This window comes from Achromobacter mucicolens, assembly GCF_029866465.1.
Classification (GTDB): domain Bacteria; phylum Pseudomonadota; class Gammaproteobacteria; order Burkholderiales; family Burkholderiaceae_B; genus Achromobacter; species Achromobacter mucicolens.
This window is the reverse complement of sequence record NZ_CP123364.1, coordinates 2946010-3059425: the sequence shown is the minus strand read 5'-3', so window position 1 is coordinate 3059425 and position 113416 is coordinate 2946010. Positions and strand designations below refer to the sequence as shown.

Sequence of the window (113416 nt, the reverse complement as noted above, 5' to 3'; positions counted from 1 at the left end):
CGCTGGATGCCTTCGGTGGCAAGCGCGCGCAGCGCGCCCAGATTCTGCGCCAGGCCGACCGCGACGGCGACTTCGCCCAGCTCCTGCGCCGAGCGCACGTCCATGATCTTCAGTGCAAGGCGCGCCAGCGGATGGGTCTTGGTGGCGCCGCCCACCAGACCCACGGGCATGGGCATTTCGATGGTGCCGACCAGGGCGCCGGAGGTGTCCTTTTCCCAATGCGTCAGCGACGTGTAGCGGCCCGAGCGGCTGGCGTAGGCGTGCGCGCCGGCCTCGACCGCGCGCCAGTCATTGCCCGTGGCCACGATCACCGGGTCGATGCCGTTCATGATGCCCTTGTTATGCGTGGCGGCGCGGTACGGGTCGATGGCGGCGAACGTGTAGGCATCCAGCACGCCTTCGATGATCTCGGCCCCGCTGCGCTCCTTGGTGTCCAGCGTCTGCGGGGTCAGACGCACGCGGGCGCGGGCCAGCCGCAAGTCGGCCAGGTTGGACAGGATGCGCAGCCGCACCGACCCGCCGACGATCTCCTCGACCAGCGGCGCCACGGCCTCGGCCATGGTGTTGACGGTGTTGGCGCCCATGGCATCGCGCACGTCGACGATCAGATGCATCACGATCATCGGACCGCGCGGCGTGTCAGGAAAGACGTGCACTTCGATGTCCTGGCAGCCGCCGCCCAGTTCGATCAGCACCTTGTCTCGGCTGTTGGCCAGCGTCAGGATCCGCTCCCGCTCGCGCAGCAGGGCCAGCCGCGCGCCATGCGGGTCGGTCAGGCCCAGCACCTGCACCTGCGCACGCATGAGGGGCCGGGTGCTGGATGTCTCGAAGCCGCCGCACTCGCGCGCCAGCTTGGCCATGAACGAAGCGGCAGCCACGACGGACGGTTCTTCCACCGCCATCGGCACCAGCACGTCGCGGCCGTTGACCTGGAAGTTGCCCGCCACGCCCAGCGGCAGCTCGAAAGTGCCCAGCACGTTTTCGATCATGCCGTCGGCGCGGGCAAGGCCCAGGGCGCCGGGCTCGGCGAGCAGGCTGCGCTCTTCTGCCGTAAGCGAGGCGGCGTCGGCAATGGCAGCGAGGCGTTGGGCGGGCGTGAGGGCCCGGAAGTTGGGCAGGCGTGAATCGGCCACGATGGCGTGTCTCCGTATAAGAATCGAGTGGCCTGATTCTAGGTAAACTGTACCGCTATTCAGAGGTACAGTTTGGGCAAACAGTACCATTGCACTGCACCAATTTTCGGCAACGCATTCATGGGGATCCCAACGTGGCAGACGCCAATCCGCCTGGCAGGCCGCAGCGCCCGGCGCCCATCGCCGAAAGCCTGGCCAACCTGATCGGCCAGCAGATCGCAGACGGCGTCTATCGCGCCGGCGACAAGTTGCCGTCCTTGCGCGAGCTGGCGCAGTTGCACCGCTATGCCAAGAACACGGTGGTCGTGGCATTTGAAATGCTGGTGGCGCGCGGGCTGGTCGAGCCGCGGCGCGGCTCTGGCTTTTACGTGTTGGACGTCGACCACGCGCGACCCGCGGCGGACGAGGAACCGGGGCAACTGAGCCGGGCGATGGATATCGTGTGGCTCATGCGCGAGCAGCTCAAGACCCAGCCGGACGCGGTTGCCGTGGGCGATGGATTTCCGCCGGTGGAGTGGCTGGCGGACATGCGCATGGACCGCTACCACCAGAAGGTGGTGCGCACGGGGCTCGGGGCGTTATTCCGCTATGGCAGCCGTTTCGGCTACGCGCCGCTGCGCGAAAGCCTGGTGCGCAAGCTGGGCGATGTGGGCATCAACGCCGCGCCGTCGCAATTGGTGCTCACGCATGGCGCCAACGAGGCCATGGACCTGGTGATCCGGTACTTCCTGCCGCCGGGGTCGACGGCGCTGGTGGACGACCCAGGTTACTACCCGCTCTTTGGCAAGCTGAAGCTGGCCGGGGTGCGGATGGTGGGCGTGCCGCGCCTGCCCGACGGGCCGGACGTGGTGGCGTTGGAAGCGTTGCTGCAGCGCGAAAAGCCGCGGCTATTCTTCACGCAATCGATCGCGCACAACCCGACCGGCTCGGACATGACGCCGGCCAAGGCCTACAAGATCCTGCAGTTGGCAGAGCGCTACAACCTGATGGTGGTCGAGAACGATCCGCTGGCGGACTTCAAGCCCACGTCCTCGGTCCGGCTGTCGGCGCTGGATCAGCTTGAGCGCACGCTATACATCGGCAGCTTCTCCAAGTCGTTCTCCGCGGCGCTGCGCGTGGGTTTCATCGCCTGCAATGCGGCATTGGCCAGCGATCTGGCCGACCTGAAGGCGCTGGTGCATGTCAGCAGTTCCGAATACTGCGAACGGATGGTGGACGTGATGCTGCGCGAGGGCCATTACGAGCGGCATCTGGTGCGGCTGCGGCAACGGCTGGAGGCCGCGACCGGACAGGCCTTGCAGGTGCTGGACGCGCTGGGCGCCTACGTGTTTACGCGGCCGACCAGCTCGCTGTACCTGTGGGCGGCGTTTCCGGGCGTGCCGGACTCGCTGACGCTGGCCGAGGCGCTGATGCCCGAAAAGGTCATCATGGCGCCGGGCCGCGTGTTCAGCGTGGACCCCAAGGCGGTGTCGCCGTGGTCCCGCTGCAATGTGGGCGCCGTGGTGTCGCCGCGGTTTCATGCCACCCTGGCCGCGCACCTGGCTCAGCGATAGGCAAATTCCTCGAAGGTTTGCCGCAGCTCGGCCTGCGCCTGGTTGCTGAGCGCGCGCGCGACCGGGGCGCCGGGCGCGGCGCGTGCCGCTTGCACCGCAAACTGGCGCACGCCGCGGCGCGAGAGTTCGCGCGCCAGCGTCATCAGGCGCGGTTCGTCCAGCCAGTCCGGATGCCAGGTGATGCGGCATTCGAAGTCCGTGCCTGCCGATAGCAACTGCGTCAGGCACGCGAGCGCCGGGCGCTGCGAGTCGCGACGGCCCGTGATGTCGTCATAGCCCTTGGCGTCCGCCTTGATATCCATGCCCACCCAGTCCAGATGGCGCAGCACGTCGGCCAGCCGCAACGGATAGATGCCTGCGGTGTGCAGGCCCACGCGGTAGCCCATGCGTTTGATGTCGCGGATCATGGCGGGCAGGCGCGGTTCGCTCAAGGGCTCGCCGCCGGAGAACACGACCGCATCCAGGAGGCCCTTGCGGGTTTCAAGGAAGGCACGGACTTCACGCCAGTCGTAGCGGGCGGCGCGCGTCTGCAGCTCGGTGTTGTGGCAATAGTGGCACCGCCACGGACAACCCGAGATGAAGACGACCGCCGCCAGCTGGCCCGGCCAGTCCACGGTGGAAAAAGGCACCAGCCCCCCGACCGCGGGCGAGTGCCGGGGCAGGGGCTGGATGACGGGTTGGGGCGGCGAGGCATAGGCTGGCCGGTCGGTCAGCAGGCGCACGGCCTGGCTGGCGGGCCGGCCGGCGCCGCCGGCCTGCGAAGCGCCCACGGGCGAGCCGCCTTCAGGCACTGCGTTCGACGAAGAAGCGGCGCTCATTGAATTCGCCCTGTTTGCCGGTGTTGAAGGAAGACACCGGGCGGTGGTAGCCCATCACCCGGGTCCAGACTTCGCAGCGCACGCGCTGGCTGTCGTCCAGTTGGACGGCGGAAGCGGACGTGGCGGCGGGGGCGGTCAAGGTTTGCATGAGATTTCCTCGGGAGTGAATGCCGGACGCATGCCCGGCGGGTGAAGGACAGCGCGCGCCGGGATGCCACGCGCCGGTCCGGGTCCGGAAACGCTACGCCGGCGTGCAGCAGGCCGATTGCTTGGCCAGCAGCTCCGCGTCGCACTTGGGGCAGAACTCGTGGTGCCCCGCCAGATAACCGTGATTCGGGCAGATCGAGAACGTGGGCGTGACGGTGATGTAGGGCAGGCGGAAGTTGGTGAGCGCGCGGCGCACGAGCTGTTTGCAGGCCTCGGCGGTGGACACGGCTTCGTTCATGTACAGGTGCAGCACCGTGCCGCCCGTGTACTTGCTTTGCAGCGTTTCCTGCAGTTCCAGTGCGTGGAAGGGATCGTCCGTGTAGCCCACCGGCAACTGGCTGGAGTTGGTGTAGTAAGGCTGGGCGTCCGTGCCCGCTTGCAGGATGCCGGGATAGCGCTTGCGGTCTTCGCGGGCGAATCGGTATGTGGTGCCTTCGGCGGGCGTGGCCTCCAGGTTGTAGAGATGGCCGGTTTCTTCCTGGAATTCGGTCATGCGCTGGCGCACGCGATCCAGCAGGCGCACGGCAAAGGCGTGGCCGGCGGGCGTGGTCACGTCTTCGGCGTCGTCGGTGAAGTTGCGGATCATCTCGTTGATGCCGTTCACGCCCAGCGTGCTGAAGTGGTTGCGCAACGTGCCCAGGTAGCGGCGGGTGTAGGGGTAGAGCCCCTGGTCGATATAGCGCTGCACCACCTTGCGCTTGGTTTCCAGAACATCGCGGCCCAGCGCCAGGAGATAGTCCAGGCGTTCCATCAGGCGCGCCTCGTCGCCGCGGCACGTATGGCCCAGGCGGGCGCAGTTCACGGTCACCACGCCGACCGACCCCGTCTGCTCGGCCGAGCCGAAGAGCCCGTTGCCGCGCTTCAAGAGTTCGCGCAGGTCGAGCTGCAGGCGGCAGCACATCGAGCGCACCATGTGCGGCTCGAGGTCGGAATTCAGGAAGTTCTGGAAGTAGGGCAGCCCATAGCGCGCCGTCATTTCAAAGAGGCGCTCGGTGTTCGGGTGGTCCCAGTCGAAATCCGGCGTGATGTTGTAGGTGGGGATGGGGAACGTGAACACGCGGCCCTTCGCGTCGCCAGCCATCATGACCTCGATGTAGGCGCGGTTGATCATGTCCATTTCGGCTTGCAGGTCGCCGTAGGAGAACGGCATTTCCTCGCCGCCCACGTACGGGATCTGGTCCTTCAGGTCGGCCGGGCAGGTCCAGTCGAAGGTCAGGTTGGTGAAGGGCGTCTGTGTGCCCCAGCGGCTGGGCACGTTCAGGTTGAAGATCAGTTCCTGGATGGATTGCTTGACGTCCGCGTAGGTCATCGCGTCGCGGCGGATGAAGGGCGCCATGTAGGTGTCGAACGAACTGAATGCCTGCGCACCGGCCCATTCGTTCTGCAGCGTGCCCAGGAAGTTGACGATCTGGCCGATGGCGGCCGACATATGTTTCGGGGGCGTGGATTCGACCTTGCCCGGGATGCCGTTGAAGCCTTCGGTCAGCAGCTGGCGCAGCGACCAGCCGGCGCAGTAACCGCTGAGCATGTCCAGGTCGTGGATGTGGATGTCGCCTTCGCGGTGGGCGTGGCCGGCTTCGGGCGTGAAGACGTTGGACAGCCAGTAGTTGGCGGTGACCTTGCCGGCCACGTTCAGGATCAGGCCGCCCAGGCTGTATCCCTGGTTGGCGTTGGCATTCACGCGCCAGTCGCGCTGTTCCAGATACTCTTCCATGGCGCTTTCCACGTCGACCAGCGTGTGGCGCAGGGACCGCAGGCGGGCGTGCTGCTCGCGATGGACGATGTAGGCGCGCGCCGTGCGCCAATGGCCCGCCTGGACCAGGGCTTCCTCGACGCGGTTCTGGATGGTTTCGACGCCGGGGCAAACATTGCCGTCCAGCTTTGCGATGACGGTGCCGGTCAGGGCGCGTGCGCCTTGCAGGTCCAACTCCCCGGTGCTTTGGCCCGCCGCCGCCATGGCTTGCGCGATCTTCTCGCTATCGAATGCAACGACGCGGCCGTCGCGCTTGAGGATGTGTTGGATTCCCATTGTTGGCACCATATGTAGTGGAGTTCGAAAACTCTACCACCACATATGGTGCTGAATGGTTGGCATCTGGGCGCAGGTTGACCGGCGTCAAACAGGCAAAATGGTCTGCGAAATTGCGCAATGCTGCGATGGGTCGCGGCCAGGTGCTCAGTAAAACACCGTCAAAACCCGATGCCCACGCCCACCAGGGATATCGCCACCGCCAGGGCGGCAGCGCCTGCGGCAGGCCGTGGCGTCCAGGACAGTTTGCCAAACCACAGCAGCGCGCCCGCGCAGAGCCAGCCCAGCCAGACCATCATGCCCAGCGCATCGCCCCACAGTCCGACGCAAGGCAGGATCGCCAGCCCCATCAGCAGCGCGCCAGCGCCGCGCAGCACGCGCGTGTGGGCCGCGCGGGGATTGCGCGTCCAGACCTGGTGGTAGTGGCGGGGGGTGGCCAGGGCCAGGCAAGCCATGCCGGCGTAAGTCAGCAGCAAGGCCATCGCGATTGCGCAGAGGTCATTCAGGGTCATGCGGCTGCACGTCTTGCGCGAGTTGCCGACCCTGTGTGAGGGCGCGGCGCGCTGGCGCTTTGATGGGTAACGACCCTGATTCTACGGGAATCGGCGGCGCGTCCGGCGCGCGGGGCTTTGTATTTTCTTCCGGGCGATGCGGAGCGTGTGCGGATCGGCCGGCCCCCGCGACGCCCCGCAAGGCCCGTCTGCGCGGCGTTTGCAGGCGCTTTGCCATCGCAGGAACGGCAATTGCTGGGTTCGCGCCTCCATCCGGAACGATCGCCGCGTGCGGATCGTTGATGACCTACCACAAGGAGCCCAACCATGAAGCGCAAAGCCGGAAACGCCGATCAGATCAAGGAACTGCTGTACCAGGCCCTGGAAACCGAAATTGGCGGCCTCGCCATCTACGAGACCGCAGTGTCGTGTGCCATCAACGAAGACCTGAAGAAGGAATGGCTGGGCTATCTGGAAGAAACGCGCACGCATCGCCGCGTGCTGCTGACCGTCTTCGAGCAACTGAAGCTCGACCCGCAGGCCAAGTCGCCGGGCCGCGACGTGGTGCGGCACTTGGGCGAATCGTTGGTGAAGGCCATGAAGATGGCCATTTCGGCCGGCGATCCCGAAGCCGCGCAGCTCGTGGCCACCGAATGCGTGGTGCTGGCCGAGACCAAGGATCACGCCAATTGGTCGTTGATCGGGTTGATTGCCGAGCAGCAGTCGGGCGAGCAGGCCAAGATCCTCAAGCAAGCCTACGACGCGGTGGCGACCGACGAGGACCACCACCTTTATCACACGCAGGGCTGGTCGCGCGAACTGTGGATCGAGTCGCTCGGCTTCCCCGCCGTGCTGCCGCCGCCCGAAGAAGTGAAGAAGGTCGAGACCGCCATTGGCGCATCCCGCGCCGAACAGGCGCGCGACTCGATGCTAACCCATTAAGGAGAAAGACTCATGGCAAGCAAAAAGCCAGCCAAGGCCGGCCAGGGCGGTGCACTGGACACCGCCTACATGAACACCGACAGCGGTCCCGCAAGCGGACCGGCCGGCAAGCCGAGCCACCCCGCGCTCAAGCGCGCGGCAGCGGTGGGCGCCACCGTGGGCGCCATGCCCCATAACACCAACAAGGAAGCCGAGTACGGCGAGCAGGCCGCGCGTTGCCCGTACGCCGGCGCGCACGTGGGCGCCGTGGACCCCGCCGTCGGCGCAAGCTCGCTGTCCGAAAAGGAAGTGTCGGACAAGACCGGCGACGCCGCGACCCCGGGCGTGAACCGTGTCGACGGCCAACTGCCGCGCGTGCGCGCGGACGGCGGCGGCCAGGAACTGACCACCAATCAGGGCGTTCGCGTCAGCGACAACCAGCATTCGCTCAAGGCTGGCCTGCGCGGGCCGGCGCTGCTGAAGGATTTCATCCTTCGCGAGAAGATCACGCACTTCGACCATGAGCGGATTCCCGAGCGCATCGTGCACGCCCGCGGCTCGGCGGCCCACGGCTACTTCGAGTGCTACAAGCCGCTGACCGACCTGACCGCCGCGTCGCTGTTTGCCGAGGCCGGCAAGCGCACGCCGGTGTTCGTGCGCTTTTCGACGGTGGCGGGCGAGCGCGGATCCAAGGACACGGCGCGCGACGTGCGTGGCTTTGCCGTCAAGTTCTATACCGACGAGGGCAACTGGGACCTGGTGGGCAACAACATGCCGGTGTTCTTCATCCAGGATGCGATGAAATTCCCGGACCTGGTCCACGCGGTCAAGCCCGAGCCGCACCATGGCATGCCGCAGGCCGCGTCCGCGCACGATACCTTCTGGGACTTCGTGTCGCTCATGCCCGAGTCCACCCACATGCTGATGTGGGTGATGTCGGACCGCGCGATCCCGCGCAGCTACCGGATGATGCAGGGCTTTGGCGTGCACACGTTCCGGTTCGTCAACGCGCAGGGTGAATCGCGCCTGGTGAAATTCCACTGGAATCCCATCCTGGGGACGCACTCGCAAGTGTGGAACGAGGCGGTCAAGGTGTCGGGCGCAGACCCCGACTATCACCGCCGCGACCTCTGGGAAGCCATCGACGCGGGTCATGGTCCGCAATGGGAGCTGGGCGTGCAGGTCTTCACGGAAGACCAGGCCGAAGGCTTCAGCTTCGACGTGCTGGACGCGACCAAGATCGTGCCCGAGGAACTGGTGCCGGTCGTGCCCATCGGCCGCATGGTGCTGGATCGCAACCCCGACAACTTCTTTGCCGAGACCGAGCAGGTGGCCTTCTGCGCCGCGCACGTGGTCCCCGGCGTGGACTTCACGAATGACCCGCTGCTGGCTGGCCGCATCCATTCCTACGTCGACACGCAGATCTCGCGCCTGGGCGGCCCGAACTTCCACGAGATCCCCATCAACGCGCCGCTGGCGCCGGTGCACAACAACCAGCGCGACGGCATGCATCGCCAGACCATTCATCGCGGCCGCGTGTCCTACGAGCCCAATTCCCTTGCCGGCGGCTGTCCGTTCCAGGCGGGAATGGACGGGTTCGTGTCGTTTCCGGAGCCGGTGACAAGCGACGAACTGCGCGGACATCCGGAAAAATTTGCCGAGCACTACAACCAGGCCACGCTGTTCTACGACAGCCAGACCGCATGGGAACGCAAGCACATCATCGACGCCTTCGCGTTCGAGCTCAGCAAGGTGACGGTGCCGCAGATCCGCGAGCGCATGGTCGCTTCCCTGCGCAATGTGTCGGACGAACTGGCGCAGGGCGTGGCCGATGAAATCGGCATGCCCTTGCCGGATCCCTTGCCGCGCGCGACGAAGAATCCGCCCAAGTCCGAAGTGCAGGTGTCGCCCTCGCTGTCGCTGACCGCCCGCCCTGGCGACGGCGGCGTGGCGACGCGCAAGGTCGCCATCCTGGCGGCGGAAGGCGTGGACGGCAAGGCGCTGTCCGCCGTGGCCGACGCGCTCATGCAGGCAGGCGCCGTCGTGCGGCTGGTGGGCCAGCGCATTGGTCCGATGCAGACGGGCGAGGGCGGTGCGTTCGATGCGGATGCGTCGCTGGACAACCATCCGTCCGTGGTGTTTGACGGCGCGGTGGTTGTCGGTGGCGCCGACGCCGTGCAACGCCTGGCGGCCGACGGACGGGCGCTGGAGTTCCTGCGCGACGCCTATCGCCACGGCAAGACGCTGATGGGTGTCGGCGACGGCGTTCAGGTGTACGCCGCGGCGGGCATCGACCCCGATCCGAACGATGGCGGACTGCTGTTGGGCGGCGAGGATCCGCAAGCGTTCATTGCCGCCTTGGGCAAACATCGCCATCCGGAACGGGAGACGACGCCGCCCAAGGTATGAGGGGCGCGGCAGCACGGGTAAGCAAGGACCATTGACACCCGCGGGACGCCTCTCGAATACTGAGCCGGCAGGTCGGGCGAGCGCATCGGGCGCTCGCCCTGTCTAACCGGGGAGGCCGTATGAACCGAGCGTCCGTGTTGCCTGTGAAATTCGTTGGCTGGCTTTGTGCCAGCCTTTTGTCTTTTTCCGCCCTGATCAGCGTCGCGCCGTCCGCGCGGGCGGCGTCGGCGGCGGAGATAAGCGCCGACGCAACGGCGGCGCTAGAGCAGCTTTACACGCAGGACCCACGCATCCGCCAACTGGGCGACAAGGCCGTTGCGGTGCTGGTGTTTCCCAACATCATCAAGGGCGGTTTCCTGGTGGGTGGCGAGCGCGGCTCGGGCGCCTTGATCCGGCGCGGTCAGGTCGAGGGCTTTTATTCGATCTCGGCGCTGTCGTTCGGACTGCAGGCGGGCGCGCAACAGTTCTCGTACGCGCTGTTCTTCATGAACGAGCCCGCGCTGGCGTATCTGAATCAGAGCGACGGCTGGGCGCTGGGCGCGGGCCCGAGCCTGGTCGTGGTCGACCAGGGCTATGCTGCCAGCATCTCGACCACGACCCTGACGCAGGACGTGTACGCGGTGCCGTTTGGCGAGCAGGGCCTGATGGCGGGGATGGGGCTGGAAGGATCCAAGATCAGCAGCATGGTGCCGGATTGATGACGCGGCACGCAAAGCAGGCGGGACGCCGGTGGGCGTCCCGTGTTGCGGTCACTCAAGCGTAATGCCTGCACGCTGGGCGACGGCGCTGAATCTGGCGATCTCGATCGTGATCTGGTCCCTGAAGGCCTGGCCGGGCAGGAAGACGGGATTGAGCGACAGGTCCGATACGCTCTTGCGCACTTGTTCGTCGTGCATGATTTCCGTCATGGCCCGGTTCAGCGTGTGCATGACGGTGGATGGCGTCTGGGCCGGCGCGACCAGGCCGTACCAGCCCACGAACGACACATCCGCCATGCCGGCTTCCGCGAAGGTCGGCACGTCCGGCAATTGCGGCATGCGCTGATCGCCGGTGACGGCCAGCGCGCGGACCTTGCCGGCGCGCGCCTGGGCCGCCGACGCCGACACCGTGTCCACGGCCAGGGCGATCTCGCCGCCGATCAGCGCGGTGATGAGCTGCGCGCTTCCCTTGTAGGGAACCGGCACCATTTTGGCGCCGGCTGCCTGGGCGAACATTTCGCCCGTCAGGTGGGGGGCGGATCCCGGTCCGAACGTGCCGTACATCAGGCCGCCCTTGGCAGTCTCCTGGCGCGCGAGTTCGGCCGCCTCGTGAGGCGTGGCCGCGGGCAGCGAATTCTGCGCCAGCAGCACGACGGGCGCCATCGCGACGATGCCCACGTGCTCGAAGCTGCGCACGGGATCGTAGGGCAATGCGGGCTTGAGTGCCGGCAGGACGCTGTAGGTTGTGCTGCCCGACAGCATCAGCGTGTAGCCGTCGGGCTTGGCGCGGGCGACCGCTTCGGCGCCGATGAGCGTCGAGGCGCCGGGGCGGTTTTCAACAATGACGGGCTGGCCGAACTTTCCCGACAGCTTGGTGGCAAGCAGGCGCGCCACTGCATCGGTGGCGCCGCCCGGTGTGAAGGGGACAACGATCTTGATGGCCTGGTCCGGATAGGCCGCGTGGGCGTCTTGGGCGTGGGCGGCGGTGGCGGCAAGCGTCAACGCCAACAGGGCGGTGCGAAATCTGGCGGTCATGGCGGGGCTCGGTGGGGTCAGGCGTAAGTGGACGATTGGGCGCAGGCTTGTTCGAGGACGTCGGCGCCCTGGGTTCCCAGGTCCCAGAACAGGCCGGCCATGATGGCCAGGCCTTCCCGGGCGACGCTGCCCAGCAGATGCTCGTTGGGCGCGTGCTGCGCGCAGGCGGGGTAGGAGTGCGGGACCCACAGGGTGGGCAGGCCAAGCTGGTCGGCAAAGATGTCGTTGGGCAGGGAGCCGCCCAGGTTGGGCAGGAGCGCCGGGCGCTTGCCGGTGGTGTGTTCCAGCGAGGCGGCGGCCCAGCGTACCCACGGGGTGTCTGGCGACAGGCGCGTTGCCCCGGCCTGCATGCCGATGCGCACGTCCACGTCGTCAAGCCCGCGCGCGCGCAGATGATCGACCACGTGATCCTGCAGGCCGCGCCAGTCGGTGCCCACCACGAAGCGCAACTGGCACCAGGCCGCGGCTTCGGGGGGAATGGCGTTCACGGGCTTGGCCGGGTCGCCCGCGCCGAAGGTCAACACGTCCAGGCTGTTCCAGCCAAACACCTTTTCAGGCGAGGTCAGGCCGGGTTCGCCCCACCACGTGTTGATGGCCGGATCGTCTTCGCCGCCACCGACCTCCAGGTCGGCCAGCGCCTGGGCGACCGCGTCGGGGATGGGTGGGGGACGCAGCCCGGGGACGGCGATGCGGCCGTTGGCGTCCACGAGCGAGCTGATGGCGTGCGACAGGCGGATGGCCGGATTGGCGAGCAGTCCGCCCCAGTTGCCGGAGTGGTAGCCGCGATCGCGTGACCGCACCCTGAGTTCGAAATTGATCGCGCCGCGCGAGCCCATGAACAGCGTGGGCCGGGCGGCGTTCAGGCGCGGTCCGTCGCTGGCGATGAAGACGTCGGCGGCCAGGAGATTGCGGTGCGTCTTACAGAAGTCGGACAGGCCCGGCGAGCCGGCTTCCTCGCCGGTTTCGATGAGCCAGATGGTATTGAAACCGAGCGCGCCGCCGCGCGCATCAATGACGCGGGACAGCGCTTCAAGGTTGATCGAATGCTGACCCTTGTTGTCGGCCGTGCCGCGCCCGTACCAGCGGTCGCCTTCGACCTTGAGCTGCCAGGGGTCGCGGCCGGATTCCCATTTGGCGGCGTTGCCCCGCACCACGTCGCCGTGGCCATACATGAGGACCGTGGGCAATTCGGCCGCTTCGATGCGGCGCGCCACCAGGATCGGCAGGTCCACCCCGGCCGGATTTGCGTGCACCGCACAGGAAAAGCCCAGCGCCGACAGGCGCGGAACCAGTTCGTCCTTCAGGTAGGCATGCTGCGCCGCGGCCTGCGTGGGCACTTCGCTTTCGGTCGCAAATGCGACCCGGCGCGCCAGGGTGTCCAGAAGGACGCCGCTGTCATACGCTTGTACGGCGTGGAGAATGGCTTGTTCGCGGGTCATGGCGGTTCTCGGTGCGGGGGGTTGGAAGCACAAATTTATTGCGCTTCTTAACGTGCCACAATTAGATATTTCGCACTTTTGCGTTGCTTAAATGGCATGTCTTCGGGAGCCCGCCATGATTTCCCTAGGCCTCAGATATTTCCTGGAAGTCGCGCGCTGCGGATCGATCGCGGGCGCGGCGGCGGCCCTGCACGTGGCGGCGTCCGCCGTGAGCCGGCAGATCGCCAAGCTGGAGGACAGCTTGGGCATTGTGCTGTTCGAGCGCCAGGCGCGCGGCATGGAGCTCAGCGAGGCAGGCTTGCAACTGGCCGCCTACGCCCGGGCCGCCGCCCTGGAGGCCGAACGCGTCACCACCGAGATCCGGCGGCGCAGTGCGCTGGGCGACGTCACCATCCGGCTGGCCTGCAGCGAGGGCTTCGCGCACCGTTTCATGCCGATGTGCATGGCGGACTTCAAGCAGATGCGGCCCGAGGCGCGCTTTCATCTGCAGGTGGATCGGCCGGAAGAGGTGATTCGCCGGATTCTGGAGGGACTGTCCCAGATCGCGCTGCACTACACGGTGGCACAGGACGATCGACTCAAGACCGAGCTGCTGACCCGGGCACCGGTGTACGCGGTGATGTGCCGGCGGCATCCGCTTGCCAGCCGCCGCACGGTCAGCCTTCGTGACCTGGCGGAGGTGCCGGTGTCGGTGGGCGATACCGGCACGACCGTCCGGCAGTTATTCGACAACGCCTGCGCCAACGCCGGGCTGCACATCGAGCCGGCCTACGTATCGAACAATTCGGCGGCCTTCCTGCCCATGCTGCCGGGCAGCCGCATCGTGGCGCTGACGGGCTACCTGACGCTGATGGGCGACCCGCAGGGGGCCGCGCTGGCCGCGGTGCCCTTCAGCAACCCCGAGATGCGCCAGCGCAGCATTCAGGCGGTGACGCTGCAGGGGCGCACCTTGCCGCCGCTGGCCAAGGAGTTCCTGGATTTCATGGCGCAGCGGCTCACCGCCACGCCCCGCGCGCCGGATGCGGACAAGGGCGACGCGTGAGCTAGACCGACCGCACGAACAACGCCCGCAGCTTGTTCCAGAAATCGCCGCCCAGAACGAAGAAGCTGGCCACCAGCATGACGTCGCCCAGCAGCTGCGCCTGCCATATCCGGGGGCGCAGGCCGGGCCAGATCTGGTCGACATAAGGCTCGAGCATCGAGGTCAGCAGCGGCAGGATGAACATCACCATGCCGATCGCATGGCGCACCGGCCCCACCTTCTGCACGGGCGCCAGTTTCTTCGCGTGACCGCCGATGATGGCCTTGAGCTGCTGGAATCCCTCTTTGCCCATGACGGCGATGCAAGTGATGAGCAGCACCTTGTTGGCGATGAAGATGGCGCCCGTCAGCGCCGCGATGCGTGATCCCGGGATGTCCATCACGGCGCCAATCGGGATAAGGAACCAGAGCGCGAAAGCCAGGATGAAGAGGGCGATTCCGCACTTGAAGCGCCAGCCCATCGCTGGCGCAGGGGGGGTAGGCATGTCTTGGACACTCATGGCGGACTCCTTTTAAGGCGTGAGAACGGATGGCGTGCGGAAAAGCCCGGTCCGCGCGGCCGGGGTTCAAGCAACTGCAGCATCAGGCACGCATACAGCGTGACCGCGATGAACAGACCCATGCGAATGGCGAAGGCCGTGTAGACATCATTGCCCGCAATGCTGTCCTGGACCGACTGGCCAAGCAGGATGATGAGCGTGATCAGGGTGTTCAACCAGAAGCTCGGGGCGTGCGGCGTGGGGCTCAGCCGATACAGCTTGCGGGCGATCACCAGCGCGAACAGCAGCATCCAAAGGAAGTACATCCACAGGCTGGGAAACGGCCTGAGTCCGAGCCAGAACGCCACGGCCAGCACGCCGGCCAGCAGGGTGGAACCGAGTATTTCGCGCGCCGCTCCGTGCGCTGCCGTGACGCAGCTCTGCCTTCCCAAGCTGACCGCCTTCAGGATGATGGGCATGTACCCCAGCGGATCGGTCATTGCCAACAGGAAAGCCGGCAGCACCACCAGCGCCGCGCGCAGGGCCATGCGGTTGGCCTCGCCCGCAGATAGCACGGGCGGGGGCGGCGGAGCCGGAAGGCCAGGCGGATCCGGGAACAGCGCGTGGCAGACGCCCAGCATCAGCGCCGCGAGCAGCAGGCCTTTGACCAGCGCCTCGATCACCGTCACGGCCAGACCGAAGTCGAAGGTGCCCGCCGCCGAAATCATGGTCAGGCCGATGATGAGAAACGTCGACACCAGGTTGTTGCCCCCGCGCAGCCCATGACGGAACGCGAGGAACAGGCACAGGCCGACGATCAGGACGCCGGCGGCCGGGTAATAGCGCAGCAACGGGATGAGCACGAGGCCCGTGCCCGTGGTGAACGCCGCCACCAGCGCCAGGCCCACGCCGGCCTTCAGGGACAGCGGCCGGTTCATCTGCGCCAGCAGGAAGACGCCCAGCACGGGCGCGACCATCGGGATCGGCATGTGCAGCCCGAAACTGATCGCCAGGCACAGCGCCGTCCCGACGCCCAGTCGCAGGGCGCGCTGGCCGCGCGGGTCGCGGGGAGCGGGGCGGTCGTCAGTACGCATAGGAAAGCCAGCTCATCAGCCGCAAATACAGGCGCCCCAGCGGATTGAGCGGATTGCCCGGCTGGGGAAATGCCATCACTTCCGCCTGTCCGCCCACGCGAATGCCGCGCAGGGAGGGGAGCTGCCCGGGATCGAGGTCGATGGCCACTGGGAAGCGCTGCGCCGGACGCAGCCAGTCGCGGCTGTTCTGCACCGTGGGCAGGCTGCCGGGCTGCGTGGGCGTGCCGACGCTTACGCCATAGCCCACGCTGCGCACCCGGCCCTCGAAGATCCGGCCGGGCAGCGCGTCCAGGATGATCGCCACCGGCGTGCCGGGGTCGACGTGTCCCAGATTGTTCTCGGTCATTTCCGCGTTGATCCACACGTCATGGATGGCGATGAGCGTCATGACGGGCTTGCCCGCCGCCGCGAACTGGCCCACATCGGTGCGCAGGTCTGTGACCAGGCCGGCCGCGGGCGCGCGCACCTGCGTGTTGGCAAGGTCCAGCTCGGCCTTTGCGACGGCGGCGGCGGCACTGCGCAGCTTGGCGTTGTCTTCTTCGCTGCCGCCTTCCTGCTCGCGCGCCCGCTGCACCTCGGCGCGCGCGGCCGCAACCTGGCTGACCGCCTGCGCCAGGTTGGCCCGCGCGATCTCCAGGCGGCGCAGCGAGACCGTGCCCCGGTCGTCGCTGTACAGGCGCTCGAGGCGGGTGCTGTCCTGGCGCGCGCGGACCTCGTTGGCTTGCGCCGCGCGCAATGACGCTTGCGCCGAATCGATGCCGGCGGTGCTGGCGCCGATCTGGCGGCGCGTGGCGTCCAGGTCGGCCCGCGCACGGTCCAAGGCGATGCGGTACTGCTCGGCGTCGACGTCGAACAGCACGGCGCCCGCCGGGACGTCCTGGTTGTTGCGCACGCGAACCTGGGTCACCCGGCCCGCCACTTCGGACGCCACCGGGACCACGAAGGCCTCCACCCGCGCCTGCTGCGTGTAGGGCGTATAGCGGTCCGCCAGCAGATACCAGACCAGGCTGAGGACGATCACCACGACGACCCACCGGATACCTTTGCGGGCGGGATCCGGCGCGGGCGGCGGCGCGGCGGGCGGCGGGGGACTGGCTGCGGGCGCGGGGCTGGCTGGGCTGCCCGATGGCGGCGCGGACCGGGGACTAGTCATCGGATCGCCTCGTGGTCTTGGAAATCGCGGAGGCCGGGGCGGGGCGCCCGGCTTCGGTCAGCAGGTCGCCCCAATTGGTGCGTTGCTGCATCTGGTCCCGTGTGGCTGGATCGATCACCGGCTGGCCGCTATACCAGCCGCCGCCCACCGCCTTGTACAGCGCGATCAGGTCGCTCACGGCGTTGCCCCGGTTCACCAGATAGGTGTCCTGCTGGGTCGCCAGCGCGCGCTGGGCGTCCAGTACCCGCTGGAAATCGGAATATCCCTCGCGGTACAGCGCATTGGCCAGCGTCAGCGAACGCTTGGCCGCAAGCGCCGAGTCATAAAGAATGCCGTCCCGCTCCAGCGCCTTGATGAGCCCCGTGGCCGCGTCGTCGGCTTCGCGCGCCGCCTGACGCACGGCGTCCTGGTAGATGACGATAAGCTGCTGGAGGCGCGCGTCCTGCAGGCGCACCGTGTTGGTGATCCGGCCGTGGTCGAACACGTTCCAGTTCAGGCTGGGACCGGCAAGCAGCGCCGCGCCGCCCGACGTGCCGGCCAGCGACGTGGCGGTCCAGACAATGCTCCCCAGCAGCGTCAGCGAGGGGTAGAGCTCCGCCTTGGCCACCCCCACCTGCGCGGACTGCGCCGCGATACGCAGTTCGGCGGCGCGGATGTCCGGGCGCCGCAGCAGCAGGTTTGCGGGCACGTCCTGCAGGACAGCTTTGTCGATCAGCGGAATCACGGCCTCTTTGGATGCCAGGTCGGGCAATTCGGGCATCGGACCAGGAGGCTTGCCGACCAGCACCGCCAGCGCATTGCGCGTGCGCGCGATCTGGCTTTCGAATTCCGGGATGGTGCTGAGCGTGCCCAGGTATTGCGTGCGGGCCTGCTGCAGGTCCAGTTCGTCGGTCTCGCCGCTTTTGAACAGGCGTTCGGTGATCTCGTAGCTGCGCTTCTGGATCGCCGCATTGTCGCGGGCAATGCGCAGCCGCGCCTCGGCCGTGCGCAGCGCGTAATAGCTTTCGGCGACCTGCGCGTGCAGCAGCACCAGCACGTCTTCGCGATTGGCTTCGGCGGCGAAGTAGGCCGCGTCGGCGGACTCGATGGCGCGGGAAAACCGGCCCCAGAAATCCAGCTCCCAGCCGATGTTGAAGCCCGCGCTGTATTGCCAGAAACTGCTTGGGCGGGGATTGCCCTCGGCCGAGCGCGACGCGCGATGCTGGTACAGCGCGTCCGCGCCCACAACCTGGGACTGCGGAAACAGGCCGCTGCGCGCGATGCCCAGCTGGGCGCGCGCTTCCATGATCTGCAGGCCGGCCACCTGCACGCCCGGATTGTTCGCGTCCGCTTGGGCAATCAGGGATTCAAGAACGGGGTCGTTGAAAATGCGCCACCATTGCCGCGCATCCGGCTGGGTGCCGGATTCGGTGGCCTGCCGCAGCGCCGGCGTGTCCCACTGACTGGACCAGTCGACGCGCTGCGGCGCAAAGTCGGGCCCCACCTGCACGCATCCGCCGAGGCTGAGCATGCCCATCAGCAGCAGTCCATTCGAACAAGTCATCGGCCACATTGGGCACCATGTCTGTCAGAGACCAAACTGCGAGTTCCGGTGTCGGCGCTTTTGGGGCCCCGCACCGCGAACGCCGGAAAGCCCGGCAGCGACGCTCAGTCAGGCGTGCGCGCCGGCATCGCCGGCGGAAAGCCGCATTCCAGGGGCGCAAATGTGCACCGGGGCCGGATCAGGCGGCTTTCGTCAGCGTGCCAAACGATTCTATTGAGCTTTTTATTTTCCGGCTAGCGGGAAGATGGCGGGCCTGCAGGATGCGCGGTCAGGCCGTGCGGCGCTTTCCCCAGGCCAGCCCGCGCAGGCGTTCCAGCGCCAGGTAGACGATCGGGGTGGTGTACAGCGTCAGGAACTGGCTGATCATCAGTCCGCCGACGATCGCCACGCCGAGCGGGCGGCGCAGTTCCGACCCTTCGCCCATGCCCAGCACCAGGGGCAGGGCGCCCAGCAGGCCCGCCAGATTGGTCATGACGATGGGCCGCAAGCGCAGCATGGCGGCGCGGTGGATGGCCTGTTCGGGCGTCAGGTTTTCGCGCCGCTCCAGGCTGAGGGCGAAGTCGATCATCAGGATGGCGTTCTTCATGACAATGCCCACCAGAAGGAACAGCCCCAGCAGCGCAATGAGGGTGAACTCGATGCCCGCCAGCCGCAACGCCAGCAGGGCGCCGACGCCGGCCGAGGGCAGCGTGGACAGGATCGTCAGCGGATGCAGCGGGCTTTCATACAGGATGCCCAGCACCAGATAGATGGCGACCAAGACGCCCAGGATCAGCCAGGGCTGGTCCTGCAGGCTCTGCTGGAAGTTGCGCGCATCGCCGCCCAGCCGGGTCTGGATGTGCGAAGGCACCATCAGCTTTGCCGTGGCCGCGTCGATGGCGGCCAGGCCTTGTTCCAGCGATACCCCGGGCGCCAGCGAAAACCCGACCCACACGGCGGCGAACAGCCCGTCGTGAAAGACGCGGTCGTTGACCAGGCCATTGTCGTAGGTGGCGAACGCGGTCAGCGGCACGCGGTTGCCGTCAGCGGCCACCACGTGCACCCGTTCCAGGACCTCGGGATCCTCGGTGTAGCGGGGGTCCAGTTCCAGCACGACGCGGTACTGGTTCATGGCGTCGTACAGCGTCGAGACCTGGCGCTGGCTGAACGAATTGCTCAGCACACTGCTGATGGTCTCCATGTCCACGCCCAGCCGCTGCGCCGCGCTGCGGTCGATGTCAATCACCACCTGCTGCGTGGCGCCGTCGCCCTGGGCGTCGACGTCGCGCAGCTCGGGGATCTCTTGCATGGCCTTGGAAATCTTGCGCGACCATTCGCGCAGCGCGGGCACGTCGCTGGCCATGATGGCCAGCTCGTGGTCGCCGGAATTGCCGAAGCCGCCGGGCATGCGCAGGTCCTGGTCCACGTTCAGAAAGAACATGCCGCCCGGCACCGCAGGGGCGTGGGTGCGCATCCAGTTGATGACTTCGGTCGAGGACTCGTTGCGTTCGGCGGCAGGCTTCAAGCGGATCAGGAACAGCGAATTGCTGATGCCCAGGCCGCCGCCGTTGTAGCCGATGACGTCCTCGACAGCGGGGTGCTTCAAGACCAGTTGCCGGTACTGGTCGATCTTGGGTTGCATCACCTGGAACGAAAACCCGTCGTCGCCCCGCACGAAGCCCATGAGCTGGCCCGTGTCCTGTACAGGCAAAAAGCCCTTGGGCGCCTGCACGTACAGGTAGACGTTCAGCCCCACGACGCCGGCCAGCAGCAGCAATGTCAGGCGTGCATGGCCAAGCACGCGCGCCAGCGACACGCCATACCAGTCGTGCAGGCGGGCAAATACGGCCTGCATGCGCGATGGCTTGGCCGCGGCGGGGCTGACGGGCCGCAGCCACCGCGCGCATAGCGCCGGAATGATGGCTACCGAGACAACCAGCGAAATCACCGTGGCGGCCACCAGCGTGATCGAGAACTCGCGGAACAGCCGTTCCACCAGCCCGCCCATGAAGAGGATCGACACGAAGACCACGCTCAGCGCGACCGTCATCGCCACCAAGGTGAATCCCACTTCCCGCACCCCACGCAGGGCGGCCTTGACCGGCGTCAGCCCGCGCTCCAGGTGGCGCGAGATGTTCTCCAGCACGACGATGGCGTCGTCCACGACCAGGCCGGCCGCCACGATCAGCGCCATCAGCGACAGGTTGTTCAGTGAAAAGCCCCACGCGTACATGACGGCAAACGTGGCGATCAGGCAGACCGGAATGGCCACGCTGGGAATTGCGGCGGCGCGCGCGTTGCCCAGGAACAGCCACACCACCAGGATGACCAGTCCGGCGGCCAGCGCCAGGGTGATGTGGGCTTCGCGCAGTGTCGCCTTGATGCCGGGCGAGCGGTCCAGCGCCACCGTCAGGTCCACGTCGGCGGGCATCAGCTGGCGCAGGCCCGGTAGCGCCTGGTTGATGGCGTCGATGGTTTCGATGATGTTCGAGCCGGGCTGGCGGCTGATGGTCAGCACCACGGCCGGATTGCGATTGTGAAAGCCGCTGCTGTAGCGGTTCTCGACCGAATCGCTGACGCGGGCCACCTGCGACAGCCGGATCACCGCGCCGTCCTGGTAGCGCACGATCAGGCTGTCGTAGTCCTGGGCGCGGCGCGGCTGCTCGGGGGCGCCGACCTCCCAGCGCCGCGCGGTCGAATCCAGCTGGCCTTGCGGACCCATCGGCGCCGCGTTCGAGATGGCCTCGCGCACGTCGTCCAGTGCCACGCCATAGTGCGCCAGCGCGTTGGGGTTCACCTGGACCCGCACGGCGGGCAGCGAGCTGCCACCCATCGTGACTTCGCCCACGCCGCTGATCTGCGATAGCTTTTGCGCCAGCACGGTGGAACCCAGGTCGTAGAGCTGGCCCGCGGGCCGGGTGGCGGAACTGAGGGCCAGCGCCATGATGGGCGCCTGCGACGGATTGACCTTGCGGTAGCTGGGATTGCCCGGCATGCCCGAGGGCAGTTCGGCCCGCGCGGCGTTGATTGCGGCCTGCACGTCGCGCGCGGCCTCGTCGATGTCGCGGTCCAGGTCGAACTGCAATTGCACGCGCGTTGCGCCCTGATTGCTGGACGAGCTCATGGAACTGACACCGGCGATGCTGCCGAGCGCCCGCTCCAGCGGCGCCGCGACCGTGCTGGCCATGCTTTCGGGACTGGCGCCGGGCAGGTCGGCTCGCACTTCGATGGTCGGAAAGTCGACCTGCGGCAGCGGCGCCACCGGCAAGAGCCGCCATGCCACGGCGCCCAGCAGCGTCAGCGCCAGCGCCAGGAAAATGCAGGCGACCGGACGGTGCAGCAACGCGCGGATCATTTCGCCGGGCCTTCGGCGTTGGGCGCGGGCGCGGTTTGAGCGCGCCGGTGGCCCAGACGGTGAAAGAACAGGTAGACGGCGGGCGTGGTGAACAGCGTCAGCACCTGGCTGACCAGCAGTCCGCCAACCATGACCCAGCCCAGCGGCTGGCGCAATTCAGCGCCCAAACCCGTCGCCAGCATCAGCGGCAGCGCGCCAAACAGCGCGGCCAGCGTCGTCATCAGGATGGGACGCAGGCGCAGCAGCGCGGCCTCGCGGATGGCGGCCTGCGGCGCCAGGCCGCGCGTGCGCTCGGCCTCCAGCGCAAAGTCGACCATCATGATGCCGTTCTTCTTGACCAACCCGATCAAGAGGATGATGCCGATGACCGCGATCAGGTCCAGCGGCCGGCCGGTCAGCAGCAGCGCCAGCAGCGCACCTACGGTTGCCGAGGGCAGGGTGGACAGGATGGTGACGGGATGAATGGCGCTTTCGTACAGCATGCCCAGCACCAGGTACATGGTCACCACCGCGGCCAGCATCAGCCACAACGTGTTCGACAGCGACGCCTCAAAGGCGGACGCTGCGCCCTGCAGCCGCAGTTCGACGCTCTCGGGCATGCCGGTCTCCTGGCGCGCCGACTCGATGGCGGCGATGGCCTGGCCCAGGGACCCGCCGGGCGGCAGGTTGAAGGACAGGTTCACTGCGGGGAACTGCGACAGGTGATTGACCGCCAGCGGGACGGCGCGCTCGCTGACGGTGGCCAGCGCCGACAAGGGGATGGGCTGGCCGGTATCTGTTTGCAGATGAATGCGTTCCAGCGCTTCGGGGCTGGCCGCCATCTTGCGGTCAACTTCCAGCACGACGCGATATTGGTTCGACTGCGTAAAGAGCGTGGCGACCTGACGCTGCCCGAATGCGTTGTACAAGGCTTGCGCCACATCGTCCATCGTGAGGCCCAGACGCGCGGCGGCGTCGCGCGAGACCTCCAGATAGGCCTGGCGGCCGTCGCCCTGCAGGTCGGACGAAACGTCGGCCAGTTCGGGCGCTTGCGCCAGGCGCTCCATGAGCGCGCGGGTCCAGCGCGACAGTAGCGCGCCATCCGGCGAGGTCAGGCTGAACTGATACTGGCCTCGGCTGACGCGATCCTCGATGTTCAGTTCCTGGACGGGTTGCAGGTAGAGCGAGATGCCGTGCACGTCGCGGGCCCGCGCGTCCAGCCGCGCCATGATGTCGGCCAGCGGGGCGGTGCGGTCGTTCCAGGGTTTCAGGTTGATCAGAAGCCGCCCCGTGTTCAGCGTGGCGTTCATGCCGTCGATGCCGATGAAGGAAGACAGTGTGGCGACGTCGGGATCCGCGAGCAGGCTTTGCGCCACCGCCTGCTGGCGGCGCGACATCGCGTCGAACGAGGTGCTTTGCGACGACTGCGTCACGCCTTGCAGCACCCCGCCGTCCTGCGCCGGGAAGAAGCCCTTCGGCACCGCGACATACAAGAGCGCGGTGAGCGCGACGGTCGCCAGCATCGCCAGCAGCGTCAGCCGCTGATGACGCAGCGTCATGTCCAGCCAGCCTGCATAGCGCGCCTGCAGGCGATCCAGCAGTCCGGGCCTGGACGGCGCGTGCGGCGGCAGCAGCCGCGCGCACATCATGGGCGTGAGGGTCAGCGATACGGCCAGCGATATCAGGATGGCAACGGCCAGCGTGATGGCGAATTCGCGGAACAGCCGGCCCACCACGTCTTCCATGAACAGCAGCGGGATCAGCACCGCGATCAGCGACAGCGTCAGCGAAACGAGCGTGAAGCCGATCTGCCCGGCGCCCTTCAACGCGGCCGCCATCGGGCTGTGCCCCTGTTCCCGGTAGCGTGCGATGTTCTCCAGCATGACGATGGCGTCGTCCACCACGAAGCCCGCGCCGATCGTCAGCGCCATCAGCGTGAGGTTGTTGGTGGAAAAGCCGGCCAGATACATGAATCCGAAGGTGCCGATCAGCGACAGCGGCACGGCCAGGCTGGGGATCAGCGTGGCCGGCAGGTTGCGCAGGAACAGGAACGTCACCAGCACCACCAGCCCCACCGCGAAGCCCAGTTCCCATTGCACGCCGCGCACGGACGCGCGGATGCTTTCGGTGCGGTCGGTCAGGATGCGCACCTCCACGGCGGCGGGCAGGCTGGCGGTCAATTGGGGCAGCAATGCCTTGACCTGGTCGGCCACCGCTATGACGTTGGCGCCGGGCTGGCGATGGATGTTCACCAGCACGGCGGGCTGCCTGTCGACCCACGCCGCCAGGTAGCGGTCCTCGGCGCCGTCCTCCACCGTCGCGATCTGGCCCAGCCGCACCGGCGCGCCGTTCTTCCAGGCGACGATCAGGTCGCGGTACTCCTGCGCGCTCTGCAACTGGTCATTGGCGTCCATGATGACGGACCGCACGGGGCCGTCGAAGCTGCCCTTGGGCTGATTGGAATTGGCCTTGGCGATCGCTTCCTGCACGTCCGACAGCTTCAGGCCGCGCGCGGCCAGCGCCATCGGATTGACCTGCACGCGCACGGCGGGGCGCTGTCCGCCGGCCAGGCTGACCATGCCCACGCCCGACAACTGCGACAGCCGTTGCGTCATGCGGGTGTCCACCAGATCGTAGACCTTGGGCAGGGGCAGTGAATCCGACGTGACGGCCAGCGTCAGGATCGGCACGTCGGCGGGGTTGACCTTGCGGTACACGGGCGGGGTGGGCAGATCGCCCGGCAGCAGCGAATCGCTGGCGCTGATGGCGGCCTGCACTTCCTGTTCGGCCACGCCCAGCGGTACGTCAAGGGCGAACTGCAACGTGATGACCGAGATGCCGCTGCCGCTGGTGGACGACATCTGCTTCAGTCCCGGTATCTGCCCAAAGCGCCGCTCCAGCGGCGCGGTGACCGCGCGCGCCGTCACATTGAGGCTGGCGCCCGGATACTGAGTGGTCACCTGGATGATCGGGTAGTCCACCTGCGGCAACGCGGCCACGGGCAGCAGGCGCCAGGCCAGGATGCCCGACAGCAGCAGGGCAATCATCAGGAAAGACGTCGCGACCGGACGCAGGATGAAGGGGCGTGACAGGCTCATGCGGACTCCTCGTCGTGGCCGGGCGGGTCGACGATTTGCACGTCGCGTCCGTCGTGCAGGCGGTCCACGCCTTCGACGACCACGCGCTCGTTCGCGGCCAGGCCCGTCAGCACCACGATGCGGCCGGCGTTTGCCGGGCCCAGCGTCAGCACCCGGCGGGTGGCGCGGTTGTCGTCGCCGATGACGAACACGAACGCGCCTTGCGACCCGTATTGCACGGCCGCGGCCGGAATGGTCACCACGTCATCTTCCTGCACCACGGCCAGCCGGATGTTCACGAACTGATTGGGAAACAGCGATTCGTCGGCATTGTCGAAACGGGCGCGCAGCCGCACCGTGCCGCTGGCGGCCTGGATGCGGTTGTCCAGCGCCTCGAGCGTGCCTTCGGCAAGCAGCCGGCGTTCGTCGGCATCCCAGGCCTGCACGCGCAGCACGGGTGTCTTTGCCTGCGCCTGCCGCAGAATGTCCAGGCGAGTTTCCGAGATGCTGAAAAGGGCCGAGATGGGGGCCATCTGGACCACGGAGGTCAATCCGTCCGCGTCCGTTGCACGCACGTGGTTGCCGGCATCGACGCGCCGCAATCCCACGCGGCCGGCGTGCGTCGCCAGGATGCGCGTGTGGCCGAGCATGCGCTGGGCGTCCGCGACTTGCGCCAGGTTCCGTTGACGCTGCGCGGCGTAGGCCCTTACCTGGGCCTCGGCGGTATCGAGCTGCTGGCCGGCCACGGCTTCCTGCCGCGCCAGCTTGCGGTAGCGCCGCAGGTCCGCTTCGGCGTTATCCAGCAGCGCCTGCGTCTGCGCCAGCTCGCCTTCGGCAGACGCCAGCGCGGCCTGGTACGGACGCGGGTCGATCTCGGCCAGCAACTGGCCCTGCGCGACGGTCTGGCCTTCCCGATAGTGCAGCTTGACCAGTTCGCCGTCGACCTGGCTGCGCACGGTCACCTGCGCCAGCGGCGTGATGGTGCCGAGCGCGTGCAGGTCGCGCTGCAGCGGACCGACGCGCGCAGCGGCGACGCTCACCGCGACGGGGAGCTTCCCGTAGTTCGGGGGAGGCGGAGCGGCCGGGCCTTTGTTGCCCGCCAGCCAGAGCGCCACACCAATCAGCAGGGCCAGCGCCAGGGCGGCCGCGATCAGGATCAGGCGTTTGCGTGAGGGGGTGGGGCCCGCAAGGAAGCGCAGGGACATCAGGGCTGCCAGGCAAGGGGATAGCGGACAGCCGAGATTCTATATTAATAATAATGATTAGCGTTATTGATGCCGATATTCAAGAAGGGTTTGCGCGTATCGTTTAGAGTGGCGGCTGTTTTCAATACCCCGGTTTGCAACAGGAGTGGGTCCATGAGCGAAAAATCCCTCGAAAGTCCGCGTGAATTATGCGAACGCCTGCAGGAACGACTGGCGGCCGAACGGGCCCGGCTGGCGCAATGGCAGTCGATCGAGGCGGATTACCACCACAAATACACCGAGACGCTGCGGCCGCTCGAAGACAAGCTCAACCAGCTGCGCTACAAGCTGGTGCTGTGCTTTGACCACGCCTACAAGGAAATGGGTCTGTCCAAGGCCGAACGCGAGTTCGTGTCCGAACTGGTCACGGAGTTCTCGGAAGAACTGCTGGTGCTGTCGGCCAAGTCGGCGCTACCGGCCGGTTGCGACACCGCGCGGCTCAAGACGCTCTACAAGAAACACCGCGGGGCCGATTACGACGCCAATCTTGCCGAACTGACCGAAAGCGCGCGGCAAGAACTGGCCGATGCGCTGGACCTGGACGTTGCCGACCTGGACTCGATGTCGCCCATGCAGTTGCTGCAGGTCATCCAGGATCAGTACGAAGTCGAAGACGCGGAAGAGCTGCTGGAATACGCTCGCGTGGTCCGCATGCCGACCGTGACGAACGCCGTCGCCTGGGACGCATTGCAAGCGGCAGAGCGGGAGCGGCTGGCCCAGGCCGCCCAGGATCCCAACCTGCGCGCCACCGTGCAGGCCGCCGCCGACATCCCCGACGATCAGCTGGAAGCGGCCAATGCGGTGCTGGCCGCTCAGCTCGACGAGATCCTTACCCAGGTTCAGTTTGCCGAGGAAGGCTTCACGCTGCGTTATGAGCTGGACCCGTTCGCCACCTTCGATCCGGAAACGGTGATGCAAGAGCTGGATGACGACATCAAAGACATCCAGGAGTACATCCAGGAACTTGAACACGAGGTCATGCAGTTCTCGGACGAATCGCTGCTCAAGGCTTGGCTCAAGGCCATGCGGCGTGAAGTTGCCGCGATGGAGCGGCGCGAAGGCCGGTCGTGAAGCGATAGTGCCGGGGCAGGCGGTGTCTTTGACGCGGCCTCATCAGCTCTTGGGCCGCGACACCGGCATCACCCGCATGACGGGCGCCGCCTGCTTGGCCGCCGCGTCCGCGCGCGGGCGGATCATCATGGGGAAGAACCGCCACAGGTACAGTCCCAGCGCCAGCGCCCACGCGGTGGCCGACGCATGCAGCAGGCCCAGCGTTGCAGCGGTCGGCAGCAGGGCCGCCAACCGCAGCAACGCCGCCAGGATCATCAGCGCGTAGCTCAGGACCATGCTGCGGTCCGTGTGCAGCGGACGGCCCAGATGGCCGAGTGCGGTGCGGGTCACCATGCCCAGGATCAACACCGAGAACCCGGCCACGCCGATGACGTGCGCGGGCCAAGCCTGCCGGACCACAATGCCCGCCAGTTGCGCCGCGCCCACCAGCAGGCCGATCCCCAGACCCAGATACCCCGCATAGAGAATCCACAGGAGCGGCACGCGCCGCACGGCCCACGGCTTCCAGGACACCCACTGCACCAGCGCAATCGCGCCGCTTGCCGCAAGCGCCAGCGCGGCGGCCTGCTGCACGCCGGCCAGCAGGCACGCGATGGCGACGACGCCAAAGCCAAGCTGCCAGTGACCGCTCTTGGTATGGGGAGGAATGTCCAGTCCCGCAACGGCGCGCTTGGCGAAGAAGGGCATGACCCGCCGGGCGATCAGCAAGGTCAGCACGGCCATCGACAGCAGCCCGGCATTGAAATAGCGCATCAGCGTCACGTAGTCGCCCTGGACCGTCGCCCACAGGTACAGCCCGTTGGTTGCGCCCAGCGCCAGCAGAAGGAACGGGACGCCATAGTTGCGCTGGTTCCGGGTGACCACGACGGCGCGTCCCAGTGCCCCGGCCGCCCACAGGAAAAACAGCAGGTCCGCCGCGGCCGCGACGACGAAGGCAGTGCGCCCGGGGACCAGATACCCCACGCGCGCCACGATCCACAGCCCGCACAGTGCGGCAAGCGGATTGCCTTTCAGGGGATTCTTGCCCGTCCAGTTGGCGCCCGCCGTCAGCAGGAAGCCCACGGCGATCGTGGCCACGAAGCCCCACAGCATTTCATGCGCATGCCAGAACATGCCGTTCAGCATGCCGGTCAGCCGCGCGGGTGCGTGCACCCATAGCAACACCGAAAACAGCGCCCAAAAGCAGCCCGCCAGATACAACGGGCGGAAACCCATTTCAGTGAACGCGCCCCACCCGGGCGGGGCGGGGCGCGGCTTCTTTGCGGGTTCGTCGATGGAAAGCAGGGTGGTCATGGTGTGGCCCGTGCGCGCGGGGCGCGCGCCGTTGCGGTTTTGAACGTGTATTTGAAATACATATTACATCTGGCCGCATCGCGACGCGATCCGGGGATTTGATCCAGCGCAAGGCTGTCTGGAACACCCGCATGACTAGGCACTTCGGAAATAGCCCTTTGGTCGGCTGGGGAATGGCTGCAGATGGGAGGGCTGCTTAGGCTACCGACATACGTATTTCTCAGCAAAAAGCGAGACTAACCATGGCAGCACATCAATCCTCGGCCGGTGCGCCGAGGCGGGTCCTGATATCCAGCACGTTTGCCTTCACCATCTGTTTTGCGGTGTGGATGATCTTTGCCGTGCTGGGGATCCCAATCAAGGCGCAGCTCGGCTTGTCCGAAACGCAATTCGGCCTGCTGGCCGCCATGCCGGTCCTGACCGGCTCCCTCGTGCGCGTGCCGCTCGGCATCTGGACCGATCGCTACGGCGGCCGTCCCGTGTTCTTCGTGTTGATGCTGCTGGCGGTGGTGCCGATCTGGCTGCTGTCCTACGCCACGGAGTATTGGCAGTTCCTGGTGCTGGCGCTGTTCGTCGGCCTGACCGGCGGCTCGTTCTCCGTGGGCACGCCCTATGTGGCCCGCTGGTTCCCGCGCAACAAGCAAGGCCTGGCCATGGGCGTCTTCGGCGCCGGAAACTCGGGCTCGGCCATCACCAAGTTCGTGGCCCCCGCGCTCATCGCGGCTGCCGGCGGCGCCTGGGTCATCGTGCCGCAGGTCTACGCCGTGGCGCTGCTGGTCACCGCCATCCTGTTCTGGATGTTCTCGTCGTCCGATCCCTCGCACCGCGTCGCGGGCGGCGCCTCGTTGTCGGCCCAGTTCGCCATGCTGAAGGATCCGCGTGTGTGGCGCTACTGCCAGTATTACTCGGTCGTGTTCGGCGGCTATGTGGCGCTGGCCCTGTGGATGACCAAGTACTACATCGGCGAGTACGGCTTCGACATGAAGCTGGCCGCGCTGCTGGCCGCATGCTTCTCGTTGCCCGGCGGCGTGCTGCGCGCCGTCGGCGGCTGGATCTCCGACCGCTACGGCGCCTACAAGACCACGTGGTGGGTGATGTGGGTGTGCTGGGTTGCCTTCTTCCTCCTGAGCTATCCGCAAACCGAATTCACCGTCATGACCGCCGGCGGCCCGCGTTCCTTCGGCATCGCGCTTGGCCCGGTCACCTTCACCATCCTGCTGTTCGTCGTCGGCATCGCCATGGCGATCGGCAAGGCCTCGGTCTTCAAGTTCATCTCCGATGAATTCAGCGACAACATCGGCGCCGTGTCCGGCATCGTCGGACTGGCTGGCGGCCTGGGCGGCTTCGTGCTTCCCATCATGTTCGGCGTCCTGCTCGACCTGACCGGCATCCGCTCCAGCGCCTTCATGCTGCTGTACGGCACCGTCTGCGTCTCGCTGATCTTCATGCACTTCAGTTTCCGGCCTGAAAGCGCGGCCATCGCCCGGCAGCAAGCCGCCTGACCCACCCACCATCCTGAGAGAACCTCATGTCCACTCAAGTCCTTGCGCGCTGGGAGCCGGATAATCCCGGTTTCTGGAAACAGACGGGCGCGCGCGTCGCCAACCGCAATCTGTGGATCTCGATCCCGGCGCTGATGCTGGCGTTCAGCATCTGGATGCTCTGGAGCGTGGTCGTCGTCAACCTTGACCGCGCCGGCTTCATGCTGTCCAAGAACCAGCTCTTCTGGCTGACGGCGCTGCCCGCGTTGTCGGGCGCGACGCTGCGCATCTTCTACTCGTTCCTCGTGCCCGTCTTCGGCGGGCGCAAATGGACGGCCATCTCCACCGCCTCGCTGCTGATTCCGGCGCTGGGCATGGGTTTCGCGCTGCGCGACCCGACCACCTCGTTTCCGACCCTTCTGGTGCTGGCGCTGCTGTGCGGCCTGGGCGGCGGCAACTTCAGCTCCAGCATGGCCAACATCAGCTTTTTCTTTCCCAAGGAAAAGAAGGGGCTGGCAACGGGCCTGAACGCCGGCATCGGCAACCTGGGTGTGTCGCTGGTGCAGTTCGTCGTGCCGGTCGTCATCACCATGGGCGTCTTCGGCGTTGCCGGCGGCGAACCGCAGGTCATCAACGCCAATGGCGCGCAGCAAAATCTGTGGCTGCAGAACGCGGGCTTCATCTGGGTGATCCCCATCGCGCTGGCGTCCATCGCCGCATGGTTCGGCATGAACGACATCGCCGATGCGCGCGCCTCGTTCGCCGACCAGGCGGTCATCTTCAAGCGCAAGCACAACTGGTTGATGTGCTGGCTGTACGTGGGCACGTTCGGGTCGTTCATCGGCTTCTCGGCGGGCTTCGCCATGCTGACCAAGACGCTGTTTCCCACCGTCAATCCCATGGCATACGCCTTCCTGGGACCGCTGGTCGGATCGCTGACGCGTCCCGTGGGCGGCTGGATCTCCGACAAGCTGGGCGGCGCCCGGGTCACGCTCTTCACCTTCGCGGCCATGATCGCCGCGGTGGCCGGCGTCGTGACGTTCCTGCCGGGTGAGGGCCGCCTGGGCGACTTCAACGGCTTTTTGGCCATGTTCATCGTGCTCTTCGCGCTGACCGGCCTGGGCAACGGTTCCACGTTCCGCATGATTCCGGTGATCTTCCTGCGCGAACGCACGCAGGCGGCGCAGGGCAAGGGCCCGGCCGCGCAAAAGCAGGCCATGTCGGAGGCGGCCAAGGAATCGGCCGCGGTGCTGGGCTTTTCCGGAGCCATCGGGGCCTACGGCGGCTTTTTCATCCCGCGCAGCTTCGGCACGTCGCTCGAAATGACGGGCAGCGTCCAGACCGCGCTGTTCTGCTTCATCGGCTTCTATGCCACCTGCATGCTGATCACGTGGTGGTACTACGCACGCCGCAACGCGCCCATTCCCTGCTAAGGAGTGTTCGCCGGGGCCCGGCCGCGCACACGTTGCGTGGCCGGGCCCCGGCGGCCTTGCGCGGCCCGACTAGTTCGGCCTACCCGGGTAACTAGTCACTCTGCCGAACCCGGGTTGTGCCACCGGCGAATGGTCGGCCAGACAGCCCAGCCCTAAAGTTGTTTCATCAGCATTGATCGCAGTACGCGCCGGCCAGGCCGGCGTTCTTGGAGAAACACAATGAGTCATTTTCTGGACCGGTTGAAGTTCATGTCGCGGGTGAAGTCCACCTTCGCGAACGGTCACGGCGAAACCGTCAACGAGGACCGCAAGTGGGAGAACGCCTACCGCGCCCGCTGGCAGCACGACAAGGTGGTGCGTTCCACCCACGGCGTGAACTGCACCGGCTCCTGCTCCTGGAAGGTGTATGTCAAGAACGGCCTGATCACCTGGGAAACCCAGCAGACCGACTACCCCCGCACCCGTCCCGACCTGCCCAACCACGAGCCCCGCGGCTGTCCTCGTGGCGCGTCGTACAGCTGGTATGTGTATTCGGCGCAGCGCGTGAAGTACCCCATGATCCGCGGCCGCCTGATCGAAATGTGGCGCGAAGCCCGCAAGACGATGGACCCGATCTCGGCCTGGGAATGGATCAGCCAGGATCCCAAGCGCGCAAAGCGCTACAAGTCGGTGCGCGGCCTGGGCGGCTTTGTCCGCGCCGATTGGGACACCGCCACGGAAATCATTGCCGCCGCCAACGCGCTCACCATCAAGAAGTACGGCCCGGACCGCGTGATCGGGTTCTCGCCGATTCCCGCCATGTCGATGGTCAGCTACGCCGCCGGCGCCCGCTACCTTAGCCTTTTGGGCGGCGCCTGTCTCAGCTTCTACGACTGGTACTGCGATCTTCCCCCCGCCAGCCCCCAGATCTGGGGCGAACAGACCGACGTGCCCGAATCGGCCGATTGGTACAACTCCACCTACCTGATGGTCTGGGGCTCTAACGTCCCGCAGACCCGCACCCCGGACGCGCACTTCTACACCGAAGTCCGCTACAAGGGCACCAAGACCGTGGCCGTGTCCAGCGACTTCGGCGAAATGGTCAAGTTCGGCGACATCTGGCTGGCGCCCAAGCAGGGCACCGACGCCGCGCTCGCCATGGCCATGGGCCACGTCATCCTCAAGGAATTCCACCTGTCGGGCAAGTCGGCCTACTTCACGGACTACGTGCGCCGCTACACCGACATGCCGATGCTGGTGCAGCTCAAGGAACGCGACGGCTTCTACGCCCCTGACCACTTCCTGCGCGCCTCGCAGCTGGACAACGCGCTTGGCGAACAGAACAACCCCGACTGGAAGACGCTGGTGCTGGACGAGTCCACCGGCGATCTGGTGGCGCCCAACGGCAGCATCGGTTTTCGCTGGGGCGAGGGCGCCGTCAACGGCGGCGAAAAGGTCGGCCGCTGGAACCTGGAATCCAAGGATGGCGGCTCGGGCCGCGAAATCCTCCCCACGCTCAGCCTGCTGGACAAGTCCGACGACGTGGTCGGCGTGGGCTTCCCGTACTTCGGCAGCGAACACGACGAGGTGCTGGTGCGCAACGTGCCCGCCCGCCGCATCCGCCTGGCGGACGGCACCGAGGCGCTGGTCGCCACCGTGTATGACCTGCAGATGGCCAACTATGGCCTGGATCGCGGCCTGGGCGGCGGCAATGTCGCGTCCTCGTACGACGACGACGTTCCCTATACGCCCGCCTGGCAGGAAAAGCACACCAGCGTGCCGCGCGCGCAGGTCATCCAGGTGGCGCGCGAGTTCGCCCAGAACGCGCACGACACCGAAGGCAAGTCCATGGTCATCGTCGGCGCCGGCCTGAACCACTGGTACCACATGGACATGATCTACCGCGGCATCATCAACATGCTGATGATGTGCGGTTGCGTCGGCAAGAGCGGCGGCGGCTGGGCGCACTACGTGGGCCAGGAAAAGCTGCGCCCGCAGTTCGGCTGGGCCCCGCTGGCGTTTGCCGCCGACTGGGTGCGTCCGCCGCGCCAGATGAACGGCACCTCGTTCTTCTACGCGCATACCAGCCAATGGCGTCACGAAAAGCTGAACGTGCAGGAAGTGCTCGGCCCCACCGCCGACCGCGCCAAGTACAGCGAACTCAGCATGATCGACCTGAACGCCCGCGCCGAGCGCATGGGCTGGCTGCCGTCGGCGCCGCAGCTGCGCACCAATCCGCTGGACGTCGTGGCACAGGCCGACAGCCTGGGCAAGGATCCGGTCGCGCACGCCGTCGAACTGATGAAGTCGGGCGAGCTGCGCATGTCCTGCGAAAACCCGGACGATCCCGCCAACTTTCCGCGCAACATGTTCGTGTGGCGCTCCAACATCCTGGGCTCCAGCGGCAAGGGCCACGAGTACTTCCTGAAGTACCTCCTGGGCACCCAGAACGCCGTGTTCGGCGACGAAGCCGACGCCATCAAGCCGTCCGAAGTCACCTTTGAGGACGACGCCGCCGAAGGCAAGCTGGACCTCCTGACGGTGCTGGACTTCCGCATGAGCACCACGTGCCTGTACGGCGACATCGTGCTGCCCACCGCCACCTGGTACGAAAAGGACGACCTCAACACGTCCGACATGCACCCCTTCATCCACCCGCTGAGCGAAGCCGTGCAGCCGCTCTGGGAAAGCAAGACCGACTGGGAAATCTACAAGCTGCTGGCCAAGAAATTCAGCGAAATCGGCGGTCCGTACCTGGGCAAGCGCCGCGACCTGGTGCTGACCCCGCTGATGCACGACACCCCGGGAGAACTGGGCCAGGCCTTCGAACCCAAGGACTGGAAGCTCGGCGAATGCGACCTGATTCCGGGCAAGACGGCCCCGTCCATGACGGTGGTCGAACGCGACTACAACGACATCTACCGCAAGTTCACGTCGGTGGGTCCGCTGCTGGACAAGCTGGGCAACGGCGGCAAGGGCATCAACTGGAACACCCAGCACGAGGTCCACGAGCTGGCTGGTATCAACGACAGCGTCACCGAAACCGGCGTCAGCCAGGGCCGTCCGCGTCTGGACACGGCGATCGACGCGGCCGAGATGATTCTGACCTTCGCACCCGAGACCAACGGCCATGTGTCGGTCAAGGCCTGGGAAGCGCTGGGCAAGATCACCGGACGCGACCACACGCACCTGGCGGTCGGACGCGAGCACGACAAGATCCGCTTCCGCGACATTCAGGCGCAGCCGCGCAAGATCATTTCGGCGCCCACCTGGTCCGGTCTGGAAAGCGAAGAGGTCAGCTACAACGCCGGCTATACCAACGTCCATGAACTGATCCCATGGCGCACCCTGACCGGCCGCCAGCAGTTCTACCAGGATCACCGCTGGATGCTGGACTTTGGCGAAGGCTCCTGCGTGTACAAGCCCGCCATCGACACCAAGACGGTTGCACCCATGCTGGGCAAATACCCGAACGGCGAAAAGGAACTGGTCCTGAACTGGATCACGCCGCACCAGAAGTGGGGCATCCACAGCACGTACTCGGACAACCTGCGCATGCTGACCCTCAGCCGCGGCGGCCCCCACGTGTGGGTGTCCGAAGCCGAGGCCAAGCAGGCCGGACTGGTCGACAACGACTGGGTGGAAGTGTTCAACGTGAACGGCACGCTGACCGCCCGGGTGGTCGTGAGCCAGCGCGTGCCGGTCGGCATGTGCCTGATGTACCACGCACAGGAAAAGATCGTGAACGTGCCGGGCGCTGAAACCAGCGGCAAGCGCGGCGGCATCCATAACTCGGTCACGCGCACGGTGCTCAAGCCCACGCACATGATCGGCGGATACGCGCAGCAGGCCTATGGTTTCAACTACTACGGCACCGTGGGCGCCAACCGCGACGAGTTCGTGGTCGTGCGCAAGATGAAGAAGGTGGACTGGCTGGAAGGCCCGCTCGTCGAAGAACTGCAACAAGAAGAGAAGCAATCATGAGGATACGCGCCCAAATCGGCATGGTGCTGAACCTGGACAAGTGCATTGGCTGCCACACTTGCTCGGTCACCTGCAAGAACGTCTGGACCAGCCGCGACGGTGTCGAGTACGCATGGTTCAACAACGTTGAAACCAAGCCCGGCATCGGCTATCCGAAGGAATGGGAAAACCAGGAAAAGTGGAAGGGCGGCTGGAGCCGCACGGCCGCCGGCAAGCTGGAACCGCGCCAAGGCGGCAAGCTGCGCATCCTGGCCAACCTGTTCGCCAACCCGAACCTGCCCGCAATCGACGACTACTACGAGCCCTTCACCTACGACTACGAGCACCTGAAGAACGCGCCGCTGTCGCAGACGCCGCCCACCGCGCGTCCGGTGTCGGTGCTGACGGGCAAGAAGATGGACAAGATCCATTGGGGCCCGAACTGGGAAGACGACCTGGGCGGCGAATTCAGCTCGCGCAGCCGGGATGCGCTCTTCGAAGGCGTGCAGAAAGAGATGTACTCGACGTTCGAGAACACCTTCATGATGTACCTGCCGCGCCTGTGCGAACACTGCCTGAACCCGGCCTGTGTCGCCAGCTGCCCGTCCGGTTCCATCTACAAGCGCGAAGACGACGGCATCGTCCTGGTCGATCAAGACAAGTGCCGCGGATGGCGCATGTGCATCTCGGGCTGCCCGTACAAGAAGATCTACTACAACTGGAACAGCGGCAAGGCCGAGAAGTGCACGTTCTGCTACCCGCGCATCGAGGCCGGCCAGCCGACCGTGTGCTCGGAAACCTGCGTGGGCCGCATCCGCTACCTGGGCGTGCTGCTGTATGACGCCGACCAGATCGAAAATGCCGCCGCCACCGCGAACGAGCAGGATCTGTATCAGTCGCAGCTCGACCTGTTCCTGGACCCGCATTCGCCCGAAGTGATCGCCGCGGCGCGCGAGCAGGGCATCCCGGAATCGTGGCTGGAAGCCGCGCGCAATTCGCCGGTCTACAAGATGGCTGTCGAATGGAAAGTGGCCTTCCCGCTGCACCCGGAATACCGCACGCTGCCGATGGTCTGGTACATCCCGCCGCTGTCGCCCATCCAGACGGCCGCCGAGTCCGGCAAGATGCCCCAGCGCACCGTGGGCAAGAGCGGCATGATCCCCGACGTGTCGACGCTGCGCATCCCCGTGCGCTACCTGGCCAACCTGCTGACCGCCGGCAAGGAAGCGCCGGTGCTGCAAGCCCTGGAACGCATGCTGGCCATGCGCGCGTTCAAGCGGTCCGAGACCGTCCACGGCGAACGCGACACGGCCCTGCTGGATCAGGTCGGCCTGACCGAGGAAACGGTGCAGGACATGTACCGCATCATGGCCATCGCCAACTACGAAGACCGCTTCGTCGTGCCCAGCAGCCACAAGGAAGTGGTCGAAGACAGCTTCAACGAGAAGGGAAGCTGCGGCTTCACCTTTGGCAACGGCTGCTCTGGCGGGGTGTCGGAAGGCACCCTGTTCGGCCGCAAGCCGCAGGGCAGCGAGATCTTCATCGAAATGCCCAAGTCGCGCAAGAAGGCCGTTTCGGCCTGAGGAAAGGAGAACACCATGAGCCTGTACCGACTGCTTTCCGCCATGCTGTGCTACCCCGAGCCGGAGCTGCTGGACTACCTGGGCGAACTGGAAGAGGCCCTGGCGGCCTATCCGGACGCCGAGGAAACCCTGCAGCCGCTGGTCAGCTACCTGGCCTCGAACGACCTGATTCCCCTGCAAGAGAACTACGTCGCCACCTTTGACCGCAACCGCTCGCATTCGCTGCACCTGTTCGAGCACGTCCACGGCGAAAGCCGCGACCGTGGCCAGGCGATGGTGGACCTGCTCGAAACTTACCGCGCGCACGGCTTCGAGCCGATGGTGTCGGAACTGCCGGACCACGTGCCGCTGTTCCTGGAATTCCTGGGAGTCATCGATCCCGACACAGCCCAGGAGCTGCTGGACGAAGCCATCCACGTGCTGGCGGCCATCGGCGCGCGCCTGGCCAAAAGCGAAAGCTCCTACGCCTGCGTCTTTGCCGTGCTGCGCGCCCAGTCCCGCGTGATTCCGCGCGTGCAGACCGAGGCCCCGGTGCGCGACATGGACGAGGCGATGGAGGCCTTCGGAGCCGGCCCCGACGGCGTGGAACCGCTGCTGCGGCCGTTTGCGGGAGGCGGGGTGCAGACCGTGCACTTCCATCCCCGTTCCGCCGCGACTCATTAATGCCCAGGACGACGCATCATGAACTCCCTGAACCAGTTTCTTTTCGGCATCTATCCGTACATCGCACTGACGATCTTTCTGCTCGGCAGCCTGGCGCGTTTTGAGCGCGAGCAATACACCTGGAAATCCGACAGCTCGCAACTGCTGCATCGCGGCCAGTTGCGGCTGGGGAACATCCTGTTCCACATCGGCATCCTGGGCCTGTTCTTCGGGCATCTGGTCGGCCTGCTCACCCCCGTCATCGTGTGGGACACGCTGGGCGTCTCGCACTCGCTCAAGCAGATGGTTGCGATGGTGGCGGGCGGCGTGATGGGCGGGCTGTGCCTGATCGGCCTCTTGATCCTGATCCACCGCCGCCTGACCGACCCCCGCATCGCCCACGCGACGCGGCCCGGCGACAAGATCCTGCTGCTGTGGATCCTGGTAACGCTGCTGCTGGGGCTGTCCACCATCGTGCTGTCGGCTGGCCACATGGATGGCGAAATGATGGTGCACCTGATGACCTGGGCGCAGCACATCGTCACGTTCCAGGGCGACGCCGCCAGCTACATCGCCGGCGTGCCGCTGCTGTTCAAGGCGCACCTCTTCATGGGCCTCACGCTTTTCGTGATCTTCCCGTTCACCCGTCTGGTGCACGTCTGGAGCGGTTTCGCGTCGGTGGGCTACCTGGGCCGCGCCTGGCAGCTGGTCCGTCCGCGCTGATTCCCTGTCTTAGGAGCCGAACATGCCTGTCATCGTCAACGGCGTCGAACTGAACGACGCGGATCTGGAACGTGAACTGCCCTTGCACGCAGAAGCCGGCAATCCCATGCGCGAGGCCGTCACGGCCCTGGTGCTGCGGCGCGTCCTGCTGGACGAGGCCGGCCGGCAGGGCCTGGATGTGTCCGACGAGGAAAGCGCCATTGGCGCCTTGCTCGCCAGTCAGGCCCCGGCGCCCGAAGCCGACGACGCCGCTTGCCGGCGCTTTTACCAGATGCACCCCGAACGCTTCATGGTGGGCGAACTGGTCGAGGCCGACCACATCCTGTTCCAGGTCACGCCCGACGTGAACCTGGACATGCTGAAGGCGCATGCCAATGTGGTGCTGGCCGAGCTGCTGGCCGACCCGTCGCGGTTCGCCGAGGTGGCCCGCGAACAATCCAATTGCCCATCCGCGGCCGTCGGCGGCAATCTGGGCCAACTGGGGCGCGGCGACACCGTGCCGGAATTCGAACGCGCGGTGTTCGCGCTGCCTTCGGGCGGGTTGCTGCCGCAGTTGTTGCAGACGCGGCACGGCCTGCACATCGTGCGCGTGGTTCGGCGTGTGGAAGGGCGGCTCTTGCCCTACGAACACGTGGCCAAGCAGATTGCCACGGCGCTTACGTCCATGAGCCGCGATACCGCCTGGCGGCAATACACCAAGCTGCTGGTCGGGCGCGCCAAGATCTCGGGCATCGATCTGGACGACGGCGAACCCGAACGGGTCTTCGCCGGGAGCGCCGCATGATGGACGAGCCAGCCCCCGCCGCCCTGGCGGACGGCTTCGGCCGCCGCATCGACTATCTGCGCGTTTCGGTCACCGATCGCTGCGACCTGCGGTGCAGCTACTGCCTGCCCAAGGATTTCAAGGGTTTCGAAACGCCGGCCAACTGGATGACCCACGACGAAATGGCCCGGCTGGTCGGACTGTTCGTGAGTCTGGGCGTGGCCAAGGTCCGGCTGACCGGCGGCGAACCGCTGCTGCGCAAGGGCGTGGCCGGGCTGGCGGCCACCATCGCCGCCATGCCCGGGCTGCGCGACCTGTCCGTGTCCACCAACGCCACGCAGCTATCGCGCCATGCGCAGTCGTTGCGGGCAGCGGGGGTGGACCGTCTGAACATCAGCCTGGACACGCTGGACGCGGCAGCGTTCTCGCAGATCACGGGACGCGATTGCCTGGACGCCGTGCTGGCCGGATTGTCGGCCGCGCGGCAGGCTGGCTTTTCCCCCATCAAGCTCAACAGCGTGGTGCATGCGGCCACGCCGGAATCCGAAGTGCGCCGCCTGCTGTCCTATGCGGTGGAGCAGGGCTTCGTGCTGCGGCTGATCGAACCGATGCCGATGGGCGAGTGCGGCCGCGGCTTTACGCACACCGACCTGAACGCGATGGGCGCGCGCCTGGCCGCCGACGCCGGGCTGGTGCCGTCGCTGGCCGAATCGCGCAACGGCCCGGCGCGCTACTGGACCAGCGGGCAGGGCGCGCCCGTGCTGGGCGTCATCACCCCCATGTCGCGTCATTTCTGCGCCACCTGCAACCGCGTGCGGCTGGGCGTGGACGGCACCTTGTATCTGTGCCTGGGCCAGGAAGACCAGGTGCCGCTCGGACGCTTGCTGCGCGCGGGCGCCAGCGACGCCGATCTCATCCAGGCCATCTGGGCGGGCATCGCCGCCAAGCCGGAGCGCCACGAATTCAACGCCCGGCCCGAACGCATCGTGCGCTTCATGTCGCAAACGGGAGGCTGACATGCAGGATCTTGAACGACTGGTTGGCGGCTTCCAGCGCTTTCAGCAACAGTACTACGAAGACGCGCCGTCGCTGTATCGCAACCTGCGCGACGGCCAGCATCCCAGCACATTGCTGATCGGCTGTTGCGATTCCCGCGTGGACCCGGCCATGCTGCTCGGTTGTGATCCCGGCGACATCTTTACCGTGCGCAATGTGGCCAATCTGGTGCCGCCGTGCAGCAAGGACCGCGGCCTTCAAGGCGTCCTGGCAGCAATCCAGTTTGCCGTCGAACAGTTGCAGGTCAGCCGCATCATCGTGCTGGGACACGCCCAATGCGGCGGGATTCGGGCACTGATGGAGCGCGGCATCCGCCGCGACGGCGAGACCGACTATCTTGGGCGCTGGATGGACATCGCCGAACCCGCGCGCGAGCAGGTGCTGCGGCAGATGCCGGACGCCACCAAGGAAGAGCGCCGGCGCGCCTGCGAACAGGCTTCCATTCTGATCTCGCTGCGCAACCTGGAGGACCTGCCTTTCGTGCGGCGGGCGGTTGACGCGGGCAGCCTGTCCCTGCACGGGTGGTATTTCGACCTGGTGGCGGGCGCTTTGCTGGCATACTCCCCGCGGGCGGACACGTTTTTGCCCATCGTATGTCCCTTGCTGACGGAACCCGCACTCGTATGACTCCCGTATTCGGTATCGCCGGCCGCTCCGGCAGCGGCAAGACCACCCTGATCGAGGCCATGCTGCCGCTGCTCGGCGCGCGCGGCCTGCGGGTGAACGTCATCAAACACAGCCATCATGATTTTCAGATGGAGCCCCCCGGCAAGGACAGCGCGCGCTTTCGGACTGCGGGCGCGCAGGAAGTCATGATTGCCTCGCCCTACCGGTATGCCATCGTGCATGAACTGCGCGACACGCCGGAACCCACGCTTGAAGCCCAACTGGCACGCTTGTCGCCCGCCGATCTGGTGCTGGTCGAGGGCTTCAAGCAGGCCGCGATCCCGCGTATCGAGGTCTACCGTCCGGCGCTGGGCAAGCCGCCGCTGCACACCGAAGATCCTTCATTCCTGGCCGTCGTGACGGATGCGCCGCTTGAGATCGCCTTGCCGTGCCTGCCCCTGAACGACCCCGCCCAAGTTGCCGATTTTCTGTGCCGCACCCTCGGTTTGGCCTGATCGCATGGGGCTAAAACGCGCGCAATCGCGCCGGAAGGCGGGCGGGAAGCGACTACACTGATACCCGATCCGCGCTTTTCGCCCCGACACCCATGAAGTCCTCGAATACCGCCACTCCCTCCGACGTGCTGCCGTCGCCTCGGCACCGCCTGTCCACGCGCATCGTGGCAAGCTCGCTGCTGGCGCTGGTCGTGGTGCTGTCCATGGTGAGCTGGACGCTGTGGCTGTCCTGGCAACTGGAAGGCGCGGGCGCTGCCATCAACGATACCGGCAGCCTGCGGATGCGAGCCAATCGCGTCGCCGTCGAACTGATGCGGCCGCAGGCCGGGCGCGAAGTGCGCACCACCGAACAAGTTGCCATTCTGGACGACACCATCGCGCGCCTGGCACGGGGCAACCCCGCGCGGCCGCTCTTCATTCCCAACGACAACGCCATCCGCGCGCAATGGCACGACGTGGCCGCGTACTGGCGCGACATCATGAAGCCGGCGGCGCTGCGCGCCATTGGCCAGCCGGACGCATCAAGCTATCTGGAAACGTTGCCCGAGTTCGTGGCGCGCGCTGATACGCTGGTCCGGATGATCGAACAGGACAACGCCGGCAAGACCACGTCGCTGCGGCTGTCGCAGGGCGTGTTGGCGGCAATCGCCAGCGCGGGCACGCTTGCCATGATCTACCTGCTGTATCTGTGGATCATTTCACCGGTGCTGCGTCTGCGCGACGGCCTGCAGCGCATGGCCGATCGCGAATTCAGCACGCGACTGCCGGTCGAAAGCCAGGACGAGTTCGGCGTGCTGGCCCGCGGCTACAACCGCATGGCGGACGAGCTGCAGGACCTGTACACCAGCCTGGAGCAGCGGGTCGAGCAGAAGACGGCGCAGCTGGCCGCTCAGAACCGCGACATCGGGGCGCTGTATGACATGGCGGCATTCCTGAACCAGCCCAATGAAATCGAGGCCATGTGCGATGGTTTCCTGCGCCGCGTGATGCTGCAGTTCGATGCCGAAGCAGGCAGCATCCGGGCACTGGATCCCAACAACGAAAAGCTGAACCTCGTGGTGTCCGTGGGCCTGTCCGAAGAATTGGTCGAGTCCGAACACTGCATGAAGGTCGACGACTGCTATTGCGGTGTCGCCACGCGCAAGGCGGGCGTGATCGTCATCCAGGACTTCCGCCAGTCGCCACCCGAACTGGATCTGAACTGCCAGCGCGAGGGCTTTGCCAGCGTGGCGGTGTTTCGCATCGTGACGCGCGACGAAGTGCTGGGCTCGTATTCGCTGCATTTCCGTACGCACCGCCGCCTGGCCGCGTCGGAGTCGCAGCTGCTGGAAACGCTGGGCCAGCACCTGGGCGTGGCGCTGGACAACCGGCGCCTGAGCGCGCAGGCGCGCCAATTGGCCGTCGTGCAGGAGCGCGGGCTGGTGGCGCAGGGCCTGCACGACAGCCTTGCCCAAGGCCTGAATTTCCTGAACCTGCAATTGCAGATGCTCGATGCCGCCATCAAGCGCGGCGACGAAGAAGAAGTCAGCGAGATCCTGCCGCTCTTGCGCACCGGCGTGGACGAAAGCTATCAGGACGTGCGCGAACTGTTGACCAACTTCCGCAGCAAGTTGTCGCAGGGCGACCTGCAAGCCGCCATCGAGGACACGGTTTCGCGTTTTCGCCGCCAGACCGCCATCGAGACCGACCTGACGTTCACCCAGGGCGAGGGCGCGCCGTTGCAGCCGGAGCAGCAGTTGCAGGTGCTGTTCATCCTGCAGGAAGCGCTGTCCAATGTGCGCAAGCACTCGGAAGCCAGCCGAGTGCGGATCGCCGTTGAGAACGGCCGGGATTTCACCTTGCTGATTTCGGACGATGGCCAGGGCTACGACCCGGCCGATGTCGCCGAACGGGGCGAATCCCATGTCGGCCTGCACATCATGCGCGAGCGCGCCGCCCGCATGCGCGCCGTGATAAAACTCGAATCGCAGCCCGGCGCCGGCACGCGCGTGGCGCTCACCTTGCCTGGCGCCGAACGCCAGGCAGCCTGACATCCTTGCCCATCATGACCATCCGCATCCTGCTCATCGACGACCACACCCTGTTCCGCTCCGGTGTCCGCCTGCTGTTGCAGCGCCAGCCCGACTTCGAGGTCGTGGCCGAGGCGGGCGACGGCGTCGAAGGCATAAAGCGCGCCAAGGAACTCAAACCCGACGTCGTGCTGCTTGACCTGAACCTGCCCGGCCTGTCGGGGCTGGAAACGCTGCAGCTGCTGACGCAGGACCTGCCCAATTGCGCGGTCATCATCCTGACCGTCTCGGAAGAGGCCGATGAGCTTGGCCAGGCGCTGCGCGACGGCGCTCGCGGCTATCTCGTCAAGAACATCGACGCGGACGCGCTGGTGTCCGCCATCCGCCGCGCCGCCAACGGCGAAGCCGTCATTGCCGATAGCATGACGGCCAAGCTGGTCGAACAGTTCCGCGGTCAGGCCAGCCAGACGCCGCCGCCGCCCGGGTCGGCCGAGCGCCATCGTCTTACCGCGCGTGAAACCCAGATCGTGCAATGGCTGGCGCGCGGGGCCAGCAACAAGGTCATCGCGCGCGAACTGGACGTGAGCGAAAGCACCGTGAAGATCCATGTGCAGAATGTGCTGAAGAAGCTCAATCTGACGAGCCGTGTGCAGGTCGCTGTCTATGCCGTGGAGCGCGGCCTGTACACCGAGGAATAGGCAGCACAAAAAGGCGCCGCGCGCGCCACGCCGTTTGATTTTCGACAAGGCCCGGGGGGCGGGCGGCCCATAGACTGGCCGTCATGCAAACTCGAACCTCTCCCATAGAGCTCGTGGCCCCGGCAGGCAGTCTGGCCGCCTTGAAAGCGGCGATCGAAGCGGGCGCCGACACCGTATATCTCGGGCTCAAGAACGCCACGAACGCCCGCAATTTCGCCGGGCTCAATTTCACCGAAGCCGACATCCGCGCCGGCGTCGAACTGGCGCATCGCCACAACCGGCATGTGCTCTTTGCCATCAACACCTTTGTGCAGGCAGGCCGCATGGCCGAATGGCAGGCCGCCGTCGATGCCGCCCACGACCTGGGCGCCGACGCCGTCATCATGGCCGACCCGGGACTGCTGGCCTACGCAAGCGACCGCTATCCCGACCTGCGGCTGCATCTGTCGGTGCAGGGCTCGGCCACCCACGCGGACGCCATTGAACTTATGAAAGAACAGTTCGGCATCCGCCGTGTGGTCCTGCCGCGCGTCCTGACGCTGACGGAGATTGCCCGCATCTGCGCCAACGTCAGCGTCGAGGTCGAGGTCTTCGGCTTCGGCAGCCTGTGCGTCATGGCCGAGGGCCGCTGCCTCTTGTCGTCGTACGCCACCGGCGATTCCCCCAACAACAAGGGCGTCTGTTCGCCCGCGCACGCGGTGCGCTGGGTCGAAGAAGAAGGCCGCATGGATGCGCGCCTGTCGGGCATCCTCATCGACCGATACGAACCCGGCGAACCGGCTGCGTATCCCACGTTGTGCAAAGGGCGCTTCGAAGTGGACGGGCAAGCCGACCACGCCCTCGAAGAACCCACCAGCCTGAATGCCATCGGCTTGTTGCCGAAGCTGGCGGAAATGGGCGTGTCGGCCATCAAGATCGAAGGGCGCCAACGCAGCCCGGCCTATGTCACGCAGGTGGTGTCCACGCTGCGCGCCGCGCTGGACAGCGTGCATGCGGACGCATCGCGCTTTTCTCCGCGCCCCGAATGGAACGCCATGCTGGCGCGCCATGCCGAGGGTTCACAAGTCACACAAGGCGCTTTCGAACGTCCATGGAAATGACCCCCATCCCATTCCAGATTTCTGTCGGCCCCTTGCTGTACTACTGGCCGCGCCAACGCACCATGGATTTCTACGCCGCGCTGGCCGAAAGTCCTGCGGACATCATCTACGTGGGCGAGACCGTCTGTAGCCGGCGTCACGAACTGCGCGCCGACGATTGGCTTGAACTGGCGCGCGACTTGCGCGCAGTGGGCAAGACGGTGGTGCTGTCTGGCCGCACCTTGATCGAGACGGGCGCCGAGGCCAACGCCTTGAAGAAGCTTTGCGACCAGCAGGATTTCATGGTCGAGGCAGGCGAGTTGGGCGCGGTGCGCCACCTGAGCGGCCGCGGCTTTGTCGCCGGTCCGCACATCAACGCCTACCACGGGGGCACGCTGACCTGGCTGGCCAATCGCGGCGCTGTGCGCTTCGTCGCGCCGCTTGAAATGGATGGCACCACGCTCGAACGCCTGCTGCAAGAGCGTCCCGCTGGCATGCAGGCCGAAGTGATGGTGTGGGGCAGGATGGCGCTGGCGTTCTCCGCGCGCTGCTTCACGGCCCGCCATTTCCGCCTGAAAAAGGACGATTGCGGCTTTCGCTGCATCGAGCATCCCGATGGCCTGGACATGCGCACGCGCGAATCGCGCGAGTTCCTGGGCATCAACGGCATCCAGGTTCAGTCGGCCGCGTGCCTGGACCTGCTGGCCGAGGCGCCCGAACTGGCGGGCATGGGCGTCGATGTGCTGCGCGTCAGCCCGCAATCGGCGGGCACGCTTGAGGCCATCGCCGCGCTGGATGCGATGCGGCAAGGCGCCAAGCCCGAGCCGGTGTCGCCGCCCGCGGGCATCGGCCGCTGCAACGGTTACTACTATGGCAAGGCCGGCATTGGCCTCGAGGAGGCCGTCGCATGAGCGCCGCCCTGAATTTGCCGCCTGTGTTCGCCAAGCTGGGCCGCCGCGTGCCGGGCCCGTTTGTGTCGTTGCATTTCGTGGCGGGGCTTGAGCTGGCGCGCCGGCTCAAGTGGCTGGAGCCGCCAGCGGAACTGAACGGCCGCAGCTTTGCCATCACCGTCGAAGACCTGGGTCTGCGCAGCAGCTTTGTCGTGCGGGATGGTGCGTTCCGGCCCCTCTGGAACCGCGGGTCCAACGGCGCCGCGGAGCTTGAGCTGGGCGCAAAGCTCGCGGACTTCCTGGCGCTCATGCGCGAGGAAACCGATGCCGACACCTTGTTCTTCCAGCGCCGCCTGCGTATCGCCGGCGACACCGAGCTGGGGTTGATCGTCAAGAACTGGCTGGACGCGGCGCCCCGGCCGGCGTGGCTGCAACGCATGACTGCCGCAAACAGCGGCATGGCGGGCGGGGCAGGCGGCTGATCTCGCCGTATGTTCAAGCGCGGCGGCCTTCCATGCGGCGTGCCACGCGCGATAGCGCCAGGCTGGCGGCCAGATACAGCAGCGCCACGGCCAGATAAACCTCGACGTGATACGGGCGCCAGTCGGTGCCCGCCACCACCGCCTTGGCCGCGCCCAACACGTCAAACACACCAATAATGCTGACCAGCGACGTGTCCTTGACCGCGCCCACAAACACACCCAGCGCGGCGGGCGAGGCGATGCGGCGGGCCTGTGGCCAGATCACGCACGCATAGGCCAGCGCGGGCGGCATGCCCAAGGCGCGTGCAGCCATCATCTGACCGGGCGGAATCGCCTGCAGCGCACCGCGCAGCACTTCGGCCAGCACACAAGCGGTATGCAGCGTCAGCGCCGCCAGCGCCATGCTGAACTTCGACACGCCACCACCCAGCAGCATGGGCAACACAAAGGACGCGAACAGCAGCTGGGTCACCAGCGGCACACCGCGTACCGCTTCGATCAGACCGGCGGCGGCCAGTGAACCGGCCGGGCTGCCCGACCGGCGAAGCAGGGCGAGCGCGAAGGCGAGCGGTACGGCTGCAACGAGCGCTGCTATCGCCAGGATCAACGTGACGAGCAGTCCGCCCCAGCGTTGCGGGCCGATGAGGTCGCCGCCCCAGGGCCAGCCCGTCAGGGCTGCCACGGTAGTGCTTGATAGCGCAGTCAACAGGGCAATGCGTAGGCCCGCCGGCAGGCGACGTGCGCCCAGGAAGACGCCAATGGCAGCCAAAAGCGCCAGGCACGCGATCAGCGCCGGCCCCCGGTGCGCGTCGGACATGGTGCCGTAGAACAACAGCGGCAGGTTTTCGCCCACGGCGGCCCAGCAGGCGCCCGCCGCATTCGCGCAGATCGCCGGATTGCCCGACCACACAGCGCGCAGCACTGCCCAGTCGAGCAGCGACCAGGCCACGGTGGCCAGCAGCAATGTCAGAACGGCCGACATCGCGTTGCGTCGAAGCGTCCTGGCCTTGCCCCCAGCGCCATCCCAGCACGCCCGGTCACCCAGGCGCGCCCCGTGCGTGTCGCCCGGGCCGTGTCGGGTATTGCGCGCATTCCAGGCGGAGAGCCCGCCGCCCAGGCAGACCGCCAACGTCAGGTAAATGGCCATGGCAAGCGCAATGCCTTCCAGCGCCAGCCCCGTCTGCGTGATGGCCGTGTTGATGACCGCCATCAGCTCCTGGTAGCCGATTGCGATGGCGAGCGTGCTGTTCTTGACGAGCGCGAGGCATTGGTTGGCATACGGCGGCAGCGCGACGCGCGTGGCGTAGCGCGCGATCACCAGCCGCAGCACCTTGTAAGGCGTAAGGCCCATGGCCTGACCGGCTTCGACCAGGCCAACGGGAACCGCGCGCACCGCCCCGCGCACGATGTCGGCGATGTAGGCGGCGTGAAAGACCACGAGGCCGATGGTCAAGGCGGCGAACTCGATGCTGGGTTGCCAGCCGCCCTGCAAGCCGAGCCCGCGTTTGACGGGCAGGTCGATCTGCATGGGCGGCGATAGTGCCCACGCGATTCCGGCGGCGGTCAATATTGCAGTCAACGCGGCGGTGAACGCAGCATTGGCCCACCGGCGGCGGGCTTGCCATCCCAGCGCCAGCGCGGCCAATGCCACGGCCGCATAAGGCACCCAGCCATGCAGCGCGGGCAAGGCCAACCCGCGATTGGACAGCAGCACGGAAGGCAGCGGCGACCATGCCTGCCGCAAGTCAGGCAGGCGCAGCAGCAACCCGTACCAGACGAAGAGCTGCAACAGCACGGGTGTATTTCGCAAGGGGGCAATGACAAGGGCGGCGACGCGCGCCGCCAGCGGGTTGGTCGACAACCCCATGAATCCCAGGCCCGCGCCCAGGACGGTCGCCAGGGGTGTTGCCACGAAGGCGACGGTCAGCGTATTGGCCAGTCCCGCCGCAAGGGACATCCAGTAAGGATCTTCGGGCGTGACATTGAGCAGGCTTTCCGAGATGCGGAAGCCCGCTGGCTGAAGCAGGAAGCCGAACCCGCCCTGGATACCGCGTGCGGCCTGCACCGATTCGATGTGCAGCACCAGAATGGCGGCCATTGCGCCCAGTCCCAAACCCCACGCCAATGCAGGCAACCAGCGGCGCCAGGGCGCAGTCAACGGATAGGGGAGCGTGGTGGCGGTCATGGCAGGTCATGCGGCAAAGGAAGGAACAAGAAGGGCGGACCCGGCGGCCCGCCCGCGAATCATCATGAAGTGCGCATCAAGCAGTGCGCATCAAGCAACGCGCATCAAACAATTTGAGTCACGCGATATGCATCGCGCGAAGCGCATCAAGCGACACGCGTCACTGGAACGGCGGCGAATACAGCAGGCCGCCCTTGTTCCACTGCGCATTCAGGCCACGCTCAAGCTTGAGCGGCGTGGCGGCGCCCAGGTTGCGGTCCCACACCTGGCCATAATTGCCCACGGCTTTGATGGCGTTTCGTGCCCAGGTTTCGTCCAAGCCAAAGCTCTTGCCAATGCCGGGATCCACGCCAAGCAGGCGCCGCACCTGCGCGTCGCTGCTTTGCGCCAGGCTGTCGGCGTTCTGGGCGGTGATGCCCAACTCCTCGGCGGCGACCAGCGCGTTGACCGTCCAGCGCACGATGGCGGCCCAGTTCGGGTCGTCCTGGCGTACGAAGGGGCCGAGCGGTGATTTGTTGATGCGCTCGGGCAGGATGACGAAGTCGTCCGGCTGGCTGGCGCGCGCCGCACGGCTGGCGGCCAGCGTGGACGCATCCGACAGGTAGACGTCGCAGCGTCCGGCATAGAAGGCCTGTTCAAGCTCGACCAGGTTCTCTATCACGACGGGCCGATAGGTGAGTTTGTTCTTCTTGAAGTAGTCGACCAGGTTCTGTTCGTTCACCGTGCCGGGCTGCACGCAAACCTGCGCGCCTTCCAGTTCGGTGGCGCTCTTGACGCCCAATTTGCGCGGCACCAAAAAGCCCTGTCCGTCGTAGAACACGATGCCGGCGGACGCGATGCCCAGCCCCGCGTCGCGGCCCGAGGTGATCGTGGTGTTGCGGTTCAGCACGTCGATCTCGCCGGACTGCAGGGCTGGAAAGCGCTGCTGCGAACTCAGCGGCACGAAGCGGGTCTTTTCCGGATCGCCCAGCACGGCGGCCGCCAGCGCGCGGCACAGGTCCGCGTCAAGGCCGGTCCAGCGGCCTTGCTTGTCCGCGATCGACAAGCCTGCCGAGCCCTGGCTGACGCCGCAGACCAATTCTCCGCGCTTCTTGATGGTGTCCACCGTGCCGGCTTGCGATGTGCCCGCAAGCGTCATCGCGGCGGCCACGCCCGCGGCCTTGAATAGATGAATCAAACGCATGCTGTTCCCAAGGTTGTTGTGTGCAAGAGAGGCACGAATTCTATGGGCGGGGCGCGGCTTGCCGAGCGACTTAATACGCATATCAATATGAAAACTAAGCCTTATCCGAATGCGCGCCAGATACCTAGAATGCCCGCATGCCGGGTGGTCCGGCGACGAAGGTTGCGCATGGCTTGGCAGGACGAATTCAGACAGTGGTTTCCCATCACGCGCGACAAGGCATACGCCAACATTGCATACACCAGCCCGTTGTCGCCGCGGGTGTCGGACGCGGTGGCTGGCTTCTTTGACAGCATCACGCATGCGCGCAGCGACAAGCCGCAATGGCTGCGCGATGCCGACGCGTTGCGGGTGCGGCTGGCGCGGCTGATCGGCGGCGACGCGCGCCGGCTGGCGTTCACCAAAAACACCACCGAGGGGTTGAACACGGTCGCGCAAGGACTGGCCTGGCAGGAAGGCGACAACCTCGTCGTCGACGACCAGGAGCATCCGTCGAACGCCTTGCCATGGCTGAATCTGCGCCGGCGCGGCGTGCAGGTGCGTGTGGCGCAGGCGCGCGCGCATCGTTTTACGGTGGATGACCTGTGGCAGCACGTCGACGCCCGCACGCGTTTGATCGCGGTGTCCTGGGTGCAGTACGGCACCGGACTGCGGACCGACATCCGGGAGCTGGGACGCCGCTGCGCCGAGCGCGGCATCTGGCTGGTGGTCGACGGCATCCAGGGTGCGGGCCTGCTGCGCGCTCAGGTGGACGACTGGCACGTCGATGCGTTTGCGTGCGGCGCGCACAAGGGCATGCTGGGACCGCTGGGGGTGGGGCTGCTGCACGTGTCGCCGGGGCTGCTGGCTGCGTTGAATCCGCATTACGTCGGCCCGTCCGGCGTGACCACGCTGGATAAGTCCGGCCTGCAATGGCAGGTGGCGGTGTCTGACGCGGCGGATGCCCGCCGGCTGGAAACGGGCAACCTGAACTATCCCGGCCTTGCTGGCTGGGCGGGCGCGCTGGACCTTATCGAACAGGCGCGGCCCGAGCGCATCGAACCCTGGGTGCTGGCGCTGTCGCAGGCCCTGAGCGATGGACTGCGGAGTCTGGGCGCGCAGGTGGTGTCGCCGCCGGGCGACGAGGTGCGCAGCACCACCACGGCGCTGCGCGTCGCCAACCCCGCCGCGGCGCTTGCGCACCTGGCGCAGGCAGGTGTCGTGGCGAGCATCGTGGAGTATGGTTATGTGCGCCTGTCTGTCGGCGCTTACAACAACCATGAAGACATCGAACACATTCTGCGCGCCGCGCGCGCGTTTGCCGCCTGATCTGAATTTTCAAACACGCATTTACCGGAGAGACTGATGACTGAAGCGAAGAAGCCCAACTGGCGCCTGGAAACCGTGGCTGTCCACGGCGGCTACCGGCCCGATCCGACCACGCGCGCGGTGGCCGTACCCATCTACCAGACGGTGGCCTACGCGTTCGACGACACGCAGCACGGCGCGGACCTCTTCGACCTGAAGGTCGCGGGCAACATCTACACCCGCATCATGAATCCGACCACCGACGTGCTGGAGCAGCGCGTGGCGGCCCTGGAAGGCGGCATCGCCGCGCTGGCGCTGGCCTCGGGCCAGGCCGCCGTCACCTACGCGATCCTGACCATTGCCGAAGCCGGCGACAACATCGTGTCGTCCAGCACGCTGTATGGCGGCACCTACAACCTGTTTGCGCACACGCTGCCGCAGTACGGCATCACCACGCGCTTTGCCGATCCGTCCGACCTGGCCGCCTTCGAGGCGCAGATCGACGACCGCACCAAGGCCATCTTCGCGGAATCGGTTGGCAACCCCTTGGGCAACATCACCGACATCGCCGCGCTGGCCGAGCTGGCGCATCGCCACGGCCTGCCGCTGATTGTCGACAACACCGTGCCGTCGCCGTACCTGCTGCGTCCCATCGAGCATGGCGCCGACATCGTTGTGCAGTCGTTGACCAAGTATCTGGGCGGACACGGCACCAGCCTGGGCGGCGCCATCATCGACTCGGGCAAGTTTCCGTGGGCCGAGCACAAGGCGCGCTTCAAGCGTCTGAACGAGCCGGATGTGAGCTACCACGGCGTGGTGTACACGGAGGCCTTCGGACCGGCCGCGTACATCGGCCGCGCCCGGGTGGTGCCGCTGCGCAACACCGGCGCCGCGATCTCGCCGTTCAACTCGTTCCAGATCCTGCAGGGGATCGAGACCCTGGCCCTGCGCGTGGACCGCATCGTGGAGAACGCGGTCAAGGTCGCCAGCTACCTGCGCGAGCATTCAAAGGTGGAATGGGTGAACTACGCGGGTCTGCCGGACCATCCCGACCATGCGCTCGCCAAGAAGTACCTGGGCGGCAAGGTGCCGGGGCTATTCACGTTTGGCGTGAAGGGCGGCCGCGAGGCCGGCGCGCGCTTCCAGGATGCGTTGCAGCTGTTCACGCGCCTAGTCAACATTGGCGATTCCAAGTCGCTGGCGACGCATCCGGCGTCCACCACGCACCGCCAGCTCAATGCCGAGGAACTGAAAAAGGCCGGCGTGCGCGAGGAAACCGTGCGCCTGTCCATCGGGATCGAGCACATCGACGACCTGATCGCCGATCTGGACCAGGCGCTGGCGCAGGTCTGACCCCGGGCGGTTTCGACAGGAAAAGCGCGCTATTTCCGCGCGCTTTTTCCGTTGGCCGCGCAGACCAGGTCGCGCAGCCGGCGCTGCACCGGGTCGCGCGTCACGGGGGCGTTGCGGATGCCCGCCACCGGAATCGATTCGACGATCGCCCCGGTGGCGTCGTTGCCCGCGTGGTGCAAGACCTGGGTGACCGTATACGTGTTGGCGCTGCAGTTCATGGTCACCGGCTGGGTGACCGAACCGTAGGGCTGCCCGTTGGCCTCGGAAATCCGGGGCTGGGCGTAGAACCAGGCCACGGTCACTGCCCTGACAGCCGGATTCTCCGACACGGCGCGGATCGAATGGCTGTCGTAGAACACGCCCGGCATCGCCTGCGGGTCGACCGGCACCCAGGCCGGATCGTTGGCGGCGGCGCCGTGCGCGATCGGGCTGCCGCTAGCCGCGACAAACAGGGCCAGGGCGAATAGAGCAGAGGGAGGCCTTGCGGTCATGGGCGGTTCCGTGGTGTCGGGGCAGGGGCGCGCGTCCGGCAAGACGTGAGCATGCGTTACGCCAGTATAGAGAACCGGGCGCAACGCGCTATAGTTTCGTCCGTTCGATAAATGGCTGGCGGCGCGGGGGGCTGGCATTATGCCCAGCATGCCTGGACCCAAGACCATCAGACTCGTGGCCGCCGGCCTTGCGGTCATCTCCGCCGCCGTGCTGGCCCGGGGCATCTATCAGATCATCCCAATGGGCGATCCGCTGCCGCGCAGCGAGTTCGTGGGAGAGCTGAACGGGCCCGCGCTGGCTTCATACTCGCGGGTTGCCATCCAGCGTTTCGGCGAGCGCCAATTGCTGACCGGCCAACTTCTGGTCACCGCCAAGGACATCGAGGGCCTGGCGCAGGCGCCCGTGCTGGATACGCAGGTTCCGGCCCTGAAGGAACGTCTGCAGAAGCAGCGGATCCGGCTGGCGCAGGCCGGCGCGATCACCACGCTGGCCCACGGCCAGGGCGATCTGGCCCTGACCATGCTGCAGACCGGCCGCACCACCACCGATGCCCGCAACCTCATTTATGGGGGCCACGGCACGGGTGTGTTCGAGCTGCTGGGCTCCATCAGCGGCGATACCGGCGTGACCCTGATCGGCGCGCCGGGCGGCCAGCCGCTGTACCTCATCACCAGCACGCTGCGCAGTTCGGGCGAAGGCGATCAGCCGCCCGCCTGGGACACGCTGCGTTCGGACGACCTGGGCGCCACCTGGACCTATGATCCCGACGTGACGCTGGGCGTGCCGCAGCAGCACACCGCTTTTCTGACCGACCGGCTGGCGCTTGCGCTGGAGCACCATGAGACCGGCGTGCGCCTGCTCTATAGCTGCGACGGGGCCAAGCGTTGGGCGGCGACTCGGCTCAAGGAACAGGTCTGGCCGGATTCGGCCGCGTTCGAACGCAAGTTTGCCGAGACGGCGGAGCGGGACCGCAAGGCTTACGGCGTCGAGCAGCTTGGCTACGGCTGGTCGTTGTACCCGCTGGACGAGACGCGGGCGGTGGGCTGGAGCTGGCGCACGCGGGTGCGTCCCGAAGGCCAGGAGGCGCCCCAATTGATCGAAACGCGGCGCTTCGAGGTGCAATTCCAGGAAGGCGCCTCGCCTGCGTTCCGCATTACCCCGGAGGTGCCCCGGGTTCCGTCGCAGGATGCCCATGCGCTTTTGACGCGTGATCAGCCCGTGTTCGAGACCGCGGGCGACAGCATCTACCAGCTGGACAAGCCGGGGATGGCCTGGGTGAAGCGGTCGCGGTCGCCCAATGTGCGCGGCGCCTCGACCTGGATCGGGCAGGCGTGGTTCGGCCGCAATGCGTGGGTCATCAAGACCTATGCCGAGCATCTGTTCTCGGGCGCCGACTACACCAAGACCTACTTCTACAGCCGCGACAAGGGCCGCTCCTGGCGGCCGTTCCAGTTGTCGCATGCGCAGGAGCGCGGGCTGCTGGGCCTGGACCAGACGGGCGACGCGCTGTTGACGCTTGCCGAGCGCGGCGGCAAGTCCGTCATCCAGCGCTATCCGCTGGACTGAGTCGAAACGCGGGTCCCGCGCCGGCGGTTAGTCGGCCACCACGTACTCGGGATAGCGCTTGCAGATTTCCGCGACCTGGCTGAGCGTGCCGGACAGGTGCTCGCGCAGCACCTGCTGCGCCCGCGCCGGGTCCTGCGCGGCGATGGCATCCAGCAGGCGCTGATGATCGTCCAGGATGCGTTCGGCCTTGCCGGTTTCGGGCAGATGCAGCCGTCGCAACCGGTCCAGATGGCCGCTATAGCGCTGCGCCATCTCCCACAGGCTGGCCACACCGGCGGCCTCGTGCATGTCGCGGTGAAATGCCTGGTCCGCGTTGATGAACTGCTGGTATTGCCCGCTGGCATGGGCGGCGCGCTGCAGGTCGATGGAGGACTGCAGGCGCTGGAGCAGCAGCGGGTCGGCCCGCTGGGCAAGCAGGTGGACGATTTCCAGCTCCAGCGACCGGCGCAGGAAATGCGCCTGGCGCGCGGCGGCGATGTCGATCCGGCTGACCACCGTGGTGTGCTGCGGATAGATTTCGACCAGCGCTTCCTCGGCCAGGCGCATGAGCGCGTCGCGGATGGGCGTCTGGCTCAGTCCGTAGCAGTCCGCCAGCGTGACGCGCGACAGCGGCGCGCCGGGCGCGAGCTCGAGCGAGATGATCTGGCGCCGCAGATGGTCGAAAACCTGGGGGGCCGCATGGCGGGAGCGATCCAGTCTGAGCTTTTGGCTTTGCATCAGGTAAGCGTGTCCGGGTCCCGGGGTGGGGAAAGGCTGATAACGAATGTCGGAGTGTAGCGGGTTTTCACCTAGCTGACGCACTAATGTATTAGTGTTTAAATGCCTTCACTCCGACTCCCCGCATCCCTCGTATCTCCCATGAAACGCACCTACGAAAGCTTGCGCAGCGCCGCCTGGATGGCCAAGGACGACCTGCGTTCATTCGGCCACCGCTCCCGCATGATGCAGATGGGCTACGGCCCGGACGATTGGGCCGGACGCCCGGTCATCGCCATCATCAACACCTGGTCCGACCTGAATCCCTGTCACAGCCATTTCAAGCAGCGCGTCGAAGACGTCAAACGCGGCGTGTTCCAGGCCGGCGGCTTTCCGGTGGAACTGCCCGCCATTTCGGTGTCCGAATCCTTCGTCAAGCCCACCACCATGCTGTACCGCAACTTCCTGGCGATGGAGACCGAGGAGCTGCTGCGCAGCCACCCGGTGGACGGCGCGGTGCTGATGGGCGGCTGCGACAAGACGACGCCGGGCCTCATCATGGGCGCCATCAGCGCCGGCCTGCCATGCGTCTACGTGCCTGCGGGCCCAATGCTGCGCGGCAATTGGAAGGGCAAGATCCTGGGGTCCGGATCGGATGCCTGGAAGCTCTGGGACGAACGCCGCGCCGGCAAGATCACGCAGGAGCAATGGACGGAAGTGGAGGGCGGCATTGCCCGCAGCTACGGCACCTGCATGACGATGGGCACGGCCAGCACCATGACCGCCATCGCCGAAGCCATCGGCATGACGCTGCCTGGCGCCTCGTCGATCCCGGCGGCCGACGTGAACCACATGCGCATGTCGGCCGAATGCGGCCGGCGCGTGGTCGAGATGGTCTGGGACGACCTGACGCCGCAGCGCATCCTGAGCGTGGCCTCGTTCAAGAACGCCATCAATGTCGCCATGGCGATGGGCTGTTCCACCAATGCCATCGTTCACCTGGTCGCCATGTCGCGCCGCGCGGGCTGCGCGGTGGGATTGGACGATTTCGATGCGGCGAGCCGCAAAGTGCCCGTGATCGCCAATATCCGGCCCAGCGGCGACACCTACCTGATGGAAGATTTCTACTACGCGGGCGGGCTGCCCGCGCTGATGACCCGGCTGCAGGATGATCACCTGGACCTGTCGGCCATGACGGTCACGGGCAAGACGCTGGGCGAGAACATCGCGGGCGCAGAGGTCTACAACGACGACGTGATCCGCAAGCTGGACGAGGCGATCTACGACGAGGGCGCGCTGGCCGTGCTGCGCGGCAACATCGCGCCGGACGGCTGTGTCATCAAGCCCAGTGCATGCGCGCCGCAATACCTGCGCCACACGGGCCCGGCGCTGGTCTTTGACGACTATCCCAGCATGAAGGCCGCCGTGGAGGACGAAAACCTGGACGTGACCGCGGACCACATCATGATCCTGCGCAATGCCGGCCCGCAGGGCGGTCCGGGCATGCCGGAATGGGGCATGCTGCCCATTCCCACCAAGCTGGTCAAGCAGGGCGTGCGCGACATGCTGCGCCTGTCCGATGCACGCATGAGCGGCACCAGCTATGGCGCCTGCATCCTGCACGTCGCGCCCGAAAGCTACATCGGCGGCCCGTTGGCGCTGGTGAAGACGGGCGACACGATCACCGTGGATGTGCCCGCCCGCAGCATCAACCTGAACATCAGCGACGAGGAACTGGCCGCGCGCCGCGCTGCCTGGACGCCGCCGCCCAAGCGCTACGAGCGCGGCTACGGCTGGATGTACTCCCGGCACATCCTGCAGGCCAACGACGGCTGCGACTTCGATTTTCTGGAAACGGAATTTGGCGCGCCCGTGCCCGAGCCCGCGATCTTCTGATTCCCTCATCTACCCACATCCGCCCCAAACTCCCGGAGCCATCGTGTCCCAAATGAATCCCGAAACCCGCGCCAGGCTGGCCGGCGTCAGCACCGCCACGCTGTGCACGGCGCTCTTCAAGCGCGGCTTGCGCAACCAGTTCATCCAGGACGTGCGGCCGCTGAACGCCAATCTGCCCAACATGGTGGGCCCGGCCTTCACGCTGCGCTACATCCCGGCCCGCGAAGACCTGAACACCATCAAGGTCTTCGAGGATCGCGCACATCCGCAGCGCGCCGCGGTCGAGACCTGCCCGGAAGGCGCGGTCTTCGTCATCGACAGCCGCAAGGACGCGCGCGCCGCGTCCGCGGGCTCCATCCTGGTCACCCGGCTGATGAAGCGCGGCGTGGCGGGCGTGGTGACGGACGGGGGCTTTCGCGACTCGCCCGAAATCGCCGAGATGGGTTTTCCCGCCTATCACCAGCGTCCGTCCGCACCCACCAATCTGACCTTGCACCAGGCGCTGGACATCAACGCGCCCATCGGCTGCGGCGACGTGGCGGTGTGGCCGGGCGATATCGTCGTGGGCGACCGTGAGGGCGTGGTGGTCATTCCTGCGCACCTGGCCGACGAGATCGCCATCGAAGCCCTGGAAATGACGGCCTTCGAGGACTTCGTGACCAGTCAGGTGCAAGGCGGCGCTTCCATTCTTGGCCTGTATCCGCCGACCGACCCGGGCACCAAGGACAAGTTCGCCGCCTGGCGCAAAGAACGAGGCCGCTGAGCCTTGCCGCCGGCGCTGCCGGCACCCCCATACGCATACCTATAAAACAAGGCAGGAGACACATGATGAACACTAAACGACGCGGCGCGCTTGCCGCGCTACTGGCCGGCGCCGTCCTTGGCACGCTGGCCTTGCCCGCCAGCGCCGCCGACTGGCCCACGCAAAAGCCGATTTCCTACGTCGTCCCGTTTACCGTGGGCGGCTCGACCGACGTGGTCGGCCGGGTGCTGGCGCAGAAGCTGGGCGACCGCCTGCATCAGAACGTCATCGTCGAGAACAAGCCGGGCGCCGCGGGCGGCATCGGCGCCACCTACGTGGCCAAGGCGCCGCCCGACGGCTACACCTTGTTTGGCGGCACGATCAGCACGCACGCCATCAACGCCAGCCTCTACAAGAACCTGAAGTACGACCCGGTCAAGGACTTCGAGCCGGTGTCGCTGATCGCGTTCCTGCCCAACGTGCTGCTCGTGGATCCGAACCTGGGCGTCAATTCGGTGGCCGACCTGATCGCGCTGCTCAAACGCGACCCCACCAAACGCACTTTTGCGTCCTCGGGGGCGGGCACCTCGACGCACCTGGCCGGCGAGCTCTTTTCCGGCATGATCGGCGTGCCCCTCACGCACGTGCCTTACAAGGGCACGCCGCCCGCGATGGTGGACGTATCGTCCGGCGCGGTGACCTTCATGTTCGACCAGATGACGGCGGCGCTGCCGCTCCTGCAGACCGGCAAGCTCAAGCTGCTGGCCGTCACCACCAAGGACCGCATTGCACTCGCGCCCGAGGTGCCGACCATGCAGGAAGCGGGCGTGCCCGGCTTCCAGATGGCGTCCTGGCAGGCGGTTTACGCGCCCAAGGGCACGCCCAAGCCCATCCTGGACAAACTGGCCGCCGAGATCGCCCTGATCCTGAAAGAGCCCGACGTGCAGGAAAAGCTGGGCAAGACCATGGGCATGGAGCTGGTGGGCAGCACGCCCGAGCAGCTGCGCGACCTGATGGCGACCGAGATTCCGCGCTGGGCGGAAGTCGTGAAGAAGTCGGGCGCGTCGGTGGAGTGAGGGCGCGCGGCTAGTGTAGGCGAGGCGGGTCGGCGTTAAGCTGGGGGCTGTGGACGTCTGTGCGTCCTTGCCCGACTCGCCTCGTGTTGATGTCGGGCATCGGCAACGCCGTTAAAGGAGCCGCATCATGGCCGACTTCGACAAGGTGTTTGCGGGATCGATTCCGGCGCTTTACGACACGCTCATGGTGCCGCTGATCTTCCAGGGTTACGCCGACCACATGGCGGCGCTGGTCGCGGGGTTTGCGCCTCAGGACGTGCTGGAGACCGCGGCAGGCAGCGGGGCGGTGACGCGGGCGCTTGCGCCTCTGCTGGACCCCGGGGCGCGTTATGTGGCGACCGACCTGAATCAACCGATGCTCGATTACGCGGCCGCCCGGCAGGGTGCCGGTTGCGCGGTGCAATGGCGCTGGGCGGATGCGCTGGATCTGCCGTTCGACTGCGCGTCGTTTGACGTGGTGTGCTGCCAGTTCGGCGTCATGTTCTTCTCGGACCGGGCCGCGGGCTTTGCCGAAGCGCGCCGGGTGCTGAAGTCCGGGGGGCGCTTCGTCTTCAGCGTGTGGGACCGCATCGAGGAAAATGACTTCGCCGACGACGTGACGCGCGCGATGGCGGCTGTGTTTCCGCAGGATCCGCCACGCTTTCTGGCGCGCACGCCGCACGGCTACCACGACGTGGAAAAGATCCGCGACGACCTTCGCCGCGCAGGCTTTGAGGATATTCGGGTGGACACCCGTGCGGACGTCAGCCGCGCGGCCGGGCCATTGGAGGCAGCCACCGCCTACTGCCAGGGCACGCCACTACGCAACGAGATCGAAGCGCGCGACGCGGGCCTCATGCAGCTGGCCACGGAACGGGCGGCTGAGGCGTTGGCCGACCGCTACGGCGCGGGCCCGATTACGGGCCGGATCCAGGCGCACGTGATCGTCGCGACAAAGTAAGGCCGGATCGGGACGCTAGCTGGCGGGAGCGCGTTTGACCAGGTCCACGATGATCCGGAACAGCTCGGCTCGCGCGGCTTCCTGGGTGATTTCGCCCGAAACGGCAGCTTGCGAGAGCGCATCGGCCGCGCCGAGCATGCCCCACATGCCGGCCAGGGACACGCCTTGCCGGCCGGCGAACGGGGCGAGGATGGCCTGGCATTTGGTGATGAAGGCGTGCTGATACTGCCGTTTGACGGCGGCCAGTTCCGGCGAGCCGTTCAGCGCCGCGAGCACCCCGGGAATCTCGCGCCCTTGCACCGACACGCATTCCACATACTGCGTCGCGATGGCGTCTGCCTTGCCGGCGAGGGTCGGCTTGCTGGCGGCGATGGCGCTGTCGATGATCGCGGTCTGGCGCAGGTCGAAATCCTGGTAAAGCGCCGCCAGCAACCCGTTGCGGGTGCCGAAGTGGTCGTAGACGACGGGCTTTGAGATGCCCGCTTTCTCGGCAAGCCGGCCCAGGGTCAGGGCGTCCGTGCCTTCGTCGCGGATCAGCGCCCAGGACACCTCGATGAGCTGGCGTTGCCGCGCGTCCTTGGACAGCCGGCGGCGGGGGGGAGGGGCAGGGTGGGACGTCATCAGGGCGGCTGTCGAGGTCGGTTTCAGGGTTGCGGGGCAAAGATGCGTTGGCCGATGGCCCGGGCGGTGGCCAGGTGCGCTTCGGGATAGCCGGCGTCGGACGCCACCAGCAAGTCGGATGTTGCCACGCGCGCGCCGCAATAGCCGAAGATCCCGTGATCGATCTGGGTTTTCATCGCGCCGAAGTAGCCGTGACGGGCATAGGTGCGCATGTCCGCGCCGCCGCTGGCGATCAGGTGCACCTGCAGGCGTTGCAGCCGCTTGACGACCTTGCCGTCGGGATTGGCATCGTAGGCCCAGCCATTGGTGAACACGCGGTCGATCCACCCCTTGAGCAGCGCGGGAAACGACCACCAATGCACGGGATACACCAGCACCAGCGCGTCGGCGCGATCGATGCGCGCGTGTTCGGCGGCTACGTCGGCGGGCGGGTTGGATGGGGTCAGGTGCAGGGCGGCGTCGGCTTGGGAGAACCGGGGATCGAAGCCTTCCGCGGCCAGGTCCGCGAGCTCGAAGGAATGTTGGGGCCCTGCGTCCGCAACGCCTTGGGCGACATGATCGGCAATGGCGTGCGTGAGGGACGCGGGGTCGGGATGGGCAACGACGATGAGGGCGTGCACGGTGAAAGTCCTGTTCGCAAGGGAGTAACCTACCAATCGTAACCTACGTTAAGTAGATTGTGGCAAAAGACCTTCGCCACCGAGGGGTATCCCGTCGTGGCGTCGTTGTCACCCTAATCAGGGGCAATACGGTTATCGTGAGCGCCACGGCAGTCCCCTCGGAGGAACCATGACCTCAGGCACGGCATTGTTCGACCTGCGCACGGAGCAGGGCGTGTTGCGGATCTCGATTGCGGTCACGCTTTGCATCGCCGTCATCGGCATCGGTTTCGGGGTGGCTTCCGGTTCGTTCTCCATCGTGTTCGACGGCGTTTATTCGCTGGTGGACGCCAGCATGAGCGCCCTGTCGCTGGTGGTGGTGCGGCTGATCACGTCGTACGCCACGGCCCGCGGGCTGCCGCGCAAGCTTCGCGAACGCTTCACGATGGGCTTCTGGCATCTGGAGCCCATGGTGCTTGCGCTGAACGGGATACTCCTCAGCGGGGTGGCCGTCTACGCGCTCATCAACGCGGTGAGCAGTCTGCTCAAGGGAGGCCGCGAGCTGGAGTTCGGCCTGGCGCTGATCTATGCCGTGCTGACCCTGACCGCCTGTGTAGCGATTGCGCTCGCCGAGGCGCGCGCCAATCGCCGGATCCGCTCGGCATTCCTGCACATGGACCTGAAGGGCTGGATCATGTCGGCCAGCATCACGGCCGCGCTGCTGGTGGCCTTTTGCATTGGATACGGCGTGCAGGGCACCCGGTACGAGTGGATTTCGCCCTATATCGACCCGGCCGTGCTGGCGGTCGTGTGCGCGGTGATCATCCCCTTGCCGCTGTCGGTCATCCGCCAGGCGTTGTCCGAGATGCTGCTGGTCACGCCCGCCGACCTGAAGCAGCATGTGGACTCGGTGGCGCAGGCGTTCGTGGAACGCTATCGCTTCGCGTCCTATCGCGCGTATGTCGCCAAGGTGGGGCGTTCGCAGGAAATCGAACTGTATTTCATTGTGCCGCCCGATATGCCCGCGCGCACCGTCGCGGCATGGGACAGCCTGCGCGACGAGATCGGCAACGCGCTGGGCGCCGACAGCCCGGATCGCTGGTTGACGGTGGTGTTTACCGGCGACCCGGAATGGGCGGAATAGCGTTGCCGCAGGGGGCGACCGGCGCGCCTTGCTACTGGCATGCCGGCAGCAGGAAAACCGGCAGCGTTTCCCACACGACCGCCACCGCGGACAGGCCGCATAGCGTGGCGGCAAGCCAGGCGTGAAACGGCGGCGCGTTCCGGGCCCGCACCCGCGCCCGCTGGCGCCAGGCCGCCACCGCCATCGCCGCCAACGCCGCGGCGCTGCCCGCAACGATGATCCATGACGAGATGGGCAGGCCCAGCCACAACCCGGCCAGCACCGACCGGGCGCAGGCCAGCGCGTTCACGATGTAGATGGAGAGGAAGTGCGCCAGCCATATCAGCGGGCCGGCGATGAGGTACAGCAGTTCGACCGAAAAGCGCGTTTTCATGGTCATCCCGTCAGCCGCGTAAAGGCGTGCAGCAGCGCCAATGCGATGAGCCCTTGCGCCACGGCGTAGAGCAACATCGCCCGCGTGGCATCGAGCGCGGCGCGGCGCGTGGGGCGCAGCCGCCCGGCGATCGACCGCGCCACGGTAAAGGCGGCCATCACCACAGCCAGGCCGCCAAAAAACGCCTGCAGGCCCGCGACCGCGTAGGTGGCTGCGGTGTAGGCGCTGGCCCGCGGCCGAAGTCCGGCCTGCCAATGCGTGACCAGATCCAGCGCCGGCGCGGCGGCCAGCAACAGCGCGGCCCCGGCCACGCAGGCGCGCAGCGCAGTTTGGCGGTTCTGCGTCATCATCCGCCCGGCGGCCAGGGCAAGGGCGGCGGCCGCAAGCAGCATCACGCCCGACAGCATTGGCCGGACCGGTGAGGGCAAGTCGCCGGGATCGGGCCAGGCCTGCGGGTTCGTGGTCCACAGGAACAGGTAGCTGAACATCAGCGATCCAAAGATGCTGGCGCACACGATCAGCAGCAGCACCATCGCCCACGACGCGTGTGACGCGCTGCCCGAGCACATCATGGGCAGCCGCAGGCCGCCGCCAATGTCCACCGGCGGGTGGTCGGGGCCGGTGTCCGCGTCCCACAGCCAGCGCCATAGCGAGACAACGGCCAGCACGCCAAACGCCGCCGCCAGCGGCAGCAGCTTGAAGGTCAGCAGCAGGAAGAAGCCGGCGGTGCCCACGGCTGCCAGCAGGGGCGACCACGCGGGGCCGGGCAGCGGCAGTACGTAGTCGGGCCGGGCCTCCAGGGCGCTGGTCACGAGCGTGGTTCGCAGGCCGGCGGGTGCGTTGGGCAGATAATGCTGGCCGTCGTCCACCTGCTGCGCCAGGCCCGGTTGGTCCCACAGCGGCTCGCGGCTGGTTACCGCAGGCACGCTGCGCAGCCCGTAACTGCCGCTGGGCAGCCATTCCAAGGTGCCCGCGCGCCAGACGTTGCCCGCGTTGTTGTCGATGGTCGGCCGGAAATTGCGCGCCAGGTCGATCAGGAACACCAGCACACCCGCGGCGATCAGGTATGCGCCCACGGTCGAGAGCAGGTTGAGCGGGCCAAGCCCCTGGCTTTCCGCATAGGTGTACACCCGGCGCGGCATGCCGGCCAGGCCGGTGAAGTGCATCGGAAAGAAGGCCACGTTAAAGCCCACGAACATCAGCCAGAAACCCCAGCGGCCCAGCCGCTCGGACAGGGGCCGCTTGCTGATGAACGGTGTCCAGTAATAGAAGGCCGCGAACAGCGGAAACACCATGCCGCCGAATAGCACGTAATGCAGATGCGCCACGACGAAGTAGGTGTCGTGCGCCTGCAGGTCGAACGGGATCACGGCGACCATGACGCCGGTCAGGCCGCCGATGACGAACACGAAGAAGAACCCCAGGATGTACAGCATCGGTGTCTTGATCGGCCTTAACCGCACCGCCGCGGCAAGGGTCGCGATCCAGGCGAATATCTGTATCGCGGTCGGCACCGACACCGCCATGCTCGCGGCCGACGCGAAACTGAGCGACAACTGCGGGATCCCGGTGGCGAACATATGGTGCACCCACAGGCCAAAGCTCAGGAACCCCGTCGAGATGACCGCCAGCACCACCAGCCGGTAGCCCACCAGCGGCGTGCCCGTCATCGCGGGAATCATCATCGACACCATGCCGGCGGCGGGCAGGAAGATGATGTAGACCTCGGGATGGCCAAAAAACCAGAACAGATGCTGCCAGAGCAGCGGATCGCCGCCGCGTCCGGTGATGAAGAACGGCATGTCGAAGGCGCGTTCCAGTTCGAGCAGCGTGGTGGCGACGATCACGGCCGGAAAGGCGACGATCACCATGCCGCAGAAGACCAGCATGACCCAGGCGAACACAGGAATCTTGTCCAGCGTCATGCCCGGGGCGCGCGTGCGCAGGATGCCCACGGCAAGCTCGATCGCGCCGGCGATGGCGGAGATCTCGATGAAGCCAATGCCCAGCAGCCACAGGTCGGCGTTCACGGCGGGCGAGTATTGCGCGCTGGTCAGCGGCGGGTACATGAACCAGCCGCCATCGGGCGCCAGCCCCACGAAGATGCTGCAGAAGAAGACCAGTCCGCCAATGGCATAGGCCCAGTAGGCGTAGGCCGACAACCTGGGAAACGGCAGGTCGCGCGCGCCCAGCATATTGGGCAGCAGCAGCACCGCCACCGCTTCCACCGCGGGCACGGCGAAGAGAAACATCATCACCGTGCCGTGCATGGTGAAAAGCTGGTTGTATAGCGTGTGTCCGATCAGGTTGCTGTCGGGCGCGGCCAGCTGCGTGCGCATCATCAGCCCCAGCACGCCGGCCAGGATGAAAAACAGCAACGCGGTGCCGATGTACAGCAGGCCGATGGACGTGTTGTTGACGACCGTCAGCGATCGCCATCCCGTTGGCCGCTTCCAGGCGCGCTCGAGCTGCGCGAATTCGTCCGCGGGCCGCGGCAGCGCGTTGGGAAGCGGGGGCGGGGTGGTTGGGGGCGTCACTTCAGGCTTTCCAGGTAGCGGGCCACGGCGCGCAGATCCTCGCCCGGCCATCGGTCAAAGGACGGCATGGCATTGCCGGGCTTGATCTGCTGGCTGCCGGCGATCCAGCCGCCCATCGCGCCCACGTTGTTGGGCAGAATGCCGGCCGCCAGGGTAGGCCGGCTGCCTACATGGGTGAGGTCCGGTCCCAGCATTCCGCCAGCCGCCGTGCCGCGCACGGTGTGGCATTGCGCGCAGGCCTGGATGAATAGCCGCTCGCCTTGCCGCAGCGCCGGTTCGGCCGCCGGGGCAGGCTGGCGTTGCGCCTGCACCCACGCGTCGAACGCCGCGGCGTCCACCGCCTGCACGTCGAACCGCATCTGGGCGTGTTGTGCGCCGCAATACTCGGCGCAATGGCCGCGAAACGTGCCGGGCGTGCGCGCCAGCGCGCGCATCTTGTTCACGCGGCCCGGGATCATGTCGAGCTTGCCGCCCAGTTCGGGGACCCAGAAGCTGTGGATCACGTTGCCCGACTTGAGCAGGAATTGCACCGGCTTGCCGGCCGGAATGCGGATCTCGTTAGCCGTCTCGAAGAGCAGCTCGCCTTGCGCGTCCAGATAGCGCACGCGCCACCACCACAGCTCACCCGTCACTTCGATGCGCGCGGCGTAGGCCGCCTCGCGCGCCGTGGTCGGTGACGGCGTCAACACGTAGACCAGCAACGCGGTCAGCGCCACGACCGGAAACACGATGCCCGCGCCCACGATAAGGGCGGGACGCGAAAGCCTGTGGCGCAGCGGCGCCGGGCCAAACATCGACAGTGCGATCAGTGCGGCCACCCCCACGAAGATCGCCGTCGCGCTCACGAAAAGCACCCGGCCGATGTCGGCGATCCGCGCGGCGTCCTCACCGCTGGGCTGCGCCCATGCGGCGGTCGACAATCCGGCGATCAGGATGAGAAGGAGTTTCGCCATGTTCTTGTGGTGGATGATCCCCCGCCGTGAGCCAGCGGGCCGGCGCGGCGGTGGCCCGGCGGGCGGGATACCGCCGGCCCCGCGAGACGCGGCATCAGCACTTTCCATTCCCGGGTGCGCACGCGCGCAGTGGGCACGCGGATTGCTGACGGGTGCGCTTTTAGCGTGGTTCCGCGCGAATCAGGAGACCGCCTTGCGCCGGATTGCCCGACCCAACCGCCTCTTGCCCGCGTTGCTGGCGAGTCTTGCGCTGGTCGCCTGTCAGGATGGGCAGGCGCCGCTCTTTTCCCCGGGTACGGCAGACGGGCTGCAGGGCGGGGCCGACGCCGACCGGGGGCGGCGGCTGATCGCCGAACGCGGCTGCACGGCCTGTCATGCCGTCCCGGGTGTCAGCGGCCCGGCGTCTCGCGTTGGCCCGCCGCTGGGCGACATGGCGCGGCAGGCTTACATTGCCGGGCTGTTGCCCAACACCCCACAGAACATGGTGCGCTGGCTGATGGACCCGCCCGCCGTTAATCCCCTGACGGCCATGCCCGACACGGGCCTGCGCCACGCCGACGCTGAAGCGATCGCGGCCTATCTGCTGCGGGACGCCGGCCGCGGCAACGCGAGGGCGCCATGAAGCGTTGGAAACGAACCGCCGCCCTGACGCTAGCGGGCGCTGCCGCCACCGCGGGCGTGCTGGGCGGCGCGGTGGTGTATTTCGGCGGGTACGACGTGACCGCCACGTCGCCGCACACCACACCGGTGCATCATTTGCTCGACGTCGCGCTGACGCGGGCCGTGAAGATGCGATCGGCGGACATCACGGCGCCCGATCTGGACGTGCCCGCGCGCATCCAGAATGGTTCGCGCCTTTATCGCGCAAATTGCGCGCAGTGCCACGGCGGGCCCGGCGTGTCGCCGCAACCGTACGCGCTGGGGTTGAATCCCGCGCCAGCAGCGCTCGTGGCGTCTGCACGCACCCGTACCGCGGCAGAGATCTTCTGGCTGACGCGCCAAGGCATCAAGATGACCGGCATGCCGGCGTGGCAGTACCGGCTGACCGACGACGAGATCTGGGACGTGGTGGCATTCCTGCGCGTCTTGCCCGCGATGTCTGCCCAGGACTACCAGCGGGACGGCGCGGCACAAGCGGCCGCCGCGCCGCGTGCATCGGCGCAGCCCGCGGTCCGGGAGGCAGACGCCATGGCGGGCCGCATCGCGCTTCAGCAGTACCTTTGCGTCACGTGCCACGCGATTCCGGGCGTGCCGGGGGCATGGAACTACCTGGGACCACCGCTGGACCAGATGGGCGAGCGGGCGTTTATCGCGGGTGTCCTGCCCAACACACCCGAAAACATGGAGCGCTGGTTGCGCGACCCCGCCGCCGTCAAGCCCGGCACGGCGATGCCCGACCTCGGGGTCAGCGAACAGGATGCCCGAGACATTGCCGCGTTTCTACGCACGTTGCCCGGCGGGCCTTGAGCAGCCGGCCGGGGGCGGGCTGCTCGCGCAGACCATCGCCGCATGCCGGTCAGGAACGGCACTTGCTCGCCCGTTCACTACCCTTGATGCACAGGAGCCGTCCATGACTCAATCCAAATCCGGCAGCGCTCGTGATTCCATTCCGGGCCAGCCCGATGTCAACGCGGGCGCGCTGCGCCCGTCCGGTCCCGCCACCACCCCGGAACGCGTGCCCGATATCGACCATCCGCCGAGCGCGCGCAGCTATGACCAGCCGGGCTTCGATCAGGCCGTTGCCCAGGAGGAAGCCGAGGCGCGCAGCGGGGCGCCGACCGGCGGGAGCGGCAATCGACCCGCGCCCAGCGGCGAAGAGGAATCGCAATGATCGTCGAAGTCTTTCAACGCGCGGATGGTCATTGGGGCTTCCGGGGCTTTGCGTTGCTGGGCGTCCAGGAGGATGCGCGCGCATATCCGACGCGCGATGCCGCCGCGGCGGCGGCGCGTGCCGCATATCCCGGCGAGACGATCTCCGAGGTCGACGCGACGATGGACACCCCGCCGCAGCCGCATTCGGATTGACGCACGGTGCGTCAATATCGCCCCTCTGGCCGCTTCGCTTCCACATGGCCCGCCGGGTCGGGCCGTGAGGTCAGCGCGCGCCGCTCCCACGGACCGTGTTTTTCAGCCGCCGCGCGCCCAGCAGGGTGCCGGTGGCGCAGATGGCCAGGCCGCCCAGGCTCAATAGAATGATTGCCAGGTCGCGGCCCACGCCGGCATTCAACAAGGCGGGCGTGTCCCAGCTGTGCAGGAAGTAAAAGAGCCAGCGTCCGGCGCGCTGTGCGCGCGACAGGCTTAGCACCGGTTCGCCGGTGCGCAGGTCTACGTAAACGCGATCCCCCGCTGCGTTATCGAAGTCCAATTGCAGCACGGGCAGGCCACGCGGCGCACCGCCGTTCATGGCTTCGGCGTGGCGGGCGTAGTAGTAGGCATCGTAGTGGTCAAGCACCTGTGCCTGCATTGCCGCGTCGGGAAACAGCGCGCGGGCGGCGTCGATGACGGCGTGCGGCTGCCAGGCCGTCTGCACGATGAGCGCGCCGTCGCGCCGAAGGATGATCCGGCTGTCGGCCGATGCGTCGCGCGCCAGCACGTAGGGGTGCCCGGCCATCCACCGCCATTCGAGCTGGACAGCTTGAAATCCCGCGTCATGCAGCGCTTGCAGCACCGGCAACGGCGCCAGGCCCGCCGTGCCTGCCGTGGTGCCTACCGCCGTGCCTACCGCGGTGCCTACCGCTGTGCCTGCCTGCACGCCCGTCATGGCTTGCCTGTCGGGCCCTGCGTGGGGCGCGGAGAAAATCCCGCCGGGATTCATCGACATGAGGCCGCTGAAGATCCACGTGCACACGAACGCGCTGAAGACGAGGCCCGCGATGTGGTGCCAGCGCATCCAGGCCTCGCGGTACGGCGTGCGTGCGCCGGATTTGTAGCGCCCGCGAAAGCGCCAGCGCCACACGCCGACCACCGCGCCGCTGATCGCCAGCACGGTGCATAGGGCAGACAGCACGATCACTGTCCAGCTCCAGACCGGATCCACGGACCGGTCGCGTGCCATGTACAGCCAATGCAGCCACGCGCCCACGTAGTTCCAGCGTTGCTGCGCAAGGGGCGCATCCAGGACGACTTCGCCTGTCGCCGATGAGACATACAGCGTGCCGTCCGCGTCCCCCGACATGCTCACTTTATGCAGCGGGCGATGGCGGTCCAGCCCGTGCGAATGCGTCCAGCGGTCCTCCTCCACCAGGCCCGCATGGCGCGCGGTGCCCGCCGGCCAGAACGCGCGGGCGGCGGCCACCGCCATGTCCGCCGTCACCGTCCCGCCAGGATTGCCTGTCGACGCGGACCATGCGCGCGGACCATCCGGGGTCGGCAGGATGAACGTCGCCTCGCCGCGCACCGACGTCAGCACGGCAGGGCCGGGCGCGGCTTGCGCCGCGTCGGGCATACGGTAAGCGTCCACTGTCAGCACGGGCAGGCTGGCGAAACGCTCGTGAGGCGTCAGCTTCGGGTAGCCGACATACAGCATGACAATCCCGCTGAGAAACCACCCAAACATCAGCAGGCAGCCGGCCACGCCCAGCCAGCGGTGAGCCAGGTAGGTCAGCCTGCGCAGGCGCGCCTTGGCATCCATGGTCGGCGCCCCTTAGAACCGGTGGTTCAACGTCAGCTCGAACCGGCGGCTAGGCCCGTAGAACCACTGCGTATTGGTGTAGTACGCGGTGGTGAAGTACGCGCGGTCAAAGACGTTGAAACCCCGGGCCGTGATGGCGGTGTCCTTGTTGACGTCCCAGCGCAGCGCGAGGTCGGTGGTCGTATAGGACGGCAACTCGACGGTGTTGGCGCTGTCCGCATAGCGCTTGCCCACATACCGCAGCCCGCCCATTGCCGTCCAGCCCGGTTGGAAGTTCCAGCTCAGCCACAGGTTTGCCAGGCGTTGCGGCACGTTGGGCGGCACATTGCCCGCGCGCGACACGGCCGCGCCGCCGACCGACTCGGAAAAGTCGTCGTATTTGGCCCGCAGCACGGTGGCGTTGGCGTCGATCGTCCAGCCGGGCGCCAGCGCCAGCGACAGCGATGCCTCCAGCCCCCGAGACGATTGCTCGCCCACCTGCACCCGAAGGCTGGGATCATCGGCGTCGCGCGACAACAGGTTTGTCTTGCGGATCTCGTAGGCCGCCAGCGTCCACTCGCCGCGGCCGTCCAGGAAATTCTGTTTCAAGCCGATTTCGATCTGCTTGCCGCGCGACATGTCGAACCCCGCGTTGGCCGGACTGAGCATCAAGAGGCCGCTGACCGGATCGGCCGCTTCCGCGTACTGTGCGTAGACAGCCAGATCCGGCGTCAGGTCGTACACGGTGCCCACGCGCCAACCCACGTCGGCATACGTACTGGACAGGGTGCGTTGGCCGGTGACCAGATCGTCGCGCGTCACTTTCGCATGGTCGTAGCGCAGCCCGCCGATGAGAGACCACTTGCTCGTCAGCGCGAGGCGGTCTTCCACGAAGAGCGCAAACTGGTCGGCCTCGTTGCGATAGCGCGGAATGAACGGCACGTTGCTCTGGTAGTGGCCATGTGCCGGATCATAGGGATCCACGGGGCCCGAACTGCCGGTGTACGTGTTGTTGATGTGCTTGAACGTGGCGTGGTTGACGTCAAAGCCCACGGACACCGTGTTGTCCAGGCCGGCCAGTTGGCCCTTGAACACGGCGCTGGTCGTCAGGCCGGTCTGGGTCTGGTCGTGCGTGATCTGCGTGTTGTCCGAGCGGTCGATGAGGCGCGTTGCGGGGTTGTACACGTACCGCTCGGCATTGCGCCAGTCGCGGTCGCTTTGCACGTGGTACAGGCGCGCGCGCACCGTGGTCGCGTCGTTGGGCGTCCAGACCGTGTCCAGTTGCGTCCACTGATCGCGAAAGCGCATGAAGCTGTCGGACACGTTGTAGTTCTGCTTGCGCACGGCGTCGTCTTGCTCGCCGTTGATGAGCGGCGTGCCGAAATACCGCATCGGGCGCTGGTAGCCGTAGGCGTAGCTGAGCGTCATGTTCAGGTCCGGCGTCGCGTCCCACCGCAGCGCGCCGGAGAACGTGGCATCGCCCGCTTGGCCCCGGTCCACGTAGCCGTCCGTGTAGTTGCCGCTGACGTCCAGGCGATACGACAACGTATCGCTGAGCGCGCCGCCGCTGCCCAAGCCTATCCGCGCCGTATCCTGCGTGCCGATGGTGGCCTGCACCTCGTTCTGGATGGGCCCGCGCGTCGGACGCTTGGGGATCACGTTGACGACGCCGCCGATCGCGCCGTCGCCATAGATTACGGACGCGGGCCCGCGCAGCACCTCGATGCGCTCGACCGACCACGTATCGAACGGAAACGTCAGGCCGACGCCGCCGTACTGGCGCAGCCCGTCGTACAGGCGCATGACCGACGTGCTGTCGGTAAAGCCGCGCACCGACAAGGCGCTGTTGCCGTTGCCTGGATGGGGCGCGGCCGAAAAGCCCGGCGCGCGGGTGATGGCCTCGATCACGCTGGCATCGCCGCGGGATTCGATCTGTTCCCGCGAAATGATGTCGACGCTGGCCGGCGTCTGCATGGGCGTCAGGCCCAGATTGGAGCCCGTGGACGCTTCGGTCGTCAGAGCGGTTTCAGCGCCGCCCATCACGGTGATGGGGGCGAGGGTGGCGGGGGAGGTTTGGGCGGCGGCGTTGAAAGCGGCCAGGAGCAAAGACGTGCCGAGGCACGCGTGCGAACGAGCGATGGTCAAGAGAATCCCTCTTCTTCGATGTCTTCGACAAGATCTGCCGACCGCGGAAAAGCCGGTCGGCAAGGCGCGGCCGGGCCCGGCGCTAGGCGCGGGCGCGGCGGATCAGGAAGACAGGGAAGGCGGGGCGCGTGAACCGAGGGGCGGCCCCAGCGCGGGCAGGGGCGGCGCCGCGCGGTGGACGGGCGTTTCTGGGGCCGCGTAGGCGGCTTGCGCCGTCAGCACGGGCGCAAGACCCGTCTCCGGCAGAATCGCATGCGCGGCCAGGGCGCCGAAGGCGCACGCATCGCTTGCCGCATGCTTGGACTTCGGCTCGGCCGGCAGGTCGAAGGTCACGCTGATCGCGCCACCGGCTTCGCACAACGAGAGCATCAGCGACGTCGTGGACGGCGCCGCCATGAAGCCGCTCGGGATCAGGGCGCGCAGCACGAAAGCGGCCATTGCCAGGCAGACGAGAAACCGCCAAGGCAGGCCGCGGGGCTTTTGCGCAGAGTCCCGGTGAGTAGGCATGGGCGGGATTCTATTACAGAACTTCACGCATTCTGACCGAATTGAATCGCGTGCGGCGTTCTGTCGCAGGGACGTTTAAGATCGAGTGCAACGTGCGCGGTGTTGTCTTTGCACCATCGCTTCCGAACAGGAGATTGCCAGCATGATGCCTCTTTCGAGCGGCATGACGCAGGGCTTGGCGGACGACGCAATGCCCACGGATTCGCCATCTTCGTATCCGCAGGCGCCGTGGAAACTGAGCGGCCATGCACTCCTCAGCATGTGGCGTGTGCCGCTTGCCGACCTGCCCATGCTTCCTCCCGGCGATGCGCGCCTGGTCACTCTGGGACGCCACGCCATTTGCGCCACGGTCTGGACGGCCTACGAATCGGGCGGCACGCTGGCCTACAACGAGTTGCTCTTCGCTACGGCAGTGCGGCACGCGGGGCTGCTGGCGCCGGCGTGCACCGTGGGTCCGATCTGGGTCGACGACGAGGCGGCTGCGGCGGGCGGTAGGCAGTTGTGGGGCATTCCGAAACAGATGGGCCACTTCGTGCCTTTGCCGGCAGATGGAACGTACGCGTCTTTAGTCGCCGAAGAGCAGGCGTCCATGGCGACCGGCGGGACGGCCGTCGCAAGCGTTGAATTTCGGCCAGGCCTGCGCCTCGCGGTACCGTTGCGCCTTGCCGTGTGGACGGTTCAAGGTGGCAAAGCGGGACTGATCCGTACACGTTGCGCTCTGCGGGGCATGGCGCGCTTCGGGTCCGCAAGTTGGCGCATCGCGCCTGATGGGCCGCTGCGCTTTCTGGCAGGGCGCCAACCGATGGCCAGCGCGTGGCTGGGGGATCTATCCGTCCAGTTCGGCGTGTAGCACCCTCCGGAAGGCGTTATAGGCATGCCACTTGCTGCGCCGCCCACCACGGGCAGCAGGTTGTGCCCGCAACCCACGAGGCGATTCCCGTGACCACACTCATCGAAAACCGGTATGCCCTTACCGTGCGCCGCTTCCCCGCGGTGTTCCTTGCCGGGATGTTCCCGTTGTTTCTTGGCGCGGCGCTCGCGGACGCTGCGTATGCGCAGACTTTTCACATCCAATGGAATAATTTCGCGTCCTGGCTGCTCGTTGGCGGGCTGATATTTGGGGCGGTGGCGCTGCTGTTTGCCATCGTCGACCTGTTCAGGGCCACACAGCGGGCGCGCGGTGTGGTTCCCTATGCCGTGGTGCTGCTGGCGGCCTGGCTGGTGGGGCTGTTCAATGCGTTCGTTCATGCGCGCGACGCGTGGGCCAGCATGCCCAACGGTCTGATCCTGTCTGTCGTGGGCGCGGTGCTGGCCCTCGTTGCCCTCTGGCTGGGCTTTCGCACGCCGCACATCCGGGGGCCGCTATGAAGAAGAGGAAATTGCTTGCCGGCGTTTCGATGCTGGTGATTGCAGGCGTGTGCGGCGCGCAGACCGCAGGCCAGTATGGACCGTCGCCCGATCTGCCCAAGCCCGAGCGGGGGCTGTTGCCGGACATGGTGATCGCCAAGCCCGCCAAATGGGGCGACAAAGTGCCGACGGTGCCCGAGGGCTACAAGATCTCGGCCATCGCCACGGACCTGAAGATTCCGCGTCAGACGCTTGTGCTGCCCAATGGCGACATTCTGGTCGCCGAGGGCCGGGGCGGCAGTGCCCCCGACCTCAAACCCAAGGACGTGATCGCGGGCATCATCAAGGCCCGGGGCACCAGTCCCGTCAAGGGCGGCAACCGGCTGACGCTGCTGCGCGACACCAAGGGCGATGGCACCTACGAGGCCTCCGTCTTTGCGGAAAACCTTAACGCGCCGTACGGTCTGGCCCTCGTCGGCAATCAGCTGTACGTGGCCAACCAGGACGCGCTGGTGCGGTTCGCCTATGAACCGGGGCAGACCAAGGCGAGCGGTCCGCCGGAGACGGTCACGCCGCTGCCCGCCGAGATCAACCATCACTGGACCAAGGCGCTGACCGCCAGTGCGGACGGGCAGTATCTTTACGTGGGCATCGGCTCGAACAGCAACATCACCGAACGCGGCATGACGGCCGAAATGGATCGGGCGCGCATCTGGCGCATCAACGCCAGCACGGGCGAATACAAGACCTATGCCACCGGCCTGCGCAATCCGACCGCGCTTACGATCCAACCGGCCACGGGCCAGTTGTGGGCCGTGGTCAACGAACGCGATGAGCTGGGTCCGGACCTGGTGCCCGACTACCTCACGACCGTCAAGGAGGGCGCGTTCTACGGCTGGCCTTACAGCTATTGGGGCAAGAACGTGGACGAACGCGTGCGGCCGCAGGATCCCGCCAAGGTTGCATCGGCCATTGCGCCGGATTACAGCCTGGGTTCGCACGTGGCGGCGCTGGGCGTGGACTTCTCGACCGCGACGATGGGCGACCGGTTTGCCAACGGTGTGTTCGTCGGCGAGCACGGCAGCTGGAACCGCGCCGATCCGGTGGGCTACAAGGTGGTCTTCGTTCCGTTCACGGATGGGCGCCCGTCCGGGCCGCCCGTTGATTTCGTCGCGGGCTTTCGCGACGAGGACGGCACGACGCGCGGACGTCCGGTGGGCGTGACGGTCGATCCGAAGGGCGCGCTCATCGTGGCCGACGACCTGTCGAACACGATCTGGCGCATCACGCCCGCGCAGGCGCCCAAGCCGGTCGCAGCGGTGCAGCCTTAAATCTTATTTACAGAGGGCCTGCCGAGCGTGCGCGTTGTGTTGCGCCGCAGCGTTCACAGGCCCCGCACAGGAGCAAACATGGCAACACTTCAAGACATCAACATCGCGATTCTGGCCGTCGACGGATTCGAGCAGGTCGAACTCACGGGGCCGCGCGACCGTCTGCACGAAGAAGGCGCCCGCACCGTGGTGGTGTCGGCGCGCACTGACCCGATCCAGGGCATGCACCACGACAAGCCCGGCGACAAGTTCCCCGTGGATCTCACGTTTCTGCAGGCTGCGTCCGAGCCGGACGTCTTTGATGCCCTGCTGCTGCCCGGCGGTGTGGTCAATGCCGACGAGATCCGGATGCAGCCCAAGGCCCAGGAACTGGTGCGCGCCTGCATGGACGCGGGCAAGCCGGTGGCGGTCATCTGCCACGGCGCATGGCTGCTGATCTCGGCCGGCGTGGTCAAGGGGCGCAAGATGACCAGTTGGCCGTCGCTGCAGGATGACCTGCGCAATGCGGGCGTGCAGTGGGTGGATGAGGAAGTGGTCGTGGACGGCGTGCTGGTGTCCAGCCGCAAGCCGGACGATATTCCCGCGTTCAATGACGCCTTCGTTCAGGTGCTGGGCAAGGCGGTCAAGGGGCGCGCGGCGAAGTAGGGCCGGCCGCGTCGAGCAAAGCCGGGGAGCGCCGCACCCCGGCCGCATGCGCTACGCGCGCTTGAGCGCCACGGTCACCAGCACCGACGCGTTTTCCAGCGCGAACAGCGCGTGCGGCGCGCGGCCCGGCAGGTACATCAGGTGGCCGGGGTAGAGGACGTGCGTGGCGCCTTCGGCGGTGACCTCGATGCTGCCCTCCAGGCACTGCAGGGTGATCTCGCCGGCGACGTCATGCGAGGGCATGGTCTTGCCGGCGAGCAGCACCAGGCGCATGACCTCTAGGTCGTCGGACTTGAAAAGCGCGATCGACTGCTTTTGCGCTAGCGCGGCCCCGTAGGGCTTGAGATCGATGACTTGCCCGGGATCCGCATGTTTGAGGGCCATGATGCATCCTTCGCAGGGAGGGGAGCTGTCAACGATACCCCATCCCCACGGCGGCGCCGCGGCCTGCGATCAATTGATCTTGATGCCGCGTTCCTTGACCAGATCCTTCCACTGCGCCGTTTCCTTGGCCAGATGGTCGCGCAGCGCGTCCGGCGTGCTGCCGATCGGCTCGGCGCCGATCGAATCCAGCGTCGCCTTCACCTTGGGATCGGCCAGCGCGGCGCGCATGGCGTCATTCAGCTTGGCTACCGCTTCCGGCGGCGTGCCGGCGGGCGCAAAGGCAGCGAACCAGGGCATCAGCTCATAACCGGGCACGCCGGCCTCCTGCATCGTCGGCACGTCGGGCAGGGCAGCCGACCGCTTGGTGGTGGTGACGCCCAGCGCGCGCAGCTTGCCGCTCGCGATGTGGGGCTTGGCGGACGTGATGCTGTCGAACATGTAATCCACCTGGCCGCCCAGCAGGTCGGCGACGGCGGGGCCGCTGCCCTTGTAAGGCACGTGCAGCATGTCCACCCCGGTCATCGACACGAACATCTCACCGGCCAGGTGAATGGAGGTGCCAACGCCCGCGGAGGCGTATGTGTAGTGCTTGGGCTGCGCCTTGGCCTTAGCGATCACATCCGCGACACTGGTCGCGCCGGTACGCGCTGGATTGGTCACCAGCACATTGGGCACGACCGCCAGCAGCGAGATGGGCGCGAAGTCCTTGACGGGGTCGTAGTTCAGGTCCTGGTACAGCGCCGGATTGACGGCCATGCCGTTGGCGACGATCAGGATGGTGTAGCCGTCGGGCTTGGCGCGCGCCACGGCCGCCGCGCCAATGTTGCCGCCCGCGCCGGCGCGATTCTCGACGATGAAGGACGTGTTCAGCTGCTTGCCCATCGATTCGCCCAGCGTGCGCGCGATGCTGTCCATCGCGCCGCCGGGCGGGAAAGGCACGATCCACTTCACGGGGTGATCCGGATAGGCATCGGCCTGCGCGGCGGTTGCGCCGGCCAGCAGCGAGGCGGCCAGCAATGCGCGGGCAAAGGGTCTGAATACATGGCGCATGCGCATGGTTGTCTCCGTAACGCTTGATTTATTGGTGGCGAGGTCCGCGCGCGATTAATACTCTGATCGACGGTGCCTGCCCGATGGGCGCAGTATCGCTTGCCTTTTTTTCAAGTGTCCAAGACTATATGGGTTTCAATTCATACCTCCAGGGTCTTAATCGCCATGGAACTCAGGCACTTGCGGTACTTCCAGGCGGTGGCCGACGCAGGCAGTTTCACGCTGGCAGCCTCGCGGCTGCACATTGCGCAGCCGCCGCTCAGCCGCCAGATCAAGCAGCTGGAGGAAGAGCTGGGCGTGCAGCTGTTCGAACGGACCACGCGGGCGCTGCGCCTGACCGAGGCGGGCCGTTTCCTGCTGGAGCAATCGCGCCTGCTGACCGCCCGTCTGGACGAAGTGCTGGAAGGCACGCGCCGGTTGGGCCAGACCGAGCGGCGCTGGTTCGGCATCGGCTTCGTGCCGTCGACGCTTTACGGTTTCGTGCCGGAATTGATCCGGCTGCTGCGCGGCGCGGATGAGCGGGTCGAAGTGGGCCTGATGGAAATGAACACGTTGCCGCAGCTCGAGGCGCTGAAGGCGGGGCGCATCGATCTGGGCATTGGCCGCATCCTGCTGGACGACCCCGCGATCGAGCGGCGCGTGTTGATGACCGAGCCGCTGATGGCCGCGGTGCCCTTGCATCATCCGCTGGCCGGCCTTGGCAGCGTCGCCGTCAGCCGCCTGGCGCGCGAGCCTTTCGTGCTGTATCCGGCGCGTCCGCGCCCGAACTACGCGGATCATGTGCTGGGCCTGTTTCGCGCGGCCGGCTACTCGCTGCAGGTGGTGCAAGAGGCCAACGAACTGCAGACCGCGATCGGGCTGGTCGCGGCGGGCTTGGGGGTGACCGTGGTGCCCGCCTCCGTGCAGCGCCTGCAGCGCCAGGATGTGGCCCACGTGCGCATCGAGGCCGATGCCTTCGTGTCGCCCGTGATCGTCAGCTATCGCAAGGACGATGCGTCGGCGTTTCTGGCGCGGGCGCTGGAACTGGCGGGCGAGCTTGCCAGGAAATAGGCGCGGCCACGCGGTAGTGGCTTCGCGTTAGGTGCGGCCCGCGGGCGAATACGCGCCCACCACCTCGACGATCCAGTCGATGAAGGCGCGCAGCTTGGCGCTGACGTGGCGGTTTGGCGGGAATGCGACGTACATCGGCATCGGGTCCAGCCTCCAGTCCTCGAAGACCGGCACCAGCTCACCCTTGGCCAGGTGCGGCGCGGACATGTAGTCCGGCAGCCACATCACGCCCATGCCGGCAAGTCCCGCCGCCAGGTAGGCATTGCCATCGTCCACCGCCAGCACGTAGCGGCCGTGCACATTGACGACCTCCTTGCCGCGCCGCATGGCATAAGGCAGCGCGCGCCCGGTGCGTTGCCACAGAAAACCCACGATGCGGTGGTGCGTGTCTTCAAGCTCGCGCGGGTGCGCGGGCTTGCCGGCCAGCTTCAGGTACGAGGGCGCGGCGTAGACGCCCAGTTGCAGGTCGCCGACGCGGCGGGCCATCAGGGACTGGTCGGTCAGCTCGCCGCCGCGCACGACACAATCGATGTTCTCGCCGATCAGGTCGACGATGCGATCGCTGACGCCCATGTCGAGCTGGATGTCGGGATAGCGCGCGTGAAAGTCCGGCAAGGCGGGCACGAGCACCATGCGCGCCAGCGGACTGGGCACGTCCACGCGCAGCCGGCCGCGCGGCGCTTCCGCGGCGCTGGACAGGCTGGTTTCGGCATCGTCCATGTCGGCCAGCAGCTTGATCACGCGCTCGTAGTACGCCGCGCCATCGGCCGTGACATTGACCTTGCGCGTGGTGCGGTTCAACAGGCGCACCCGCAGGCGTGCCTCAAGCTGCTGGACCAGCTGTGTCACGCTCGTCTTGCTCATGTGCAGGGTTTCGGCGGCCTTGGTGAAGCTGCCGGTTTCCACCACGCGCGCAAACGCGGTCATTGCGTCGAATCTGTCCATGGCTGCGCGAAGAGAATTGGGATTGTTTGGATTCTACAAATAGTGATGGATGCAGTTGACCGTTTATCCCCGGGGCGGGCGCTTTTACAGTTTGCCCAATGTCAACGCGGGCTGTCGGACAGCCCACCACCAGGAGAACGCCATGACCAAACGCGACGTTGTTTTTCCTCCCAATCGCCATGCGCTCTACGAGCGCAACCGTTATTCGCCGGCGGTTCGCTCCAACGGCTTTCTGTTCGTGTCCGGCCAGGTCGGCAGCCATGACGACGGGTCGCCGGAGCCCGACCTGCGCGAGCAGGTGCGGATGGCCTTCCGGAATCTGAACGCCATCCTGCACGCGGCGGGTGCGTCGTTTGACGACGTCGTCGACGTGACGGTCTTCATGGTCGATCCGCAGTCGCAGTTCGAAACCATGTGGGAGGTGGTGCCCGAATTCTGGGGCGAGGCGCCGTATCCGAACATTACGGCGGTCGGGGTCACCTGGCTGTACGGATTCCAGTTCGAGATCAAGGTCATCGCCAAGGTGCCCGACGCCGCGGCTGCTTGATCGGGCGGCGCTGCGGCTTATCAAGGCTTGCGGAAGACGACGACCTTGCTCGTCAACTTCTGCAGCGCCTCGTCGCGCTGATTCGATGTGATCGATTCCACGACCACGATGGCGCGATCGGGCTTGGAGCGCGATGGCGTGATGCTGATCACGGTGCTCGTCACCTTGACCACATCGTCCGGCCGGGTGGGCAGCGGCCACGCCAGTTCGGCGCCTGCGCCAATGACCCCGCGCGCCACGGGAAAACTCTCGACCAGCAGCTTCATGGTCAGCGCCGCCGTATGCCAGCCGCTGGCCGCCAGCCCCTGGAACAGCGTGTCGCGCGCCGCCTCCGGATCCAGATGAAAGGGTTGCGGGTCGAACTGCGAGGCAAAGCCGACGATCTGCTCGGCGTCCAAGGCATGGGTCTTGCTGACGAAGACGTCACCGACGGACAGGTCTTCCAGGTAGATCAGGGGCGGCTTGGGGGTCTGTGGCATCGATGGCTCCGGCGAGTATCTGGTGGGTGGGGCATTATGGGCGCGGGTTCGCGCCTTGCGCAATGCAGCGGGCGATGACCGTCGCCGAAATCGGGTCCATAATCGGCATGTCTCGTTTTATGGATGTCGCACCATGGCAGAAACCCCCACGTCGTCGCAAGAGATCCGTCCGCTGGAGATCGGCGACATCACGGTCATCGACAACACCAAGCTCAAGAAAGCCGTCACGGCGGCGGCGCTTGGCAATGCAATGGAATGGTTTGACTTTGGCGTCTACGGTTTCGTGGCGTTCGCACTGGGCAAGGTGTTCTTCCCGGACGCTTCGCCCGCCGTGCAAACCATCGCCGCGCTCGGCACGTTTTCCGTGCCGTTTCTGGTGCGACCGTTGGGAGGCGTGTTCTTCGGCGTCATGGGCGATCGCTTCGGGCGCCAGAAGGTGCTGTCGCTCACCATCATCATCATGGCCATCAGCACGTTCTGCATTGGCCTCATTCCCGCATACGCCACGATCGGCCTGTGGGCGCCGATCCTGCTGCTGCTGTGCAAGCTGGCGCAAGGTTTCTCCGTCGGCGGCGAATACACCGGTGCGGCCGTTTTCGTCGCGGAGTACGCGCCGGACAGGCAGCGGGGTTTCCTGGGCAGCTGGCTGGACTTCGGCTCGATAGCCGGCTTTGTCGTGGGCGCCGGCATGGTCGTGCTGTTGCAGACCATGCTGGGCGAGCAGACGTTTCTGGACTGGGGCTGGCGCATTCCTTTCTTCGTGGCGGGGCCGCTGGGCCTGTTGGGCTTGTATCTGCGGCATGCGGCCGAAGAAACCCCGGCCTTCACGCAGCAGCTCGAACGGATGGAAAAGGAAGATCGCGACGCCGTGCAGGAAAAGCCGTCGGTGTCCTTCCGCGAGATCTTCGCCAAATACCGCCGCGCCTTGCTGGTCAGCATCGGCATGGTGCTGGTGACCAACATCACCTATTACATGCTGCTGACCTATATGCCGACTTACCTGTCGGGCAGCCTGGGCTACACCGAAGGCCACGGGGTGCTCATCATCGTCGTGGTGATGGTGGGCATGCTGTTCGTGCAGCCGGTGGTGGGTTTCGTCAGCGACAAGGTCGGGCGCAAGCCGTTTCTGCTGGTCGGCAGCCTGGGGCTCCTGGTTACTGCGATCCCGTCGTTCTTCCTGATCGGCAGCGACAACACCGCGCTGATCTTCCTGGGACTGCTGCTGATCGCCATTTTCCTGAACTGCCTGATCGGCATCATGGCCTCCACGCTGCCGGCGCTGTTCCCCACGCGCATCCGCTATAGCGCATTGGCCAGTTCGTTCAATGTGGCCATCATCTTCGCCGGGCTTACCCCCACCGTGGCCGCGTGGCTGGTCGAAGAGACCGACAACCTGATGATGCCGGCGTATTACCTGATGGCGGCGTCGCTCATCGGGCTGATCACCTCGTTCTTCCTGCCCGAGACCGCCAACCGGCCGCTGCGCGGCGAGACACCGACCGCTTCCAGCCGCAAGGAAGCCAAGGTGCTGTTGCAGCAGGCGTACGAGCACATTGAACAAAGTGTGCAGGACGTGGATGCCGAGATCGCGGCGCTGGAAGAAAAGCTGGATGCGCTGCGTGTGCGCCGCCAACGGCTGGCGGACAGGCATCCGGGTATTGAATGAGAGCTGCCGCCCGGACTTGTCCGGGCGGCGCTTCATGTTAAGGAGCAAGTCATGAGCGTGCCATTCAAACAGGTGGATGTGTTTACCAGCGAACCCTATCGCGGTAATCCCGTCGCGGTGGTGCTGCAGGCGCAGGGCATGACCGACGAGCAGATGCGGCGTATCGCCAACTGGACGAATCTGTCGGAAACCACCTTTGTGCTGCCGCCAACGCAGTCCGGCGCTGACTATCTGGTCCGGATCTTCACGCCGCAGGCCGAGCTGCCCTTTGCGGGGCATCCCACGCTGGGAACGGCGCACGCGCTGCTGGAAGCCGGCATCGTCCAGGCGCGCGGCGGCAGACTGGTGCAGGAATGCGCCGCGGGCCTGATCGACCTGTCGGTCACCGAGATCACCGGCGGCAGTCCGCGTATTGCCTTCACGCTTCCGGAGGCCCGGTTCACCGAACTGAGCGCAGACCTGGTCGATGAAATGGAAGGGATACTGGGTTCGGCAGTCCTGCATGATCCCGCGCCCAAGCTCGTCAATGTGGGCCCGGTGTGGACGATCGCGCAGTTGCCCAGCGCGCAGGCCGTGCTGACGCTGCGCCCGGACTTTGCCCGCATGGCCGAGTTTGACCGCCGCAACCAGGCTGCCGGCATCGTGGTGTATGGGGCGAATGGCGAAGGCGCGGAAAGCGCCATCGAGGTCCGCGCCTTTGCCCCCAGCCTGGGCGCAAACGAAGACCCGGTGTGCGGCAGCGGCAACGGATCGGTGGCGGCGTTCATCCGCGATGCGGGGCAAGTGCAGCAGTTTGGGACGGAATACCTCAGCACGCAGGGCGCGGCGGTGGGGCGGTCGGGCAGGCTGAACATCGCGTTCGGTGCGGACGGCGCCATTCGCGTGGGCGGGCAATCCGTGACGTGCATCGACGGCCGCATTGCGGTGTGAACGTGCGCCGGCATGTGGGGCGGCCGGCATCGGTGCGGCGGGCATTGACGCGGCCTGCTCAGTCGCGGCCTGCTCAGGCGCGATCCGTGCCCGGTTTTCGGCCGGCGCCGCGTGCACTATGCTTGAACGTCGCGCATTGCAGCAAGGGTTGAGCGCATCACTTTCCTGCCAAGGAGGAGCAAGATGGCCAGCAAAAACACGATTTGCCTGTGGTACGACGGCGACGCGCTGGACGCGGCGAATTTCTACGCCCGGACGTTTCCGGACAGCGAGGTGGGCGCCGTCCATCGCGCGCCCGGCGACTACCCGTCGGGTCAGCAGGGCGACATCCTGATGGTCAACTTCACCGTCATGGGCATTCCCTGCGTGGGGCTCAATGGCGGCGACGCATTTCAGCACAACGAATCGTTTTCCTTTCAGGTCGCGACCGACGATCAGGCCGAAACCGACCGCCTGTGGGACGCGATCGTCTCGAATGGCGGCCAGGAGAGCGATTGCGGCTGGTGCAAGGACAAATGGGGCGTGTCCTGGCAGATCACGCCCCGGGCGCTGCTCGCGGCAGTCACGGATCTTGACCAGGCAGCTGCCAAGCGTGCATTCGAGGCGATGATGACGATGAAGAAGATCGACATTGCGACCATCGAAGCCGCGCGCCGGGGATGATGCCGCGGTTTGCAGAGCGGGCAGCGCGCGCGGTGAAACGCCGGGCCAGTTCCGTGGATTGGAATCTCCGGTTTTGGGGGCCGTATCAGCAAGAATGACCTGTCGATGGAACAAAAATCCGGGGTCGGATGACAGGCCCCGGTAAGGATGTTGCACGCGTGGGAAAGCCCCGTAAAATCCCGCAGCCGCCGCGATATTTCGGCGAAATCTCCTGACTTTCGAGATGTACGTCGATCTTCTCACTCTTTACCTGTTGGCAGTCGGAACACTGCTTGTCAGCGCCGGCCTGATGTTCTGGGAGCAGCGGGCCAATCCCAAACGCAGCAAGGAACTGCGCATCCTGGCATCTGGATTCGCCACGCTGGCTGTCGGCTGCGCGGCAGCGCTGTATCGCCGCGACTTGCCTGGTGTCAGCGGCGCGGCGATCAGCAATCTGGTCATCCTGGGTGGCTACCTGCTGGTGCTCAATGGCGTTGCCGCGCTGAGCGGACGGCGTTATGTGCGCACCGCCGCCTGTGTGCTGGTGGGCATGGGGCTGACCTGGGTGATCGGCGGCGTGCGCTGGCTGGACGTCATGTGGACGCACGTAAGCTCGGTGCCGATTGCGCTCGTCAGCGGGTTGACGGCCTGGGAGCTGTTGCGCTGCCAGGCGCTCAAGCCACGGCGCTCACGGTACATCGTGGTTGCGGTTGCCGGGGTGCATACCGCCGTATATGCAGCACGTGCGCTTGTCCTGCCGTGGTTCGCGACCGAGTCCGGCGGCCAGGTCCTGGCGCTGGCCGGCAAGCTCACCATCTATGAAGGCGTGCTGTATTCCGTGGTGCTGCCCATGATGCTGCTCAAGCTCATCCGCGACGAAACCCACAGCCAGCTGCTGATGGAATCGCAGACCGATTACCTGACGCGGCTGGGAAACCGGCGCTGGTTCGTCGAACAAGGCGCGCGCATCCTGAACGGCAAGGAAGGGCGGGGCACGGTGGCGGTGCTCGCATTCGACCTGGATCACTTCAAGTCCGTCAATGACCGCTATGGACATCAGGCGGGCGATCAGGTGCTGAAATCATTTGCCGAAACCGCGCGCGAGGTCCTCGGTGACGACACCATTCTTGCGCGCATCGGCGGCGAGGAATTTGCCGCGCTGCTGTGGGGGGATGACGCGAAGGGCGCCCACACGTTGGGCAAGGCCATGGCCGAGCGTTTCGCGGTCACCGTCTCGAACCGGATGGACGGCATCGGCATTGCCGCGACGGTAAGCATCGGGTTGGCCCGCTTCGAGGGCGACACGCCCACCATCATGGACGCGCTGGCCATCGCGGATCAGGCGCTCTACCGGGCCAAGAAAATGGGCGGCAACCGGCTGGAACTGGCCGGCGCGCCCGCGCCGGTCACGGCTTGATCGGCGGCAAGGCCCCGGGGGTCATTGCTGCGCCACGTAGGCCTTGCGCGTTGTGTCGTAGGTGTAGATGACGGCGTCGGCCGGACCCAGCTTGCGGGTCTTGCCCGGGCCGGAGATGGTGGTGCCGGAGAACTGCACGGTCACGCGCGGCAGGTCGGCGGTGCCGGTGGCGCTAAAGACCAGTTCGCCCTCGCTGCGCGTGCACGGCATGACGTCGCCATCCGCACAGGCTGGGCCGTTGTCCTCGCCTGCAATCACCTCGCCCGCATACGCCCACACCTTGTCCTTGGCTTCGTCCTGGCGCTTTTCCGGCGGCGTGAAGACGAGCAGGGTGTAGCCGCTGATCGTGATGCCGTTGTCGAACGTCTCGGTGGGCACCGCCAGCAGCAGCTTGCCGGCTGCCGTGCGGTATTCCCGCGGCTTGCGCCGGGTGTCGACTTCCGGCGGCCGCTCGTACGCGCCGAACTCGCCGATGGTCGGTTCCATGCCACGGAACTTCCAGGGGCTCGACGGCGATGCGGGATCGCGGATGAAGGTCGCCTCGGCAAGATTCACCGTCGTCATCGGACCGACATCGTCCTCTCCCGGCTTGCCATAGCGTTCAGCGGTTTCCCACACGAAGCCCGTGAAGTACGGCGTGCCATCCATTTCGAAGGCGTGGCCGAACCAATAGGTGGCCACGCTGCCGTTGGCCACGTCGGCCGAGTCGGCGCCCTTGCTGTCGACTTGGTGGATCGCGTAGAGGACCGACGCGGGGTCGGGCAGGGCGGCCTGCGCGTTGGCGGCGGGGGAAGGCGTGGGCGCGGCCGTGGCCGAGGCTGGGTTAGCCGGTTCCGCGGTAGCCGATGCCGAGGCAGCGGATACTGCGGCAGCCGTTGCTGCGGCAGCCGGTGCTGCGGCGGCCGGCGCTCCGGCAGCCGGTGCTGCGGCCTTCTCTTGCGCTGCGTTCCCAGGCGTCGGGCTCATCGCCGCGAATGCGGCAGTGATCGCCGCCACCAGGAGGGCGGCCGCTGCCGCGTTGCCCGTCCGCAAACCCTTTCCTTCCGACTTGCGTGTAGACGCCATGTCCTTCTTCTCTCTCTCTATCGCGATATGCAGCCATCGCCGGTCGCCGCCGGCGCGCCATCGGGTCGCGGTGCCGGTGGGCGCCGCAAGACGGGCTGCATGGGGAATTAATAGTGCCAAATCGACCGGCGGGCTCGACCATAGAAGGGGGGCGAGAAGGGTGTCAAGGCAACTCTTGCGCGGCATAGAGGGCGGCGCATGCCGCCGGCGCCCGCGGCCACGGCGGGCGCGGGCGTGCGGATGCCCAGCAATTTCGGGGGATTCGCGACGGAAGGGACGCGGCGGGCAGGGGTAAAAGGCCCTTAACGCCCTGTTACCTTGGCAATACTCAGGGTTACCGGAAAGGCGGCGTAGCGCGATCCGGGCTCCATCGGATCGCGCCACGCGCGTGCAAGAGGCTGCGGCGGCGCCGCAGTCTCTTGCATGCCGGTCAAAGGTCACTCGGCCTCGATCTTCGCCTCTTTAACGACCTTGCCCCACTTGTCCAGGTCCGACTGGATCACCGCCGCGTATTCCTGCGGCGTGCCGCCCTGGACTTCGATGCCCGCGGCTTCCAGCTTGGCGCGCACGGCCGGCTGCTTGAGCACCGCGTTGATCTCGGCGTTGAGCTTGGCGACGATCTCCTTGGGCGTGCCCGCTGGCGCAAGGAAGCCGCCGTTGGTGTTGGCGTCGTAGCCCTTCAAGCCTTGTTCCTGCGCGGTCGGCACGTCCGGCAGCGCCTTGGTGCGATTCGCGGTGGACACGGCAACCGCGCGCACATTGCCGGCCTTGACCTGCTCCTGCATCGCGCTCAGCGTGTCGATGTACAGGACAGTGCGGCCCGCGAGCAGATCGGGGTGCGCGGCGGACGAACCCTTGTACGGGATCAGCAGCATGGGCGCGCCGCTGACCATGCGGAACATTTCGGCCGCCATTTCCTGCGCGCTGCCGCGGCCAGACGTGGCAACCTTGGCGTCGTCGGGATGCGCCTTCATCCAATCGACGAGTTCGGGCAGGGTTTTGGGCGGGATCTTCGGATAGACCGCGAACACCAGCGGAATTTCGTGGGTGTAGACGATCGGCTCGAAGCTCTTTTGCGGATCCCAGCCCAGGTTCTTGAATAGGTACTTGTTGATGTTGTGGCTGCCGCCCACGATGCCGATGGTGTAGCCGTCGGGCTTGGCGTTGGCGAGCAGCGCGGTGCCCAGGTTGTTGGAGGCGCCCGGCCGGTTGTCGACGATGACGGGCTGGCCCAGCGACTGCGACAGCTTTTCGCCGACGACGCGCGCAATCATGTCGATGCCGCCGCCCGGCGGCGCGGGCACGATGATGCTGATGGGACGGGCGGGGTAGTTCTGCGCCGCGGCCAGGCCGGGCACGGCGGCAAGGACTGCCGAAAAGGCCAGGGTCTTGGCCAGCGTGGTGAAGGTCATGCTTGTCTCCTCGGGGTGGTCAACTTCTGTCAACTCTGTGAAGCGCCCTGGCGTGCTGCATCCGGGGCGCGGGTTGGGGGCGCAGTCAGGGCCTTAGCCGCGCCCGGTAAAGGGCATGGCGCTGGCCATGACGGTCATGGTCAGGACGTTGGCGTCCAGCGGCAGCGACGCCATGTGGCGTACCGCCTTTGCAACGTGCACGGCGTCCATCATGGGCTCGGGCGCGACCGTGCCATTGGCTTGCAGCACGCCGCGCGTCATGCGTTCGGACAGTTCCGTCATCGCGTTGCCGATGTCGATCTGCCCGGCCACGATGTTGAAGGCGCGGCCATCCAGTGCCAGCGACTTGGTCAGGCCCGTCACCGCATGCTTGCTGGCGGTGTAGGGCGCGGTGAAGGGGCGGGGAGTATGCGCGGAGATCGACCCGTTGTTGATGATGCGGCCGCCCTGCGGCGACTGGCGTCGCATCAACCCGAAAGCCGCGCGCGCGCAAAGGTAGACGCCCGTCACATTGGTGTTGATGGCGTTGAACCACTTTTCCAGCGGCAGTTCGTCCATGGGCACGGCGGGGGCGTTGACGCCGGCGTTGTTGAACAGCAGGTCCAGCCGGCCGAAGCGGCTTTCAATGGTGTTGAACAGGGCTTCGACGCTTTCCGGGCGGGTAACGTCGGTGGGCACGGCCAGCGCAGTCTGACCGCGTGCGGTGGCCTCGGCCTGCAGGCTCTGCAAAGGGTCTGCGCGCCGGCCGGCCAGCACGACGGTCCAGCCGTCGTCCAGCAGCGCGACGGCGGTGACGCGGCCGACGCCGCTGCCGGCGCCGGTGACCAGCGCAATCTTTTGGGTGGTGCTTTCGTTCAAAGCGTGACTCCTGGGGCGGATGGAATAGCGATGGGTGATGGAAGGAATCGGCGTGAGCCGTCAGGCGGCGCGAGGGCGGGCAACGGTCATGGTCAAAGCCCCGATATCGGCCACACCCGCGCTGACGACGTCGCCAGGCGTTAACGGGCCAACGCCCGCAGGCGTGCCGGTGTAGACGAGATCGCCGGGCGCCAGCGTTACCGACCGCGACAGCATCGCCACCAGCTCGGGCACGGACCACAGCAGGCCGGACAAGTCGGCGCGCTGGCGGTCTTGCCCATTGACCGTCAGCCACACCGCGCCTTGGCGAGGATGGCCGCACACGGTGGCCGGCACGATCGGCGTGCAGGGCGCGGAATGATCGAAGGCCTTGGCCGGTTCCCACGGGCCGCCCGCGCGCTTGGCCTGCTGCTGCGCGTCGCGCCGGGTCATGTCCAGCCCTGCCGCATAGCCCCAGATGTGCCGCGCTTCGACCTCCTTGGGTTCGATGTCTTTTCCGCCGCGGCCAATCGCCACGACCAGTTCGATCTCGTGGCAGAAGTCCGCCGTGTCCGCGGGATAAGGCAACGCGCCGCTGGCCGGAAACACCGCACTGGCAGGCTTCATGAACCACGCCGGCATGTCGGTGGGACGCGGCTCGTCGGGCAGCCAGCGGTAGTTGCGTCCGATGCAGAAGACGCGCGCGACCGGAAAGCGTGCCGCGCTGCCGGCGATCGGAAGCAGGGTGGGTGCAAGCGCGGGAAAGACCAGGTCCGTCATGACAGTTCTCAATGCGTGCCTTGCGGCTCAGGTCGTCAGGCTCATCGACGGACGTTCGCCGGCCAAGGCCTGCGCGATGCTGTCCAGCACCATCTGGCCCATCGCGGCACGCGTCTCCCAGGTGGCGCTGGCGCGGTGCGCCTGCAGCGTGGTGCGATCCGACTGGCGCAGGGCCGCCGGCACGCGGGGTTCATCGACAAAGACGTCCAGCCCCGCACCCGCAATGCGCCCGGCTACCAGCGCCTCGGTCAGGTCCGCCTCGTTGACCAGACGCCCGCGCGCTACGTTGACCAGGAAGCCGCGCGGGCCCAGCGCATCCAGCACCTTGGCGTTGACGATGCCCTCGGCCTTGTCGGCCGCGGCGCTCAGCACCAGCGCATCGGAGCTGCGCGCCAGTTCGATCAGGTCGGGCACGAATTCATGCGGCAGGTCGTCCATGGCGCGCAAGTCGGTGTAGCGGATCTGGCATCCGAAGGCCGCGGCGCGCGTGGCGACGGCGCGGCCCACACGGCCCATGCCGACAATGCCGACGCGCATGCCGCTGAAGCGGCGCGCGAGCGGGATGGCGCTGGGCGAGGGGAATTGTTCCCACAGGCCTTCCCGCACAAAACGGTCACCCGCGCACAGGTTGCGGCAGGCGGCGATCAACAGGCCGATCGCCAGGTCGGCCACGTCCTCGGTCAGCGCGCCCAGCGTGGCGGTGACCGGCAGGCCGCGGCCGCGGCAATAGGCCAGGTCTACCGCGTCGGTGCCCACGCCATTGACCGCCACCACCTTCACGCCCGGCAGCTGTTCCAGCATCGCCCGCGAGATGCCGGTGTGGCCGCCGGTGATGACGGCCTCGATGCCGGCGCCGTGCTCGCGCAGCCAGGCTGCCTGATCCGGAATCTCGAAGAACTTGTGCACCTGATACCGCGAGGCCAGCTCGTCGTTGACCGCCGGGATCAGGATGGGATTGAGTTGCAGGACCTGGGGCTTCATGTCGGTTCGGCTCTGTTGGGGGACCGGCTGCGGGTCCGCGTTGAACATGGATCCCATGGTATTTAATGATTGATTTGTAAAGCAATATTGATCTATAAAATCAACATATAAACTTTGCTACAGAAGATCATGGGCACCTGGATATCGATGGCCGAAGCTTGCAGCCAGCTTGGCGTGCGGCCGCAAACCATCTACGCCTACGTCAGCCGCGGCAAGCTGGAAGTCATGCCCGATCCAGCCGATACGCGCCGCAGCCTGTATCGCGCCGAAGACGTTGCTGGGCTGGCCAAGCGCAAGCAGGCGGGCCGCAAGCACGAAACCCTGGCGACCAACACGCTTTTCGGCGCCGAGCCCAGCATTCCCACGGCGATCTCCACCTTTCACCGGCAACGCCTGTACTACCGCGGGCAGGATGCCGTCGCGCTGGCCGCGTCGGCCAGCCTGGAGGAGGTGGCCCAATTGCTGTGGAATTCCGATCAGCTGGCAGACTTTTCGTGCGCGGCGCGCGTGTCTACGCCCGGCCGGGTCGCGGCCTTCACGTCGCTGGCCGCGCTGGCCGCCACCGGGCATTCCACCCGCGGCCGCATGACGCGCGTGCTGCACACCGAGTGCCAGAGCCTTGTCGGCCAACTGGCCAATGCATTTGGCGCGCAGCATGGCAAGCGCCCGCTGCACCTGCGTTTTGCGCAGGCGTGGAAGCTATCGCCGCAATCCGCTGAGCTTTTGCGCACCGCCATGGTCCTGCTGGTGGATCACGAACTGACCAGTTCGGCATTCGCCACGCGCATCGCGGCGTCCACGGGCGCATCGCTGCCGGCGTGCCTGCTGTCCGGCCTCACCACCTTGTCCGGGCCGCTGCACGGCGACGCGTCCGGCCGCGTCAAGGCGCTGTTCGACGACGTGGCGCGCCAGGGCGAAGACCACGTGATCGCGCATTACCTGTCCACGGGCCTGCCGCTGGCGGGCTTTGGCCATCACCTGTATCCCGACGGAGATCCGCGCGCAGCCGCATTGCTGGCGCGCTTCGAACCGGCCGAGGTCATCACGCGCTTCATTGGCAAGGCCACGCAACTGACGGGTCTGCATCCCAACATCGACGTCGCCCTGGCCGCGCTGGCGGCGCATTGCGGCCTGCCGGATGACGCGGCGTTCGGCCTGTTTGCGACGGCTCGCAGCATTGGCCTTCTGGCGCACGGCCTGGAGCAACTCAGCGTTGCGCAGGTCATCCGGCCGCGCGGCCGTTACGTCGGAGTCTTGCCGCAAGCGGCGTAGCGGCACGGCAATGTTCGGTATGCTGCAACGTACCGGACAGGAGACTGCCATGACACGCACGCAGAAAGAGAGGATGTTGGCCGGAGAGCTGTACACGGCCGCCGACGCCGAGATCCAGGCGGACCAGCTTGCCGCCAGCGCCTGGATGCAGCGGTACAACGCGCTGCTGGGCGAGCCGCCCGAACAATGGCATGCGCTGCTTTGCGAGCGCCTGGCCAGTGTGGGCGAGGGCGCGCTGATCCGCCCGCCGTTTCATTGCGACTACGGCTACAACATTTCGCTGGGCGCGAACGTCTTCATGAACTTCAATTGCGTGATCCTGGACGTCGTGCAGGTCACCATCGGCGAAGGCACGCAAATCGGCCCGGCCGTGCAGATCTACACGGCAGACCACCCGCACGACCCCGAGCAGCGGCGCGCGATGCTGGAGTTCGGGCGGCCCGTGCACATCGGCAGGCAGGTGTGGATCGGCGGCGGGGCGATCATCCTGCCCGGTGTGACGGTGGGGGACGATGCGATCATCGGCGCGGGCAGCGTGGTGACGCGGGATGTGCCCGCGGGTGCAAAGGTGGTTGGCAATCCGGCGCGGGTGCGGGGATAGCGCATGAGCACGCCACGCGTCTCGCCACAAGGCGCGGCGCCAATCTCAAGGAGAAGACCATGCCCATGTTCATCACAATCGGCTACGGCGATCAGGCGGGCTACGACAGCACCCCGGTGTCCGTGCGCGAGGCTGCGCATGCGCACGACGCGGCATTGCAGCATGCGGGGGTGCTGATGGGGATCGCGGGCACGCCGGTTCAGGTGCGCAATCCGGACGCGTCCGGTGTGGTGACGGCGAAGGGGCCGTTCATGAATGCGCCGCTGCCGATTGCCGGCTTTGCCATCATCGAAGCGGCTGATATGGCCGAGGCCATCGAAAAGGTGTCCCGCACGCCCTGCGCCGTGGCGCACGGCGTGGTGGAAGTCTGGCCGCTCGAGCGCCGGTAGCGCGGATTACCCGTCGACCGAGCGCATGTCGCAGGTGGTCTCGGACGATGCGCACACGCCGCGAAACCACGCGCGACCGCGCGTGCGGTCCTTGTCCGCCAGCCGTTCGAACGTCGCGCTGTTGCGCATCTCGTAATCCAGCAGCAGCCATTCGCCCTCACACGCCACGATGCCGCGCAAGGTGGCGCGTTCAGTCAGCCAGTCGTCGCCCAGGTCAAGCAGCCGTTCGCTGGCGGCGTCGGGGCGCGTGTATCCGCGCGCCGACTGGATGCCGACCTGCGCGTCCGCGGCGGCGATCCAGCCTTCGCCTTGATAGACGGGGCGAGGCGGGTGACGATCGCTGCCGCTCATGGCGTCGCTGGCGTTGCGAATCCTGAGCCAGCCGTCGCGCGCCTCGGTCACGTCGAAGGTGACGCTGTACAGATCGACCTCGGGATCGGGACTGTCGCCGCGCGTGGTCGGCAGCGCACCCATCTGCCTGGCGCTGTAGGAGGCTGCCGCGCGCACCGGGATCGCGGGCTTGTCGTTCGTGGTCCAGCCCGAAAAGCGGCATGCCGTCGGGCCTGTCGGCGTCCAGGCGGCGCCGTGGCCAGCCGGTTGCGCATGAAGCGCCGGGGTCAGGGCCGCCGCGGAAAGCAGCAGGGCGAGCGATCTGAGCGTCATGGTGCGTGTCGTCGTGAACGTGAGGATGGGTAGGCAATCCGGCTGGCGGAAAGCCTACCACGATGCCGCTGTCCGCGATGCACGGGCCGGCTACTGCGCCCCGGTCACGCCCGACACGTATTTCGCCAACGCCTGCACCTGCTCATCGCTCAAGGCATCGAAGGCCGGCATCACGCCGATGCCGTTGCGCACGGCCTGCGTGACGCGGTTGGCATCGGGCTTGAGCTCGTCCAGGTTGGGACCAATGGTGCCTGCCGCGCCGGCGTCGGCCAGCGTGTGACAGACGGAACAGGCCGGGGTGGTCGCTTTCAGGAACAAGGCCCGGCCCGCTTCGGCATTGGGCGGTTCGGCCGCCCACGCCTGCGCGCCCGTCAGCAACCAGACACCTGCCGCGAGCGCAAAGGAAGCCCGCCACCCGATCGGGCGGCGGGTTGCTGCATGCTGCATGACTTGACTGTTGTGCATCGATGCTGCCTCGATCAGGACACGTTGATGGCCAGACCGTGGTCGCGCCAACTGCTGTTGATATAGCCCGGCGCGTTTTCGAACCGGTTTTCCACCTGCACATTGCCTTCGGTGTCTTCGACGCGGCTGACCAGCATGTGCTGACCGGCGGACAGTTCCACCGGCAGCGCGAACTGGCGCCAGGCGTACTTGCCAAGATCCGGTCCGATCAACGCGGCCTGTTTCCAGGTCTTGCCCCCGTCGATCGACACGTCCACGCGCTTGACCGCATGCATGCCGCCAAAGGCCACGCCGCGCACCACCACCCGCCCGGCCTTCACCGGCTGGCCGTTTGCGCCCGGCGCGTTGATCCAGGATTTGGGTTCCATGGCCCAGACCGATGGTTGGTCGGGGCTGGGCTTGGCGTTCATGGGCGTCAGGCGATAGCCGGTCTGCTGGATCTTCGCGGGGCTCTGTTCGGCGGTGAACGCCAGCCGCTTGATGTACTTGACGTTGTTCACGCCGGTGTAGCCCGGCACGATCAGGCGCAATGGGCCGCCGTGCGCCAGCGACAGCGGCTCGCCGTTCATCTCCCAGGCCAACAGGGCGTCCTGCATCGCCTCGCGCGGCACCGAGCGTTCCACCAGCAGCGATTTGGGATCCAGACCTTCGGGCAGCACTTCGCCGCCGGTGCCGGTCATGAAGGCAGGCGTGCCCGCCAGGCCGCCCAGGTGTTCGACAAGGGTGCGCACCGGCACGCCCGTCCACATCACGCAGCCGGCCGCGCCCACTTCCCACGGCGTGCCGCTGGGCTTGTGGGGAAAGAACCCGCGGCCATTGCCCGAGCACTGCAACACGGTCGCCAGCGTTTCCATGCCCAGCGTCTTAAGTTCGCCCACGGTGAACGTGCGGGGCTGCTTGACGCCTTCGATCTCGACCTTCCATGCATCGCGGTCGTTCAGGATCGCGGCGTCGGGCGCCGGCAGGTTATTGCGCACGTATAGCTGGCGCGACGGCGTGATGACGCCATCGCCGAACGCGCTGCGGCGGGTCTCGATGGTGTTGGCGCTGTGCACGATGACGCTGTCGGCGTCTTTCCACGCCGCGTAAGGCGGCAGCTGCTTGGCAGCGGGCGCGGCGGGGGTAGCGGCGGGCGCTGCGCCTGCGGGCTTGGCGGGCGCATCGCTGGCGCGCGCAATGCCCGCGGCGCCCAGCCCGGCCGCGGCCAGGGCACTGGCGCTGCCGGCCAGCATGCGGCGCCGTGCGGGGTTGCGTGGGGTTGTCTCCATGGCTTGCCTCTCTGGTTGCCGCGTCCCGCGGAACAGGCGCGGTGTTGTGCTTATGGGCGGCCCAGCGCTTGCGGCCTTCCGCATCATCGGCAATGCCCCTCTTTATGTCAACGGGTTCTAAAGAACTATAGGTTTGTGGACATTTCAGATATAAGAGTTTTGGATATTTGGTTGGGCAAGCACGAAGCGAGCTGCGCCAAGGCGCCCAGGCCAGCCGCATAACCCATGTTGCACCGGCGCAGAACCCAGCGCTACGCTGGTGAATCAGGGCTCTGACTTCCATGGAGGTTGTCATGAATACGATCATCTTTCCCTGCGTGGCCATGCTGGCCGCTGGCGTCTGCCTGACTGCGTCCGCGCAGACCGTCACGCCGCTCAAAGGCCAATCCCCCGAACTTACCCAGCAAGACATCGCGGCATGCCAGGCGCAGATAGGCAGCGCGGCCAGCAGCAGCCCGGATTCGCGCGAGGCTGGTGGCCGTGCGCGTGGCGCGGCGGCTGGCGCGGCCGCTGGCGCCGCGGTGGCCGGTGCGCGCGGACGGCAGCACGAGGAGGTCTACGACCGCGTGGACGACGACACCAAGCAGGCGTACCGGCAAAACCAGGCAAAGGACGCAGCGGCGGCGGGAATGGTGGTGGGCGGGTCGCGCCAACGGCAGGATCGGCGTCAGGACCGCGCCACCCAGAATCAGCAGGCTGCGGCAGCTTCTTCCGCGTATGCCGCCTGCATGCAGCAGCGGGGGTATCAGGTGACGCCTTGAGCGGCAAGCGTGCGTCGACGGTCCAGCGCGGCAAAAGGGAGCCGGGTCTAGGATGCGTGGTCGCCTTGCAGGTAATCGTCCACCGCGCTGCCAACGGTCGGATGAAAGCGGTCGTCGCTGAATAGCCGCGACAGCTCGAAACGCTTGAGCTTGTCGCGCACGGGATCCTTCATTTCCGCGAAGTGCAGCGCGACCCCTTCGCGCGACAGGGTTTCGCACAGTTCGCGCAGCATGTCGGCTGAGGTGACGTCCACGCTGGTGACGGGTTCGGCAGCCACCACCACGCGCCGTACGGGCGTGGGCGAGGCCTCCACGGCTTCAAGCAGGCGCTGCTGGAAGAGTTCGGCGTTGGCGAAAAAGAGCGGGGCGTCCCAGCGGAACAGGACAAGTCCGTCGATCAGCGTGGCATGCGGATAACGCTTCAGGTCGTGATAGCCGCGCAGGTTCGGCACGCGGCCCAGCACCGCGAAGTGCGGACGCCAGCCGTCCCACAGGAACTCGATGACGGCGATGACGACCGCCAGGCAGATGCCGGGGATCGCGCCGAAGACGGCGACACCCGCAAAACACAGCATCGAAAGCCAGAACTCCCATTGCTGGATGCGGTAAATGCGCCGCAGATCCCTGAATTCGAAGAGACCGATGGCGGCGGCGATCACGACCGCGGCCAGCGCGCTGTTGGGCAGGTGGCGCAGCAGGTTCGGCGCGGCGATCAGCAGCGCGGCGACGGCCACCGCGCCGACGACGCCGGTCAGTTGCGTGCGCGACCCCGCCGCCTCGGCCACCGGGGTGCGCGATGCGCTGCTGCTGATCGGAAAGCCCTGGAAGAAACCGGCTGCCAGGTTCGCCACCCCCAGTCCCACCATCTCCTGATTCGGATCCACGCGCGTGTTCGTGCGCGCGGCGTAGGTGCGCGACAGCACGCTGGTGTCGGCAAAGGCAATCAGCGCCACCGCGCAGCCGCCCAGCACGATCTTGACGAGGTCGGCGTTGCTGAGCCACGGCCACGCAAAGCTTGGCAATCCTTGCGGAATCTCGCCCAGCACCTTGACGCCCTGGGCGTCCAGTCCGAAAAGCCTGACCGCCAGCGTGGCAAGGATCACGGCAATCAGAATGCCCGGCACGCGATCGAAGCGCTTGAGCAAGAGAATCACGGCAAGGCTTGCCGCGCCGACTGCCAAGCTTGGCCAATGGGCCTGGCCATCGGCCACGGCCAGCGCCAACTGTTGCATCTCGCGCAGCGGGCCGGCGTCATCGATGGAGATGTCGAACAGCTTGGGCAACTGGCTGACCAGCACGGTCAGCGCGATGCCGTTCATGTAGCCGTAGCGGATGGGTTTGGACAGCAGCTCGGTGATGAATCCCAGGCGCATCAAGCCCATCACGATGCAGAACAGCCCCGAGATAACGGCCATCATGCTTGCCGCGGCGATGGCGCGCATGGGGTCGCCGTTGGAGACGCTGAGCACGACAGCCAGGATGGGCGCCGCCAACGCGGAATCCGGTCCCAACACCAGGATCCGGCTTGGACCGAACAGCGCATACGCCAGGAGCGGGATGATGGTGGCGTACAGGCCGTAGACGCCGGGTACGCCCGAGGCTTCAGCGTAGGCGATGCCCACCGGCACCAGCATGGTCGTCAGGACGAGGCCGGCGGCAATGTCCTTGGGCAGCCATGCCGCCTGATAGGACTGCAACAACGCCAGACCGGGCAGCCAGCGCAACCAGCGCGGCGCATTCTGGACGGGGCGGCGGGGCGTTTCGGTAGCCATGGAATTCCGGTAGGAAAGCGTGCGCTACAGGTTGGGGCCTTATCCGCGTTTCATTGCGGGCAAGGGGGGGCGGAATCTTCCAGCATCTGGCGCAGCCGGGCGCGGCGGCGCTCCAGGTCGGCGATCTGGCGTTCGACGGATGCCAGCCGGCGGCGCTGCACCTCGGACGTCTCCGGGCATGCCGCAGCGCCCTCGATCAGCCGCATGCAATCGGGAAACCCGCGGATTTCCGCCAACGAGAAGCCGGCAGCGATGAGGCGCTGGATTTGCCTGACTTGCGTGACGGCGGCTGCGGGAAAGGTACGGTATCCATTGTCCGCCCGGGCCGAGACAAGCAGACCCTGGTCGTCGTAGTGGCGCAGCGACCGCAGGCTTGCGCCCGTTCTGCGGGCAAGCTCGCCGATCGACATGGGGGGGGAAGGCGCGGGCGTTTTCATGCGGGAAAGATTAGCAGATGGGGGCTTGACCTTGACATGGGTGTGAGGGTTGAGACTGGCCGTCCTTCAATCTTTCGGATGCATCGGCATGCAACGCAGAACTTTTTTCCGCCGGGCGGCGGCGGCGGTCTTGGTCATCGTGGCCTCGGCGGCCGCGCACGCGCAGCCCCGGCAATACACCGTCAAGGCGCCCGATGGCGTAACGCTCGCCGTCCAGGAGGCCGGCAATGCCGATGGCCCGCCCGTCATCTTCGTGCACGGGTTGCTGGGCAGCCACCTCAACTGGGAGGCCCAGCTTGCCAGCCCAGCGCTGCAACGATATCGGCTGATCACCTACGACCTGCGCGGCCATGGTTTATCGGGCAAGCCGGCGGACGCGGCGGCATATACAGACGGCCGGCGCTGGGCCGACGATCTGGCCGCGGTCATGAAGGCGACCGGGGCCGCGGACCCCGTGGTCGTCGGCTGGTCGCTTGGCGCTGCCGTGACGACCAACTACCTCGCCGCGTACGGCGATGCGGGAATCGCGGGCGCGGTCTATGTGGGCGGTGTGATCGAGCTGGATCCGAAGCAGATCGTGCAGCATCCCGCGTTGTACCGCGACATGGTGTCCCCCGACCTGAAGACCCGCCTGGACGCGGAGCGCGAATTCATCGGTCTGTGCTTTGCGCAGCCGCCCGACGCCGTCGCGTTCCAACGGCTGCTGGCCAATGCCGCCATGGCGTCCTTCGACATGCAGGCCGCGGTGCAAGGCATGACGGTCGCGGCGGCGCGCGGCCTTGGCTCGGCGCGCAAGCCTCTGCTGCTGATCTACGGCGCAAACGACGCCTTGGTCCAGCCTCATCCGTCGATCGAGCGGGCGCGGCAACTGAACCCCCGCGTCAAGAGCACCGTTTATGCGGCATCGGGGCACGCGCCGTTCATGGAGGAAGCGGACAGGTTCAACCGGGACCTGGCGGCGTTTGTGGACAGCGTCGTCGCCCGCTGACGGGCCCGGGCGGGCCGGGGATGCTTGCCAAATGTTGCTTGTTGCGAAGCAGCATCGCCTGCTATCTTCGAGCCCGTTAAGCGCGTTCGCCCTGATCTGGACATATCCGATGCCCGCCACCCAACCCCTGACTTCCGGCTCGCAACCGGCGCGGCCCACCGACACGCTGGGTTGCTCGGCCAGCCAATTGGCGTTGGACCAGGAATTTCATGGCGGCGGGCTGACGCTTTATCGCAAGCGCACCCACAACGATTACTTCGGCAGCGTGCAGACGCCCGCGTCCGATCGTGGCTTTCTCGTGGGCGTGGCGCTGCAGGGCGGTCATCGCCGTCGCATCCTGCACGGTCATCACGCGTCCACGCATGATTTCGATGCGGGTTCGATCTACATCCGCGACTTCACCGACGATTACCGCGCCGACATGCTTGGCGGATTCGACTTCCTGCTGGTCGAGCTGTCGCGCGCCTTCATCGAGCGGATCAACGACGAGAAGGGTGGGACGCGCGTCAGCAGCCTGACGCCGCGCGCCGGGCAGCCGGATCCGGTGCTGGGCCATCTTTCGCAGGTGCTGGCGAACGTCGTGGCAAATCCCGCGCAGACCAGCAGTCTGTTCGTGGAGCATCTGAACCTGGCCCTTGGCACGCACCTGCTGGCGCAATACGGGGCAGGGGCCACCAGCGGATGGGCAGCGTCGGGCGGCGCCCGCGTGCTGTCGCGCAAACTGGAGGCGCGGGCCAAGGACATGCTGCTGGCGTCGCTGCGGGAAGATGCGTCGATTGCGCATATCGCAGAGGCCTGCAATCTGTCGCGCAGCTATTTCATCAAAGCGTTCCGGCAAACGGTCGGCACCACGCCGCATCGGTGGCTCCTGGAGCAGCGGGTGCAAAAAGCGCAGGAGTTGCTGCGCACGCCGGGCCGGTCGATCACCGACATCGCGCTGTTGTGCGGCTTTGCCGACCAGGCGCACATGACCCGCGTGTTCACCAGCGTAGTGGGCGTGGCGCCCGGCGCCTGGCGCAGGGAACACGGCGGTTGACCCTTTAGCCGGCCCGCGACCGGCCATGCAACGCGCATGGCGCTTTCATACAAATCAGAACGCAAGTGCGCAAGACACGGGTGCTGCCCGGCGGTAACGTCTTCGCAATAGCCCGCCCATTCTCCCGGATGATCCGATAGCGTCCCCATGAGTCGACTTGCTGCCGGCGCCGCGCCGGCTAATCCGCCCGCCGATCTGGCCGCCTTGCACGCCCAGGCCTTTCCCATGCTGCCCAGCGCCATGATCGAGCGCGCCGCGGCGTACGGCCACGAGGTTTCAGCCGAGCCGGGCTGCGTGCTGCTCAACAGCGGCGACCGCGAAGCCGCCTTCTACATCCTGCTGCACGGGTACATCGAGGTGCTGGAAGCGCAGGCGGGCGGCGTCCTGCGCAGTCTGCTTGTGCATCGTGACGGCGAGTTCACGGGCAGCCTGGACCTCTTCACGGACAGGCCGAACTCGGTCACCGTGCGCGCCAGCACCCCAAGCCGGCTGCTGCGCCTGAGTCGCCCGGCGCTCGAGTCGCTGATATTGGAAGACCGGCCGATGGCGGAAATCATCCTGCGCGCATTCGTGCTGCGCCGCATCGGCTACCTGCGCCAGCGGCCCTATGGCGGCGCGATTCTGCGCTCGACAGCGCGGGCAGGGCAGGAAGACCCCGTGATGGATCTGGCGGTGATCGGAGGCGGCCCCGCAGGCCTGGCCGCCGCGGCCTACGCCGCGTCCGAGGGTTTGCAGACCCTGTTGGTGGGCGGCTCGCTGTCTTGCGGCGACGCGCCCGGGTTGGACCTGCTGAACGGGTTTCCCGGCACGATCACGGGATTGTGCGACGGCCCGCTGCTGCGCCGCGCCGAGGACCAGAGCAGGCGCTTTGGCGCGCACCTGCTGCCGCTACGCACCGTCAGCCGCTTTGACGGCGGATGTTATCCCTACCGCGTGTGGCTGGACGACGGCCGGATGATCGAGGCGCGCAGCCTGATCGTGGCGACGGGAACGCAGGCGGGCCATGGCGCAGCGATGCGCGTTCAAGCGAACACGGCGTGGCTGGATGGGTGGCTCGATACGGACGACCAGGGCTATATCCATACGGGCCTGGCCGCAGCGGGGTCGATGCAGGCGCGCGATTACGAAAGTTCGCAGCCGGGCATATTTGCGGTGGGCGCGGCGCGCGCGGGGTCGGTGAAACACGTGTTGGCAAGCATCGCAGAGGGCGCCGCCGCGGTGCGGATTGTGCATCGGTTTCTGGATGCGTCGGCACATTGACCGCCGGTCGCTCATCCAGAAGCCCTAATACCCGCAAGGATTTTTTAGTCAGACCATAATTATTTTTCCCTTTTCGCAGCCGGTAGTTTGCGAACATGCGCTTAAAGCTTTCAAGCCAGAAGAGCGCATCGGGAGACAACCATGATCTGCAAGCACGCCGCGCGCAAGCGCGTCCATATCGTCGCGGCCGGCTTTATCGCGGTTGCCGCGTTCGCCTTGCCCGGTCAGGCTTGCGCGCAGGCCGCCGACAGCTACCCCAGCAAACCCATCCGTCTGATCATTCCTTACCCGCCGGGCGGCGCGACCGACGTGATCGGGCGCATCGTGGGCCAGCGCCTGAGCGAAGCGATCGGCGGTCAGGTCGTCATCGAGAACCGGGGCGGGGCGGGCGGCAACATCGGCGCCGCCGAGGTAGCGCGCGCGCAGCCGGACGGCTATACGCTCCTGATGGGCGCCTTGACCTCGCACTCGGTCATGGCGACCCTGGAGAAAGACAGCATTGCGTACGACCTGCGCAAGGATTTGGTGCCCGCGGGGGTGGTCGGCTTCGTGCCGCTGGTGGCCGTGGTCAATCCCAAGCTGCCCATCAAGTCGCTGGCCGAACTGGTGACCTACGCCAAGGCCAATCCGGGCAAGCTCAACTTTGCCTCTTCGGGCGCCGGCGCTCCGCAGCGCATGGCCATGGAGCTGTTCAAGCAGATCGCGGGCGTCAACATTGTGCATGTGGCCTATCGCGGCAGCGGGCCGGCCATGACCGATCTGGTCGGCGGGCAGGTCGAGACGATGACCGAGACGGTGCCCGCCGCGATCTCCTTCATCAAGTCGGGCCAGCTGCGTCCGTTGGCGGTGCTTACGCCGCAGCGCATCTCGATGTTGCCGGACATTCCCACCGCCGAAGAGCAAGGCTTCAGCGGCTTTAACGTCAGCTCGCTCTTCGGGGTGATGGCGCCTGCCGGCACGCCAGCGCCCATCGTGGCCAAGATCAACAAGGCGCTGACCACCGCGCTGGCAAAGGACGACGCCAAGGCCCAGATGCTGCAGCAAGGTGTTTACGCGGACCCGCTAGATGTGGACGCTTCCAAGGCGCGCCTGAACGCCGAAATCGAGCAATGGGCAAAGGTCATCCGCGAAGGGGGAATCACCGCCAAATGACGGTTCAGGCGTAACACGCGCGGCCGAGGGGGTGACGCCTCGGCCGCGTGATGCGACCCTAGACCGCCCAGCAGGCGCAGCCCAGGGCGCCCCAGAACCCTTTCAGGTCGGAGACGGGCAGTTTGCTGGCCCAGGCGCCAGCGTGCTGGTGGCCGTGGACATTGCAGTCGTTGGCGCAGGCGCAGGCGGCCGCGGCCTCGCGCAGGGTGGCCTGCAGCGGCTTGCCTTCGTTGTCGCCCCAGGCGCCGTAGCCGCCGAACAGGCGCGTGGGCGACCAGTCGGGCATGGCGGGCGGCGGCGCGGCCTCGTCGTGCGCCGCGAATTCACCCGCGCCCCAGACCACTTTGCCGCCCACGACGGTGAGCAGGCTGCTGGTGTCCGCAATATCGGACTCGGGGCACGAGAAGAAGTCGCGATCCGGCACGACGAGATCGGCCAGTTGGCCGACGGCGATGCGGCCCTTTTTGCCTTGCTCGTTGGAAAACCAGGTGACGTTCTCGGTCCACATGCGCAGGGCAGCATCGCGGTCCAGGCAGTTGCGCTGCGGCGTCAGGCGCAGACCGCCCACCGTCTTGCCGGTGATGAGCCACGACAGCGACACCCACGGGTTGTAGGAAGCCACGCGGGTGGCGTCGGTGCCGGCCGACACGTTGACGCCTTTGTCGAGCATGCGCTTGACGGGGGGCGTCGCTTCGGCCGCGCCCGGGCCGTAGCGTTCGACGAAGTATTCGCCCTGATAGGCCATGCGATGCTGCACGGCCACGCCGCCGCCCAGGGCGGCGATGCGGTCGATGGAGTGTTCGGAGATCGTCTCGGCGTGGTCGAAGAACCAGTTCAGCCCCGCCAGCGGGACGTCCTTGTTCACGCGTTCGAATACATCCAGCGAGCGCGAGATGGTCTCGTCGTAGGTGGCGTGCATGCGCCAGGGCCAGCGGTTCTGCGCCAGGATGCGCACCACTTCCTCGAGTTCGCCTTCCATCTCGGGGCCCATTTCGGGACGCGGTTGGCGGAAGTCTTCGAAGTCGGCGGCGGAAAAGACCAGCATTTCGCCCGCGCCGTTGTGGCGGAAATAATCGGTGCCTTGCTTGTACTGCGAAGTGGCCGTCCAGTTCAGGAAGTCTTCCTTTTCCTGCTTGGGCTTTTGCGTGAACAGGTTGTAGGCCAGGCGGATCGTCAGTTGGCCGGCGTCGGCCAGTTGCTGGATGACCTGGTAGTCCTCAGGGTAGTTCTGGTTACCACCGCCCGCATCGATGGCGCCGGTGACGCCCAGGCGGTTCAGGTCGCGCATGAAGTGGCGCGTGGAATTGAGCTGGTATTCGAAGGGCAGCTTGGGGCCCTTGGCCAGCGTGGCGTACAGGATCGACGCGTTGGGCTTGGCAAGCAGCAGCCCGGTCGGGTTGCCGGCCGAGTCACGCACGATCTCGCCGCCGGGGGGCGCGGGGGTGTTCTTGTCGTAGCCGACCGCGCGCAGGGCGGCGGCGTTGAGCAGGGCGCGGTCATACAAGTGCAGGATGAACACGGGCGTATCGGGCGCCACGGCGTTCAGTTCTTCGATGGTGGGCAGGCGCTTTTCCGCGAACTGGTGTTCGGTGAAGCCGCCGACCACGCGCACCCACTGCGGCGCGGGCGTGATGGCTACCTGGCGGCGCAGCATGGCCATGGCGTCGGCCAGGCTGGTCACGCCGTCCCAGCGCAGTTCCATGTTGTAGTTCAGGCCGCCGCGGATGATGTGCAGGTGGTTGTCGATCAGTCCGGGCAACACGCCGCGTCCGCCCAGCGCGATGATGCGGGTGGCCGGGCCGGCCAGGGGCAGAATGTCGTCAGCGGCGCCCACGCGCGTGAACCGGCCGTCCTTGATTGCGACGGCGTCGGCGATGGGATTGGCGGGGTCCAGGGTGGTGAACCGGCCCTGATGCAGGATGAGGTCGGGGGCGCCTTCGGGCGCGGGGTCCAGGGTATCAGCCATTGCGCTTGTCTCCACATGCATCGGCGGGTTGTTGGGCGGTGTCGGCGGATGCCTTGGGGCAGCTAGGCAGTTCGCCGAACATGTGCGGTTTTACCTGGTCATGGATGAAGGACGTGCGGGCGGGCTCGTCCGCCAGCAGGCGCTTGACCAGTGGGGGAATCTGCTCCCCCGTCAGGATGCCCAGCAGGCCAACCAGGGCGATGACGGGCGGCGCCGGCGATCGCACATTGAACAGGGCATAGATGATACCGACCAGCAGGCCGAGTCCCAACGACACAAGGTAGACCTTCATGGGTATGCTCCTGTCAGCCTTCGTGGGCGTTGAACATGGACTTGGCGTAGAGGATGCCCAGGCCGTAGGCGCCGCCGAACTTGCTGGCGATGCCGGTCGTCATGTCGTAGGTATCGATGCGCGCCCAGTCGCGCTGCATCTCCAGCAGGTACTGCAATGCCGTGATGGGCTGGCCGCCTGCCTGAACGATACGCTCAATGGCGCGGTTGTGGGCTTCGGCGGACACGTCGCCGCAGGCGTCGGCGATGACATAGACCTCGAAGCCCTGGTCCAGCGCGGACAGGGCCGGGCCGACGATGCACACGCTGGTCCACAGGCCCGCCAGCACAATGCGCTTCTTGCCGATTTCGTTAACCTGCTTGATGACGGCGGCGTCTTCCCAGGTGTTCATGGAGGTGCGGTCCATCAGCGGCCGGCCGGGGAACGGGACGGTGACTTCCTCGAACATGGGGCCGGAAAAGCGCTTTTCGGCAACGGTCGTCAGGATGGTGGACACGCCAAAGCCGGCGGCGGCTTGGGCCACCAGCGCGGCGTTGCTGCGCAGCGTGACGGCATCGATCGAATGGGTGGCAAACGCCATCTGCGACTGGAAGTCGATCATGATGAGCGTGTGGTCGTGCGGGGACAGCAGCCTGGCGCCGGGCGTGGGGGTCGCATTGATGGGCATGGATGACTCCTTCGGTTGCCATAATGGAGGACCCGCGCAATGTGCCAGCCGGCCGGCCTGCCGTATTGAACGATAGTCCGCCGGTTTGTAGATTGTGATTGCGGCGGCGTTGCCGTCCTGACGCAGGAGAAACCCATGGGCCTGGCTTTCCAGAACGAACTGCATGACGATTTCGGCACGCGGCCGGTCGCTTACCTGTCCTACGGCGGGGCGGATCTGGGAGAAATCCTGGCGGTGGGCCGCGCGGTGGGTAGCGGCGACGACACTGCGTTCTTCGAGGCCTGGATGGCGGCGGGTGACCGTCTGGCCGCCGAGGCGCAAGACGCTGAACGTCGTAACCTGCTTGCCAGCGCGCGCGAATTGCATCTGCGCGCCAGCGCCTTCTATTCGACGGCTTACCGGCCCTTGTACGGCGCGCCCACGGACGCGCGGCTGCTTGCGGCCTTTCGCAAGCAGATGGCGGCGTTCGACCGGGGACTGCCGCTGTCCGCGCAACCGGTCAGGCCGATGCGCATTGCGCTGGACGGCGCATACATGCCTGCCTATCTGGTGCCGGCTGCGGGTCAGGAGGCCGACATCAGGCCGCTCGTCATCTTCACCAACGGCTATGACGCGACGGTGACCGACATGTACTTCGCGAGCGCCGTGGCCGCCGCGCGCCGGGGCTACCACGCGCTGGTGTTCGACGGCCCCGGGCAGGGCGGCATGCTTTACGAACAGGGCGTGCCCATGCGTCCGGATTGGGAGACGGTGGTGAGCGCGGTGGTCGACTGCGCCGTCGCGCTGCCCATCGTCGACGCAAGCCGCATTGCCCTCAGCGGCTGGAGCCTGGGCGGGCATCTGGCGCCACGCGCGGCGTCGGGCGAACCGCGGCTTGCGGCCTGCATTGCGGATCCCGGGCAATGGAGCGTCGCGGGCCTGTTCCGGCCGCTGGCGGTCAAGCTGGGCGCCAGCCCGGAAAGCGCGGCGAACATGGGTGAACTGGAAGGGCCCGTGATGGATCGCCTGTGGCAGTTCGTCTTGTCCAGTCCGGCGCTCACGTGGAAGGTGGTGCAGCGCGGCTTCTGGGTGCACGGCGTGGACAATCTGCGCGACTACCTGCGCGCGGTGGAGCTATTCACCCTGGACGGCCGTATCCAGGGCATCACGTGTCCCACCCTTGTAACACTGGCCGAAAACGACCCGCTTGCTGCCGGCACCCAGCAGTTCTTCGATCAGTTGCGCTGCCCCAAGACCCTGCTGCGCTTCACGGCGCAGGAGGGCGCCGGCGATCATTGCGAATCGGCGAATCGGTCGCTCTTGAACCGCCGCGCGCTCGACTGGCTGGACGGCGTCTTATAGGGCGCGAAGGCGGGCTGCCTATAATTGCATCCGATCCCCGCTTTCTGACGGCAGCCCTGCCGTGCCTCATGTCGACCTTGCCCTTGCGCGTGCTGTCGGTGATTCCACCGATGACGCAGCTGAACACTCCCTATCCGTCCACCGCCTACCTGACCGGCTTCCTGCGGTCGCGCGACGTCACTGCGTTCCAGGAAGATCTGGCGCTGGCCCTGGTGCTGCGCCTGCTCTCGGCCGACGGCCTGCGGGCCGTGGCAAGCCGCATCGACGCGCTGCCCCTTGAAAAGCACACGCAGCCCATCCAGGCATTCGTCGCCATGCAGTCGCGTTATCTGGCCACCATCGGCCCGGTGATCGCCTTTCTGCAAGGCCGCGACCCCACGCTGGCGCATCGCATTGCGGGGCGTAACTACCTGCCCGAGGGGCCGCGCTTTGCGACGCTGGATGTCTACATGGACGAGGACGGTGGCGATCCGCTGGGCTGGGCGTTTGGCGCGCTGGGGTTGCAGGACCGAGCCAAGCACCTGGCCACGCTGTACCTGAATGACCTGGCCGACGTGCTGCGCGACGCGATCGATCCGCGCTTCGAGTTCGTGCGCTATGCCGAATCGCTTGCGGGCAGCCAGCCCACGTTCGACCCGCTGGCCGAGGCGCTGGACGCCCCGCTGAACCTGGTGGACGAGACGCTGCGTGAACTTACCGAGGCCGCCCTGGCGCGCCATAAGCCGACGATGGTCCTGTTGTCGGTGCCGTTTCCGGGCGCGGTGTACGCCGCCTTCCGTATCGCGCAGGCCATCAAGGCGCAGGACCCCAGCATCGTCACCGTGCTGGGCGGGGGCTTCGTCAACACCGAATTGCGCGAACTGAAAGACCCGCGCGTGTTCGATTACTTCGATTTCGTCACGCTGGATGCCGGCGAGCGGCCGCTGCTGGCGCTGCTGGAACACGTGCAGGGCAAGCGGTCGCGTCAGCGCCTGGTGCGCACCTTCGTGCGCGATGCCGACAGCGGTGCGGTGCGCTACGTCAACCTGGTCGAGCCTGACGTTGCATTTGCCGAAGTGGGCACGCCCACGTGGGACGGCCTGCCGCTGGATCGCTATCTGTCGCTGCTCGACATGCTTAACCCGATGCATCGGCTCTGGAGCGATGGGCGTTGGAACAAGCTGACCGTCGCGCACGGCTGTTACTGGAAGAAGTGCAGCTTCTGCGACGTGGGGCTGGACTACATCGGCCGCTATGAGGGGGCGTCGGCTTCCGTGCTGGCCGATCGCATCGAAGCCATCGTGGCCGAGACAGGGCAGACGGGTTTTCACTTCGTCGATGAGGCTGCGCCGCCCAAGGCGCTCAAGGCCCTGGCCGCCGAGCTGATCGAACGCAACACCGGGATTTCCTGGTGGGGCAACATCCGCTTCGAAAAGACCTTCAGCCCGGAACTGTGTGAACTGCTGGCCGATAGCGGCTGCATTGCGGTTTCCGGCGGCCTGGAGGTCGCCTCTGACCGGCTGCTGAACCTGATGAAAAAGGGCGTGTCGATCGACCAGGTGGCGCGCGTGACGCGTGCGTTCAGCGATGCCGGGGTGCTGGTGCATGCCTACCTGATGTACGGTTTTCCGACGCAGACCGTGCAGGACACCGTCGATGCGCTGGAGTACGTGCGCCAGCTATTCGAAAACGACTGCATCCAGAGCGGGTTCTTTCACCGCTTCGCCTGTACGGTGCATTCGCCGGTGGGTCAGAATCCGGACGAATACGGCATCAAGCTCAAACCCTTGCCCGAGGTCACGTTTGCCAAGAACGATGTGGGCTTTCATGACCCCACGGGCGTGGATCACGACGCGCTGGGCAAAGGCCTGAAGAAGGCCATCTACAACTTCATGCACGGCATCGGGCTGGAAGAGGACGTGCGCAGCTGGTTCCCGTTCAAGGTGCCGCGCACGACGGTGGCGCGCAACCGCATTGCGCGCGCGTTGAACCAGCGCGGCTGATGCAGCCGCCGGTCAGGCCGCCGGCGGGACCTCCTGCACTGTGGAAAGCACGGGCTCGGCTGCCTCGGCGCCGGGCACCGCGTGGGTCAGGTCCTCGGTCATCTCGTGGTCCAGCGCGCCCTGGAACAGGTCTTCGGTCACGCGCAGTTCCACTCCCACTGGCGACATCTGCGCGGCCGCTGCAAAGGGCGCCACCGGCGCCGGCGCCGGGCGCTCGTTGCGGCGCCAGACGAAAAAGGTGACCAGCCCAAGGTTGAGCAGCGCAAAGCACCAGAACAGACCCGCTTCGCCGAACTTCGTCATCACGGGCGAGATGGCCAGGGGGCTGAGCGCCGAGCCCAGCGAATTAATGAGCAGCAAGCCCTGGATCATGCGCACCAGCGCGTCGGCGGGCGCGCGATCCGCCGCATGGCTGACGGCCACCGGATAAATGGCAAAGACGCCGCCGCCCAGCAGGAACAACAGCGGCATCAGCAGCGGCGAGGCGGGCGGCAGCAACAGGATCAGCAGGCTGAGAACGGCGCAGAACACGGCCAACGCGATCAGCACCACCTGACGGTCGCGCCGGTCCGACCAGCGCCCCACCGGATACTGCAGGACCATGGCGCCCAGGATCACGGCGCCCATCATCTTGCCGACCTCGGCAACGTCCAGCCCAATGCGCTGCAGATACAGCGGCAGCAGCGTGTAGACGGCGGCAATCGCGACGCCTGACCCGAAGCAGCCCATCACGCCCGTGGGCGTCATGCGCGCCAGATGCTGCGGCAGCAACGGCTCGACGCGTTCCACCAGCGGCGAGACGCGCGGAATGATGACCATGGGCATCACGGACAGCGACGCCAGCAGGCCGGCCACCATGAACGGCGCCATTGGCCCCAGCTGAGTGATGGCGCCCAGTTCCAGCTGGCCCAGCATGCCCGAGCCATACAGCGCAATCATGTACAGCGCCAGCAGCCGCCCGCGCACCTTGGCATCGCCCGCCAGCAGCAGCCAGCTTTCCACGACCAGGAATACGCCCACGCTCGCCCAGCCGTTGATCAGGCGCAGCACGAACCAGGCTTCGCGGTTGAAGATCAGTCCCTGCAGCAGCACCGTCACGGCGATGAGCGAGGCAAAGCTGCTGTAGGCGCGGATATGGCCGATGCGCAGGATCAGGCGGTCATTGAAGATCGCGCCCAGCGTCAGGCCGATAAAGTATGACGACGAAATGATGCCGATGACGGTGGCCGATTCGCCGGCCGCGTCCAACTGCAAGGTCGTCAGGGAAGAGATGAAGGCGTTGCCGATGCAGACAACGAACAAGCCAAGAAGGGGCCCGAGCACCAGGCCCAACAACTGCCGAGACATGAAATCCTCGATTTCCAGAACAGCACAAAGCATCCGGTGCGACCGGACAAACGATCAATGGGGTGGGGGGAAGTGCGACAGGGTTCGCCTGGCTTGTCGGGGGCAATGCCATGCGCTTGGGCGCGGGCCGGGTGGCGCAGGGCGCACGCAGCGGAAATCCGGCGCGGATTGTAGCGCCGATTGCCGGGCGCCCTTACCCGCGGGCGAGGGCGCGCGGTCGCGGTGGGTGGCCTGGGCATCGACACGGCGTGCCGACATGCAATGAATCCATGCTGTCGTTGATCCAGGCCGCGTCGCGAGTATTTCGATCGATGTGACGGTATTAATAAAAATATTAAAAAATCTCGCCTTATAGCGGAATATTAATTTCGGCGCGCGTCAATCAAAAGATCGATATACAGAAACGTTAATTCTTAGGTAACCGGATTAAATCTGAGTATTTGTGCTCAATATTTATTTTGAAGAGTTTCCTAGCATTCACCCCTATTGCAAACCGCTTGTGTCGTTCGCCTCCGATGAGAGGGGTTGTTGCGCTTCTCGTCCCGGCGTGCGAGGCGATGTCGATGCGGTTTTATCAGCCAATCTGTGCATGGAGGGCAAATGCGTTCACGGTACGAGTTTGTGGGAAACGGTGTGCATTCGGTTTCAGCCGAAACCGGCCACGTCAAAACAACGACATCCCTATTCACCGGTTTCGGAAACGCTGGCCCAAGTGGGTTCAAACGCCGCCGCGCAACGTGTTTCATCGCGGGCATGGCGTTGCTGGCGCCGGTCTCCGCGCTGGCGGACATCATCGGTGAAAGCGGTGTGGCCGGCCTGGGTGGCGCGACCGGCATGCGGGGCGGCGATGGCGGCGCGGGGCACACGGCAGTCGTGATCACGGACACCACGCCCTTCGTCAACGCGGAACGCCTGATCGGCGGCGCTGGCGGCGGGGGAGGAGGCGGCGGTGGAGGCGGGGGCCTGGTGAGCGGCAGCGGCGGAGACGGGGGCAATGGCGGCCAGGGCGGGCACGGCGTCGAGCTGGCCGCGGACGGCGCGGTGTTGACCAACCGCGACCTGCTGCAAGGGGGGGCCGGTGGCGGCGGCGGCGGCGGCGGCGGCAGCTCGTTCAACCTGGGGTCGGCCGCAGGAGGGCGAGGCGGCGATGGCGTGGGCGGCGCGGGCGGCGGTGGCGGCGGTGGCGGCGATATTCCCTTGAGTGGCGTGCCCATGCTGCCAGGCGACGGCGGCAACGGCGGTCAGCCAGGGCTGGATGGGACCGCGGGCAACCATCAATATGGCGGTGGCGGCGGCGGGGCGGGAGGCAGCATCAATCCCTTTGGTTGCGGAAGCGGCGCTGGCGCCGGTAGTGGTTGCGGGGGGGCGGCCGGGCACGGCGGCGGTACAGTCTTGGGCGCGGCCGGCGGGCAGCCCGGCGCGTCCACCAACCTGAATGGCACGGACGGCGGGTCCGCGACGGGGAACGAGACCGGCGCCGGAGGCGGCGGGGGGGGCGCACCCGGCGGCTTGGGAGGCAGAGGCGGCGGCGCCGTGGGCGGACCCAATGGGTCTGGCGCTGGCGGTACGTCGTTGGGCGGCTATGGCATACACGTCGTGGGCGCCGACACCGTGATCACGAACTCCGGCCGCATTGTCCCAGGCACGGGGTCGGCGCAATCGGTGGCGATCCTGTACGCCGACACGGCCCACAATTCGGTGCTGCGGTTGCAGGCCGGCAGCGAAATCCGGGGCATGGTGGATGCCACCCGATCCACCAACAACACGCTCGTGCTCGACGGCGCGGCGAGCGTCGACCCGATGACCGGCTCTTCAGTGGCCTTCGACGTGTGGAAGTTGGGCGGCGCAGCGTACGTTGCCAGCGAGGACGTCTACCAGGGCTTCTCTGCTTTCGAGAAAACCTCCGAAGGGACATGGCAATTGATCAATCTGCCCTCGCAGGCACGCACGCCATGGCGCATCAGGGGCGGCACGTTGGCCATCGCCGACGACCACAGTCTTGGCATCGTGGACGTTGCCGTGACGCTGGACGGCGGAACGCTGCAGGTCCAGGACGATGCCGCCCTCCATCGTGACGTGGTCGTCAACAGCACCGGCGCGATCGACATCGAAGACGGACGGCAATCGCTGGTGTATGGGGTGCTGGGCGGAGACGGCAGCCACTTTGCCAAGACGGGCGGCGGAACCCTGGTCATCTTCTCAAACGGCAACTTCAACGGCGTGACGCAGATTGACGGCGGCACGCTGCAACTCGGCGTTGGCGCCGTAGGCGGCGCCATCGGAAGCGGCGCGTTCATCAACCACGGCACGCTGGTGTTCAACCGCGCGAATCACGTCGTGATCGGCGGTGCGATCGCCGGCACCGGAGACGTGGTGCAAGCGGGCTCGGGCTCGACGACGCTGACCGGCTCGTTGACTTACACCGGCAAGACATACCTGACCGGAGGAGAGCTGGCCATTCACGGCACGACGCTGGGCTCGATTTCAAGCGCGGCGGGCGTCATCGGGCAGGGTCCGCAAGAAACGCTGACCTTGCGCAATGCGGAATTGAACGGCTGGATGCATGCGCCGGGCACGTTGAACGTGGATGCCTCCAGCCGCTGGAACATGTTCACGGACCCGGACAATCCCGCATTCAATCCCGCATACGCGACCACCGGTCACGGGACCGCAATCAGCTTCGCTGGCGAGATCAACCTTGCCGGCCGCATCAACTTCATGCCGCCCGGCACGGCCAATGGCCCATCCGGCGCCAGCGTGCTGGTCGCCAACAACCTGAACGGCCAGGGCGGTATCGTCCAGCTGCATGTGCAGTCGACGCAAAACGGTATCACGGACCTCATTCGGCTGGGCGGCGGCGCCGTCGGAACGACGCATCTGGTTCTGCAAATGGATGGGGCCTCCACAGGGGACGCGCTTACGGGAGACGGCGTGATGGTGGTCAAGGCAAATGGCCCGACCGACAACGCGTTCGTGCAACGGGAGGAAACGCCGGGCGGTAACCGCAAAGGGCCTTTTCTCTACCGGTTGCAACACGGTTCAAGCGTGGTCAATGGCGTACAGGCCTCCCCGCATAATTGGTATGTGCGTAGCGAAGCGCGGCCCGAAGTTTCGCTGTATTCCCAACTGGGCAATCAGGCCGTGCGCCACGGGGAACTGACCGTCGGCACGCTGAACGAACGGATGGGATCCACGGAAAGTCTGGCCCGCAAGGTTTACCCCCTCGTGTGGGGTCGCGCCCTGGCCGACACTGGACGCAATCGCGGCAATAGCACCGGACTGGCCGCGCAGGACATCGCGACGCGGTCCAGTCTGGCGGGCGTCCAGCTTGGAACCGACGTGTATGTGGATTTCCGAGGCTTGTCGCGGCGCAGTGCGGGGGTGTTTGCGTCCGCCAGCACCATGAAGACCGACGTGGACCATTATCAGGACCTCAGCAGGAAAACCGTCAACGCGGGGCGTAGCGATCAGTCGGCATACAGCCTGGGCGGCTACTACACGCTGCTGGACGGAAAGGGCGGTTATCTGGATCTGGTCACGCAGGTCAGCCGCTACGACGTCAAGGCAAACTCGGCGGCCGGCGCAGGCCCGTTGACCACCACGGGGTGGGGCGGCCTGATCTCGGCGGAGGCTGGAAAATCGTTCGCCGTCGGCGACGAAGCCAGCAACCTCCGGCTGGAGCCCCAGGCGCAGGTGATCTATCAGCGGATCAAGTTCTCGGACAGCCAGGACGTGGCAAGCGCGGTGGCGTTTCCCGCCGTGAACAGCGTGACGGGCCGGCTGGGCATGCGCCTGTCCAAGACATGGGACGGCGATTCCGCCAAGGCCAGTACGGCGTGGGCGACGGTCAACCTGCTGAGCACGGCCGGCCACGCGTCAAGCCGCTATGCCACCGCCACGCAGGGTGACATCACCTTCATGAACAAACTTGGCGGGCCGCGGGTGGGTCTGGCGCTGGGATACGACAGCCTCGTGGGCGGCAACACCTTCCTGAATGTGCAAGCCGGCACCGAGCAAGGCATCGGCAGCCGCAAGTCCGGCAACTACAACCTGAACGCCGGGATCAAGATCATTTTCTAGCGATTGCGGATCATCCCGCCCGGCGCTCGGTTCACCAAATAATCCTTGGCCTTGGACTCGGCCCCGCCGGCCCATTTGCGCAGGGCGGAGATGAATGCCGGACATACATTGCCGTCGACGCCGGTGTCGATAATGACGCTGTCCGTCATGCGCATCATCACCTTCCACTCGCAAATGCGCGTGCGGTTGGCGTAATCGCCCGTGGTGTTTGTATGCAACACCGGCGTAGGCGGCGCATCCAGGTGCGAGCAGGTCTCTTAATAAAAATATTAGAAAGGACCTGCGTTATTGCCGAATATTAATTTCGGTTCTCGTCAAGAA

At 66.6% G+C, this 113416-nt stretch carries 100 protein-coding genes (1 of these 100 cut by a window edge); 54 read left to right on the top strand and 46 right to left on the bottom strand.

The genetic code is table 11. The annotated features are described in order from the left end of the window. Window positions 1-1136, bottom strand: the 5' portion of a protein-coding gene (locus tag QEP15_RS13970; RefSeq protein ID WP_217617676.1) for a hydroxymethylglutaryl-CoA reductase, degradative. It extends 154 nt beyond the left edge of the window; the window shows 1136 of its 1290 coding nt (coding positions 1-1136); the start codon lies at window positions 1134-1136; its stop codon lies off the left edge, out of view. A gap of 131 nt (window positions 1137-1267) precedes the next feature. On the opposite strand from QEP15_RS13970, the gene QEP15_RS13965 reads away from it, so the two are divergent. Then, complete coding sequence (locus QEP15_RS13965) at window positions 1268-2686, top strand: aminotransferase-like domain-containing protein (protein ID WP_280147579.1); 1419 nt, start codon at window positions 1268-1270, stop codon at window positions 2684-2686. Here the strand turns inward: QEP15_RS13965 and QEP15_RS13960 are convergent. The 4 genes from QEP15_RS13960 to QEP15_RS13945 all read right to left on the bottom strand — a co-directional run bounded on the left by QEP15_RS13960 (window position 2677) and on the right by QEP15_RS13945 (window position 6252). After that, window positions 2677-3504 carry an anaerobic ribonucleoside-triphosphate reductase activating protein gene (locus tag QEP15_RS13960; RefSeq protein ID WP_062840971.1) on the bottom strand — a complete coding sequence of 276 codons (828 nt, stop codon included), beginning with the start codon at window positions 3502-3504 and terminating at the stop codon, window positions 2677-2679. The two genes, QEP15_RS13965 and QEP15_RS13960, sit on opposite strands and share 10 nt — an antisense overlap. Then, a complete protein-coding gene (gene nrdD, locus QEP15_RS13955) occupies window positions 3470-3652 on the bottom strand; it encodes an anaerobic ribonucleoside-triphosphate reductase (RefSeq protein WP_152384607.1) in 183 nt (60 codons plus the stop codon). The genes QEP15_RS13960 and nrdD overlap by 35 nt, the downstream gene beginning before the upstream one ends. A gap of 93 nt (window positions 3653-3745) precedes the next feature. Further along, window positions 3746-5740: a ribonucleoside triphosphate reductase gene (locus QEP15_RS13950; protein ID WP_152384606.1), complete on the bottom strand. Its 1995-nt coding sequence runs from the start codon at window positions 5738-5740 to the stop codon at window positions 3746-3748. A 161-nt stretch (window positions 5741-5901) separates the two neighbouring features. Beyond that, on the bottom strand, window positions 5902-6252 hold the full coding sequence (locus QEP15_RS13945) for a DUF3325 domain-containing protein (RefSeq protein ID WP_056318298.1): 351 nt from the start codon (window positions 6250-6252) through the stop codon (window positions 5902-5904). Between the two features lie 306 nt (window positions 6253-6558). On the opposite strand from QEP15_RS13945, the gene QEP15_RS13940 reads away from it, so the two are divergent. The 3 genes from QEP15_RS13940 (at window position 6559) to QEP15_RS13930 (ending at window position 10259) form a co-directional block, all read left to right on the top strand. Continuing rightward, entirely contained in the window at window positions 6559-7173 is a 615-nt protein-coding gene (locus tag QEP15_RS13940) for a hypothetical protein (protein WP_152384605.1), read from the top strand. 12 nt (window positions 7174-7185) lie between these two features. Then, window positions 7186-9561: a catalase gene (locus QEP15_RS13935; RefSeq protein WP_180098626.1), complete on the top strand. Its 2376-nt coding sequence runs from the start codon at window positions 7186-7188 to the stop codon at window positions 9559-9561. Window positions 9562-9737: 176 nt separating this feature from the next. Then, window positions 9738-10259: a lipid-binding SYLF domain-containing protein gene (locus tag QEP15_RS13930; protein ID WP_227741241.1), complete on the top strand. Its 522-nt coding sequence runs from the start codon at window positions 9738-9740 to the stop codon at window positions 10257-10259. A gap of 51 nt (window positions 10260-10310) precedes the next feature. Here the strand turns inward: QEP15_RS13930 and QEP15_RS13925 are convergent, their stop codons facing one another. Further along, window positions 10311-11294, bottom strand: a complete 984-nt coding sequence (locus QEP15_RS13925; RefSeq protein WP_152384602.1) for a Bug family tripartite tricarboxylate transporter substrate binding protein — start codon at window positions 11292-11294, stop codon at window positions 10311-10313. Window positions 11295-11311: 17 nt separating this feature from the next. Then, window positions 11312-12733 carry a M20 family metallopeptidase gene (locus QEP15_RS13920; protein ID WP_152384601.1) on the bottom strand — a complete coding sequence of 474 codons (1422 nt, stop codon included), beginning with the start codon at window positions 12731-12733 and terminating at the stop codon, window positions 11312-11314. A 115-nt stretch (window positions 12734-12848) separates the two neighbouring features. On the opposite strand from QEP15_RS13920, the gene QEP15_RS13915 reads away from it, so the two are divergent. Continuing rightward, window positions 12849-13775, top strand: coding sequence for a LysR family transcriptional regulator (locus tag QEP15_RS13915; RefSeq protein WP_152384600.1), 927 nt, complete (start codon window positions 12849-12851; stop codon window positions 13773-13775). 1 nt (window position 13776) lies between these two features. Here QEP15_RS13915 and QEP15_RS13910 read toward each other — a convergent pair whose 3' ends face one another. The 7 genes from QEP15_RS13910 to QEP15_RS13880 form a co-directional block, all read right to left on the bottom strand. After that, the gene (locus tag QEP15_RS13910; RefSeq protein ID WP_226846052.1) at window positions 13777-14259 is read right to left on the bottom strand and encodes a transporter suffix domain-containing protein; all 483 of its coding nucleotides are present in this window, start codon (window positions 14257-14259) and stop codon (window positions 13777-13779) included. 11 nt (window positions 14260-14270) lie between these two features. Then, window positions 14271-15347: a DUF2955 domain-containing protein gene (locus QEP15_RS13905; RefSeq protein ID WP_280147578.1), complete on the bottom strand. Its 1077-nt coding sequence runs from the start codon at window positions 15345-15347 to the stop codon at window positions 14271-14273. Continuing rightward, window positions 15337-16500, bottom strand: coding sequence for an HlyD family secretion protein (locus QEP15_RS13900; RefSeq protein ID WP_226846050.1), 1164 nt, complete (start codon window positions 16498-16500; stop codon window positions 15337-15339). The genes QEP15_RS13905 and QEP15_RS13900 overlap by 11 nt, the downstream gene beginning before the upstream one ends. Then, window positions 16493-18052 (bottom strand): efflux transporter outer membrane subunit, encoded by a 1560-nt coding sequence (locus QEP15_RS13895; protein WP_253855370.1) that lies wholly within the window; start codon window positions 18050-18052, stop codon window positions 16493-16495. The genes QEP15_RS13900 and QEP15_RS13895 overlap by 8 nt, the downstream gene beginning before the upstream one ends. 259 nt (window positions 18053-18311) lie before the next feature. After that, window positions 18312-21377 carry an efflux RND transporter permease subunit gene (locus tag QEP15_RS13890; RefSeq protein ID WP_280147577.1) on the bottom strand — a complete coding sequence of 1022 codons (3066 nt, stop codon included), beginning with the start codon at window positions 21375-21377 and terminating at the stop codon, window positions 18312-18314. Next, the gene (locus QEP15_RS13885; RefSeq protein ID WP_280147576.1) at window positions 21374-24454 is read right to left on the bottom strand and encodes a multidrug efflux RND transporter permease subunit; all 3081 of its coding nucleotides are present in this window, start codon (window positions 24452-24454) and stop codon (window positions 21374-21376) included. Before QEP15_RS13885 ends, QEP15_RS13890 begins: the two co-directional genes overlap by 4 nt. Next, window positions 24451-25638 (bottom strand): efflux RND transporter periplasmic adaptor subunit, encoded by a 1188-nt coding sequence (locus tag QEP15_RS13880; protein WP_280147575.1) that lies wholly within the window; start codon window positions 25636-25638, stop codon window positions 24451-24453. The genes QEP15_RS13885 and QEP15_RS13880 overlap by 4 nt, the downstream gene beginning before the upstream one ends. 153 nt (window positions 25639-25791) lie before the next feature. Here QEP15_RS13880 and QEP15_RS13875 point away from each other — a divergent pair, with 153 nt between their 5' ends. Then, window positions 25792-26748 (top strand): molecular chaperone DnaJ, encoded by a 957-nt coding sequence (locus tag QEP15_RS13875; RefSeq protein ID WP_217617639.1) that lies wholly within the window; start codon window positions 25792-25794, stop codon window positions 26746-26748. Window positions 26749-26790: 42 nt separating this feature from the next. On the opposite strand, the gene QEP15_RS13870 is transcribed toward QEP15_RS13875, so the two are convergent. Next, window positions 26791-28041, bottom strand: coding sequence for an NnrS family protein (locus tag QEP15_RS13870; protein ID WP_152384591.1), 1251 nt, complete (start codon window positions 28039-28041; stop codon window positions 26791-26793). A gap of 242 nt (window positions 28042-28283) precedes the next feature. Here QEP15_RS13870 and QEP15_RS13865 point away from each other — a divergent pair, with 242 nt between their 5' ends. The 15 genes from QEP15_RS13865 to ubiT all read left to right on the top strand — a co-directional run bounded on the left by QEP15_RS13865 (window position 28284) and on the right by ubiT (window position 45943). Next, window positions 28284-29543, top strand: coding sequence for an MFS transporter (locus tag QEP15_RS13865; RefSeq protein ID WP_280147574.1), 1260 nt, complete (start codon window positions 28284-28286; stop codon window positions 29541-29543). Between the two features lie 26 nt (window positions 29544-29569). After that, window positions 29570-30955 (top strand): NarK family nitrate/nitrite MFS transporter, encoded by a 1386-nt coding sequence (locus QEP15_RS13860; protein WP_056318339.1) that lies wholly within the window; start codon window positions 29570-29572, stop codon window positions 30953-30955. Between the two features lie 219 nt (window positions 30956-31174). Beyond that, window positions 31175-34918 carry a nitrate reductase subunit alpha gene (locus QEP15_RS13855; protein WP_217617640.1) on the top strand — a complete coding sequence of 1248 codons (3744 nt, stop codon included), beginning with the start codon at window positions 31175-31177 and terminating at the stop codon, window positions 34916-34918. After that, complete coding sequence (narH, locus tag QEP15_RS13850; RefSeq protein WP_056318344.1) at window positions 34915-36480, top strand: nitrate reductase subunit beta; 1566 nt, start codon at window positions 34915-34917, stop codon at window positions 36478-36480. The genes QEP15_RS13855 and narH overlap by 4 nt, the downstream gene beginning before the upstream one ends. A 15-nt stretch (window positions 36481-36495) precedes the next feature. Further along, entirely contained in the window at window positions 36496-37143 is a 648-nt protein-coding gene (gene narJ / locus QEP15_RS13845; protein ID WP_056318347.1) for a nitrate reductase molybdenum cofactor assembly chaperone, read from the top strand. Between the two features lie 18 nt (window positions 37144-37161). Next, window positions 37162-37845 carry a respiratory nitrate reductase subunit gamma gene (gene narI / locus QEP15_RS13840; protein WP_063951844.1) on the top strand — a complete coding sequence of 228 codons (684 nt, stop codon included), beginning with the start codon at window positions 37162-37164 and terminating at the stop codon, window positions 37843-37845. A 22-nt stretch (window positions 37846-37867) separates the two neighbouring features. Continuing rightward, window positions 37868-38629 (top strand): peptidylprolyl isomerase, encoded by a 762-nt coding sequence (locus tag QEP15_RS13835; protein ID WP_062841461.1) that lies wholly within the window; start codon window positions 37868-37870, stop codon window positions 38627-38629. Then, window positions 38626-39624 carry a GTP 3',8-cyclase MoaA gene (gene moaA / locus QEP15_RS13830; protein WP_280147573.1) on the top strand — a complete coding sequence of 333 codons (999 nt, stop codon included), beginning with the start codon at window positions 38626-38628 and terminating at the stop codon, window positions 39622-39624. The genes QEP15_RS13835 and moaA overlap by 4 nt, the downstream gene beginning before the upstream one ends. A 1-nt stretch (window position 39625) precedes the next feature. Next, window positions 39626-40291, top strand: coding sequence for a carbonic anhydrase (locus QEP15_RS13825; RefSeq protein WP_056318361.1), 666 nt, complete (start codon window positions 39626-39628; stop codon window positions 40289-40291). Then, window positions 40288-40785, top strand: a complete 498-nt coding sequence (gene mobB, locus QEP15_RS13820) for a molybdopterin-guanine dinucleotide biosynthesis protein B (protein ID WP_056318363.1) — start codon at window positions 40288-40290, stop codon at window positions 40783-40785. Before QEP15_RS13825 ends, mobB begins: the two co-directional genes overlap by 4 nt. A 92-nt stretch (window positions 40786-40877) precedes the next feature. Continuing rightward, window positions 40878-42815: a type IV pili methyl-accepting chemotaxis transducer N-terminal domain-containing protein gene (locus tag QEP15_RS13815; protein ID WP_056318366.1), complete on the top strand. Its 1938-nt coding sequence runs from the start codon at window positions 40878-40880 to the stop codon at window positions 42813-42815. A gap of 14 nt (window positions 42816-42829) precedes the next feature. Further along, window positions 42830-43492, top strand: coding sequence for a response regulator (locus QEP15_RS13810; RefSeq protein WP_056318368.1), 663 nt, complete (start codon window positions 42830-42832; stop codon window positions 43490-43492). A gap of 83 nt (window positions 43493-43575) precedes the next feature. Beyond that, the gene (gene ubiU, locus QEP15_RS13805) at window positions 43576-44592 is read left to right on the top strand and encodes a ubiquinone anaerobic biosynthesis protein UbiU (protein ID WP_280147572.1); all 1017 of its coding nucleotides are present in this window, start codon (window positions 43576-43578) and stop codon (window positions 44590-44592) included. After that, window positions 44589-45482, top strand: coding sequence for a U32 family peptidase (locus tag QEP15_RS13800; protein WP_280148910.1), 894 nt, complete (start codon window positions 44589-44591; stop codon window positions 45480-45482). Before ubiU ends, QEP15_RS13800 begins: the two co-directional genes overlap by 4 nt. Then, complete coding sequence (ubiT, locus tag QEP15_RS13795; RefSeq protein WP_152384585.1) at window positions 45479-45943, top strand: ubiquinone anaerobic biosynthesis accessory factor UbiT; 465 nt, start codon at window positions 45479-45481, stop codon at window positions 45941-45943. The genes QEP15_RS13800 and ubiT overlap by 4 nt, the downstream gene beginning before the upstream one ends. A 13-nt stretch (window positions 45944-45956) precedes the next feature. Here the strand turns inward: ubiT and QEP15_RS13790 are convergent, their stop codons facing one another. Both QEP15_RS13790 and QEP15_RS13785 read right to left on the bottom strand, forming a co-directional pair. Next, window positions 45957-48128, bottom strand: a complete 2172-nt coding sequence (locus QEP15_RS13790) for an ABC transporter permease subunit (protein WP_280147571.1) — start codon at window positions 48126-48128, stop codon at window positions 45957-45959. Between the two features lie 160 nt (window positions 48129-48288). After that, on the bottom strand, window positions 48289-49311 hold the full coding sequence (locus QEP15_RS13785) for an amino acid ABC transporter substrate-binding protein (RefSeq protein ID WP_152384583.1): 1023 nt from the start codon (window positions 49309-49311) through the stop codon (window positions 48289-48291). Between the two features lie 168 nt (window positions 49312-49479). Here QEP15_RS13785 and QEP15_RS13780 point away from each other — a divergent pair, with 168 nt between their 5' ends. Both QEP15_RS13780 and QEP15_RS13775 read left to right on the top strand, forming a co-directional pair. Next, window positions 49480-50619 (top strand): aminotransferase class V-fold PLP-dependent enzyme, encoded by a 1140-nt coding sequence (locus QEP15_RS13780; protein WP_280147570.1) that lies wholly within the window; start codon window positions 49480-49482, stop codon window positions 50617-50619. Window positions 50620-50655: 36 nt separating this feature from the next. Beyond that, window positions 50656-51951, top strand: coding sequence for an O-acetylhomoserine aminocarboxypropyltransferase/cysteine synthase family protein (locus QEP15_RS13775; RefSeq protein ID WP_128828269.1), 1296 nt, complete (start codon window positions 50656-50658; stop codon window positions 51949-51951). 29 nt (window positions 51952-51980) lie between these two features. On the opposite strand, the gene QEP15_RS13770 is transcribed toward QEP15_RS13775, so the two are convergent. Further along, entirely contained in the window at window positions 51981-52442 is a 462-nt protein-coding gene (locus QEP15_RS13770; RefSeq protein ID WP_227741240.1) for a surface-adhesin E family protein, read from the bottom strand. Between the two features lie 148 nt (window positions 52443-52590). Here QEP15_RS13770 and QEP15_RS13765 point away from each other — a divergent pair, with 148 nt between their 5' ends. After that, window positions 52591-54009: a hypothetical protein gene (locus tag QEP15_RS13765; RefSeq protein ID WP_280147569.1), complete on the top strand. Its 1419-nt coding sequence runs from the start codon at window positions 52591-52593 to the stop codon at window positions 54007-54009. 27 nt (window positions 54010-54036) lie between these two features. Here the strand turns inward: QEP15_RS13765 and QEP15_RS13760 are convergent, their stop codons facing one another. Then, window positions 54037-54726 carry a GntR family transcriptional regulator gene (locus tag QEP15_RS13760; RefSeq protein WP_142055024.1) on the bottom strand — a complete coding sequence of 230 codons (690 nt, stop codon included), beginning with the start codon at window positions 54724-54726 and terminating at the stop codon, window positions 54037-54039. 141 nt (window positions 54727-54867) lie between these two features. On the opposite strand from QEP15_RS13760, the gene araD reads away from it, so the two are divergent. The 4 genes from araD to QEP15_RS13740 all read left to right on the top strand — a co-directional run bounded on the left by araD (window position 54868) and on the right by QEP15_RS13740 (window position 59359). Next, entirely contained in the window at window positions 54868-56601 is a 1734-nt protein-coding gene (gene araD, locus QEP15_RS13755; RefSeq protein WP_056318391.1) for an L-arabinonate dehydratase, read from the top strand. 52 nt (window positions 56602-56653) lie between these two features. Continuing rightward, window positions 56654-57364: a ribonuclease activity regulator RraA gene (locus tag QEP15_RS13750; protein ID WP_280148909.1), complete on the top strand. Its 711-nt coding sequence runs from the start codon at window positions 56654-56656 to the stop codon at window positions 57362-57364. Between the two features lie 65 nt (window positions 57365-57429). Continuing rightward, window positions 57430-58419, top strand: a complete 990-nt coding sequence (locus QEP15_RS13745) for a Bug family tripartite tricarboxylate transporter substrate binding protein (protein ID WP_280148908.1) — start codon at window positions 57430-57432, stop codon at window positions 58417-58419. Window positions 58420-58546: 127 nt separating this feature from the next. Next, window positions 58547-59359 carry a class I SAM-dependent methyltransferase gene (locus tag QEP15_RS13740; protein ID WP_280147568.1) on the top strand — a complete coding sequence of 271 codons (813 nt, stop codon included), beginning with the start codon at window positions 58547-58549 and terminating at the stop codon, window positions 59357-59359. Between the two features lie 15 nt (window positions 59360-59374). Here QEP15_RS13740 and QEP15_RS13735 read toward each other — a convergent pair whose 3' ends face one another. Further along, a complete protein-coding gene (locus QEP15_RS13735; RefSeq protein ID WP_280147567.1) occupies window positions 59375-59980 on the bottom strand; it encodes a TetR/AcrR family transcriptional regulator in 606 nt (201 codons plus the stop codon). A 23-nt stretch (window positions 59981-60003) separates the two neighbouring features. Next, entirely contained in the window at window positions 60004-60600 is a 597-nt protein-coding gene (locus tag QEP15_RS13730; protein WP_280147566.1) for an NAD(P)H-dependent oxidoreductase, read from the bottom strand. A gap of 169 nt (window positions 60601-60769) precedes the next feature. Here QEP15_RS13730 and QEP15_RS13725 point away from each other — a divergent pair, with 169 nt between their 5' ends. Beyond that, complete coding sequence (locus QEP15_RS13725; protein ID WP_056318405.1) at window positions 60770-61723, top strand: cation diffusion facilitator family transporter; 954 nt, start codon at window positions 60770-60772, stop codon at window positions 61721-61723. Between the two features lie 31 nt (window positions 61724-61754). Here QEP15_RS13725 and QEP15_RS13720 read toward each other — a convergent pair whose 3' ends face one another. From QEP15_RS13720 to QEP15_RS13710, 3 genes are read right to left on the bottom strand one after another with little or no spacing between them, the layout of a single operon-like run. Then, the gene (locus tag QEP15_RS13720; RefSeq protein ID WP_152384575.1) at window positions 61755-62096 is read right to left on the bottom strand and encodes a hypothetical protein; all 342 of its coding nucleotides are present in this window, start codon (window positions 62094-62096) and stop codon (window positions 61755-61757) included. A 2-nt stretch (window positions 62097-62098) separates the two neighbouring features. Next, entirely contained in the window at window positions 62099-64633 is a 2535-nt protein-coding gene (locus QEP15_RS13715; RefSeq protein ID WP_280147565.1) for a cbb3-type cytochrome c oxidase subunit I, read from the bottom strand. Further along, window positions 64630-65586: a cytochrome c oxidase subunit II gene (locus tag QEP15_RS13710; RefSeq protein ID WP_280147564.1), complete on the bottom strand. Its 957-nt coding sequence runs from the start codon at window positions 65584-65586 to the stop codon at window positions 64630-64632. The genes QEP15_RS13715 and QEP15_RS13710 overlap by 4 nt, the downstream gene beginning before the upstream one ends. Window positions 65587-65779: 193 nt before the next feature. Between QEP15_RS13710 and QEP15_RS13705 the strand changes: the two genes are divergently transcribed. The 4 genes from QEP15_RS13705 to QEP15_RS13690 all read left to right on the top strand — a co-directional run bounded on the left by QEP15_RS13705 (window position 65780) and on the right by QEP15_RS13690 (window position 67611). After that, complete coding sequence (locus QEP15_RS13705; RefSeq protein WP_280147563.1) at window positions 65780-66208, top strand: c-type cytochrome; 429 nt, start codon at window positions 65780-65782, stop codon at window positions 66206-66208. Beyond that, window positions 66205-67053: a c-type cytochrome gene (locus QEP15_RS13700; RefSeq protein ID WP_280147562.1), complete on the top strand. Its 849-nt coding sequence runs from the start codon at window positions 66205-66207 to the stop codon at window positions 67051-67053. The genes QEP15_RS13705 and QEP15_RS13700 overlap by 4 nt, the downstream gene beginning before the upstream one ends. Before the next feature lie 103 nt (window positions 67054-67156). Next, window positions 67157-67417 (top strand): hypothetical protein, encoded by a 261-nt coding sequence (locus tag QEP15_RS13695; RefSeq protein WP_175155577.1) that lies wholly within the window; start codon window positions 67157-67159, stop codon window positions 67415-67417. After that, complete coding sequence (locus tag QEP15_RS13690) at window positions 67414-67611, top strand: hypothetical protein (protein WP_280147561.1); 198 nt, start codon at window positions 67414-67416, stop codon at window positions 67609-67611. Before QEP15_RS13695 ends, QEP15_RS13690 begins: the two co-directional genes overlap by 4 nt. Window positions 67612-67681: 70 nt before the next feature. Here the strand turns inward: QEP15_RS13690 and QEP15_RS13685 are convergent, their stop codons facing one another. The 3 genes from QEP15_RS13685 to QEP15_RS13675 all read right to left on the bottom strand — a co-directional run bounded on the left by QEP15_RS13685 (window position 67682) and on the right by QEP15_RS13675 (window position 71848). Beyond that, window positions 67682-69217 carry a PepSY domain-containing protein gene (locus tag QEP15_RS13685; RefSeq protein WP_280147560.1) on the bottom strand — a complete coding sequence of 512 codons (1536 nt, stop codon included), beginning with the start codon at window positions 69215-69217 and terminating at the stop codon, window positions 67682-67684. A 12-nt stretch (window positions 69218-69229) separates the two neighbouring features. Beyond that, entirely contained in the window at window positions 69230-71341 is a 2112-nt protein-coding gene (locus QEP15_RS13680; protein WP_152384567.1) for a TonB-dependent receptor, read from the bottom strand. Window positions 71342-71443: 102 nt separating this feature from the next. Further along, window positions 71444-71848: a DUF2946 family protein gene (locus QEP15_RS13675; RefSeq protein WP_142055052.1), complete on the bottom strand. Its 405-nt coding sequence runs from the start codon at window positions 71846-71848 to the stop codon at window positions 71444-71446. Between the two features lie 142 nt (window positions 71849-71990). Between QEP15_RS13675 and QEP15_RS13670 the strand changes: the two genes are divergently transcribed. The 4 genes from QEP15_RS13670 (at window position 71991) to QEP15_RS13655 (ending at window position 75171) form a co-directional block, all read left to right on the top strand. Continuing rightward, window positions 71991-72698, top strand: coding sequence for an acetoacetate decarboxylase family protein (locus QEP15_RS13670; protein WP_152384566.1), 708 nt, complete (start codon window positions 71991-71993; stop codon window positions 72696-72698). 89 nt (window positions 72699-72787) lie between these two features. Next, the gene (locus QEP15_RS13665) at window positions 72788-73216 is read left to right on the top strand and encodes a DUF2231 domain-containing protein (RefSeq protein WP_056318443.1); all 429 of its coding nucleotides are present in this window, start codon (window positions 72788-72790) and stop codon (window positions 73214-73216) included. Continuing rightward, window positions 73213-74526, top strand: a complete 1314-nt coding sequence (locus tag QEP15_RS13660) for a PQQ-dependent sugar dehydrogenase (protein ID WP_280147559.1) — start codon at window positions 73213-73215, stop codon at window positions 74524-74526. The genes QEP15_RS13665 and QEP15_RS13660 overlap by 4 nt, the downstream gene beginning before the upstream one ends. A 78-nt stretch (window positions 74527-74604) precedes the next feature. Further along, entirely contained in the window at window positions 74605-75171 is a 567-nt protein-coding gene (locus QEP15_RS13655; RefSeq protein WP_253855319.1) for a type 1 glutamine amidotransferase domain-containing protein, read from the top strand. 51 nt (window positions 75172-75222) lie between these two features. On the opposite strand, the gene QEP15_RS13650 is transcribed toward QEP15_RS13655, so the two are convergent. Together QEP15_RS13650 and QEP15_RS13645 are read right to left on the bottom strand one after the other, a co-directional pair. Then, window positions 75223-75555, bottom strand: coding sequence for a cupin domain-containing protein (locus tag QEP15_RS13650; RefSeq protein WP_253855317.1), 333 nt, complete (start codon window positions 75553-75555; stop codon window positions 75223-75225). A gap of 69 nt (window positions 75556-75624) precedes the next feature. After that, a complete protein-coding gene (locus QEP15_RS13645; protein ID WP_152384561.1) occupies window positions 75625-76611 on the bottom strand; it encodes a tripartite tricarboxylate transporter substrate binding protein in 987 nt (328 codons plus the stop codon). Window positions 76612-76770: 159 nt separating this feature from the next. Between QEP15_RS13645 and QEP15_RS13640 the strand changes: the two genes are divergently transcribed. After that, on the top strand, window positions 76771-77655 hold the full coding sequence (locus QEP15_RS13640; RefSeq protein ID WP_152384560.1) for a LysR family transcriptional regulator: 885 nt from the start codon (window positions 76771-76773) through the stop codon (window positions 77653-77655). Between the two features lie 27 nt (window positions 77656-77682). Here the strand turns inward: QEP15_RS13640 and QEP15_RS13635 are convergent, their stop codons facing one another. Continuing rightward, complete coding sequence (locus QEP15_RS13635; RefSeq protein ID WP_063954218.1) at window positions 77683-78600, bottom strand: LysR family transcriptional regulator; 918 nt, start codon at window positions 78598-78600, stop codon at window positions 77683-77685. A gap of 142 nt (window positions 78601-78742) precedes the next feature. Between QEP15_RS13635 and QEP15_RS13630 the strand changes: the two genes are divergently transcribed. Beyond that, window positions 78743-79147 (top strand): RidA family protein, encoded by a 405-nt coding sequence (locus tag QEP15_RS13630; protein WP_128828294.1) that lies wholly within the window; start codon window positions 78743-78745, stop codon window positions 79145-79147. A gap of 20 nt (window positions 79148-79167) precedes the next feature. Here the strand turns inward: QEP15_RS13630 and QEP15_RS13625 are convergent, their stop codons facing one another. Further along, window positions 79168-79626, bottom strand: a complete 459-nt coding sequence (locus QEP15_RS13625; RefSeq protein ID WP_142055069.1) for a MaoC family dehydratase — start codon at window positions 79624-79626, stop codon at window positions 79168-79170. A gap of 133 nt (window positions 79627-79759) precedes the next feature. On the opposite strand from QEP15_RS13625, the gene proP reads away from it, so the two are divergent. The 4 genes from proP (at window position 79760) to QEP15_RS13605 (ending at window position 84281) form a co-directional block, all read left to right on the top strand. Continuing rightward, window positions 79760-81292 (top strand): glycine betaine/L-proline transporter ProP, encoded by a 1533-nt coding sequence (proP, locus tag QEP15_RS13620; protein WP_056318474.1) that lies wholly within the window; start codon window positions 79760-79762, stop codon window positions 81290-81292. Window positions 81293-81343: 51 nt separating this feature from the next. Continuing rightward, on the top strand, window positions 81344-82222 hold the full coding sequence (locus QEP15_RS13615; RefSeq protein WP_280147558.1) for a PhzF family phenazine biosynthesis protein: 879 nt from the start codon (window positions 81344-81346) through the stop codon (window positions 82220-82222). 183 nt (window positions 82223-82405) lie between these two features. Further along, window positions 82406-82885 carry a VOC family protein gene (locus QEP15_RS13610; protein WP_062841431.1) on the top strand — a complete coding sequence of 160 codons (480 nt, stop codon included), beginning with the start codon at window positions 82406-82408 and terminating at the stop codon, window positions 82883-82885. 223 nt (window positions 82886-83108) lie between these two features. Then, window positions 83109-84281, top strand: coding sequence for a GGDEF domain-containing protein (locus tag QEP15_RS13605; RefSeq protein WP_280147557.1), 1173 nt, complete (start codon window positions 83109-83111; stop codon window positions 84279-84281). A 21-nt stretch (window positions 84282-84302) separates the two neighbouring features. Here the strand turns inward: QEP15_RS13605 and QEP15_RS13600 are convergent, their stop codons facing one another. From QEP15_RS13600 to QEP15_RS13580, 5 genes are all read right to left on the bottom strand, one after another. After that, window positions 84303-85247 (bottom strand): hypothetical protein, encoded by a 945-nt coding sequence (locus tag QEP15_RS13600; RefSeq protein ID WP_376787442.1) that lies wholly within the window; start codon window positions 85245-85247, stop codon window positions 84303-84305. A 536-nt stretch (window positions 85248-85783) separates the two neighbouring features. Next, the gene (locus tag QEP15_RS13595) at window positions 85784-86758 is read right to left on the bottom strand and encodes a Bug family tripartite tricarboxylate transporter substrate binding protein (protein ID WP_056318489.1); all 975 of its coding nucleotides are present in this window, start codon (window positions 86756-86758) and stop codon (window positions 85784-85786) included. Between the two features lie 93 nt (window positions 86759-86851). Further along, entirely contained in the window at window positions 86852-87616 is a 765-nt protein-coding gene (locus QEP15_RS13590; protein ID WP_062841421.1) for an SDR family oxidoreductase, read from the bottom strand. A 60-nt stretch (window positions 87617-87676) separates the two neighbouring features. Beyond that, a complete protein-coding gene (locus QEP15_RS13585) occupies window positions 87677-88375 on the bottom strand; it encodes a fumarylacetoacetate hydrolase family protein (RefSeq protein WP_152384556.1) in 699 nt (232 codons plus the stop codon). A gap of 27 nt (window positions 88376-88402) precedes the next feature. Further along, window positions 88403-89356: a 2-hydroxyacid dehydrogenase gene (locus QEP15_RS13580; protein WP_142055081.1), complete on the bottom strand. Its 954-nt coding sequence runs from the start codon at window positions 89354-89356 to the stop codon at window positions 88403-88405. 129 nt (window positions 89357-89485) lie between these two features. Between QEP15_RS13580 and QEP15_RS13575 the strand changes: the two genes are divergently transcribed. The 3 genes from QEP15_RS13575 to QEP15_RS13565 are packed head-to-tail and all read left to right on the top strand — an operon-like array spanning window position 89486 to window position 91618. Then, window positions 89486-90628 carry a citrate/2-methylcitrate synthase gene (locus QEP15_RS13575; RefSeq protein WP_056318818.1) on the top strand — a complete coding sequence of 381 codons (1143 nt, stop codon included), beginning with the start codon at window positions 89486-89488 and terminating at the stop codon, window positions 90626-90628. A gap of 49 nt (window positions 90629-90677) precedes the next feature. After that, window positions 90678-91229, top strand: coding sequence for a sugar O-acetyltransferase (locus QEP15_RS13570; RefSeq protein ID WP_280147555.1), 552 nt, complete (start codon window positions 90678-90680; stop codon window positions 91227-91229). 59 nt (window positions 91230-91288) lie between these two features. After that, the gene (locus QEP15_RS13565; protein WP_180098669.1) at window positions 91289-91618 is read left to right on the top strand and encodes a YciI family protein; all 330 of its coding nucleotides are present in this window, start codon (window positions 91289-91291) and stop codon (window positions 91616-91618) included. A 6-nt stretch (window positions 91619-91624) separates the two neighbouring features. On the opposite strand, the gene QEP15_RS13560 is transcribed toward QEP15_RS13565, so the two are convergent. From QEP15_RS13560 to sorT, 3 genes are all read right to left on the bottom strand, one after another. Further along, on the bottom strand, window positions 91625-92281 hold the full coding sequence (locus QEP15_RS13560; protein ID WP_280147554.1) for a hypothetical protein: 657 nt from the start codon (window positions 92279-92281) through the stop codon (window positions 91625-91627). 90 nt (window positions 92282-92371) lie between these two features. After that, window positions 92372-92746 carry a SorU family sulfite dehydrogenase c-type cytochrome subunit gene (gene sorU / locus QEP15_RS13555; RefSeq protein ID WP_254636723.1) on the bottom strand — a complete coding sequence of 125 codons (375 nt, stop codon included), beginning with the start codon at window positions 92744-92746 and terminating at the stop codon, window positions 92372-92374. A 14-nt stretch (window positions 92747-92760) separates the two neighbouring features. Next, entirely contained in the window at window positions 92761-94014 is a 1254-nt protein-coding gene (gene sorT / locus QEP15_RS13550) for a SorT family sulfite dehydrogenase catalytic subunit (protein ID WP_280147553.1), read from the bottom strand. Between the two features lie 293 nt (window positions 94015-94307). Between sorT and QEP15_RS13545 the strand changes: the two genes are divergently transcribed. Continuing rightward, window positions 94308-94775: a YMGG-like glycine zipper-containing protein gene (locus QEP15_RS13545; RefSeq protein ID WP_279988648.1), complete on the top strand. Its 468-nt coding sequence runs from the start codon at window positions 94308-94310 to the stop codon at window positions 94773-94775. A 47-nt stretch (window positions 94776-94822) separates the two neighbouring features. Here the strand turns inward: QEP15_RS13545 and QEP15_RS13540 are convergent, their stop codons facing one another. Both QEP15_RS13540 and QEP15_RS13535 read right to left on the bottom strand, forming a co-directional pair. Beyond that, window positions 94823-96547 carry a SulP family inorganic anion transporter gene (locus QEP15_RS13540; RefSeq protein ID WP_280147552.1) on the bottom strand — a complete coding sequence of 575 codons (1725 nt, stop codon included), beginning with the start codon at window positions 96545-96547 and terminating at the stop codon, window positions 94823-94825. Window positions 96548-96597: 50 nt separating this feature from the next. Beyond that, window positions 96598-96984 (bottom strand): MerR family transcriptional regulator, encoded by a 387-nt coding sequence (locus tag QEP15_RS13535; RefSeq protein WP_056318505.1) that lies wholly within the window; start codon window positions 96982-96984, stop codon window positions 96598-96600. An 88-nt stretch (window positions 96985-97072) separates the two neighbouring features. On the opposite strand from QEP15_RS13535, the gene QEP15_RS13530 reads away from it, so the two are divergent. From QEP15_RS13530 to QEP15_RS13515, 4 genes are all read left to right on the top strand, one after another. Continuing rightward, window positions 97073-97972, top strand: coding sequence for an alpha/beta fold hydrolase (locus tag QEP15_RS13530; protein WP_280147551.1), 900 nt, complete (start codon window positions 97073-97075; stop codon window positions 97970-97972). 109 nt (window positions 97973-98081) lie between these two features. Continuing rightward, a complete protein-coding gene (locus tag QEP15_RS13525; protein WP_280147550.1) occupies window positions 98082-99008 on the top strand; it encodes a helix-turn-helix domain-containing protein in 927 nt (308 codons plus the stop codon). 147 nt (window positions 99009-99155) lie between these two features. Then, the gene (locus QEP15_RS13520) at window positions 99156-100268 is read left to right on the top strand and encodes a cyclic nucleotide-binding domain-containing protein (protein WP_280147549.1); all 1113 of its coding nucleotides are present in this window, start codon (window positions 99156-99158) and stop codon (window positions 100266-100268) included. 141 nt (window positions 100269-100409) lie between these two features. Then, a complete protein-coding gene (locus QEP15_RS13515) occupies window positions 100410-101420 on the top strand; it encodes a Bug family tripartite tricarboxylate transporter substrate binding protein (protein WP_063954246.1) in 1011 nt (336 codons plus the stop codon). 58 nt (window positions 101421-101478) lie between these two features. On the opposite strand, the gene QEP15_RS13510 is transcribed toward QEP15_RS13515, so the two are convergent. The 3 genes from QEP15_RS13510 to QEP15_RS13500 are packed head-to-tail and all read right to left on the bottom strand — an operon-like array spanning window position 101479 to window position 104345. Continuing rightward, entirely contained in the window at window positions 101479-103386 is a 1908-nt protein-coding gene (locus QEP15_RS13510; RefSeq protein ID WP_280147548.1) for an amidohydrolase, read from the bottom strand. Continuing rightward, complete coding sequence (locus QEP15_RS13505) at window positions 103379-103678, bottom strand: XapX domain-containing protein (RefSeq protein ID WP_280147547.1); 300 nt, start codon at window positions 103676-103678, stop codon at window positions 103379-103381. Before QEP15_RS13505 ends, QEP15_RS13510 begins: the two co-directional genes overlap by 8 nt. Window positions 103679-103691: 13 nt before the next feature. Next, the gene (locus QEP15_RS13500; protein WP_175155553.1) at window positions 103692-104345 is read right to left on the bottom strand and encodes a hydrolase; all 654 of its coding nucleotides are present in this window, start codon (window positions 104343-104345) and stop codon (window positions 103692-103694) included. 135 nt (window positions 104346-104480) lie between these two features. On the opposite strand from QEP15_RS13500, the gene QEP15_RS13495 reads away from it, so the two are divergent. Continuing rightward, complete coding sequence (locus tag QEP15_RS13495; protein WP_280147546.1) at window positions 104481-105686, top strand: alpha/beta hydrolase family protein; 1206 nt, start codon at window positions 104481-104483, stop codon at window positions 105684-105686. Between the two features lie 68 nt (window positions 105687-105754). Continuing rightward, window positions 105755-107668, top strand: a complete 1914-nt coding sequence (locus QEP15_RS13490) for a B12-binding domain-containing radical SAM protein (protein WP_280147545.1) — start codon at window positions 105755-105757, stop codon at window positions 107666-107668. A 12-nt stretch (window positions 107669-107680) separates the two neighbouring features. Here the strand turns inward: QEP15_RS13490 and QEP15_RS13485 are convergent, their stop codons facing one another. Continuing rightward, window positions 107681-109015: an MFS transporter gene (locus tag QEP15_RS13485; RefSeq protein WP_217617660.1), complete on the bottom strand. Its 1335-nt coding sequence runs from the start codon at window positions 109013-109015 to the stop codon at window positions 107681-107683. Window positions 109016-109768: 753 nt separating this feature from the next. Between QEP15_RS13485 and QEP15_RS13480 the strand changes: the two genes are divergently transcribed. Then, window positions 109769-113095: an autotransporter outer membrane beta-barrel domain-containing protein gene (locus QEP15_RS13480; RefSeq protein ID WP_193725292.1), complete on the top strand. Its 3327-nt coding sequence runs from the start codon at window positions 109769-109771 to the stop codon at window positions 113093-113095. Here QEP15_RS13480 and QEP15_RS13475 read toward each other — a convergent pair. After that, window positions 113092-113244 carry a hypothetical protein gene (locus QEP15_RS13475; protein WP_193725291.1) on the bottom strand — a complete coding sequence of 51 codons (153 nt, stop codon included), beginning with the start codon at window positions 113242-113244 and terminating at the stop codon, window positions 113092-113094. The two genes, QEP15_RS13480 and QEP15_RS13475, sit on opposite strands and share 4 nt — an antisense overlap. Window positions 113245-113416 lie beyond the last annotated feature (172 nt).

Excerpts from the sequence above, each read along its gene's own strand:
- QEP15_RS13960 (WP_062840971.1), bottom strand. The coding sequence starts at position 3,504 with ATGAGCGCCGCTTCTTCGTCGAACGCAGTGCCTGAAGGCGGCTCGCCC.
- nrdD (WP_152384607.1), bottom strand. The coding sequence starts at position 3,652 with ATGCAAACCTTGACCGCCCCCGCCGCCACGTCCGCTTCCGCCGTCCAA.
- QEP15_RS13950 (WP_152384606.1), bottom strand. The coding sequence starts at position 5,740 with ATGGGAATCCAACACATCCTCAAGCGCGACGGCCGCGTCGTTGCATTC.
- QEP15_RS13945 (WP_056318298.1), bottom strand. The coding sequence starts at position 6,252 with ATGACCCTGAATGACCTCTGCGCAATCGCGATGGCCTTGCTGCTGACT.
- QEP15_RS13940 (WP_152384605.1), top strand. The coding sequence starts at position 6,559 with ATGAAGCGCAAAGCCGGAAACGCCGATCAGATCAAGGAACTGCTGTAC.
- QEP15_RS13935 (WP_180098626.1), top strand. The coding sequence starts at position 7,186 with ATGGCAAGCAAAAAGCCAGCCAAGGCCGGCCAGGGCGGTGCACTGGAC.
- QEP15_RS13925 (WP_152384602.1), bottom strand. The coding sequence starts at position 11,294 with ATGACCGCCAGATTTCGCACCGCCCTGTTGGCGTTGACGCTTGCCGCC.
- QEP15_RS13920 (WP_152384601.1), bottom strand. The coding sequence starts at position 12,733 with ATGACCCGCGAACAAGCCATTCTCCACGCCGTACAAGCGTATGACAGC.
- QEP15_RS13915 (WP_152384600.1), top strand. The coding sequence starts at position 12,849 with ATGATTTCCCTAGGCCTCAGATATTTCCTGGAAGTCGCGCGCTGCGGA.
- QEP15_RS13910 (WP_226846052.1), bottom strand. The coding sequence starts at position 14,259 with ATGCCTACCCCCCCTGCGCCAGCGATGGGCTGGCGCTTCAAGTGCGGA.
- QEP15_RS13905 (WP_280147578.1), bottom strand. The coding sequence starts at position 15,347 with ATGCGTACTGACGACCGCCCCGCTCCCCGCGACCCGCGCGGCCAGCGC.
- QEP15_RS13900 (WP_226846050.1), bottom strand. The coding sequence starts at position 16,500 with ATGACTAGTCCCCGGTCCGCGCCGCCATCGGGCAGCCCAGCCAGCCCC.
- QEP15_RS13895 (WP_253855370.1), bottom strand. The coding sequence starts at position 18,052 with ATGTGGCCGATGACTTGTTCGAATGGACTGCTGCTGATGGGCATGCTC.
- QEP15_RS13890 (WP_280147577.1), bottom strand. The coding sequence starts at position 21,377 with ATGATCCGCGCGTTGCTGCACCGTCCGGTCGCCTGCATTTTCCTGGCG.
- QEP15_RS13885 (WP_280147576.1), bottom strand. The coding sequence starts at position 24,454 with ATGAGCCTGTCACGCCCCTTCATCCTGCGTCCGGTCGCGACGTCTTTC.
- QEP15_RS13880 (WP_280147575.1), bottom strand. The coding sequence starts at position 25,638 with ATGTCCCTGCGCTTCCTTGCGGGCCCCACCCCCTCACGCAAACGCCTG.
- QEP15_RS13875 (WP_217617639.1), top strand. The coding sequence starts at position 25,792 with ATGAGCGAAAAATCCCTCGAAAGTCCGCGTGAATTATGCGAACGCCTG.
- QEP15_RS13870 (WP_152384591.1), bottom strand. The coding sequence starts at position 28,041 with ATGACCACCCTGCTTTCCATCGACGAACCCGCAAAGAAGCCGCGCCCC.
- QEP15_RS13865 (WP_280147574.1), top strand. The coding sequence starts at position 28,284 with ATGGCAGCACATCAATCCTCGGCCGGTGCGCCGAGGCGGGTCCTGATA.
- QEP15_RS13860 (WP_056318339.1), top strand. The coding sequence starts at position 29,570 with ATGTCCACTCAAGTCCTTGCGCGCTGGGAGCCGGATAATCCCGGTTTC.
- QEP15_RS13855 (WP_217617640.1), top strand. The coding sequence starts at position 31,175 with ATGAGTCATTTTCTGGACCGGTTGAAGTTCATGTCGCGGGTGAAGTCC.
- narH (WP_056318344.1), top strand. The coding sequence starts at position 34,915 with ATGAGGATACGCGCCCAAATCGGCATGGTGCTGAACCTGGACAAGTGC.
- narJ (WP_056318347.1), top strand. The coding sequence starts at position 36,496 with ATGAGCCTGTACCGACTGCTTTCCGCCATGCTGTGCTACCCCGAGCCG.
- narI (WP_063951844.1), top strand. The coding sequence starts at position 37,162 with ATGAACTCCCTGAACCAGTTTCTTTTCGGCATCTATCCGTACATCGCA.
- QEP15_RS13835 (WP_062841461.1), top strand. The coding sequence starts at position 37,868 with ATGCCTGTCATCGTCAACGGCGTCGAACTGAACGACGCGGATCTGGAA.
- moaA (WP_280147573.1), top strand. The coding sequence starts at position 38,626 with ATGATGGACGAGCCAGCCCCCGCCGCCCTGGCGGACGGCTTCGGCCGC.
- QEP15_RS13825 (WP_056318361.1), top strand. The coding sequence starts at position 39,626 with ATGCAGGATCTTGAACGACTGGTTGGCGGCTTCCAGCGCTTTCAGCAA.
- mobB (WP_056318363.1), top strand. The coding sequence starts at position 40,288 with ATGACTCCCGTATTCGGTATCGCCGGCCGCTCCGGCAGCGGCAAGACC.
- QEP15_RS13815 (WP_056318366.1), top strand. The coding sequence starts at position 40,878 with ATGAAGTCCTCGAATACCGCCACTCCCTCCGACGTGCTGCCGTCGCCT.
- QEP15_RS13810 (WP_056318368.1), top strand. The coding sequence starts at position 42,830 with ATGACCATCCGCATCCTGCTCATCGACGACCACACCCTGTTCCGCTCC.
- ubiU (WP_280147572.1), top strand. The coding sequence starts at position 43,576 with ATGCAAACTCGAACCTCTCCCATAGAGCTCGTGGCCCCGGCAGGCAGT.
- QEP15_RS13800 (WP_280148910.1), top strand. The coding sequence starts at position 44,589 with ATGACCCCCATCCCATTCCAGATTTCTGTCGGCCCCTTGCTGTACTAC.
- ubiT (WP_152384585.1), top strand. The coding sequence starts at position 45,479 with ATGAGCGCCGCCCTGAATTTGCCGCCTGTGTTCGCCAAGCTGGGCCGC.
- QEP15_RS13790 (WP_280147571.1), bottom strand. The coding sequence starts at position 48,128 with ATGACCGCCACCACGCTCCCCTATCCGTTGACTGCGCCCTGGCGCCGC.
- QEP15_RS13785 (WP_152384583.1), bottom strand. The coding sequence starts at position 49,311 with ATGCGTTTGATTCATCTATTCAAGGCCGCGGGCGTGGCCGCCGCGATG.
- QEP15_RS13780 (WP_280147570.1), top strand. The coding sequence starts at position 49,480 with ATGGCTTGGCAGGACGAATTCAGACAGTGGTTTCCCATCACGCGCGAC.
- QEP15_RS13775 (WP_128828269.1), top strand. The coding sequence starts at position 50,656 with ATGACTGAAGCGAAGAAGCCCAACTGGCGCCTGGAAACCGTGGCTGTC.
- QEP15_RS13770 (WP_227741240.1), bottom strand. The coding sequence starts at position 52,442 with ATGACCGCAAGGCCTCCCTCTGCTCTATTCGCCCTGGCCCTGTTTGTC.
- QEP15_RS13765 (WP_280147569.1), top strand. The coding sequence starts at position 52,591 with ATGCCTGGACCCAAGACCATCAGACTCGTGGCCGCCGGCCTTGCGGTC.
- QEP15_RS13760 (WP_142055024.1), bottom strand. The coding sequence starts at position 54,726 with ATGCAAAGCCAAAAGCTCAGACTGGATCGCTCCCGCCATGCGGCCCCC.
- araD (WP_056318391.1), top strand. The coding sequence starts at position 54,868 with ATGAAACGCACCTACGAAAGCTTGCGCAGCGCCGCCTGGATGGCCAAG.
- QEP15_RS13750 (WP_280148909.1), top strand. The coding sequence starts at position 56,654 with ATGAATCCCGAAACCCGCGCCAGGCTGGCCGGCGTCAGCACCGCCACG.
- QEP15_RS13745 (WP_280148908.1), top strand. The coding sequence starts at position 57,430 with ATGAACACTAAACGACGCGGCGCGCTTGCCGCGCTACTGGCCGGCGCC.
- QEP15_RS13740 (WP_280147568.1), top strand. The coding sequence starts at position 58,547 with ATGGCCGACTTCGACAAGGTGTTTGCGGGATCGATTCCGGCGCTTTAC.
- QEP15_RS13735 (WP_280147567.1), bottom strand. The coding sequence starts at position 59,980 with ATGACGTCCCACCCTGCCCCTCCCCCCCGCCGCCGGCTGTCCAAGGAC.
- QEP15_RS13725 (WP_056318405.1), top strand. The coding sequence starts at position 60,770 with ATGACCTCAGGCACGGCATTGTTCGACCTGCGCACGGAGCAGGGCGTG.
- QEP15_RS13720 (WP_152384575.1), bottom strand. The coding sequence starts at position 62,096 with ATGAAAACGCGCTTTTCGGTCGAACTGCTGTACCTCATCGCCGGCCCG.
- QEP15_RS13710 (WP_280147564.1), bottom strand. The coding sequence starts at position 65,586 with ATGGCGAAACTCCTTCTCATCCTGATCGCCGGATTGTCGACCGCCGCA.
- QEP15_RS13700 (WP_280147562.1), top strand. The coding sequence starts at position 66,205 with ATGAAGCGTTGGAAACGAACCGCCGCCCTGACGCTAGCGGGCGCTGCC.
- QEP15_RS13695 (WP_175155577.1), top strand. The coding sequence starts at position 67,157 with ATGACTCAATCCAAATCCGGCAGCGCTCGTGATTCCATTCCGGGCCAG.
- QEP15_RS13690 (WP_280147561.1), top strand. The coding sequence starts at position 67,414 with ATGATCGTCGAAGTCTTTCAACGCGCGGATGGTCATTGGGGCTTCCGG.
- QEP15_RS13685 (WP_280147560.1), bottom strand. The coding sequence starts at position 69,217 with ATGGATGCCAAGGCGCGCCTGCGCAGGCTGACCTACCTGGCTCACCGC.
- QEP15_RS13675 (WP_142055052.1), bottom strand. The coding sequence starts at position 71,848 with ATGCCTACTCACCGGGACTCTGCGCAAAAGCCCCGCGGCCTGCCTTGG.
- QEP15_RS13670 (WP_152384566.1), top strand. The coding sequence starts at position 71,991 with ATGATGCCTCTTTCGAGCGGCATGACGCAGGGCTTGGCGGACGACGCA.
- QEP15_RS13660 (WP_280147559.1), top strand. The coding sequence starts at position 73,213 with ATGAAGAAGAGGAAATTGCTTGCCGGCGTTTCGATGCTGGTGATTGCA.
- QEP15_RS13655 (WP_253855319.1), top strand. The coding sequence starts at position 74,605 with ATGGCAACACTTCAAGACATCAACATCGCGATTCTGGCCGTCGACGGA.
- QEP15_RS13650 (WP_253855317.1), bottom strand. The coding sequence starts at position 75,555 with ATGGCCCTCAAACATGCGGATCCCGGGCAAGTCATCGATCTCAAGCCC.
- QEP15_RS13645 (WP_152384561.1), bottom strand. The coding sequence starts at position 76,611 with ATGCGCATGCGCCATGTATTCAGACCCTTTGCCCGCGCATTGCTGGCC.
- QEP15_RS13640 (WP_152384560.1), top strand. The coding sequence starts at position 76,771 with ATGGAACTCAGGCACTTGCGGTACTTCCAGGCGGTGGCCGACGCAGGC.
- QEP15_RS13635 (WP_063954218.1), bottom strand. The coding sequence starts at position 78,600 with ATGGACAGATTCGACGCAATGACCGCGTTTGCGCGCGTGGTGGAAACC.
- QEP15_RS13630 (WP_128828294.1), top strand. The coding sequence starts at position 78,743 with ATGACCAAACGCGACGTTGTTTTTCCTCCCAATCGCCATGCGCTCTAC.
- QEP15_RS13625 (WP_142055069.1), bottom strand. The coding sequence starts at position 79,626 with ATGCCACAGACCCCCAAGCCGCCCCTGATCTACCTGGAAGACCTGTCC.
- proP (WP_056318474.1), top strand. The coding sequence starts at position 79,760 with ATGGCAGAAACCCCCACGTCGTCGCAAGAGATCCGTCCGCTGGAGATC.
- QEP15_RS13615 (WP_280147558.1), top strand. The coding sequence starts at position 81,344 with ATGAGCGTGCCATTCAAACAGGTGGATGTGTTTACCAGCGAACCCTAT.
- QEP15_RS13610 (WP_062841431.1), top strand. The coding sequence starts at position 82,406 with ATGGCCAGCAAAAACACGATTTGCCTGTGGTACGACGGCGACGCGCTG.
- QEP15_RS13605 (WP_280147557.1), top strand. The coding sequence starts at position 83,109 with ATGTACGTCGATCTTCTCACTCTTTACCTGTTGGCAGTCGGAACACTG.
- QEP15_RS13600 (WP_376787442.1), bottom strand. The coding sequence starts at position 85,247 with ATGAGCCCGACGCCTGGGAACGCAGCGCAAGAGAAGGCCGCAGCACCG.
- QEP15_RS13595 (WP_056318489.1), bottom strand. The coding sequence starts at position 86,758 with ATGACCTTCACCACGCTGGCCAAGACCCTGGCCTTTTCGGCAGTCCTT.
- QEP15_RS13585 (WP_152384556.1), bottom strand. The coding sequence starts at position 88,375 with ATGACGGACCTGGTCTTTCCCGCGCTTGCACCCACCCTGCTTCCGATC.
- QEP15_RS13580 (WP_142055081.1), bottom strand. The coding sequence starts at position 89,356 with ATGAAGCCCCAGGTCCTGCAACTCAATCCCATCCTGATCCCGGCGGTC.
- QEP15_RS13575 (WP_056318818.1), top strand. The coding sequence starts at position 89,486 with ATGGGCACCTGGATATCGATGGCCGAAGCTTGCAGCCAGCTTGGCGTG.
- QEP15_RS13570 (WP_280147555.1), top strand. The coding sequence starts at position 90,678 with ATGACACGCACGCAGAAAGAGAGGATGTTGGCCGGAGAGCTGTACACG.
- QEP15_RS13565 (WP_180098669.1), top strand. The coding sequence starts at position 91,289 with ATGCCCATGTTCATCACAATCGGCTACGGCGATCAGGCGGGCTACGAC.
- QEP15_RS13560 (WP_280147554.1), bottom strand. The coding sequence starts at position 92,281 with ATGACGCTCAGATCGCTCGCCCTGCTGCTTTCCGCGGCGGCCCTGACC.
- sorU (WP_254636723.1), bottom strand. The coding sequence starts at position 92,746 with ATGCACAACAGTCAAGTCATGCAGCATGCAGCAACCCGCCGCCCGATC.
- sorT (WP_280147553.1), bottom strand. The coding sequence starts at position 94,014 with ATGGAGACAACCCCACGCAACCCCGCACGGCGCCGCATGCTGGCCGGC.
- QEP15_RS13545 (WP_279988648.1), top strand. The coding sequence starts at position 94,308 with ATGAATACGATCATCTTTCCCTGCGTGGCCATGCTGGCCGCTGGCGTC.
- QEP15_RS13540 (WP_280147552.1), bottom strand. The coding sequence starts at position 96,547 with ATGGCTACCGAAACGCCCCGCCGCCCCGTCCAGAATGCGCCGCGCTGG.
- QEP15_RS13535 (WP_056318505.1), bottom strand. The coding sequence starts at position 96,984 with ATGAAAACGCCCGCGCCTTCCCCCCCCATGTCGATCGGCGAGCTTGCC.
- QEP15_RS13530 (WP_280147551.1), top strand. The coding sequence starts at position 97,073 with ATGCAACGCAGAACTTTTTTCCGCCGGGCGGCGGCGGCGGTCTTGGTC.
- QEP15_RS13525 (WP_280147550.1), top strand. The coding sequence starts at position 98,082 with ATGCCCGCCACCCAACCCCTGACTTCCGGCTCGCAACCGGCGCGGCCC.
- QEP15_RS13520 (WP_280147549.1), top strand. The coding sequence starts at position 99,156 with ATGAGTCGACTTGCTGCCGGCGCCGCGCCGGCTAATCCGCCCGCCGAT.
- QEP15_RS13515 (WP_063954246.1), top strand. The coding sequence starts at position 100,410 with ATGATCTGCAAGCACGCCGCGCGCAAGCGCGTCCATATCGTCGCGGCC.
- QEP15_RS13510 (WP_280147548.1), bottom strand. The coding sequence starts at position 103,386 with ATGGCTGATACCCTGGACCCCGCGCCCGAAGGCGCCCCCGACCTCATC.
- QEP15_RS13505 (WP_280147547.1), bottom strand. The coding sequence starts at position 103,678 with ATGAAGGTCTACCTTGTGTCGTTGGGACTCGGCCTGCTGGTCGGTATC.
- QEP15_RS13500 (WP_175155553.1), bottom strand. The coding sequence starts at position 104,345 with ATGCCCATCAATGCGACCCCCACGCCCGGCGCCAGGCTGCTGTCCCCG.
- QEP15_RS13495 (WP_280147546.1), top strand. The coding sequence starts at position 104,481 with ATGGGCCTGGCTTTCCAGAACGAACTGCATGACGATTTCGGCACGCGG.
- QEP15_RS13490 (WP_280147545.1), top strand. The coding sequence starts at position 105,755 with ATGTCGACCTTGCCCTTGCGCGTGCTGTCGGTGATTCCACCGATGACG.
- QEP15_RS13485 (WP_217617660.1), bottom strand. The coding sequence starts at position 109,015 with ATGTCTCGGCAGTTGTTGGGCCTGGTGCTCGGGCCCCTTCTTGGCTTG.
- QEP15_RS13480 (WP_193725292.1), top strand. The coding sequence starts at position 109,769 with ATGGCGTTGCTGGCGCCGGTCTCCGCGCTGGCGGACATCATCGGTGAA.
- QEP15_RS13475 (WP_193725291.1), bottom strand. The coding sequence starts at position 113,244 with ATGACGGACAGCGTCATTATCGACACCGGCGTCGACGGCAATGTATGT.